109 protein-coding genes and 4 pseudogenes (1 of these 113 cut by a window edge) are annotated in these 114454 nt (G+C 58.3%); 54 read left to right on the top strand and 59 right to left on the bottom strand.

Annotated elements, in window-relative coordinates:
* The 4 genes from AB3226_RS25635 to AB3226_RS25620 all read right to left on the bottom strand — a co-directional run.
* Positions 1–597, bottom strand: the 5' end (the start) of a protein-coding gene (locus tag AB3226_RS25635; RefSeq protein WP_367375136.1) for an LLM class flavin-dependent oxidoreductase. The gene continues 807 nt to the left of window position 1, outside the view; the window shows 597 of its 1404 coding nt (coding positions 1–597); it begins with the start codon at positions 595–597; its stop codon lies beyond the left edge, outside the window.
* Positions 597–1034 (bottom strand): acyl-CoA dehydrogenase, encoded by a 438-nt coding sequence (locus AB3226_RS25630; RefSeq protein WP_367375135.1) that lies wholly within the window; start codon positions 1032–1034, stop codon positions 597–599. The genes AB3226_RS25635 and AB3226_RS25630 overlap by 1 nt, the downstream gene beginning before the upstream one ends.
* A gap of 10 nt (positions 1035–1044) precedes the next feature.
* Positions 1045–2247 carry an SfnB family sulfur acquisition oxidoreductase gene (locus tag AB3226_RS25625; RefSeq protein WP_367375134.1) on the bottom strand — a complete coding sequence of 401 codons (1203 nt, stop codon included), beginning with the start codon at positions 2245–2247 and terminating at the stop codon, positions 1045–1047.
* A gap of 156 nt (positions 2248–2403) precedes the next feature.
* A complete protein-coding gene (locus AB3226_RS25620; RefSeq protein ID WP_038982597.1) occupies positions 2404–2967 on the bottom strand; it encodes a helix-turn-helix domain-containing protein in 564 nt (187 codons plus the stop codon).
* Here AB3226_RS25620 and AB3226_RS25615 point away from each other — a divergent pair.
* The 7 genes from AB3226_RS25615 to AB3226_RS25585 all read left to right on the top strand — a co-directional run bounded on the left by AB3226_RS25615 (position 2962) and on the right by AB3226_RS25585 (position 10335).
* A complete protein-coding gene (locus AB3226_RS25615; protein ID WP_367375133.1) occupies positions 2962–3987 on the top strand; it encodes a DMT family transporter in 1026 nt (341 codons plus the stop codon). The two genes, AB3226_RS25620 and AB3226_RS25615, sit on opposite strands and share 6 nt — an antisense overlap.
* A gap of 272 nt (positions 3988–4259) precedes the next feature.
* The gene (locus AB3226_RS25610; RefSeq protein WP_367375132.1) at positions 4260–7190 is read left to right on the top strand and encodes a monovalent cation/H+ antiporter subunit A; all 2931 of its coding nucleotides are present in this window, start codon (positions 4260–4262) and stop codon (positions 7188–7190) included.
* Complete coding sequence (locus AB3226_RS25605; RefSeq protein WP_008029186.1) at positions 7190–7534, top strand: Na+/H+ antiporter subunit C; 345 nt, start codon at positions 7190–7192, stop codon at positions 7532–7534. Before AB3226_RS25610 ends, AB3226_RS25605 begins: the two co-directional genes overlap by 1 nt.
* On the top strand, positions 7531–9216 hold the full coding sequence (locus tag AB3226_RS25600) for a monovalent cation/H+ antiporter subunit D (protein WP_367375131.1): 1686 nt from the start codon (positions 7531–7533) through the stop codon (positions 9214–9216). Before AB3226_RS25605 ends, AB3226_RS25600 begins: the two co-directional genes overlap by 4 nt.
* On the top strand, positions 9213–9701 hold the full coding sequence (locus AB3226_RS25595; RefSeq protein ID WP_367375130.1) for a Na+/H+ antiporter subunit E: 489 nt from the start codon (positions 9213–9215) through the stop codon (positions 9699–9701). Before AB3226_RS25600 ends, AB3226_RS25595 begins: the two co-directional genes overlap by 4 nt.
* Complete coding sequence (locus AB3226_RS25590) at positions 9698–9976, top strand: K+/H+ antiporter subunit F (RefSeq protein ID WP_008012107.1); 279 nt, start codon at positions 9698–9700, stop codon at positions 9974–9976. The genes AB3226_RS25595 and AB3226_RS25590 overlap by 4 nt, the downstream gene beginning before the upstream one ends.
* Positions 9973–10335 (top strand): Na+/H+ antiporter subunit G, encoded by a 363-nt coding sequence (locus tag AB3226_RS25585; protein WP_367375129.1) that lies wholly within the window; start codon positions 9973–9975, stop codon positions 10333–10335. The genes AB3226_RS25590 and AB3226_RS25585 overlap by 4 nt, the downstream gene beginning before the upstream one ends.
* Before the next feature lie 124 nt (positions 10336–10459).
* Here AB3226_RS25585 and AB3226_RS25580 read toward each other — a convergent pair whose 3' ends face one another.
* From AB3226_RS25580 to AB3226_RS25565, 4 genes are all read right to left on the bottom strand, one after another.
* Complete coding sequence (locus AB3226_RS25580; RefSeq protein ID WP_367375128.1) at positions 10460–10897, bottom strand: DUF3995 domain-containing protein; 438 nt, start codon at positions 10895–10897, stop codon at positions 10460–10462.
* Positions 10898–11140: 243 nt separating this feature from the next.
* Complete coding sequence (locus AB3226_RS25575) at positions 11141–12157, bottom strand: ABC transporter substrate-binding protein (protein WP_367375127.1); 1017 nt, start codon at positions 12155–12157, stop codon at positions 11141–11143.
* Positions 12158–12276: 119 nt separating this feature from the next.
* Complete coding sequence (locus AB3226_RS25570) at positions 12277–12480, bottom strand: hypothetical protein (RefSeq protein WP_367375126.1); 204 nt, start codon at positions 12478–12480, stop codon at positions 12277–12279.
* On the bottom strand, positions 12480–12950 hold the full coding sequence (locus tag AB3226_RS25565) for a hypothetical protein (RefSeq protein WP_007907879.1): 471 nt from the start codon (positions 12948–12950) through the stop codon (positions 12480–12482). The genes AB3226_RS25570 and AB3226_RS25565 overlap by 1 nt, the downstream gene beginning before the upstream one ends.
* A 411-nt stretch (positions 12951–13361) precedes the next feature.
* Here AB3226_RS25565 and AB3226_RS25560 point away from each other — a divergent pair, with 411 nt between their 5' ends.
* Positions 13362–13610, top strand: a complete 249-nt coding sequence (locus tag AB3226_RS25560) for a hypothetical protein (protein WP_123360818.1) — start codon at positions 13362–13364, stop codon at positions 13608–13610.
* 157 nt (positions 13611–13767) lie between these two features.
* Positions 13768–13998: a hypothetical protein gene (locus AB3226_RS25555; RefSeq protein ID WP_149630429.1), complete on the top strand. Its 231-nt coding sequence runs from the start codon at positions 13768–13770 to the stop codon at positions 13996–13998.
* Positions 13999–14141: 143 nt separating this feature from the next.
* Here AB3226_RS25555 and AB3226_RS25550 read toward each other — a convergent pair whose 3' ends face one another.
* The gene (locus AB3226_RS25550; protein WP_367375125.1) at positions 14142–14720 is read right to left on the bottom strand and encodes a hypothetical protein; all 579 of its coding nucleotides are present in this window, start codon (positions 14718–14720) and stop codon (positions 14142–14144) included.
* Positions 14713–15345, bottom strand: coding sequence for a hypothetical protein (locus AB3226_RS25545; RefSeq protein WP_367375124.1), 633 nt, complete (start codon positions 15343–15345; stop codon positions 14713–14715). The genes AB3226_RS25550 and AB3226_RS25545 overlap by 8 nt, the downstream gene beginning before the upstream one ends.
* A 278-nt stretch (positions 15346–15623) precedes the next feature.
* On the opposite strand from AB3226_RS25545, the gene AB3226_RS25540 reads away from it, so the two are divergent.
* Positions 15624–15863 carry a DUF2789 domain-containing protein gene (locus AB3226_RS25540; RefSeq protein WP_367375123.1) on the top strand — a complete coding sequence of 80 codons (240 nt, stop codon included), beginning with the start codon at positions 15624–15626 and terminating at the stop codon, positions 15861–15863.
* Positions 15864–15898: 35 nt separating this feature from the next.
* Here AB3226_RS25540 and AB3226_RS25535 read toward each other — a convergent pair whose 3' ends face one another.
* From AB3226_RS25535 to iolC, 14 genes are all read right to left on the bottom strand, one after another.
* Positions 15899–17503, bottom strand: a complete 1605-nt coding sequence (locus AB3226_RS25535) for a methyl-accepting chemotaxis protein (RefSeq protein WP_367375122.1) — start codon at positions 17501–17503, stop codon at positions 15899–15901.
* Between the two features lie 221 nt (positions 17504–17724).
* Positions 17725–18129: a TraR/DksA family transcriptional regulator gene (locus AB3226_RS25530; RefSeq protein WP_007907888.1), complete on the bottom strand. Its 405-nt coding sequence runs from the start codon at positions 18127–18129 to the stop codon at positions 17725–17727.
* A 327-nt stretch (positions 18130–18456) separates the two neighbouring features.
* A complete protein-coding gene (locus AB3226_RS25525) occupies positions 18457–19479 on the bottom strand; it encodes an ABC transporter permease (protein ID WP_008012126.1) in 1023 nt (340 codons plus the stop codon).
* Between the two features lie 56 nt (positions 19480–19535).
* Positions 19536–21101 (bottom strand): sugar ABC transporter ATP-binding protein, encoded by a 1566-nt coding sequence (locus tag AB3226_RS25520; protein ID WP_367375121.1) that lies wholly within the window; start codon positions 21099–21101, stop codon positions 19536–19538.
* A gap of 69 nt (positions 21102–21170) precedes the next feature.
* Entirely contained in the window at positions 21171–22097 is a 927-nt protein-coding gene (locus tag AB3226_RS25515; RefSeq protein ID WP_367375120.1) for a sugar ABC transporter substrate-binding protein, read from the bottom strand.
* Between the two features lie 367 nt (positions 22098–22464).
* Entirely contained in the window at positions 22465–23517 is a 1053-nt protein-coding gene (locus tag AB3226_RS25510) for a Gfo/Idh/MocA family oxidoreductase (protein WP_367375119.1), read from the bottom strand.
* A 136-nt stretch (positions 23518–23653) separates the two neighbouring features.
* On the bottom strand, positions 23654–24514 hold the full coding sequence (locus tag AB3226_RS25505; RefSeq protein WP_367375118.1) for a sugar phosphate isomerase/epimerase family protein: 861 nt from the start codon (positions 24512–24514) through the stop codon (positions 23654–23656).
* A gap of 125 nt (positions 24515–24639) precedes the next feature.
* Positions 24640–25665 (bottom strand): Gfo/Idh/MocA family protein, encoded by a 1026-nt coding sequence (locus tag AB3226_RS25500; RefSeq protein ID WP_367375117.1) that lies wholly within the window; start codon positions 25663–25665, stop codon positions 24640–24642.
* Between the two features lie 31 nt (positions 25666–25696).
* On the bottom strand, positions 25697–27628 hold the full coding sequence (gene iolD / locus AB3226_RS25495) for a 3D-(3,5/4)-trihydroxycyclohexane-1,2-dione acylhydrolase (decyclizing) (RefSeq protein WP_367375116.1): 1932 nt from the start codon (positions 27626–27628) through the stop codon (positions 25697–25699).
* Between the two features lie 167 nt (positions 27629–27795).
* Entirely contained in the window at positions 27796–28617 is an 822-nt protein-coding gene (locus tag AB3226_RS25490) for a TIM barrel protein (protein WP_367375115.1), read from the bottom strand.
* Between the two features lie 26 nt (positions 28618–28643).
* On the bottom strand, positions 28644–30146 hold the full coding sequence (locus AB3226_RS25485; RefSeq protein WP_367375114.1) for a CoA-acylating methylmalonate-semialdehyde dehydrogenase: 1503 nt from the start codon (positions 30144–30146) through the stop codon (positions 28644–28646).
* A gap of 44 nt (positions 30147–30190) precedes the next feature.
* Positions 30191–31000 carry a 5-deoxy-glucuronate isomerase gene (iolB, locus tag AB3226_RS25480; protein WP_367375113.1) on the bottom strand — a complete coding sequence of 270 codons (810 nt, stop codon included), beginning with the start codon at positions 30998–31000 and terminating at the stop codon, positions 30191–30193.
* The gene (gene iolE / locus AB3226_RS25475; protein WP_050681562.1) at positions 30997–31890 is read right to left on the bottom strand and encodes a myo-inosose-2 dehydratase; all 894 of its coding nucleotides are present in this window, start codon (positions 31888–31890) and stop codon (positions 30997–30999) included. Before iolE ends, iolB begins: the two co-directional genes overlap by 4 nt.
* Before the next feature lie 202 nt (positions 31891–32092).
* The gene (gene iolC / locus AB3226_RS25470; RefSeq protein ID WP_367375112.1) at positions 32093–34030 is read right to left on the bottom strand and encodes a 5-dehydro-2-deoxygluconokinase; all 1938 of its coding nucleotides are present in this window, start codon (positions 34028–34030) and stop codon (positions 32093–32095) included.
* 311 nt (positions 34031–34341) lie between these two features.
* Between iolC and AB3226_RS25465 the strand changes: the two genes are divergently transcribed.
* Both AB3226_RS25465 and AB3226_RS25460 read left to right on the top strand, forming a co-directional pair.
* Positions 34342–35262 (top strand): MurR/RpiR family transcriptional regulator, encoded by a 921-nt coding sequence (locus AB3226_RS25465; protein ID WP_052966863.1) that lies wholly within the window; start codon positions 34342–34344, stop codon positions 35260–35262.
* A gap of 90 nt (positions 35263–35352) precedes the next feature.
* The gene (locus AB3226_RS25460) at positions 35353–35964 is read left to right on the top strand and encodes a glutathione S-transferase (protein ID WP_367375111.1); all 612 of its coding nucleotides are present in this window, start codon (positions 35353–35355) and stop codon (positions 35962–35964) included.
* A gap of 154 nt (positions 35965–36118) precedes the next feature.
* Here the strand turns inward: AB3226_RS25460 and AB3226_RS25455 are convergent, their stop codons facing one another.
* From AB3226_RS25455 to AB3226_RS25445, 3 genes are all read right to left on the bottom strand, one after another.
* Positions 36119–36658, bottom strand: a complete 540-nt coding sequence (locus AB3226_RS25455; protein WP_367375110.1) for a hypothetical protein — start codon at positions 36656–36658, stop codon at positions 36119–36121.
* Between the two features lie 233 nt (positions 36659–36891).
* Positions 36892–37842, bottom strand: coding sequence for a hypothetical protein (locus AB3226_RS25450; RefSeq protein WP_367375109.1), 951 nt, complete (start codon positions 37840–37842; stop codon positions 36892–36894).
* Positions 37843–38032: 190 nt separating this feature from the next.
* Positions 38033–38353 (bottom strand): hypothetical protein, encoded by a 321-nt coding sequence (locus AB3226_RS25445; protein WP_367375851.1) that lies wholly within the window; start codon positions 38351–38353, stop codon positions 38033–38035.
* Positions 38354–38514: 161 nt separating this feature from the next.
* On the opposite strand from AB3226_RS25445, the gene AB3226_RS25440 reads away from it, so the two are divergent.
* Positions 38515–39198, top strand: coding sequence for a response regulator transcription factor (locus AB3226_RS25440; protein WP_048397077.1), 684 nt, complete (start codon positions 38515–38517; stop codon positions 39196–39198).
* Positions 39176–40570: a sensor histidine kinase gene (locus tag AB3226_RS25435; protein ID WP_367375108.1), complete on the top strand. Its 1395-nt coding sequence runs from the start codon at positions 39176–39178 to the stop codon at positions 40568–40570. Before AB3226_RS25440 ends, AB3226_RS25435 begins: the two co-directional genes overlap by 23 nt.
* Before the next feature lie 141 nt (positions 40571–40711).
* Here the strand turns inward: AB3226_RS25435 and AB3226_RS25430 are convergent, their stop codons facing one another.
* Positions 40712–41218 (bottom strand): DinB family protein, encoded by a 507-nt coding sequence (locus AB3226_RS25430; RefSeq protein ID WP_367375107.1) that lies wholly within the window; start codon positions 41216–41218, stop codon positions 40712–40714.
* Positions 41219–41460: 242 nt separating this feature from the next.
* Positions 41461–42564, bottom strand: coding sequence for an NAD(P)/FAD-dependent oxidoreductase (locus AB3226_RS25425; RefSeq protein ID WP_367375106.1), 1104 nt, complete (start codon positions 42562–42564; stop codon positions 41461–41463).
* Positions 42565–43066: 502 nt separating this feature from the next.
* Between AB3226_RS25425 and AB3226_RS25420 the strand changes: the two genes are divergently transcribed.
* The 5 genes from AB3226_RS25420 to AB3226_RS25400 all read left to right on the top strand — a co-directional run bounded on the left by AB3226_RS25420 (position 43067) and on the right by AB3226_RS25400 (position 48957).
* The gene (locus AB3226_RS25420; protein ID WP_367375105.1) at positions 43067–43363 is read left to right on the top strand and encodes a hypothetical protein; all 297 of its coding nucleotides are present in this window, start codon (positions 43067–43069) and stop codon (positions 43361–43363) included.
* A 282-nt stretch (positions 43364–43645) separates the two neighbouring features.
* A complete protein-coding gene (mgtA, locus tag AB3226_RS25415; RefSeq protein WP_367375104.1) occupies positions 43646–46366 on the top strand; it encodes a magnesium-translocating P-type ATPase in 2721 nt (906 codons plus the stop codon).
* A gap of 141 nt (positions 46367–46507) precedes the next feature.
* The gene (locus AB3226_RS25410) at positions 46508–48163 is read left to right on the top strand and encodes a Na/Pi cotransporter family protein (RefSeq protein ID WP_367375103.1); all 1656 of its coding nucleotides are present in this window, start codon (positions 46508–46510) and stop codon (positions 48161–48163) included.
* Positions 48151–48522 (top strand): SLOG family protein, encoded by a 372-nt coding sequence (locus AB3226_RS25405; protein WP_367375102.1) that lies wholly within the window; start codon positions 48151–48153, stop codon positions 48520–48522. The genes AB3226_RS25410 and AB3226_RS25405 overlap by 13 nt, the downstream gene beginning before the upstream one ends.
* A gap of 138 nt (positions 48523–48660) precedes the next feature.
* On the top strand, positions 48661–48957 hold the full coding sequence (locus tag AB3226_RS25400; protein ID WP_367375101.1) for a DUF2388 domain-containing protein: 297 nt from the start codon (positions 48661–48663) through the stop codon (positions 48955–48957).
* A gap of 69 nt (positions 48958–49026) precedes the next feature.
* On the opposite strand, the gene AB3226_RS25395 is transcribed toward AB3226_RS25400, so the two are convergent.
* A complete protein-coding gene (locus AB3226_RS25395; RefSeq protein WP_367375100.1) occupies positions 49027–49959 on the bottom strand; it encodes a pyridoxal-phosphate dependent enzyme in 933 nt (310 codons plus the stop codon).
* Between the two features lie 279 nt (positions 49960–50238).
* Here AB3226_RS25395 and AB3226_RS25390 point away from each other — a divergent pair, with 279 nt between their 5' ends.
* On the top strand, positions 50239–50898 hold the full coding sequence (locus AB3226_RS25390; RefSeq protein WP_367375099.1) for an isoprenylcysteine carboxylmethyltransferase family protein: 660 nt from the start codon (positions 50239–50241) through the stop codon (positions 50896–50898).
* A gap of 125 nt (positions 50899–51023) precedes the next feature.
* Here AB3226_RS25390 and AB3226_RS25385 read toward each other — a convergent pair whose 3' ends face one another.
* Positions 51024–51692, bottom strand: coding sequence for an HAD-IA family hydrolase (locus tag AB3226_RS25385; RefSeq protein ID WP_367375098.1), 669 nt, complete (start codon positions 51690–51692; stop codon positions 51024–51026).
* Positions 51693–51805: 113 nt separating this feature from the next.
* A complete protein-coding gene (locus AB3226_RS25380; RefSeq protein WP_367375097.1) occupies positions 51806–52213 on the bottom strand; it encodes a response regulator in 408 nt (135 codons plus the stop codon).
* Positions 52214–52417: 204 nt separating this feature from the next.
* On the opposite strand from AB3226_RS25380, the gene AB3226_RS25375 reads away from it, so the two are divergent.
* Entirely contained in the window at positions 52418–53356 is a 939-nt protein-coding gene (locus AB3226_RS25375) for a class I SAM-dependent methyltransferase (RefSeq protein WP_367375096.1), read from the top strand.
* Between the two features lie 332 nt (positions 53357–53688).
* Here AB3226_RS25375 and AB3226_RS25370 read toward each other — a convergent pair whose 3' ends face one another.
* Positions 53689–54342: an NAD(P)H-dependent oxidoreductase gene (locus tag AB3226_RS25370; RefSeq protein ID WP_367375095.1), complete on the bottom strand. Its 654-nt coding sequence runs from the start codon at positions 54340–54342 to the stop codon at positions 53689–53691.
* A gap of 100 nt (positions 54343–54442) precedes the next feature.
* Between AB3226_RS25370 and AB3226_RS25365 the strand changes: the two genes are divergently transcribed.
* The 9 genes from AB3226_RS25365 (at position 54443) to AB3226_RS25325 (ending at position 64747) form a co-directional block, all read left to right on the top strand.
* Complete coding sequence (locus AB3226_RS25365) at positions 54443–55084, top strand: TetR/AcrR family transcriptional regulator (RefSeq protein ID WP_367375094.1); 642 nt, start codon at positions 54443–54445, stop codon at positions 55082–55084.
* Positions 55085–55186: 102 nt separating this feature from the next.
* The gene (locus tag AB3226_RS25360; RefSeq protein ID WP_367375093.1) at positions 55187–56944 is read left to right on the top strand and encodes an L-lactate permease; all 1758 of its coding nucleotides are present in this window, start codon (positions 55187–55189) and stop codon (positions 56942–56944) included.
* Between the two features lie 227 nt (positions 56945–57171).
* Positions 57172–58545 (top strand): glutamine synthetase family protein, encoded by a 1374-nt coding sequence (locus tag AB3226_RS25355; RefSeq protein ID WP_367375092.1) that lies wholly within the window; start codon positions 57172–57174, stop codon positions 58543–58545.
* 7 nt (positions 58546–58552) lie between these two features.
* Positions 58553–59947, top strand: a complete 1395-nt coding sequence (locus AB3226_RS25350) for an aldehyde dehydrogenase family protein (RefSeq protein ID WP_367375091.1) — start codon at positions 58553–58555, stop codon at positions 59945–59947.
* Positions 59948–59950: 3 nt separating this feature from the next.
* Positions 59951–61111, top strand: a complete 1161-nt coding sequence (locus AB3226_RS25345) for an iron-containing alcohol dehydrogenase (protein WP_367375090.1) — start codon at positions 59951–59953, stop codon at positions 61109–61111.
* A gap of 402 nt (positions 61112–61513) precedes the next feature.
* Complete coding sequence (locus AB3226_RS25340) at positions 61514–61702, top strand: DUF1843 domain-containing protein (protein ID WP_367375089.1); 189 nt, start codon at positions 61514–61516, stop codon at positions 61700–61702.
* Positions 61703–61743: 41 nt separating this feature from the next.
* The gene (locus tag AB3226_RS25335) at positions 61744–62388 is read left to right on the top strand and encodes a DUF1842 domain-containing protein (RefSeq protein ID WP_367375088.1); all 645 of its coding nucleotides are present in this window, start codon (positions 61744–61746) and stop codon (positions 62386–62388) included.
* 54 nt (positions 62389–62442) lie between these two features.
* A complete protein-coding gene (locus AB3226_RS25330) occupies positions 62443–63024 on the top strand; it encodes a DUF1842 domain-containing protein (protein ID WP_367375087.1) in 582 nt (193 codons plus the stop codon).
* A gap of 259 nt (positions 63025–63283) precedes the next feature.
* Positions 63284–64747 carry a GDL motif peptide-associated radical SAM/SPASM maturase gene (locus AB3226_RS25325; RefSeq protein ID WP_367375086.1) on the top strand — a complete coding sequence of 488 codons (1464 nt, stop codon included), beginning with the start codon at positions 63284–63286 and terminating at the stop codon, positions 64745–64747.
* Between the two features lie 240 nt (positions 64748–64987).
* On the opposite strand, the gene AB3226_RS25320 is transcribed toward AB3226_RS25325, so the two are convergent.
* The 3 genes from AB3226_RS25320 to AB3226_RS25310 form a co-directional block, all read right to left on the bottom strand.
* Complete coding sequence (locus tag AB3226_RS25320; protein WP_367375085.1) at positions 64988–65905, bottom strand: LysR family transcriptional regulator; 918 nt, start codon at positions 65903–65905, stop codon at positions 64988–64990.
* Between the two features lie 29 nt (positions 65906–65934).
* Positions 65935–66909: a quinone oxidoreductase gene (locus AB3226_RS25315; RefSeq protein ID WP_367375084.1), complete on the bottom strand. Its 975-nt coding sequence runs from the start codon at positions 66907–66909 to the stop codon at positions 65935–65937.
* 84 nt (positions 66910–66993) lie between these two features.
* Complete coding sequence (locus tag AB3226_RS25310) at positions 66994–68415, bottom strand: MFS transporter (protein ID WP_367375083.1); 1422 nt, start codon at positions 68413–68415, stop codon at positions 66994–66996.
* Between the two features lie 129 nt (positions 68416–68544).
* Between AB3226_RS25310 and AB3226_RS25305 the strand changes: the two genes are divergently transcribed.
* Positions 68545–69438, top strand: coding sequence for a LysR family transcriptional regulator (locus AB3226_RS25305; protein WP_367375082.1), 894 nt, complete (start codon positions 68545–68547; stop codon positions 69436–69438).
* A 19-nt stretch (positions 69439–69457) separates the two neighbouring features.
* Here the strand turns inward: AB3226_RS25305 and AB3226_RS25300 are convergent, their stop codons facing one another.
* Together AB3226_RS25300 and AB3226_RS25295 are read right to left on the bottom strand one after the other, a co-directional pair.
* Positions 69458–69634 carry a DUF1289 domain-containing protein gene (locus AB3226_RS25300; RefSeq protein ID WP_367375081.1) on the bottom strand — a complete coding sequence of 59 codons (177 nt, stop codon included), beginning with the start codon at positions 69632–69634 and terminating at the stop codon, positions 69458–69460.
* Between the two features lie 3 nt (positions 69635–69637).
* Positions 69638–70009, bottom strand: coding sequence for a hypothetical protein (locus AB3226_RS25295; RefSeq protein WP_367375080.1), 372 nt, complete (start codon positions 70007–70009; stop codon positions 69638–69640).
* A gap of 531 nt (positions 70010–70540) precedes the next feature.
* On the opposite strand from AB3226_RS25295, the gene katG reads away from it, so the two are divergent.
* Positions 70541–72829 (top strand): catalase/peroxidase HPI, encoded by a 2289-nt coding sequence (katG, locus tag AB3226_RS25290; RefSeq protein ID WP_367375079.1) that lies wholly within the window; start codon positions 70541–70543, stop codon positions 72827–72829.
* A gap of 97 nt (positions 72830–72926) precedes the next feature.
* On the opposite strand, the gene AB3226_RS25285 is transcribed toward katG, so the two are convergent.
* Positions 72927–73544 (bottom strand): LysE family translocator, encoded by a 618-nt coding sequence (locus AB3226_RS25285; RefSeq protein ID WP_367375078.1) that lies wholly within the window; start codon positions 73542–73544, stop codon positions 72927–72929.
* Positions 73545–73749: 205 nt separating this feature from the next.
* Here AB3226_RS25285 and AB3226_RS25280 point away from each other — a divergent pair, with 205 nt between their 5' ends.
* The 3 genes from AB3226_RS25280 (at position 73750) to AB3226_RS25270 (ending at position 75042) form a co-directional block, all read left to right on the top strand.
* Positions 73750–74217, top strand: a complete 468-nt coding sequence (locus AB3226_RS25280) for a hypothetical protein (RefSeq protein ID WP_367375077.1) — start codon at positions 73750–73752, stop codon at positions 74215–74217.
* A gap of 15 nt (positions 74218–74232) precedes the next feature.
* A complete protein-coding gene (locus AB3226_RS25275; RefSeq protein WP_367375076.1) occupies positions 74233–74739 on the top strand; it encodes a DUF2867 domain-containing protein in 507 nt (168 codons plus the stop codon).
* 69 nt (positions 74740–74808) lie between these two features.
* Positions 74809–75042 (top strand): hypothetical protein, encoded by a 234-nt coding sequence (locus tag AB3226_RS25270; RefSeq protein WP_367375075.1) that lies wholly within the window; start codon positions 74809–74811, stop codon positions 75040–75042.
* A 70-nt stretch (positions 75043–75112) separates the two neighbouring features.
* Here the strand turns inward: AB3226_RS25270 and AB3226_RS25265 are convergent, their stop codons facing one another.
* Positions 75113–75487 carry a tautomerase family protein gene (locus AB3226_RS25265; protein WP_367375074.1) on the bottom strand — a complete coding sequence of 125 codons (375 nt, stop codon included), beginning with the start codon at positions 75485–75487 and terminating at the stop codon, positions 75113–75115.
* A gap of 108 nt (positions 75488–75595) precedes the next feature.
* On the opposite strand from AB3226_RS25265, the gene AB3226_RS25260 reads away from it, so the two are divergent.
* The gene (locus AB3226_RS25260) at positions 75596–76489 is read left to right on the top strand and encodes a LysR substrate-binding domain-containing protein (protein WP_367375073.1); all 894 of its coding nucleotides are present in this window, start codon (positions 75596–75598) and stop codon (positions 76487–76489) included.
* A 202-nt stretch (positions 76490–76691) separates the two neighbouring features.
* Here AB3226_RS25260 and AB3226_RS25255 read toward each other — a convergent pair whose 3' ends face one another.
* On the bottom strand, positions 76692–77246 hold the full coding sequence (locus tag AB3226_RS25255; protein ID WP_123722198.1) for a YdeI/OmpD-associated family protein: 555 nt from the start codon (positions 77244–77246) through the stop codon (positions 76692–76694).
* A 381-nt stretch (positions 77247–77627) separates the two neighbouring features.
* Between AB3226_RS25255 and AB3226_RS25250 the strand changes: the two genes are divergently transcribed.
* Positions 77628–78437: an NYN domain-containing protein gene (locus tag AB3226_RS25250; protein ID WP_095060553.1), complete on the top strand. Its 810-nt coding sequence runs from the start codon at positions 77628–77630 to the stop codon at positions 78435–78437.
* A 352-nt stretch (positions 78438–78789) separates the two neighbouring features.
* Here the strand turns inward: AB3226_RS25250 and AB3226_RS25245 are convergent, their stop codons facing one another.
* From AB3226_RS25245 to AB3226_RS25230, 4 genes are all read right to left on the bottom strand, one after another.
* Positions 78790–80385: a DHA2 family efflux MFS transporter permease subunit gene (locus AB3226_RS25245; RefSeq protein ID WP_367375072.1), complete on the bottom strand. Its 1596-nt coding sequence runs from the start codon at positions 80383–80385 to the stop codon at positions 78790–78792.
* Positions 80382–81473, bottom strand: coding sequence for an HlyD family secretion protein (locus tag AB3226_RS25240; RefSeq protein WP_367375071.1), 1092 nt, complete (start codon positions 81471–81473; stop codon positions 80382–80384). The genes AB3226_RS25245 and AB3226_RS25240 overlap by 4 nt, the downstream gene beginning before the upstream one ends.
* Positions 81474–81570: 97 nt before the next feature.
* A complete protein-coding gene (locus tag AB3226_RS25235; protein WP_367375070.1) occupies positions 81571–81984 on the bottom strand; it encodes a cupin domain-containing protein in 414 nt (137 codons plus the stop codon).
* An 82-nt stretch (positions 81985–82066) separates the two neighbouring features.
* On the bottom strand, positions 82067–82828 hold the full coding sequence (locus AB3226_RS25230; protein WP_367375069.1) for an SDR family oxidoreductase: 762 nt from the start codon (positions 82826–82828) through the stop codon (positions 82067–82069).
* Between the two features lie 243 nt (positions 82829–83071).
* Between AB3226_RS25230 and AB3226_RS25225 the strand changes: the two genes are divergently transcribed.
* Positions 83072–84661 carry a winged helix-turn-helix domain-containing tetratricopeptide repeat protein gene (locus tag AB3226_RS25225; protein ID WP_367375850.1) on the top strand — a complete coding sequence of 530 codons (1590 nt, stop codon included), beginning with the start codon at positions 83072–83074 and terminating at the stop codon, positions 84659–84661.
* Positions 84662–84812: 151 nt separating this feature from the next.
* Here AB3226_RS25225 and AB3226_RS25220 read toward each other — a convergent pair whose 3' ends face one another.
* A complete protein-coding gene (locus tag AB3226_RS25220; protein ID WP_367375068.1) occupies positions 84813–85196 on the bottom strand; it encodes a DUF6124 family protein in 384 nt (127 codons plus the stop codon).
* Between the two features lie 415 nt (positions 85197–85611).
* Between AB3226_RS25220 and AB3226_RS25215 the strand changes: the two genes are divergently transcribed.
* Positions 85612–87276 (top strand): hypothetical protein, encoded by a 1665-nt coding sequence (locus tag AB3226_RS25215; protein WP_367375067.1) that lies wholly within the window; start codon positions 85612–85614, stop codon positions 87274–87276.
* Between the two features lie 645 nt (positions 87277–87921).
* Here the strand turns inward: AB3226_RS25215 and AB3226_RS25210 are convergent.
* From AB3226_RS25210 to AB3226_RS25195, 4 genes and pseudogenes are all read right to left on the bottom strand, one after another.
* The gene (locus AB3226_RS25210; RefSeq protein WP_367375066.1) at positions 87922–88482 is read right to left on the bottom strand and encodes a hypothetical protein; all 561 of its coding nucleotides are present in this window, start codon (positions 88480–88482) and stop codon (positions 87922–87924) included.
* Between the two features lie 189 nt (positions 88483–88671).
* Positions 88672–91269, bottom strand: a complete 2598-nt coding sequence (locus AB3226_RS25205) for a DEAD/DEAH box helicase (RefSeq protein ID WP_367375065.1) — start codon at positions 91267–91269, stop codon at positions 88672–88674.
* 247 nt (positions 91270–91516) lie between these two features.
* Positions 91517–92055, bottom strand: a pseudogene (locus tag AB3226_RS25200) (malate:quinone oxidoreductase); the annotation flags it as partial.
* Between the two features lie 153 nt (positions 92056–92208).
* Positions 92209–92777 (bottom strand): annotated as a pseudogene (locus AB3226_RS25195) (DJ-1/PfpI family protein).
* Positions 92778–93208: 431 nt separating this feature from the next.
* Here AB3226_RS25195 and AB3226_RS25190 point away from each other — a divergent pair.
* The 3 genes from AB3226_RS25190 (at position 93209) to AB3226_RS25180 (ending at position 94498) form a co-directional block, all read left to right on the top strand.
* On the top strand, positions 93209–93688 hold the full coding sequence (locus AB3226_RS25190) for a hypothetical protein (RefSeq protein ID WP_367375064.1): 480 nt from the start codon (positions 93209–93211) through the stop codon (positions 93686–93688).
* 12 nt (positions 93689–93700) lie between these two features.
* Positions 93701–93934 carry a hypothetical protein gene (locus tag AB3226_RS25185; protein ID WP_080370383.1) on the top strand — a complete coding sequence of 78 codons (234 nt, stop codon included), beginning with the start codon at positions 93701–93703 and terminating at the stop codon, positions 93932–93934.
* 96 nt (positions 93935–94030) lie between these two features.
* Positions 94031–94498 carry a hypothetical protein gene (locus AB3226_RS25180; protein WP_367375063.1) on the top strand — a complete coding sequence of 156 codons (468 nt, stop codon included), beginning with the start codon at positions 94031–94033 and terminating at the stop codon, positions 94496–94498.
* Positions 94499–94601: 103 nt separating this feature from the next.
* Here AB3226_RS25180 and AB3226_RS25175 read toward each other — a convergent pair whose 3' ends face one another.
* Positions 94602–95369, bottom strand: coding sequence for a tetratricopeptide repeat protein (locus tag AB3226_RS25175; RefSeq protein ID WP_367375062.1), 768 nt, complete (start codon positions 95367–95369; stop codon positions 94602–94604).
* 201 nt (positions 95370–95570) lie between these two features.
* A pseudogene (locus AB3226_RS25170) lies at positions 95571–96011 on the bottom strand (transposase); the annotation flags it as partial.
* Positions 96012–96358: 347 nt separating this feature from the next.
* On the opposite strand from AB3226_RS25170, the gene AB3226_RS25165 reads away from it, so the two are divergent.
* Positions 96359–96631, top strand: a complete 273-nt coding sequence (locus AB3226_RS25165) for a hypothetical protein (protein ID WP_367375061.1) — start codon at positions 96359–96361, stop codon at positions 96629–96631.
* Between the two features lie 6 nt (positions 96632–96637).
* Here the strand turns inward: AB3226_RS25165 and AB3226_RS25160 are convergent.
* A pseudogene (locus AB3226_RS25160) lies at positions 96638–96811 on the bottom strand (transposase domain-containing protein); the annotation flags it as partial.
* A gap of 402 nt (positions 96812–97213) precedes the next feature.
* Between AB3226_RS25160 and AB3226_RS25155 the strand changes: the two are divergent.
* Positions 97214–97576, top strand: a complete 363-nt coding sequence (locus tag AB3226_RS25155; protein WP_367375060.1) for a DUF6124 family protein — start codon at positions 97214–97216, stop codon at positions 97574–97576.
* A gap of 557 nt (positions 97577–98133) precedes the next feature.
* A complete protein-coding gene (locus AB3226_RS25150) occupies positions 98134–99411 on the top strand; it encodes a sugar MFS transporter (protein ID WP_367375059.1) in 1278 nt (425 codons plus the stop codon).
* A 172-nt stretch (positions 99412–99583) separates the two neighbouring features.
* Here the strand turns inward: AB3226_RS25150 and AB3226_RS25145 are convergent, their stop codons facing one another.
* Both AB3226_RS25145 and AB3226_RS25140 read right to left on the bottom strand, forming a co-directional pair.
* Entirely contained in the window at positions 99584–100153 is a 570-nt protein-coding gene (locus tag AB3226_RS25145) for a DJ-1/PfpI family protein (RefSeq protein ID WP_367375058.1), read from the bottom strand.
* Positions 100154–100301: 148 nt separating this feature from the next.
* Entirely contained in the window at positions 100302–101210 is a 909-nt protein-coding gene (locus AB3226_RS25140) for a LysR substrate-binding domain-containing protein (RefSeq protein ID WP_367375057.1), read from the bottom strand.
* A gap of 92 nt (positions 101211–101302) precedes the next feature.
* Between AB3226_RS25140 and AB3226_RS25135 the strand changes: the two genes are divergently transcribed.
* Positions 101303–102298: a DMT family transporter gene (locus AB3226_RS25135; RefSeq protein WP_367375056.1), complete on the top strand. Its 996-nt coding sequence runs from the start codon at positions 101303–101305 to the stop codon at positions 102296–102298.
* A 107-nt stretch (positions 102299–102405) separates the two neighbouring features.
* On the opposite strand, the gene AB3226_RS25130 is transcribed toward AB3226_RS25135, so the two are convergent.
* Positions 102406–103311 (bottom strand): LysR family transcriptional regulator, encoded by a 906-nt coding sequence (locus tag AB3226_RS25130; protein WP_367375055.1) that lies wholly within the window; start codon positions 103309–103311, stop codon positions 102406–102408.
* A 115-nt stretch (positions 103312–103426) separates the two neighbouring features.
* On the opposite strand from AB3226_RS25130, the gene AB3226_RS25125 reads away from it, so the two are divergent.
* Together AB3226_RS25125 and AB3226_RS25120 are read left to right on the top strand one after the other, a co-directional pair.
* Positions 103427–104620 carry a serine hydrolase domain-containing protein gene (locus AB3226_RS25125; RefSeq protein ID WP_367375054.1) on the top strand — a complete coding sequence of 398 codons (1194 nt, stop codon included), beginning with the start codon at positions 103427–103429 and terminating at the stop codon, positions 104618–104620.
* Complete coding sequence (locus AB3226_RS25120; RefSeq protein WP_367375053.1) at positions 104617–105807, top strand: MFS transporter; 1191 nt, start codon at positions 104617–104619, stop codon at positions 105805–105807. Before AB3226_RS25125 ends, AB3226_RS25120 begins: the two co-directional genes overlap by 4 nt.
* 294 nt (positions 105808–106101) lie before the next feature.
* Here the strand turns inward: AB3226_RS25120 and AB3226_RS25115 are convergent, their stop codons facing one another.
* Positions 106102–106395 carry a muconolactone Delta-isomerase family protein gene (locus AB3226_RS25115; RefSeq protein WP_367375052.1) on the bottom strand — a complete coding sequence of 98 codons (294 nt, stop codon included), beginning with the start codon at positions 106393–106395 and terminating at the stop codon, positions 106102–106104.
* A 107-nt stretch (positions 106396–106502) separates the two neighbouring features.
* Between AB3226_RS25115 and AB3226_RS25110 the strand changes: the two genes are divergently transcribed.
* Complete coding sequence (locus AB3226_RS25110; protein ID WP_367375051.1) at positions 106503–107387, top strand: LysR family transcriptional regulator; 885 nt, start codon at positions 106503–106505, stop codon at positions 107385–107387.
* Between the two features lie 228 nt (positions 107388–107615).
* Here AB3226_RS25110 and AB3226_RS25105 read toward each other — a convergent pair whose 3' ends face one another.
* Positions 107616–108014: a hypothetical protein gene (locus AB3226_RS25105; protein WP_367375849.1), complete on the bottom strand. Its 399-nt coding sequence runs from the start codon at positions 108012–108014 to the stop codon at positions 107616–107618.
* Between the two features lie 315 nt (positions 108015–108329).
* Between AB3226_RS25105 and AB3226_RS25100 the strand changes: the two genes are divergently transcribed.
* The 5 genes from AB3226_RS25100 to AB3226_RS25080 all read left to right on the top strand — a co-directional run bounded on the left by AB3226_RS25100 (position 108330) and on the right by AB3226_RS25080 (position 113538).
* On the top strand, positions 108330–109370 hold the full coding sequence (locus AB3226_RS25100) for an alpha/beta hydrolase family protein (protein WP_367375848.1): 1041 nt from the start codon (positions 108330–108332) through the stop codon (positions 109368–109370).
* Between the two features lie 344 nt (positions 109371–109714).
* The gene (locus AB3226_RS25095) at positions 109715–110455 is read left to right on the top strand and encodes a response regulator (RefSeq protein WP_367375050.1); all 741 of its coding nucleotides are present in this window, start codon (positions 109715–109717) and stop codon (positions 110453–110455) included.
* Positions 110452–111765 carry an ATP-binding protein gene (locus AB3226_RS25090; protein ID WP_367375049.1) on the top strand — a complete coding sequence of 438 codons (1314 nt, stop codon included), beginning with the start codon at positions 110452–110454 and terminating at the stop codon, positions 111763–111765. Before AB3226_RS25095 ends, AB3226_RS25090 begins: the two co-directional genes overlap by 4 nt.
* Before the next feature lie 213 nt (positions 111766–111978).
* Positions 111979–112908, top strand: a complete 930-nt coding sequence (locus tag AB3226_RS25085; protein WP_367375048.1) for an alpha/beta fold hydrolase — start codon at positions 111979–111981, stop codon at positions 112906–112908.
* A gap of 387 nt (positions 112909–113295) precedes the next feature.
* Complete coding sequence (locus AB3226_RS25080) at positions 113296–113538, top strand: hypothetical protein (protein ID WP_367375047.1); 243 nt, start codon at positions 113296–113298, stop codon at positions 113536–113538.
* 134 nt (positions 113539–113672) lie between these two features.
* On the opposite strand, the gene AB3226_RS25075 is transcribed toward AB3226_RS25080, so the two are convergent.
* Entirely contained in the window at positions 113673–114326 is a 654-nt protein-coding gene (locus AB3226_RS25075) for a lipopolysaccharide kinase InaA family protein (RefSeq protein WP_367375046.1), read from the bottom strand.
* Between the last annotated feature and the right edge of the window lie 128 nt (positions 114327–114454).

The following is a 114454-nucleotide window of genomic DNA, read 5'->3' as shown; positions in this document are numbered from 1 at the left end:
GATCTCGTGGATTTTGCTCGGGTCGCTGAAGATTCGCCGCTCGCGATCCCGCAACATCGCGCCCTCTTCCCAGCTGCCTTCCCACAGCTTGTAGCAAACCTCCAGGTACTCTTCGGCGAAGTCATAACGGGCGTCATGTTCGGTCTGGGCTTTCTGGCCGAGGTTCTTCGCGCCGCTTTCCAGGTACGAGGTGACAATGTTCCAGCCAGCGCGGCCCTTGGTCAGATGATCGAGGGTCGACAGGCGTCGGGCGAACGGATATGGGTGTTCGAATGACAGCGACGCAGTCAGTCCGAACCCCAGATGCTCGGTGACCAGCGCCATCGGCGGGATCAGTTGCAGCGGATCGTTGACCGGCACCTGCGCCGCCTGACGAATCGCCGCGTCACCGTTGCCGTTGTAGACGTCATAAATGCCCAGCACGTCGGCAATGAACAAACCGTCGAACTTGCCGCGCTCGAGAATTTTTGCCAGATCGGTCCAGTACTCAAGATCCTTGTACTGCCAGGATCGATCCCGCGGATGCGCCCACAAACCCGGCGACTGGTGACCGACGCAGTTCATGTCAAAGGCGTTGAGACGAATTTCACGGGCCATCAAACGACACTCCGCACGCTGGGGGGATGGATGCCGTTGAGGCGGAAGTTGCCAATGAGGTGGAGTTTCCAGCGCAACGGATCATCCAGCGATCCAGGCAACACGGTGCGTTGGCCGGTGAGTTCGAATTCGGCATTGCTGACGGTATTTAGCGCGTCCGCGCTGGCCAGGTGCGACTCGGCGGTGGCGACGCTGATTTCCGTATCGTCATCAACGCTGTTCAGAAAGTCTTCGGCGCGTTCGAGCAGCGCGGCGGCGACTTCAATGCGGATGTGCAAATCGCCGAAGCGGCTGATGACGTAAGGATCATCCGTGGCTTGGGTCTTTTGCCGGACGAAACGCAACGTCGCGTCGAACAAGCTGCGAGCGTTGTGCAGGTCGTGCTGACTTTTGGCCAGGGGCTGCCCGGCAACAATCGGTTGGGTCAAAGCGTTCATGGTGGGCTCCTCAGTTCCAGGCGTGGCGCGCAGGCTTCACGCCGTTGAGCAGGTAGTTGCCGATCAAGTGATATTTCCAGCGAGCCGGGTCGTGCAAGGTGTGCGTCCGGGCGTTGCGCCAGTGACGGTCGAGGTTGTACTTGCCGAGCACCGAGCGGGTGCCGGCGAGTTCGAAGAGTTTGCTGCTGGTGAGCAAGGCGATTTCGGCAGAGAGGACTTTCGCCTGTGCGACCACCACCGAGGCGCGGGCAACCGTGTCTTCATTGGCTTTGAGCAACGCGGCGTCGATGGCTTGGCCGGCCTTTTTCAGGATCGCTTCGGTGCCATGAACCCGCCATTCGAGGTCGCCGATCGCGGCGATGCTGAACGGGTCCTGCCAGCCATGATCCTGCTGACTGTCGATCCATGGTCGGGCTTCACGAGCGTAGCGCTTGGTTTCTTCCAGGGCGCCGATGGCGATGCCGGTATCCACCGCAGCCTGGATGATTTGCGAGATCGGGCCGTCGGCGGTGGGTTCGTCGAACGCCTTGTGGGCCGGGATCACCGCGCTCAAAGGCACATTCACCGCGTTCAGGGTCACACCGCCGCTGGCAGTGGTGCGCTGGCCGAAACCATCCCAACTGTCGATCACCGTCAACCCGGGATTGTCGCGCTCGATGAAGGCGATGAAAGCCTTGTTCTCTTGATCGACCGCCACTGCCGGCACGATGTGCGCGAACAAAGCGCCGGTGCAGTAGAACTTCTCGCCGTCGATTCGCGCGAAGTCTTTATCGAAACGGATACGGGTTTCAAAGGCACCGGCATTCTTGCTTTTCGATTCGGAGAAAGCGTTGCCGAAACGGTAGCCCTGCAGGACTTTGCCGAAGTAATAGCGCTTCTGCGCTTCGGTGGCGGTTTGCAGCAGGATGTCGAGCACGCCCAGATGGTTTTGCGGGATCTGGCCGAGGGACGGGTCAGCGGCGGAAATGATCTTGATCACCTCGGCGACTGTCACGTAAGACACGCCGGCACCGCCGTATTCTTTGGGAATGGTGATGCCCCATAAACCACTGGCGGAGAACTCGTCGAGTTCGGCGACCGGCAGACGTCGCTCGCGGTCACGAGCGCTGGCCTCGATAGCGAAGCGGGCGGCGAGCTTGTGAGCGACGGCGATCGCCTCGGCGTCCGAGTGGATCACATGGGCGGTTTGCGAGGGTTGGGCAGAGGCTGTCATGGGCCGACTCCGGGAGTCTGGTGAATGCCCCAGAGCTTTTGCAGGAGTCGTGCCTGAAATTAAATTTGTTTTATTTCAATAGGTTAATTAACTATCCGAGAAATACTTGCAGCTTTAAAACAGCAAAGTGCTTATCCAGTGTTGGCCGGTAAACAGTCAGATCACCACATTACGCACAAACCGCGCCGCCACTTCCCCGTCGTTACGATAGGAGTGCGGCTGGTTGCTGGCGAACATGAAGAACTCACCGGCAGCGATTTTCTGCGGTTGGTCGCCGAGCATCAGGGTCAGGCAACCTTCGAACACATAAATCTGCTCACTCCAGCCTTCGGCATCCGGCTGCGATGGATAAACCTCGCCCGGTTGCAGACACCATTCCCATTGTTCCACTTCACGGGTGGCGGTGGCTTTTGACAGTAAAACAGCTTTGCTGCCGGGGATCGTTCCGGCCCAAGCGACTTCGTTGATGCGGCTCGGGTCGCGGGCATCCGGGGCCTGGATCAGGTCGCTGAAGGCTACGTCCAGCGCTTCGGCCACGCGGTCGAGGGTGGTCAGGCTGACATTCTTCTCGCCGGCCTCGATGGCCACCAGCATCCGGCGGCTGACCCCGGACTTTTCGGCCAAAGCGGTCTGGCTCATGTCGGCGGCGTGGCGCAGACGTCGAACGTTCTGGCTGACGTGCTGGAGAACCGAAGCCCGTTGGGTGGAATCTTTGTGCACTATATTGCTCACTTGGTGGTATTGCGCAGTATACTGCCCAACTTCCGGCGCATTGTGCGTCTCCCTCAGGTAGCGCGCAAGGTCATGACGTCGGTGAACTCCTCCCCTGCTTCCTCCCGTTTCTCACGGTTCAGCAAAGCTGAGTGCGTGTTGGTGCTGATCACCGTGATCTGGGGCGGGACCTTTTTGCTGGTGCAGCACGCGATGACCGTCAGCGGGCCGATGTTTTTCGTCGGTCTGCGTTTTGCTGCGGCGGCGAGCATTGTTGCCCTGTTCTCCTGGCGTCATCTGCGCGAACTGACCCTGTTCGAACTCAAGGCCGGGTCGTTCATCGGCGTGGCGATCATGCTCGGTTATGGCTTGCAGACCGTGGGTTTGCAGAGCATTCCCAGTAGTCAGTCGGCGTTTATTACGGCGCTGTATGTGCCGTTCGTGCCGTTGCTGCAATGGCTGGTGCTGGGTCGGCGGCCGGGGCTGATGCCGAGCATCGGGATCATGCTGGCCTTTACCGGGTTGATGCTGTTGTCGGGACCGGCCGGCGCGTCATTCAATTTCAGCCCCGGTGAAATCGCCACATTGATCAGCGCCGTGGCGATTGCGGCGGAGATCATTTTGATCAGCACCTATGCCGGCCAGGTCGACGTGCGCCGGGTGACAGTGGTGCAACTGGCGGTGACTGCGGTGCTGGCCTTTTTGATGGTGGTGCCGACTCAGGAAGTGATTCCGGGATTCTCCTGGTTGCTGTTGTGCAGCGCATTGGGGCTGGGCGCGGCGAGTGCGGCGATTCAGGTGGCGATGAACTGGGCGCAGAAGAGTGTTTCGCCGACGCGGGCGACGTTGATCTATGCGGGGGAGCCGGTGTGGGCCGGGATTGTCGGGCGGATCGCCGGGGAGCGATTGCCGGCGATTGCGTTGGTGGGGGCGGGATTGATTGTGGCGGCGGTGATTGTCAGTGAGTTGAAGACTAAGGGTAAGGTTGCTTCGCCTGAAGAAGAGTTGGAGCAGGAAGCACAGGGATAAGCCCCCATTTCTACGTTGCTTGATAGATAGCCATCGCGGGCAAGCCCGCTCCCACAGGGTCTGGAGGTGTATACGCGATTTGTGTACAACCAAAATCTCTGTGGGAGCGGGCTTGCCCGCGATGGGGCCGGGACAGGCGAAATCGCGCTCCCTGAAACAATGATAAACAGGAATTTTCCGTTTACCTTGTAGGATTCTGCGACAGCTTGGCGTTTGGTGATCCGGGAGCTGGCACGTATGATGCTTAACAAACTTCCGCAGATTAGAAGCCTATGTCCCTGATAGTTCTACTGCTTCTGCCTTTTATCGGCAGCTGTCTGGCAGCCTTGCTGCCGCACAACGCGCGTAACACCGAATCGCTGTTGGCTGGCGTGGTGGCCCTGATCGGCACCGTCCAGGTCGCCCTCTTGTACCCGCAAATCGCCCATGGCGGCGTGATCCGCGAAGAATTCTTCTGGCTACCGAGCTTGGGCCTGAACTTCGTTCTGCGCATGGACGGTTTTGCCTGGCTGTTCTCGATGCTGGTGCTGGGCATCGGCACGCTGGTTTCTCTGTACGCCCGCTACTACATGTCGCCGGACGATCCGGTGCCGCGGTTCTTCGCGTTTTTTCTGGCGTTCATGGGCGCCATGCTCGGGTTGGTGATTTCCGGCAACCTGATCCAGATCGTGTTTTTCTGGGAGCTGACCAGCCTCTTCTCATTCCTGTTGATCGGCTATTGGCACCACCGCGCCGATGCGCGACGTGGCGCCTATATGGCATTGATGGTCACCGGTGCCGGCGGCTTGTGTTTGCTGGCGGGGGTCATGCTGCTTGGCCATGTGGTCGGCAGCTATGACCTGGACAAGGTCCTGGCCGCCGGCGAGCTGATTCGCGCACATGCCCTCTACCCTATTCTGCTGCCCCTGATCCTGATCGGCGCCCTGAGTAAAAGTGCGCAATTCCCCTTCCACTTCTGGCTGCCCCACGCCATGGCGGCGCCGACACCGGTTTCGGCCTATCTGCACTCGGCGACCATGGTCAAGGCCGGGGTCTTCCTGCTCGCACGCCTGTGGCCGTCGCTGTCCGGCAGTGAAGAATGGTTCTACATCGTCAGCGGAGCCGGCGCCTGCACTCTGTTGCTCGGCGCTTACTGCGCGATGTTCCAGAACGACCTCAAGGGCCTGCTGGCCTACTCGACCATCAGCCACCTGGGCCTGATCACTTTGCTGCTGGGGCTGAACAGTCCGCTGGCCGCCGTGGCCGCGGTGTTCCACATTCTCAACCACGCCACCTTCAAAGCCTCGCTGTTCATGGCCGCCGGAATCATCGACCACGAAAGCGGCACCCGGGACATTCGTAAACTCAGCGGCCTGATCAAACTGATCCCGTTCACCGCCACCCTGGCCATGGTCGCCAGTGCCTCCATGGCCGGCGTGCCGCTGCTCAACGGTTTCCTGTCGAAAGAGATGTTCTTCGCCGAAACCGTGTTCATCAACGCGACGGCCTGGATCGAGATGACCCTGCCCATCGTCGCGACCATCGCCGGGACGTTCAGCGTGGCCTATTCCCTGCGCTTCACCGTCGATGTGTTCTTCGGCCCGACCGCCACTGACCTGCCGCACACCCCGCACGAGCCGCCCCGCTGGATGCGCGCGCCGGTGGAATTACTGGTGTTCACCTGTCTGGTGGTGGGGATCTTCCCGGCGCAAGTGGTCGGCCCGTTGCTCGCGGCGGCGGCATTGCCGGTGGTGGGCGGCACGCTGCCCGAATACAGCCTGGCGATCTGGCACGGCTGGAACGCGCCGATGATCATGAGTCTGATCGCCATGTCCTGCGGCATCACCCTCTATCTGCTGCTGCGCAATCAGCTCAAGCGCGGACGCTTCACGCACCCGCCGGTGATCAGCCACTTCAATGGCAAGCGCCTGTTCGAGCGCAGCCTGGTGATCATGATGCGCCTGGCCCGACGTCTGGAGCGGCGGATCAGTACCCGACGCTTGCAAACCCAACTGTTTCTGGTGGTGCTCGCCGCGGTGCTGGCCGGGTTGATCCCGATGCTGCACAGCAGCCTGAGCTGGGGCGACCGGCCGAAGATTCAGGGCTCGATCGTGTTCGTGATCCTCTGGCTGCTGGCGATTGCCTGCGCCCTTGGTGCGGCATGGCAAGCCAAGTATCACCGGCTCGCTGCCCTGACCATGGTCAGCGTCTGTGGCTTGATGACCTGCGTGACCTTCGTCTGGTTCTCGGCGCCGGATCTGGCCCTGACGCAACTGGCAGTGGAAGTGGTGACCACGGTGTTGATCCTCCTCGGTCTGCGCTGGCTGCCGCGACGGATCGAAGAGGTCTCGCCGTTGCCGAGCAGTCTGCGCAAGGCCCGCATCCGCCGTATCCGCGACTTGCTGCTGTCGATCGCGGTCGGTGGCGGCATGGCATTACTGTCCTACGCGATGCTGACCCGCCAGACGCCCAACGATATTTCCTCGTTCTACCTCAGTCGCGCACTGCCCGAAGGCGGCGGCAGCAACGTGGTCAACGTGATGCTGGTGGACTTCCGTGGCTTCGACACCCTCGGCGAAATCACCGTGCTGGTGGCGGTGGCCCTGGCCGTGTTCGCCCTGCTGCGACGCTTCCGCCCGCCGAAAGAAAGCCTGCAGCTGCCGGCGCAGCAACGTTTGCTCGCGCCGGATGTGGTCACCGACCTGGTCAACCCGCGTCACGCCAGCGACACCGCGCTCGGTTTCATGATGGTGCCAGCGGTGCTGGTGCGCCTGCTGCTGCCGATTGCGTTTGTGGTGTCGGTCTACCTGTTCATGCGCGGGCACAATCAACCGGGTGGCGGTTTCGTCGCCGGTCTGGTGATGTCGGTGGCGTTCATCCTGCAATACATGGTCGCCGGCACCCAGTGGGTCGAGGCGCAAATGAGCCTGCGGCCGCTGCGCTGGATGGGCACCGGGCTGCTGTTCGCCACGGTCACCGGGCTCGGGGCGATGGCGGCCGGGTATCCATTCCTCACCACTCACACTTGGCATTTCACATTGCCGCTGCTGGGCGACATTCACATCGCCAGCGCGCTGTTCTTCGACATTGGCGTGTACGCCGTGGTGGTCGGTTCGACATTGCTGATCCTCACCGCCCTCGCCCACCAATCGGTACGCGGTCACAAAACCAGCGCGCAAACCAAGCCCACGGCCAAAGCGGCTGCCACGCAAGGAGCCATCTGATGGAAGAAGTCATCGCAATCGCCATCGGTGTGCTGGCCGCGTCCGGCGTGTGGCTGGTGCTGCGGCCACGGACGTTCCAAGTGGTCATGGGCCTGTGCCTGCTGTCCTACGGCGTCAACCTGTTCATCTTCAGCATGGGCAGCCTGTTCATCGGCAAGGAGCCGAACATCAAGGACGGCGTGCCTCAGGATTTGCTGCACTACACCGACCCGCTGCCGCAAGCGTTGGTACTGACCGCGATCGTCATCAGCTTCGCCATGACCGCGCTGTTCCTGGTGGTGCTGCTCGCCTCCCGGGGCCTGACCGGTACCGACCATGTGGATGGCCGGGAGCCTAAAGAATGAATCCGATGGCGCACCTGATCGCTGCACCGATTCTGCTACCGTTGCTGACCGCCGCGGTGATGCTGATGCTGGGCGAGAAACATCGCCCGCTAAAGGCCAAAATCAACCTGTTCTCCAGCCTGCTGGGGCTGGGCATTGCCGTGATGCTGCTGCAATGGACGCAAACCACCGGTGTACCCGGCTCCATCGGTGTGTACCTGCCGGGCAACTGGCAGGTGCCGTTCGGCATTGTGCTGGTGGTCGATCGTCTGTCGGCGCTGATGCTGGTGCTGACCGGGATCATCGGCGTCAGCGCGTTGCTGTTCGCCATGGCCCGCTGGGACGGTGCCGGTTCGAGTTTCCACGCGCTGTTTCAGATTCAGTTGATGGGCCTGTACGGCGCCTTCCTGACGGCAGACCTGTTCAACCTGTTCGTGTTTTTCGAAGTGCTGCTGGCTGCCTCTTACGGGCTGATGCTGCACGGTTCGGGCCGGGCGCGGGTGTCGTCGGGGCTGCATTACATCTCGATCAACCTGCTGGCCTCGTCGCTGTTTCTAATTGGCGCGGCGCTGATCTACGGCGTCACCGGCACGCTGAACATGGCCGACCTGGCGCTGAAAATCCCGCTGGTGCCAGAAGCCGATCGCGGCTTGCTGCATGCCGGCGCGGCCATTCTGGCGGTGGCGTTCCTGGCCAAGGCCGGGATGTGGCCATTGAATTTCTGGCTGGTGCCGGCCTACTCCGCGGCCAGCGCGCCCGTGGCGGCGATGTTCGCGATCATGACCAAGGTCGGCGTCTACACCTTGCTACGCCTGTGGACGCTGCTGTTCTCCGGACAGGCCGGGGCATCCGCGTACTTCGGTGGCGACTGGCTGATCTACGGCGGCATGGCGACCATCGTCTGCGCCGCCGTGGCGATCCTCGCCGCGCAACGCCTGGAACGCATGGCCAGCCTGAGCATTCTGGTGTCGGCAGGCATTCTGTTGTCGGCCATCGGTTTCGCCCAGCCAAACCTGATTGGCGCGGCCCTGTTCTATCTGGTCAGCTCGACCCTGGCCTTGAGCGCGCTGTTCTTGCTGGCCGAATTGATCGAGCGCTCGCGTTCGGCCAACGAGATGCCGCTATTCGATGACGGCGAACTGCTTCCCCGGCCCTTGGAATCCTTGCAGCCGCCCAAAGGCTTCAACCTCGATGACGACCGCAAAGCCGTGGTCGGACAGGTGATTCCCTGGACCATGGCGTTCCTCGGTTTGAGCTTCATCGCCTGCGCCCTGCTGATCATCGGTATGCCGCCACTTTCAGGGTTTATCGGCAAACTCAGTCTGCTCAGCGCCCTGCTCAATCCGCTGGGTCTGGGTAATGGCAGCGACGAACCGATATCGAAGGGTGCATGGGGTTTGCTCGTCCTGTTGATCCTGTCCGGGCTGGCCTCACTGATCGCTTTCTCGCGTTTGGGCATCCAGCGTTTCTGGACCCCGCAAGAGCGCCCATCGCCCTTGCTGCGGCGCCTGGAATGCGTGCCGATTGTCATTCTGCTGGGGCTGAGCATTGCGCTGACGTTCAAGGCTGAACCGCTGCTGCGCTACACCCAAGCGGCGGCCGATGCATTGAACAACCCGCAGCAATACGTGATGGCGGTGCTCGAAACCCGTGTAATTCCAGGCCCACAAGCCAAGACAGCGCTGCTGGAGGTGCAACCATGAAGCGTCTGTTTCCTGCACCGTGGCTGTCTTTGGCGTTGTGGTTGCTGTGGCTGGTGTTGAACCTGTCGATGAGTCCCGGCAATCTGCTGCTGGGCGCCGTGCTGGGGTTCTGCGCGCCGTTGATGATGCGCAAGTTGCGGCCGCTGCCGATCCGCATTCGTCGTCCCGGGGTGATCCTGCGTTTGTTCTTGCTGGTCGGGCGCGACGTGATCGTGTCCAACCTCGCCGTAGCCTGGGGCGTGCTCAACGCGGGCCGTCGTGCGCCCCGCTCGCGGTTCATCAAGGTGCCGCTGGATTTGCGCGATGCCAACGGCCTCGCGGCGCTGTCGATGATCTGTACGGTGGTCCCCGGCACGGTCTGGTCGGAATTGGCGCTGGATCGCAGCATTCTGTTGCTGCACGTCTTCGATCTGGATGACGAAAACCAATTCATCCAGCACTTCAAGACGACCTATGAACGCCCCTTGATGGAGATCTTCGAATGAGCGCATTGCTGTCGAACGCGATCCTGCTGAGCCTGTTCATCTTTTCAATGGCGATGATTCTGACCCTGATCCGGCTGTTCAAGGGCCCGTCGGCCCAGGATCGGGTTCTGGCCCTGGATTACCTGTACATCATCGCCATGCTGATGATGCTCGCGCTGGGCATTCGTTATGCCAGTGACACTTACTTCGAGGCGGCGCTGCTGATCGCCCTGTTCGGCTTCGTCGGCTCGTTCGCCCTGGCCAAATTCCTGCTGCGTGGGGAGGTGATCGAATGAGGCCCGAACTGTCTCTGTGGGTGGAAATCGCGGTGGCGGTTCTGCTGGTGCTGAGCAGCCTGTTTACGTTGATCGGCGCGGTTGGGCTGCTGCGGATGAAGGATTATTTCCAGCGCATGCACCCGCCCGCGCTGGCCTCGACCTTGGGCGCGTGGTGCGTGGCATTGGCTTCGATCATTTACTTTTCGGCGCTCAAATCGGCGCCGGTGCTGCATGCCTGGCTGATCCCGGTTCTACTGTCCATCACCGTGCCGGTGACCACACTGCTGCTGGCTCGGGCGGCGCTGTTTCGCAAGCGCATGGCGGGGGATGATGTGCCGGCTGAGGTGAGCAGTCGGCGGACGGAAACGGGGAGTTAAGTTCAGAAGTTTTGTTGATTGGGCGGGCCTCATCGCGAGCAGGCTCGCTCCCACATTGGATCTTCGGTGTTCACAAAATCCCTGTGGGAGCGAGCCTGCTCGCGATGGCAATAGTCCGGTCGACTCAAATCCAGGCCACTGCCAACAATCCGGACCCCAACACCACACACAACGGCGAATACGCCCACGTATCCAGCCGGGCAAACCTCGAGCCCTTCTCCTGCTTGAAGAACCCCACCAAATTCGAATCGCCTATCGCCCGGGCGAACATCAGCATCGCGATCGCGCTGATCACCCATTGCAGCGACCAATGATGCACCGTGGGCAGATACAGCCCGACCCGCAGGCACACCAGCATCGCGATCAGCAGTAAACCCACCGCCACCAGCAACGTGGCAAAGCCCGACGGCTTGAACGCGGGCCTTGATGCCTCACCGCCCTCCCCGGGCACACGCGGCACCACCGCCTCGCTACCCCACTTGCCACCCGCTGCCCAATACAGGTGGACCAGGCTGATCAATAAAAAGATTGCTGCAATCCATTGCGCGACCAAAAGGCTCATATTCAGAGATCCAGCGTGAAATGTCGCAGCAGGATGAACTTCCTTGCGCGTTTTTGTAAGGGTATTCGCTATAAACGGTAGCTCTGCTGCAAACGCGATTAAAAGCGCCCCCCCCCAAGAAGCTGCCGCAGGCTGCGATCTTTTGATCTTGTTTTTTTCAAGCCAGGTCAAAAGATCGCCGTCTGCGGCAGCTCCTACGGGGTTTATGTACACCCGAGAATTCCCGGGCGTACATAAATCGGTTTATTGCAGGGCGGCAGACACCTTGTCAGCCACATCCTTGGGTACCCAGGCCCGCCACACGTCCGGGTGCGCCTTCATGAAGGCCTGCGCCGCTTGACGTGGCGGGGTGTGTTTTTCGCTCATGTCAGCCAGGGCCTTGTTCAACGCATCGATCGGCAAATCGACCTTGGTGAAGAACTCGACAATCTGCGGGTATTGTTTCTGAAATGGCGTGGACACGCCGATGGACAGCTTCGAGGGCAGCGAGCGAGTCGGTTTTGGATTGGGGTTGTCGGCGTCGGTCAGGGTTTTCCAGGCTTCGGCGTCGAACGGTGGCTCTTGCAGCTGAATCAGCTTGAAACGACCGAGCAATGGCGTCGGCGACCAGTAATAGAACAGGACCGGCTTGCCGCGACGAATCGACGAACTGATCTCTGCGTCCAGCGCCGCCCCCGAACCACTGCGAAAGTTCACGTAGCTGTCGTCCAGCCCATACGCCTTGAGCTTCTGCTTGTTGACCACCTCCGACGTCCAGCCGATCGGGCTGTTCAGAAAGCGCCCCTTGCCCGGGGTTTCCGGGTCTTTGAACACGTCTTTGTAGCGTGGCAGATCACTGATACTGCGCAGATCCGGCGCCAGCGGCTTGATGCCCTTGGCCGGGTCGCCCTTGATCACATACTCCGGCACCCACCAGCCCTCGGTGGCACCCTTGACCGTATCGCCCAGGGCCGCGACTTTGCCCTCGGCCTCAGCCTTGACCCAGACCGGACTGCGACCGGCCCATTCTTCGCCAATGACCTGAATGTCATTGTTGGCCAATGCGGTCTCCAGGGTAATCGTCGTCCCCGGCAAGGTGTCGGTCGGCAAGCCATAACCCTTCTCGACGATGATCCGCAGGATATCGGTGATCAGGCTGCCGCTTTCCCAGTTCAGGTCGGCGAAGTGAATCGGCGCCTGGGCAGCGAACATCGGAACGGGTGAAGCCAATAAACCGAACGTGGCCAGGGTAGCGGCCAGTAACCGTCGAAATCCCTTCATGCTTTTGCACCTCGCGCTGTTCACAGCAATAGCAGGATGGCCTGACAAAGAAGACCGCAAGCCTCTGAATACTCAGTCATCTGACTGTAGTTGAGGTTCCTGCTTTCGAGGGGCGAGGATTACTTTTCGCAAGGTTCCTGCAAGTGCGCAAGCTCTCTTCTGACCATGCTGGCGTACGCCGCCGGACGCAACAGGTAGATCTGTGACGCCACCCAACTCAGCCAGGCTCCCTGTAGAACGGCCTTCTGCGCCAACAAGCGCTGCGCCTCGGCGTGGGCACTGGCCTGGTTCTGTTCGTGGAAGTCGGCGCGGGTCAGGGTCATTACTCGCTGGCCTTGAAGGTCACCAGTTCACCTTTACGCCACTTGGCGGCCTTGGCGGTCACGGCTTTCAGGGTTTTGGTCAGGCCTTCCTGCAATTGTTGATGGGCCGCAAACACCATCACCACGCTATGACCTTCCTTGAACACAATGCCGTGGCCGTCTGCGGTGGTCACGAACGCGTAATCCCCCAGCCCGTATACCGTCAGCTTGATTTCGCGGAACTTGATGTCCAGCTTGCCGCCTTCGCGGCTGGGCAATACGGAGGCGCTGAAATGATCGCCGACCTTGAGTTTAAGCCCTGGTTTGTCATCCACCACCAGCGCTGATTCGGTGTCGAGTTCGGCAATGTAAATGCCTTCAGCGTTCTGTTCGGTGATGTAGACGAAACGTGACTGAAACTGTTTAACCAGCTTTGCGCGCAAATCACCCAGCACGAACAAAGCATGCATATCGAGATTACTTACTGCCAAGGAAACATCCCCACATCTGAAAATGACGCCGTACGCGGGAAACGCGCACAGCAGAAAAAAGCGGCAATGCCGAGGTGTAGCCAAATGACCCGGGTCCAATCCTGGGAACGGGCAGAGAGCCCATTCATCGCGAGGTTTGAGAAGATTACTGGAACATCCCTCACGTCGTCTTGCCTGGCGGTCGTCAGATGTTGAAGGAAAACGCCCTTCTGACGGCCAGATAAAATCGGATTACCAACTTTAGGGAAAATTCTCTTTAAAAAAAGCACTTTTCCGACATATCGCCAGTAAAAAATTGCTTTAGATGGGCATCAATCGCCAACCATTGATGGCGATTCTAGAGCAGCGATGCTCACCGAGACTACCCATAACAACGTACACACGTCGGTAAAACCACGAAAAGGACTTCATATGTGCACACTGACTCACTTTGCCCAGCCTCACACACGGCACACAAACGGCTCGTCACCTCTGCATTCGATGGTGCTCCGCCAGCAGGACTTCCTGCCTGAAGAGCGTCTGCTCCCGCGTTTTCGGGTGGTATTGGCCGGCAACGCCTTTTTCCACATCAGGGAAATATCCACCGGACGTGTAAGAGGTTTCCGCGGTAATCATAATGAAGCCTGCGCCCTTGCCCGTTCACTCGAGGCAAGCAGTTAAGACACCTGCAGCATTCACTTCCATAGACGTTTCGTCACACCGGCGACTTAACTCAGCCGCCGGCAGGCAACTACTGCCATACTGCCCGACCAATGAAACCCGTCCCCAGGGCGGACGGCATTCAACACAACAACTATTTCCAAGGGAAGACTGCTACGTGACGGAATTTGATATCGGTGAATTTTTTATCCGGGGCGAAGCCAGAGAGGTCGAAGGCGAATTCCAGGCAGTCATTATCATGCGCGCCAAACCGCCGTTGACCACTGTGACGTATCACCAGGTCGAAAAGGATCGCTGGTTCAAGACCTCGGATGTTGCGGCCATCGCCGCCCAGGAAGCCGCGAAAGCCCTGAAGGTTGCCGTCGATGAAGGGGCATTGAAAGCCTGAGACGGGTGTGGAAAGCGAGGGCCAGCGTGATGTTCATGGCCGCCAGCGCAGTGAGTCAGGCCTGAACAGCCTACATCCCGGCCTGAAGTGTCTGCGGCGTGCCAGCCTTGCACAGATAGCACGCCTTTTATCTCGATAATCGGTCAGATCAGCTTGCGCTTGACCGCTTCATCCAGCGTGCTTTGGGTCAGGTGCTTGAGCACCGTGTCCCCACGTTCATTGAACGGCAAACCGACAATCAGCAAAACCTGCATCCAGGTACGGGTGCTCTCCTGTTTGACGATTTTGCCCAACACGTTGCCTTCCCGATCCTTGAACACCGTTTCCAGCGTGAAGGTGTTGCTGAACGTTGTCGGGATCACGAAGAGCGTGAAGCCCGTCAGCCAGGCACTCGCGATATTCCCCTGCTCGTTATTGGTCAAAGTACTCGTCACGTACAGGCTCGAGTCGACCTTGTCTGTGGTCACGTTCTTGAATTGCCCGGACTCCTTGAAGGTTTCCAGCATGTTCTGTTCCACCAGCGCCGCATTGCCGACGCCACCCGACAGTTCGCCGTTGAACTGCTGCTGGGTGGTCACGTGCAGATAAGCACTGGGCTTGTCCTGCCTGGCCTGCGCTGGCGGCCATTGGTCCAACGGGGCCAACTCATGCTGGGAGTAGGAAATACAGCCTGTCAGGGAGCTGCTGAGCAAAATCAGCAAAACCAGAAGATATTTATTCATGTGCAGCCAGTTCCTTTGACGGAGTGCGCAGTTGAGGGGTGGCACTGGCCAGCAAATGCGCGATCAGATCACGCAACTGGGCCCCCCCCAGACGCGGATTGAGGTAGTCGGCGTTCCACAAGCCGACATTTTTGTCGAGCTTGACCTGCTCGACCGACCTGGCCAGTTGCTTACCCTGACGGTCTTCGATGATCAGTTCGCCGGCGAGGTCGTATTTATCGACGTAAATCGGCCCATCGACCCAAATCCAGATAGTCAGCGTTACCAGCGCACCGGGGATGTAAGCCGGGTGCACGGTACGTTTGCCTGCCAGTGAGGTCAGGTTGAACTTGAGCACCACGTCGTCTTCGCCAGCCTTGGCCGGGAACACCACGATTCGCTTGAAGTAGTCGCTTTTATCGACATAGGCGCTGACCTGCTCGGTCAGTTGTCGGCTGCCGGCGACACGCACCTTGTCGTCCAGCTCGGGGGCGGAGATCACCACGTCACTGATCTCGGCGCTACGATCGAGGGTGGAAGACGCGGGCTTCAAGGGCTCGCCAATGGGACCCAACGGAGTGAAAGACACACAACCGGTCAACGACAGGCCAAGTGCAATGGCCATCAGATAAACAAGACGCTTCACTGCATACATCCTTTTCATGCGGGATCGAGGGAGGATCGGTTCGAAAGAGATCACGCAACGGAGGCAGATCAGCACCGCAAGGCGCTGAACCTGGAACGACGACATCCATGTCCGGACTCTTTGAATGGCGGCTTGGTGACGCCAAAAATGCGAGGCATCGTAATCGCTGGAACAGCGACAGGCAATTGCTCATTGCCATCACCGGTGGCGAATCCGGAAAAAGCTGCTAAACCCCTATCGAACTCTTGGCGCGACGGATTATCTGCAAGGAGATGAAGATGGATTCACCCACACATGATTTGAAAGGCTTGTTCGACCAACTCGGCCTGGACTCCAGCGAAAAGGCCATCGACGATTTCATTGCCCGATATTCACCCTTGCCCGATGACAAGAAACTCATCGATGCCGAGTTCTGGACCCCGCAACAAGCCGGCTTCCTCAAAGAACAACTGCGTGAAGACGCCGATTGGGCGCATGTGGTCGACGACCTGAACCTGCGCATGCACCAGATCCACTAGCCTGTGTTCAATGCAGGCTATCGGGCATTGAGCTCTCAGCGAGGACTTTCCGGTTTGTAACCCAGGCGCAACCCACCCCAATGCCGGCCCTTGAGCATGATCGGCACCGACAGGTCGTGCATCAGTTCACCGGTGTCGCGGGTGTAAGTCTGCAACAACACGGCCTGTTGATGGCTGCCGCAGCGGATCCCGGTGCGGTCGGCGAATTTGCGCTTGGTGCGGTTTTGCAGAGTATCGACCTGCACATCACCGGTCAGCGGTTTGCTGAACACGGTGTTATGGGTCGGCACATAACCCTGCTGCGTGCAGGCGATGGCGAACACCAGGCCTTCATGGCGCGACAGCAACGGTTCCTGAATCGCCGGCAATACCTGATCGGTGTAGCGGTCGAAACGGGTCTGGTATTTGGCCGGGCTGGTGTTGGGGATCGCCTGGTAATTGCGATCAAACAGGTCATCGAGGCTGATCCGGCCCTGATCGATATCCGCTTCGAAGCGTGCCGCGATCTGACTCGCACCTTCGCGGGCCAGGTCGTAAATCCGCTGGTGATAGTCATCCAGTCCGACTGCGGCCAGGCGTTCGCTGATGGTTTCGGCCTGCCCTTCCATCTGCACCGCTGCCTGGGCGAGCCGCTGAGTCTGCTGGTCGCTGATCGCCAAATCGCTGCGCATCTGTTCGATGGCGTGGAACAGACTGTCGAGTTGTTCGCGGTTGGTGTCCGCGCCTTGAGCGATTTCCCCGACCTGCCTTTCGACGCCAGCGGCCAGGCGCGCGATGTTTTCCAGGTGCTGTCCGGTGTGCTCGACTTGCGCAACACCGGTATTGAGATCGCTCGCCAGTTGGCGAATCTGTTCCACCACTTGCGCCGTGCGTTGTTGAATGTCGGCGACCATCTCCCCGACTTCACCGGTCGCCGTTGCCGTGCGCGCGGCCAGCCCTCGCACCTCATCGGCCACCACCGCAAAGCCGCGACCGTGCTCACCGGCCCGCGCCGCTTCGATGGCCGCGTTCAGCGCCAACAGATTGGTCTGGCTGGCGATGGACTGGATCACCAGCGTGACCCGCTGGATATCGTCGCTGCGCAGGCTCAGGGCTTCGATCAACTCGCGGCTGCTGCTGGCGCGCTGACTGAGTTGATGCATGCGCGCAATGGACTCAACCAGTTCCGTACGCCCTGCTGCGCTGCTCTGATGGGCTTCACTGGCTGCGCTCAAGGCTTCCCGACTGAGTTTCGATGTTGCGTGCTCGGTGGCGATCATCACTTCAGCGCTGCTGACAATCTGCGCCGCGGCGTTGAGTTGCGATTGCAGTTTGTCTGCCAGTTGCTTGACCGAATAGGCCACGCCGGCGGCTGACAAAGCGTTATGACTGGTGGTGTAAGAGAGATCGCGAGTCAATCCGGCGATGGCGCTGGTGCTGTCCGCAGCGGTTGTCTCAGGGAGAGTGCGCGAGCGCAGACGCGGCAGCCAGATAATCAGCACGGCCAACGGCAGGCCAAGGTAAAGCGACCAGCCAGCCAATGCCATGCCGCACAGCAATAGCATCAGCGCGATGCTTTGCAGGGTCGGCGTCAGCCAAAGGTTTTTCGGCAAAAGTACTGGTGCAGGCATTGCCTCAACCAGAGATCCGTCCCTCGTCATCTTCGTCACCCCACGCGTCTTCTAGTTGTTGTGATCGCATTAAACGCCACTACAAAGCCATTATCTATGGTCCGTTAGTAGTGGGGGGGGGTTGAAGCAGATCAATAGAAGTGCGCGGGTGTTTTCACAGACGTCGAAAAGCATCGCGGGCAAGCCCGCTCCCACAAGGTCCGTGTTGAACCTGTGGGAGCGGGCTTGCCCGCGATGGGGGCGCTACTGAATCAGGCCTGACGCTGGTGCTTGTCGATCTGCTCGTGACGCTCTTGAGCTTCGATGCAGTACTTGGTGGTCGGGCTGATCAGCAGGCGCTTCAGGCCGATGGCCTCGCCGCTGTCGTCGCACCAGCCAAAGCTGTCTTCCTTGATACGTTCCAGGGCCTGTTCCAATTGAGGCAGCATGCGCTGGTCGCGATCGATCGCGTTCACCAGCCAGGTGCGCTCTTCTTCGACGGAAGCCGCGTCAGCCGGATCGGCCGGGGTGTCCAGGCTCTCGATGGCGATGCGATTCTGTTCGATGCGCTCATGGGTTTCGACTTTCATGTTCTGCAACAGCTCGGAGAAAAAAGCATGTTGCTCGGCATTCATGTAGTCATCCGCCGGCATGGCCAGCAACTTGTCCTTTGTCATTGATATCTCTATAAAAAAACGTGCATTAAGGCGAATTAGGGAGCGATCCGTTGAACCTGAAGCGGTCATTGGAAAGGCGCCGTTTATTCCAAGCGCCACCCGGCACTCAATTTACGAGGGGCGGCAGTCTAAGGCCGACTTGAGGCCTCAGCAACTGAAAAGACAGCAAATCTGTCCGACAAAGCCCTGAAAGTGCGCTACGGCAGGCTTTGAGCCGCTTATCGGAGTGCGTTTATAGCAAGAAATTCAGTCGAGCGGCTGTATATAGAAGACAAACGGCTGCGCCACGCGGGTCAGGCGTGGCGCATTTTCGCGTTTAGTCCGGCTTCAGCGCTTGAGTTTGCGCTTGTTGCGGTACTGGTCGATGACCACCGCCACTACAATAATCAGCCCTTTGATGATGTCTTGAATATAAGCATCAACACCGACAAAGGTAAAGCCGCTGGCCATGACCCCGAGGATCAACGCGCCAATCACGGTGCCGGTGATCCGCCCTACGCCACCGGCCAGGCTGGTGCCGCCGATCACTGCTGCGGCAATCGCATCCAGTTCATAAGACATGCCCATCCCGGCCTGCCCGGTCGCGGCCCGCGCCGACGCCACCACCCCGGCGAGGCCTGCAAGCAAACCGGCAATGCTGTAGACGATCACCAAATGCCGCTTGACGTTGATCCCGGAGGTGCGCGCCGCCTGCATATTGCCGCCGATGGCGTAGGTGTACTTGCCGTACTTGGTGTAGCGCAGGGCGATGTGAAAGATCACCGCTACCACCAGAAAGATGATCACCGGCATCGCGCCGTGTCCGATGGCCGTGTAGGAATCCGAGAGCATGCTCACCGGCTGACCTTCGGTGTAGTAGCGCGCCAGGCCGCGGGCCGAGACCATCATGCCAAGAGTGGCAATGAACGGTGGAATCCCGGTGATCGCAATGATGCTGCCGTTGATCGCCCCCGCCAGCAATCCCACCCCAAGCCCGACGATCACTGGAATCCACACCGGCAGGTCAGTCAGGGACGGAAACACCGCCCGGGCAAAGTCCGAGGTCTGGGCCAGGCTGGCGGCAATCATCGCCGACAGCGCCAGCACCGAGCCGGAAGACAGGTCGATACCGGTGGTGATGATGACCTGGGTCACCCCGATCGCCAGCAGTCCGATGATCGACACTTGCAGGATCATCAGCACCAGTCGCTGAGAGTTCATCAGGAAGCTCTGGTCCCGCACGATCCAGCCGAACATTTCGAAGACCAGGCCAATGCCGATCAACACCAGGAAAATACTCAACTCGGTCGGAAAGCGCCGGCGACTCTTGACCGGTGCCACTGCGGGCTTGTTCTCCAGTATTGCGTTCATAACCACTCACCCTTCTATTGCGTCGCGACGGCAGCCATGGCCACCGCCAGCATCCATTAGTGAACCGCGGACATGCCCGAGGCCAGTTGCATCACTCGTTCCTGGGTCGCTTCGCTGCGGTCGAGCGTGCCCATCAGGTCGCCCTCGTGCATGACCATGACCCGGTCGCTCATGCCCAGCACTTCCGGCAGTTCCGAGGAAATCATGATCACCGCCATGCCTTCGCTGGCGAGGTAGGAAATAAGCCGGTAGATCTCGGCCTTGGCACCAACATCGATACCCCGGGTCGGCTCGTCGAGAATCAGGATGCGCGGATTGGTCATCAGCCAGCGCGCCAGCAAGGCCTTCTGCTGATTACCGCCGGACAGCGTATCGATGCATTGCTCCAGCGACGGCGTTTTCACCCGCAGCTTCTTGCACATGTCTTCACACAATGCCCGCAGGGCTTTCTGCTGGATGAAGCCGTTGCCGACGTAATGGGGCAAGACTGCCATTTCCATGTTCTCCAGCACCGACAGGCACGGGAAAAGGCCGCTGAGCTTGCGATCTTCGGTCAACAGCGCGAAGCCCTTCTCGATCGCCATGTGCGGATCACTGATGCGCACCACTTCGCCGTCAAGGCGGATTTCACCGCCGTCGCTTGGGGTGATGCCGAAAATCGCTTCGGCAACGTTGGTCCTTCCCGAGCCCATCAACCCGGCGATGCCAAGGATCTCGCCGGCATGCAGATCGAAGGAAACATCCTTGAAAATGCCGTCCAGTTTTAGGTCGCGCACAGACAGCAACAGATCGCCGATCGGCTTCTCGCGTACCGGGAACAACTGGCTCAGCTCGCGGCCGACCATCATCGAAATCAGGCTGTCACCGTCCATGCTGTCGGCCCGCTGCAAGCCGATGTAGGCGCCATCACGGAACACCGCCACTTCATCGGCAATGCTGAACACTTCGTTCATTTTGTGGGTGATGTAGATGATGCCTTTGCCCTGGCTCTTGAGGTCGGCAATGATCGAGAACAGATGCGCGACTTCTTTATCGGTGATGGCCGAGGTCGGCTCGTCCATGATCAGGACGTCGGAATCATAGGACACAGCCTTGGCGATCTCGACCATCTGCCGTTCGGCGATGCTCAGGTTGCCCACCTGCTCTTCCGGGTCGAGATTAATCCGCAGACGCTCCAGCAGCTTGGCGGTGCAACGGTGCATTTCGCGATGGTCGATCATGTGCAGGCCGTTGAGCTGTTCGCGGCCGATCCAGATGTTCTCGGCGATGCTCATGTGCGGCATCAGGTTGAGTTCCTGGTGGATCATCGCGATCCCGGCCTGGAGCGCAGCCAGCGGTGTTTCAAAGACCACCGGCTTGCCCCGCAGGCGCAATTCGCCGGCGTCCGGCTGGTAGATGCCGGCAATGATTTTCATCAGGGTGGATTTGCCGGCGCCGTTCTCGCCCATCAGCGCCAGCACGGAACCGGGACGCACCCGAAGCTGCACGTCGGACAAGGCCACCACACCGGGAAAACCCTTGCTGACGTTGATGATCTCCAGCAGGTACGGCTCATCGACAGGTGTTGCAGTTGGCTGGATACCCACTAACGGGGTGCTCGAAACAGTCGCTGAAGCGAACATGATCAGGTCCTCCATCAGCAAGGTCGCGTCGCAACCTTGCGTGCTTATTGTTGTTATCGAACGGACGGGCTATTTGAAGGTGTCGACGTTTTGCAGCGTGATCAGGCGATACGGCACCCACACGGCCTGTTCAACCGGTTCGTTCCTGGCCATTTTCACCGCCGTGTCGATCGAACCGTCCGCCTGACCCTTGGCATCCTGGAACACCGAGACCAGCAGAGAGCCCTTCTTCACCGCGTTCAAACCGTCGGGCGTACCGTCGACACCGGCGATCAGCACACTGCCTTTGGCAACGCCAGCCTGTTGCAGGGCCATTGCCGCGCCAATTGCCATCTCGTCGTTGTTAGAGACCACCGCGTCGAACTTGCGGCCCTGGGTCAGCCAGTCGTTGACCAGGGTCATGCCCTTGTCCCGCGACCAGATGCCGGACTGCTCTTGCTCGATCTTGATGTTCGGGTATTTGGTCAGCACCTCTTTTACGCCCTTGGTGCGGTTGGTGGTGGAGTTGTTGGCCAAGTCACCGAGCAGAATCACGATGTCGCCCTTGCCGCCCATTTTGTCGGCCAGGTACTGCATCTGCATCTGGCCGGCCTCCAGATCGTTGGAAGCAACAGTGACCACGCCTTTGGGCAGGTTCATGTCATCGGGACGACGATTGACGTACACCAGGGGAATACCGGCCTTGACCGCTGCTTCAGTGATTTTTTTGGTGGCGGCGGTATCCACCGGGTTGACCACAATGGCGTCGACCTTCTGACTGATGAAGCTTTCTACCTGGCTCAACTGCCTGACCACGTCGCTGCGGGCGTCTTCGAACTGCAGCTTGACGCCATCGGGATAGGACTTGGCCTTGGTGTCCATGGATTCGCGCAGGTAAGTCAGCCAGGTGTCATCGAACTGCGACATGCTGACGCCGATCTTCATGTCAGCGAGTGCGGCGCCGCTGGCGAACATCAGGGGCAAGGCCAGCGAGGCGAAACGGATCTTGGTCTTCATGAAAAGTCTTTCTCCACATTCTTGTTGGTTTTATGGATAAGGCGTGACGATTTCAGTGAGTGGGCAAGCGGACAATCGGTGCACCCGGAATACAGCAGACCAGGGCGCTGTTGCGTTCGACGCAAAGCAAGCGAAAGAAGGATTGAAACGAGACGCGAGGCAGGTCGCGAGAGAGGTGCAGCGCGGAACGTAAAGCATGCAAAGCAGAGTTGAAGGTTTTCATCGACGGTACCTGGCTTTTGTTTCTTGTTTTTGGTGCGTCCTTCACCCGTTCAAGGCCTGCTTGAGCGTGATCGGACGTTGATAGTCGGCAACCTGGAAATGACTTTATTGGAAAATAATTTCTATATCAACTCATTTTAGAATTTTATTCTGATTTTATTCCATGGCTCTCAAACGGGCTCAGTGCCACCACTTGATGCCGCTCGAAACTGAGCCGCGCAGCGTCTAGCACGCGGGTGGTCGCCAGTGCATCACGGGCGTCGACCGGCAGTGGGCCACCGCTCTGTAACGCGGTTTGTAGCTGCAAATAGAACTGATTCCAGCAGCCACGCTCGGACGGCACCCGCTCACGCACCTCGCCCTGCTCGAACCAGCCCCAGCGCCGATGCTCTTCAACACCCCAGCGCTCACCTTCGGATTTCGGCGTGAGCCCGGCAAGGGTCGACGCCTCCTGCCCATCCAGACCGTCGACGCTGTAGCAGCCCTGGGTGCCGGTCACGCGAAAGCGCGGGCCGGGAGTGTTTTGCAGGCAACTGCCGCCCAGGTGCGAGATCACGCCGTTGGCATGGGTCAGGGACATAAAAAAACCATTGTCGAAGGGCTGGCCTTTTTCGAGGTAATCCAGTTCGGCATAAACCCGGATGACGGGGCCGAACAATAAGAGCGCCTGATCCACCAGATGGCTGCCCAGATCGCGCAGAAAACCGCCGCCGCTGCCGTTGTTCACCGACTGCGGGGAATAGCGCTCGATCCGCGATTCGAAACGGGTGACCTGACCCAGCGCACCGGACTCGATGAGTTTGCGCACGGTGAGAAAGTCCGAGTCCCAGCGCCGGTTCTGGTAGACGCTCAGTTGCACGCCTTGGCGCTCGGCCATGGTGATCAGGGTTTGCGCCTGTTGCGCATCAGCAGCGAACGGCTTGTCGCTGACCACCGCTACCTCATGTTCGATGGCGTCGAGCACCAGCGCCGGGCGCCCTTTGAGCGGTGTGGAGATCACCAACACATCAACCCCGGCTTCGACCAGTTGGCCGATGCTGTCGAAGGCCGGCACGCCGGGGTGTTCCGCCGCCAGCAGTTGTCGGCGCTCGGCAGAACGGGTGACCACGCCCACGAAGGTTGCCGCCGGCAAACTGCTGATCAGCGGAGCATGGAAAAACCGGCCGCCATGGCCGTAACCGACAAGTCCGATACGCATGAAAGTACTCTCCTTATAGAACGCGGCCCCTGTGGGAGCGGGCTTGCCCGCGATAGCGGTCTGACAATCACAGATATGTTGAATGTGCCGCAGTCATCGCGGGCAAGCCCGCTCCCACAGGTTTTGTGTAAGTCGGTCAGCGGCAGAGTTCGTTTTTGACGCGTTCGAGCATCATCCGGTTGGACTCATCCGGCCGGTCTTCCCAGGCGAATACCGAGACGGTCGCGATGCCATCGAACTTGATCTCGCGCAAGGTGCCGAAAAACGCTTCCCAGTCGACCTCACCCTGGCCGATGTCCAGATGCTGGTGCACGGTGGCGGTGACGCCCGGCGGGTTGACGATGTAGCGCAAGCCCGAGGAAGCCTTGTGGTTGTAGGTGTCGGCGATGATCAGGTGGCTCAGCTTTGAGCCGGCGTACTTGAGCATCGAGGCGATATCACCGACACCGTCGTCATAGAAAAATGTGTGCGGCGCGGCGTAGAGGTAGTTGATCCAGTCCCGGTCCAGACCGCGAATGATGTCGACCGACTCGTTATTGCGCTCGCAGAAGTCATAAGGATGGGCCTGAATATCGAGCTTGACCCCTTCGCGTTCGAACTCAGGGATCAACTCGTCCATGGAGCGCATGAACTGGTTTTCGCACACCAGCGGGTTGTCCGACTGGCCGGTGAACTCGGTGTTGACCCGTTCGCAGTCCATCTCCACGGCAATCTGGATCGCGCGCTTCCAGTTACGCACGGCGGCCACACGCAAACCTTCATCGGCGGCAGCCCAGTGGTACATCGGTAATAAGGAAGAGAGTTTGACCCCGGTGTCGCTCAGGGCTTTGCGAAATTCCTTGATCCGCGCCTTGTCGACCCGCGGGGCTTTGTAGAACGGCAGGAAATCTTCCCGGGGCGACAGCTCGATGTGCTCGTAACCGAGCTCGGCAACCTTGTCGACCATCTTGCCCAGGGACAGGCTGCGGTACATGTAAGGGTCTAGTGCGATGCGCATTTTTATTCTCCTTCACCACTCCCCTTGTGGGAGCGAGCCTGCTCGCGATGGCGGCAGCACATCCAACACCAATGTGACTGTCAGATCGCAATCGCGAGCAGGCTCGCTCCCACAGGGGATCAGGGTTAGCCGTAGAAGCGTGGGCGGTCTGGCAGGCCGACTTTTACGATTTGCCCGCTGTTCTGCGCTTCGATGCAGGCATCCGCCGCCACTGCCGCTGCAAAACCATCCCACGCCGACGGCCCGCCCACCTGCCCGCCCCGCACGCCGTCGATGAACGCCTGCAATTCGACGTCATACGCGGCGATGAAGCGATCCTTCCAATCCATCAGAATCGCATTCGACAGCTTCGCCCCGCTGCGCAATTGAACCTGCGACGGTTCCGGCAGTTTGGCGATGCCGGTCTCCCCCACCACTTCGCACTGGATGTCGTAGCCGTACTGGCAGTTGACGAACACTTCCACATCAATGCGCGTGCCCTTGGCAGTTTCCAGCAGCACGATTTGCGGGTCTTTCAAATGGGCGTGGGCCTTGCTGGTCTTGCGTGGGAACACCACTTGCACCGACACATAATCGTCGTCGAGCAACCAGCGCAACACGTCCAGTTCATGGATCAGCGTGTCGGTGATCGCCATGTCGGTCTTGTAGTTTTCACCCACGGTCGGGTTGCGGTGAGCGCAATGCAGCATCAACGGCTCGCCGATCTGGCCGCTGTCGATCACTGCTTTCAACGCGCGATAGCCTTCATCGTATGGACGCATGAAACCGACCTGCACCAGTCGTTTGCCGCGGGCCACTTCGGCCTCGACGATCTTGCGGCAGCCTTCGGCGGTGACCGCCAGCGGCTTCTCGCAGAACACCGGTTTGCCGATGGCAATCGCCGCCAGCACGAACTCTTCGTGGCTCGGGCCCCAGGAGGTCACGAGGATCGCTTCGACTTCCGGTGCCTTGATCAGCGCATGACCGTCGGGATAGACCTCAGCAGTCAGTTTCAGATCGGAAACGACCTTGGCCGCTTGCTGCAAATTGATGTCGGTGACCGCGACAACCTGGCTATTGAGCAAGGTCTGGCTGCAACGGCGGATATGGTCCTGGCCGATGGCCCCGGTGCCGATGACGCCAATCCGCAACGAATTAGAAAGCAAAGACATATAAACACTCCTGTGGGTTCGTTCAGGGCAATCAGTATTGACGGGCCTTGGCCAGTCGTTCGTTGAGGGTCTTGGCCACCGCGTCGGTGCGGGCGCTGGTGGAGACTTGCGCCACGCCGACCCGCCACCACGACAGGTATTTGTGAATCATGGTTTTGGGCAGGACCTTGATATCGATCAGCGTCGACACCGTCTGCAACCGCGCATCGGCCAACGCGGCTTGCAACGCTTCAACGGTGTTCACTTTGTAAGTCTTGCAGCCGTAAGCCGCCGCGCTCATGGCGAAATCCACCGGCACGAAACCGCCATCGAGCTTGCCGGTTTCCGGGTTTCGGAAACGGAACTCGGTGCCGAAGCTGTCCATGCCGTGTTCCATTTGCAGGTTGTTGATGCAGCCGAAGGTCATGTTGTCCAGCAGGACCACGTTGATCTTGCGTCGCTCCTGGATCGAGGTCGCCAGTTCCGAGTGCAGCATCATGTAGGAGCCGTCGCCAACCAGTGCGTAGACCTCGCGCTCAGGCTCGGCGAGCTTCACGCCCAGTGCGGCATTCACCTCGTAACCCATGCAGGAATAACCGTACTCGACGTGGTAAGTGTTCACGCCCTTGCTGCGCCAGCTGCGCTGCAAGTCACCGGGCAGACTGCCGGCGGCGGCGACGATCACGGCGTCATCGGCCAGGGTTTCATTGAGCACGCCGAGTACCCGGCTCTGGGTCAGGCAGGAACCGGTCAGCTCGATAAATTCGCGCAGCACCGCCGGGTCCATGTGGTCGTTGATTTCCGGGACGAAATCCTCGGTCTGATACTCAACCTGATAGATGCGATCCACTTCTTCATCCAGTTGCGCCTTGGCCTGGCGGGTTTGGTCACCCCAGCTGGAGCGATAGTCGCCCAGCACATCAGCCAGGGCGCTCAAGCCGGTTTTGGCGTCCGCCAACAGCTGCACGCCGTCGAGTTTCAGGGCATCGCAGGGGCTGATATTGAGGTTGAGGAATTGCACATCCGGGTGCTTGAACAAGGATTTCGATGCGGTGGTGAAATCGCCGTAGCGAGTGCCGACACCGATGATCAAATCAGCATCCTTGGCCAGCAGATTCGCCGCCAGGCAACCGGTTTCGCCGATCCCACCGACGTTCAGCGGATGGCTGGACACCACCGCGCTTTTGCCGGCCTGGGTTTCGGCGAAGGGAATATCGAAGCGCTCGGCGAACGCCTGCAACGCTGCATTGGCGCCGGAGTATTTGACCCCACCGCCGCAGATGATCAGCGGCTTGCGCTTGTCTTTGAACAGGGCCAACGCATCACCGAGCATCGCTTCGGTGGCCGGGCGGCGCTCGATGCGGTGCACGCGTTTTTGCAGGAAGTAATCGGGATAGTCGTAAGCTTCGGCCTGTACGTCTTGCGGCAAGGCCAGGGTCACGGCGCCGGTTTCGGCGGGGTCGGTGAGCACGCGCATGGCGTGGATCGCCGCGGTCATCAACTGCTCGGGACGGTTGATCCGGTCCCAATATTTGCTCACGGCCTTGAAGGCATCGTTGGTGCTGATGCTCAGGTCGTGGAACTGCTCGATCTGTTGCAGCACCGGGTCCGGTTGGCGGCACGCATAAACGTCGCCGGGCAACAGCAGCAAGGGAATACGGTTGGCGGTGGCCGTCGCGGCAGCGGTGAGCATGTTCGCTGCACCCGGGCCTACCGATGAAGAACAGGCGTAGATCTTGCGCCGCAGGTGTTGCTTGGCGAAACCGATGGCGGCGTGGGCCATGCCTTGCTCGTTGCGGCCCTGATGGACGATCAGGTCGCCGCTGTCCTGCTCCAGGGCTTGCCCCAGTCCCAGCACATTGCCGTGACCGAAAATGGTAAAGATCCCGGCGACGAATTTGCTCTGAACCCCATCGACCTCGATGTACTGGTTATCGAGGAATTTCACCAGGGCCTGGGCCATGGTCAGTCTTGTTGTGGTCATGCTTGCACCTTCCTTTGAAGCTAAATCCGGTGTGTGCTGTGGAATGCGATCACTGTGGGAGCGGCGGTGCGGCGATCCGACTTGCCCGCGATAGCGATCGACCTGACACATCAATGTTGAATGTGCTGCCGCCATCGCGGGCAAGCCCGCTCCCACAGGGTTCTCCATTAACCTTGGGATTTCTGCAGGTGATCCATGCTCGCGCCAATCGCCGTCTGGATATCCGCCAGGCCATGGACGCTGTCGGCGAACGGTTCGAACGACAGGTAGCCGCTGTAGCCGGTAGCGAGCAAGGTTTCGATCTGCGCCGCGTTACCCAGGATGTCACCCTCGCCCACCAGCACCCGGTGGCCGTCGCGGATGGTCGCCAGCGGTGCCTCGGCATCTTCGACGCCGGAGATGTGCACCAGCCCGGTCAGCTCGGGGAAGAATTCATGTTCGCTGGCCAGGTGATGGTGAAAGGTGTCATGCACCAGACGGAACACATCCAGCCCACCGATGGCCTTGATTGCATCGACCGCCGTGCGTTTACGCCGCAGCGAGCATTCTTCGAAACCCAGCGGCTCGATGAAACCGAGGATGCCGTGATCGCGCAGGATCGGCGCCAGTTCACTCAACGCCGTGCGCAGCCCGGAAGCACGCTGCGCTTCGGTTCGTGGATCGGCGCGGTCGTTCAACGGGCACATCACCAAACCCTGCGCACCGCAATCACGGGCATAAGCGGCGAGCTTCAGGGCTTGCGCACGACGCTCGTCATTCCAGACATCGAACGGATACAGCGCGTTGATCGACAGTACGGTGATGCCTTTGGCCGCGCACAGCTCACGCACGTGTTCGGGCGCGGTGCCGTCCTCGATCTCGACACCCTTGAGGTCGTTGCGGATTTCGATGGCGTCGGCCTTGAGGGTCACCGCCAACTCGATGAACGCGGGCAAGGACAAACGTGGGGCGACCATACGGTTCAGGGCGAAACGCAGGGGTTTGCTCATTTTTTGTTGTTCTCCGCACACGTGAATTATTTGGCTGTCGGCATGCTGAATTCAGGGCCCTTGGCGATGCTGTCGGGCCAGCGCTGCATCACGCTTTTGTAGCGGCTGTAGAAGCGAATGCCTTCTTCACCATAAGCGTGGTGATCACCGAACAGCGAGCGCTTCCAGCCGCCAAACGAGTGCCAGGCCATCGGTACCGGAATCGGTACGTTGATGCCGACCATGCCGACCTTGATGCTGCGGGCAAACGAGCGAGCGATGCCGCCGTCACTGGTGAAACACGACACGCCGTTGCCGAACTCATGGGCATTGATCAACGCCACGGCGCTGGCGAAATCCGGCACGCGCACGATGCCCAGCACCGGGCCGAAGATCTCTTGCTGGTAGATGCTCATCTCGGTCGTGACGTTGTCGAACAGCGTCGCGCCGACGAAGAAACCGTTCTCGGCGCCCGGCACCTTGAAGTTGCGTCCGTCGACAATGAGCTGCGCGCCCTGGGCCACGCCTTCGCCGATAAAGCCTTCGACCTTGGCCTTGTGCTCGGCGGTCACCAGCGGCCCCATGTCGCTGTCGCCCTGCATGCCGTTGCCGACTTTCAGTTGATCGATGCGCGGCAGCAGTTTGGCTATCAATTGGTCGCCGACATCACCGACCGCCACGGCAATCGAAATCGCCATGCAGCGTTCGCCAGCCGAGCCGTACGCCGCGCCGATCAGTGCATCTGCCGCTTGATCCAGATCGGCATCGGGCATGACGATCATGTGGTTCTTCGCCCCGCCCAGCGCCTGTACGCGTTTGCCGCGCGAGGTTGCTTGCTGATGGATGTACTCGGCAATCGGCGTCGAGCCGACAAAGGAAATAGCCTCGATGTCCGGGTGTTGCAGCAAGGCGTCGACGGCAGTCTTGTCGCCCTGGACCACGTTGAACACACCGTCCGGCAACCCGGCTTCGGTCAATAATTTCGCCATCAGCAAACTGGCCGACGGGTCGCGCTCGGACGGTTTGAGGATGAAGCAGTTACCGGTGACCAGCGCGATCGGGATCATCCACAGCGGCACCATCACCGGGAAATTGAATGGGGTTACGCCGGCACAAACGCCCAGCGGCTGGCGCAGATTCCAGTTGTCGATGCCGCCGCCGATGTTGTCGCTGAACTCGGTTTTCAGCAGGTTCGGCGCACCGCAGGCGTACTCGACGATTTCGATGCCGCGCGTCACTTCGCCCTTGGCGTCCGAGAACACCTTTCCGTGTTCGCGGCTGATGATTTCTGCCAATTCGTTGTGATGGCGGTCGAGCAGTTCCTTGAACTTGAACATCACCCGCGAACGGCGTAACGACGATTGCTCGGACCACGCCGGGAACGCCTTCAAGGCCGATGCGACGGCGTCGTCTACGGTCTTCTGACTGGCCAGCCCGACTCGCGCCTGAACGCTGCCGGTGGCCGGGTTGAAGACATTGCTGAACCGCTCGCTGCCGCTGTCTTGCACCTGACCGTCGATGTAATGGCCTATTACCTGGGCGCTGCTCATTGTTCTTGTTCTCCGTTCGAATGTTTAAATTCAGGCTTTTTAGTTCAGAGATGCAGCAACCAGCTGTGCTGCGGATCGTTATGGAACTGCCAGACGCGTTTCGGTCCGGCCATCACGTTCAGGTAATACGACTCGTAGCCATAGGGCACGCTGACCGGGTGATAGCCCTTGGGCACGACCACCAGGTCGCTGTTTTCCACGGCCATGGCCTGGTCGATGCTGCGATCGTCGGTGTAGACCCGCTGGAACACGAAGCCTTGGGGCGGGTTGACCTGGTGGTAATAGGTTTCTTCGAGAAAGCTCTGATGCGGCAGATCGTCGGTGTCGTGCTTGTGCGGCGGGTAGCTCGACGAGTGCCCGGACGGCGTACGCACTTCCACTACCAGCAGCGCATGGGCCGGTTCGGTGTCCGGCAGGATGTCGCAGACGTAACGGGTGTTGGCGCCCTTGCCGCGCACGCTACGTTTCATGTTGTCGGGTTTGATCAGCCGTGGGCCGAGGTTTTCGGCGGTCGAACCGGGGGCGGCGCAGACGGCGATTTGCACGTCGCTCAACGCCACCACCTGCGCCTGGCTGCCGGGCGGCAAATACGCCGCGAACGGGGATTTGTCTTCGAACACTGACTGGCGATCACCAATGTTGTCCCAATCGAACGCGCCCTGCCCCGGCGCTTCACCCTTGATGCTGACCCGGCCGCTGAGCAGCACCAGGCACAGTTCCTTGTCGTCGGCGCTGACCGGCAGGGTTTCGCCGAGGCTCAGACGGTAAGCGGCGAAGCCGACGTATTCCAGCTCACCCTGCCCCAACTCGACCATGGTCCGGCCGCGAGCATTGCTTTTGACCAACAGGCTCATCGCGCGGTCCTCTCGTTGAGCAGTGCACGTAAGGTGTCGTAGCCTTTTTTGGCGTAGACGTAACTCGGTGCCACCGCTGGATCCTGCTCGGCCTCGACCACCAGCCAGCCGTGGTAATCGGCGCCCAGCAGAACGTCAAGCAAGGCGCCGAAATCAATGTCGCCATCGCCGGGGACGGTGAAGGTGCCGTTGATGATGCAGTCCGGGAAGCTCCACAGGTTGTTGCGCGCCAGTTGCACCACCGGTTTGCGCACGTCCTTGAAATGCACGTGGCAGATGCGTTCGATGTGTTTGCGCAGCACCTGCAACGGTTCACCACCGCCCATGTAGCAGTGGCCCGAATCGAACAGCAGGCCGACTTCACTGCCGGTCAGCGCCATCAGTTTGTCGATGTCCGCCGGAGATTCGACGTAGGCGCCCATGTGGTGGTGATACGCCAGGCGCACGCCCTGGGACAGGGTGAAGCGTGCCAGTTCAGTGAGTTTGTCGGCGTATTCCTGCCAGGCTTGCTCGGTGTGAAAACGCGGGCGCTCGACCAAGGGAATGCGCTGGCCTTGAATCGAGTCGGCGACTTCGCCATAGACCAGCACCTTCGCGCCGTTCTTCGCCAGCAGCTCGACATGGCTGGCGATGGCGTCGATTTCCTCGGCCACGGAACGGCGGGCCAGACGGCTGGAATACCAGCCGGAGACCAGCGCCAGGTCGTAGGGCCGCAGCACGTCGCCGACGCCTTTGGCATCCTTGGGGAATTTACCGTTGAGTTCGAAACCTTCGTAGCCGATTTCCTTGCCTTCGCTGAGGGCGGTGCTCAACGGCGTCTCGCCACCGAGGGACGGCAAGTCGTCGTTGCTCCAGGAGATCGGGTTGATGCCAATTCGGATAGCGGGCATGGCTGCACCTTTTATTGTTTTTACTAAAATGTTCAACCGATCACCTGTGGCGAGGGAGCTTGCTCCCGCTCGGCTGCGAAGCAGTCGCAAACCTGTGAATGCGGTTTACCTGATACACCGGGCCGGTTGATTTAGGACTGCTTCGCAGTCCAGCGGGAGCAAGCTCCCTCGCCACAAAAGCCCGATCAATCAGCCAATTTGTTCAAGCGCGGGCCGTGCGCCAGGCTTCGATCAATTCGACGAACGTGCCCTGCACCTGGCGGATCAGCGTTTCGTCGTCGATTTCACCGGCCATCCACGCGCGGCTCGGTTCCTGGAAAATCGTTCGGCCCACGGCAAAACCTCGGCAGGTCTGGCTCTGGCTGGCCTGCTGAAACCCTTCGGCCAACGCCGCCGCCGGGGCGTTCAGGCCCAGCAGCACCACGCCACGGCAATACGGATCGCGTTGCTGAATCAGCTCGTCGAGCTGTTTCCACTCCTCGGCGCTTTGCGCTTCGATCTTCCACCACGCCGGGTAGATGCCCAGGTTGTAGAGGCGTTTGAGCGCGCGATACAGCACGTCTGGATGCGTCGAGGGGTGATCCTTGGGCGGAATAATCTCCAGCAGCAGTTCATGCCCGCTGACCTGGGAGGCCTGATACAACCCCTTTATCTGTGCTTCCTGCTCCAGACGCAGCAGCGGCTCGTCGTCGGGATGGAATTGCACCAGGCATTTGATGATCTGTTCCTGCGGCCAGGCAATCAGGTTGCTGCCGATCGAGCGCCCGTGCTCGAACGCCAATGGCCGCGAACCCTGCACTTCCACCGGCCGAGCCACCCACCAGCCGCGACCGGTAGCGGTGTTCAGCGAGTCCTGACCGAAACGTTGATCGGCCAACAAGCCGACATCAGCCTCGACGCCCTGCTCACGCAAATCGGCTTCGACCCGCTCCACGGCTTTGATAAAGAGTTGTTTGAGCTCGCCGATAGCGTTCAGGTCGCGCCCGCCCTTGTGGGCCAGTTCCACCAATTGCCCGCGATGATCGAAGGCGAAGATGAACAGTTGCTTCCACTGTTTGCGCGGCACGCTGACTTGATGCAGACGCTGCAACACGGCGTCCTGATCCGGCCGGGTAATCGGTACCGGGCTGTTGAATAGATAGTCGAGTTCGGCGCGGGTTGGCATCGCCGGGGCGCAGGCATGGCGCGACACCACCAGACCGCCGCAAGCATTGGCCAACTGGCAGCAGCGCTCGTCGCTGGCGTCCTCCAGCCAGCCGCTGAGGAAACCCGACATGAAGGCATCGCCGGCGCCCAGAACGTTGAGCACTTCGACGCGCACGCCGGGATAGATCGCGCCGTCTTCAAGACGCGCCGGGATCGCCCCATGAATCACCGTGCAGCCTTGCGGGCCGAGCTTGACCACCAACGTCGCCGCGCTCAGTTGCCGGACGTTGCGCAATGCAGTGAGCAAATTTTCGGAACCACCGGCGATCAAAAACTCTTCTTCAGTGCCGACGATCAGGTCGAAACGCGGGAGGATTTTCTGCACGTGCTGGCTGACGTTCTGATCGGCGACGAACCGGGTCTCGCCGTCCGCCTTGCCGGCCAGGCCCCAGAGCACCGGGCGGTAGTCGATGTCCAGCACCCGTTTGACGTTGTGTTTCTCGGCGTAGTCCAGCGCCTGGATGCTCGCCTTGTAGACGCCGTCGGTGGAGAAATGAGTGCCGGTGATCAGCAAGGCTTTGCTGGAGGCGATAAAGGCTTCGCTGATGTCTTCGGCGCGCAACGCCATGTCGGCGCAATTTTCGCGGTAGAACACCAGGGGAAAGGTTTCGCGGTCCTTGAGGCCCAGCAGGACCATGGCGGTCAGGCGTTCCGGATCGACCTTGATGCCGCTGACGTCGCAGCCTTCACGGGTCAGCGATTCAACGAGGAAGCGGCCCATGTGGTCGTCCCCTACCCGGCTCAGCATCGCCGACTTCAGACCCAGCCGAGCGGTGCCGAAAGCGATGTTGGCGGACGAACCGCCGAGGTATTTGGCGAAGCTGCTCACATCCTCCAGCCGCGCCCCTACTTGCTGCGCATAGAGGTCGACGCCAAGGCGTCCCAGGCAAATCAGATCCAATTGACGCCCACTGGCAAAACGAGTCTGGCCCATGCTGGCTCCTGTTATTTTTATCAGCCTGCGTTCGGGGCGATGAAGGCGCCGAACACTCTTGGTGGATGCAGACTAAAACGACCCGGACCGAACAATCAATAATTATTCTAAATATTTTTTACGTGGAATATTTTTTCCAATAAACTTTCACACAAGCATTCCAGACACAGTGCATCGTTTCAGCAGACCCCAGGGCGGGCGCAAGCTCAAGATTTTATTCCGGCCTACCCTGTAGACTGCGCACAGCCAACCTATTGTCAGGGGATGACGCGACCTGTCATCTCTATAAGCACAAGCCAGAAGGATTCCTTATGTCCCGCACCGATCAGCCGGCTACGACCGAGAGCACGCCCGACAGCGATCTCGCCAGCCCTCCGATCAATGCCGAGCGTTTGTTGCAGCTGATCACCGATGAATACGAAAGCCTGCCGCGCCAGCTCAAACGCATCGCCAGCTACATGAGCCAGCAGAGCGACCGGATCATGGTCGACCGTATCAGCGACATCGCCCGTGAATGCGAAGTGCACCCGTCGGCCATCGTGCGGTTTTCCCAGCGTTTCGGCTTCAGTGGTTTCAGCGAAATGCAGGCGCTGTTCCGCGAGGCCTACACCCACAAAACCACACCGGTGCAGAACTACCAGCAACGCATCCGCAGCATGATCGCCAACAAGTCGCAGAAGGCCAGCGGCGGCGATCTGGCGCGCGAATGCATCAACGCCACCCTGTCGGGCATCGAACGGTTGGGGCTGGAACTCGATGACCAGGCCTTCGACAAGGCCGTGGATCTGGTGGTGAATGCCGACAACATCTACGTGGTCGGGGTGCGCCGTTCGTTCGCGGTGGCCGATTACCTGGTCTACAACCTGCAACACACCAACAAGCGCATCCACTTGGTGTCGGGCCTTGGCGGCAGTTACCGCGAGCAGATGCGCAGCGTGCGCGCCAATGACCTGGTGATCGCCATCAGCTTCACGCCCTACGGCAAAGAAACCCAGCACTGCCTGCGCATCGCCCAGCACAATCAGGCGAAAACCCTGATCATCACCGACAGCAACCTCTCGCCGTTGGCCAAGCGCGCCAACACCGTGCTGCTGGTCAACGAAGGCAGTTCGTTTGCCTTCCGCTCGTTGAGTGCAACCTTGTGCCTGTGTCAGGCACTGTTTATCGCCGTGGCTTATCGGCTGGAATTGAAAGTCGATGAGATTCATGAGCAGGTAGGCTTTGAGGATTAGCCTTTGAGGATTAGCGCGAAGCCATTTGCAGGTCGTTGAACCTCAGCTAAGGTTGTCCATCCCCGATGGACTGTCTTAAGGAGAGGCTCAATGAAACTGATCGGCATGCTGGATTCGCCCTACGTGCGGCGCGTCGCCATTTCCGCCAAATGCCTGGGCATACCGCTGGAGCACGAGTCGGTTTCGGTGTTCAGAAATTTCGAGCAGTTCCAGCAGATCAACGCGGTGGTGAAGGCGCCGACACTGGTGCTGGATGATGGCGAGGTGTTGATGGATTCGACGCTGATCATCGACTACCTGGAGGCTCTGGCCGCGCCGGGTAAAAGCCTGATACCCAACAATCTGGAGCAACGCTTGCGCTCGCTGCGGCTAATCGGCCTGGCGTTGGCAGCGTGCGAAAAGTCGGTGCAGCTTTACTACGAACGCAACCTGCGGCCAGCGCAGATTCAGTACGCACCCTGGGTGGAACGGGTCGAAGGGCAATTGGCCGCGGCGTATTCGGCGCTGGAGCGGGAGCTGGAAAAACAGCCGCTGAAGATCGACGGTTCGATTGCGCAAGACGGGATTACCCTGGCGGTGGCCTGGAGTTTTACCAACCTGGTGGTGCCGGATCAGGTGGAGGCTGCGCAGTTTCCGCGGATCAGCGCGTTCACAGAGTATGCCGAGGGGCTTGAGGTGTTTGTCGGTACGCCTATTAACTGAGCCACAACGATCGTTCCCACGCTCTGCGTGGGAACGATCATCAGCGCCCACATAATCGGCGCAGAACCTGTAGGAGCGAGCGGTGCGGCGATCCGACTTGCCCGCGAAGGCGTCCTCAGACCATTTCCATTTCTGCCGCGCTCGACACCGATCTTCAGCTGGAAAACACGTAGTGCCCTTTGACCTTCTTCGAACCCAGAAACCCCAGATCCGGGAACAACAGCGTTTTGAGGTAAGCGACAAAAAACACCATGCCCAGGGTGATTCCGGCACCGACGAGCGTCAGCAGCGGATCCTCCTCAAACCCCTGGAACATTCGCGGAAACTGGCTCAGGGACAGGATCACGTAAATGGTGTAGGCCTGCGCAACGTTCTTATAAAAACCCCAGGCGAACAGCAACGGCACCACGGCGGCAAACAGGGTGAAAAACACGGCGGCACCTGGCCCGATCATCGAGCCGAGGAAAAACCCGAGGACTGCACCGAGCAACGCTTGAGCAATCGTCAGGAAAAGTAATGTCTTGATCTTGCCGGAGTGCCGCTGACACAGCGCGGGGTCAGCATAAGCACCTATCCAGTATGCCAGCACCCGATCCTTGACCTCCCCGCCGGACAGCGTCTTGAAAATTTCGCTCTTCGAATGCCCGCTTTCGAGCATCACCACCAGTTGCCGTTTGCTTTCCTTTTTGTTCAAGGCATTTCTCCTGTGAAGCAACACAACATTAAAAGTGGAAGCGGATGTGCTCCCGCTGAGGCGATTCTCGCTGCATCAGCGGCGCAAAAGCAAAACGCCGCTTCTACTGCAGTAAAAGCGGCGTAAACAAGGGCCACAAGGAATCAATGCGTGAACAGGGCAATCAGAATGATGATCGGGATCGGTACGCCGAGAAGGAACAGCAATATAGAGCGCATGATGGTTCTCCTGGGTTAGCGAACAGGTGGCAGCGTCGTGGTTGTGGTGGTGGTCACGTAGGCATCGGTTTCCAGGTACTCCACGGCATCCCGACGACGACCACCGAAGATCGCGGCGAGGCTGGCAAAAAATGCCCCGGCCAGCAGCGCGACGAACATCCACAATGCCGTCAAGGCTGCGACTTTGGCCGCGGTGTCAGCCGCTTGTTGCGCGGCCAGTTTGGCGTCGGCAACGGCTTTTTGGGTGCGGGCATAGACTTCATCGACACGACGTTCGGCGTCCGCTTGAGTGAGGTTGGTCCGCTGGGCGACCAGTTGTGCCAGGTAGGTCCGATCCTCGGGCGCCAGTTGACCGTCGTTACGCAGGCTGCGCGCGAAGACCCGGGTGACGGTGCCATTGACGGCGTCCTCGCTGACGGCGACTGGCCGATCATCGCGAAACAGGCTGTCGACGAAGTAACCGTAAGGGTCACTGTCGGTATTACCTACCGCGCTGCCGGCAGCCTGGGTCATGGCGCTGGCGGCACCGCCGGCGACCGTGGCCCCGGCCTGCACGCCGCCGCTGACGATGTTGCTGACCGAGCCGACCACCAGGGTCGCGGTCACCAGCGTCGCGATACACCAGGCCAGGAAGCCATGGGCCGTGTCACGGAAGTAGACCTCATCGCCATGCATATAGGCCCATCTCACCCGCAGGCGACCGGCGATGTAGCCGCCGAGTCCGGACGCCACGATCTGGGTAAAGGCCAGCCAGATGATTGTCGAGAGACCCAGGCCCTTGGCGCTGACGCCTTCATGGGCCCACGGCGAAACCGCCGAAAAACCCAGGCCAAAACCAAGCAGCACGAGGATCAGCGACAACGCCGCAGCGGCCGCGGCTCCGGCGAAGATAGCGGCCCAGGACACGCCCGAGAGCGTGCTGAACTCATCTGCGACAGGATAAAAACCATCAGAGGATCTGTTCATAGTTGTAGTGCTCCAGGCAGGTGTTACAACTCGTCAATCGAGCAATTGCAGTCAACGTGCCAGTCGCACTACTTAAACAAATCGTTCTATTTCAAATAGTTGAAAACAGTGAACTTCTCAGGGTCATGCAGTTTGCAAGGAGCCGGCCCTGGCGGCGGGTTTTATGCATTGCATTTTGACTGCAAACGAATTACTTGCGCTTGTAACTCTTGTTGCCGCTGGGCGTCAGGCAATACACCCCGCCTCTTGGTCCGGTGCAAAACGTACCGGTGCCGCAGGCGCAGCCGTCGGCATCCTGCAACAGCGTCTGCGGTCGCGCCTGGTCTTTACTGCCAAACATCGCCGAGCAACTTTTCTTCGAACCACTGATGGAGCCGTCATTGCACAGGAACAGATCGCCGTCGCAACGATCGATGCCGCCCTTCTTCCCCGAACATGGCGTGTTGGCAGCCCAGGCGGAGGAGCCGAACATGCACAACAGCAAAAACATCGGCATCCAGCCACGAACCATTAAAGTGCGCACAGTGCAGCTTCCCTTTAGAGTTACGGCCGGATGATATCAACGTTCCCGCCAAGCTCATGAGGCAACATGAAAGTTAATTTAAAAAGCGGCGCGTAATTCTTGGCAAAATGAGCCCCACTTCGAATTGAACCGATTATCAGGCAAGCCCTATGACCCGCATCTTGACCATCGAAGACGACGCTGTGACCGCCCGGGAAATCGTCGCCGAACTGAGTAGCCACGGCCTCGACGTGGATTGGGTCGACAATGGCCGTGAAGGCCTGGCGCGCGCGGTCAGCGGCGACTATGACCTGATCACCCTCGATCGCATGCTGCCGGAGCTCGATGGTCTGGCGATTGTCACCACCCTGCGCACCATGGGCGTGGCCACGCCGATCCTGATGATCAGCGCCCTCTCCGACGTCGATGAACGGGTTCGCGGCCTGCGCGCCGGCGGCGACGATTACCTGACCAAACCGTTCGCCACCGATGAAATGGCCGCCCGGGTCGAAGTTTTGCTGCGCCGGCAAAATACCGTGACCGCCCAGGCCACCACATTGCGCGTGGCCGATCTGGAGCTGAACCTGATCAGCCACGAGGCCAGCCGCGATAGCCAGTTGCTGACGCTGTTACCCACCGAGTACAAGTTGCTGGAATTTCTGATGCGCAACACCGGGCAGATTCTGTCGCGGATGATGATTTTCGAAGAGGTCTGGGGTTATCACTTCGACCCTGGCACCAACCTGATCGACGTGCACATCGGCCGTCTGCGCAAAAAGATCGACCCGCCAGGTAAAGTCCCACTGATTCGGACGGTGCGAGGCTCGGGTTATGTCATTGCTGAACCCCTCTAAAGGCTGGCGCTCCTCCAGCAGCCGCTTGCTGGCGCTCTACAGTTCGCTGTTCGTGGCCTGGAGCGGGATTCTCATGGGGGTCATGTATTACGAGGTGTCCAGCTACCTGGACACCCTGGCCAAGCATTCGCTGATGCAACGTCAGCATCTGTTTTCACGCTTTTCGGGCGAACAACTGGAGGACGCCCTCGCCGCCAGCGTGACCTTCGACATTCGCGGCATCGATGCCTATGGCCTGTTCGATGACCAGCAGCGCTACCTCATCGGCCCCTTGCGCCAGTTCCCCCAAGGCCTGCCGCTGGACGGCAAGATTCACATCCTCAGAGACTGCGTCGACGCCGACGACCCGACCCTGCCCGCCGACAGTTGCGACGCCGTGGCGACCCGGACCGTGGACGGGCGCTGGCTGGTGCTGGTGCGGGACAACGGTTCGCTGTTTGCCGTGACCCGGATCATCTTGCACGCGCTGCTGTGGGGCGTGTCGCTGACCATTCTGCCCGGCATCGCTGGCTGGCACTTATTGAGATGGCGCCCGCTGCGGCGGATCCGGGCGATCCAGGCCAGCGCCGAAGCCATCGTCGCCGGCGACCTGACCCGACGCCTGCCGCTGTCCAACCGCCGTGACGAGCTGGACATGCTCGCCGCCATCGTCAACGCCATGCTCGAACGCATCGAGCGCTTGATGAACGAGGTCAAGGGTGTGTGCGATAACATCGCCCATGACCTGCGCACACCGCTGACGCGCCTGCGGGCGCAGCTGTACCGGATTCAGCAGCAGGCCGATGACGGTTCGACCCTGGCTGTGCAACTGGATTCGGTGCTCGGCGAGGCCGATACCTTGATGGCGCGTTTCCGTGGCTTGCTGCGAATTTCCGAGCTGGAGGATCGCCAGCGCCGTTCGGGCTTCGTGCAACTGGATCCGGTGCCGTTGCTGCAAGAATTGCATGACTTTTATCTGCCGCTGGCCGAAGAAGGCGAACTGACCTTTAAACTGCAACTGCCCGAGTCCCTGCCCCGGCTCAACGGTGACCGGGCGCTGTTGTTCGAAGCCGTGGCGAATTTACTGAGCAACTCGATCAAGTTCACGCCGCCGGGTGGCAAGGTGATTTTACGTGGGATGAATGACGCCGGGCATACACGAATCGAAGTACTCGACTCCGGCCCCGGCATCGCGCTGGCCGAACGTGAGGCGGTGTTTCAGCGCTTCTATCGCGCCGAGGGCGGTAACCCGCAAAGCGGATTCGGGCTGGGCCTGTCGATTGTCGCGGCGATTGTCAGCCTGCATGGGTTTACGCTGGAAGTCGGTAGCAGCGAACTGGGTGGTGCACTGTTGGTACTCGATTGCCGGCAGAGTCTGATTCCTCAGGCCTGACCCAAATCTTCTGAACTGACACATAACCTGTGGGAGTGGGCTTGCCCGCGATGGCGGCCTGACAGAGAAAATTATGTCGCCTGACACTCCGCTATCGCGGGCAAGCCCGCTCCCACAGGATTTGCTTAAGTCAGCGATGACTCAGTACCCCGCAACCTCGCGCAGAAACACCGGCAAGTCAGTGATCGGCGGCAGGGCCGGAATCTCGACGTACATCTGGACCACCCAGCCTCGGTGATAACTGGCGTGGTTGACCACATGCAACAGCATCGCGCCGGCACTCATGACCCCGCTTTCCCCCGAGACGGAGCTGAATTCGATGGGTTGATCCAGCGAGTCGTCGGTCTGGGCCGAGGCCCATCCACAGAACCATTGATCGATCTCCTGTTGCGCCATTCGCAGCTCGGGGAGTTCGGTATGGAGCAGGTCATGGGAGGTTTTGAAGTCGTGCCCTCGCCCCTCCAGATGCGCTTGCCAGATGCAGTCCACCACGTAGATGTGGTTCAAGGTGCCGATGATGTTGCTGAACACCGACACCCGTTTGCGGTTGAGCTCTTCCGGTGGCAGCGCCATGAGGCTGTCGAAGAGTCGCTGATCGGCCCAGCGCCTGTAATCGGCGAGCATGCGGGCAGTGCGTACGTTGATCATCTGAGGTCTCCCATGAGGATGGGCGCATTGCCAAGAATAGCCCTCGCGGTGAATGACATCGCAGACACTGATCATCGGTCACCCCTACGCGACCTTGTAGCCGCTGGCGTCCAATGTGGGAGCGGGCTTGCTCGCGAAAGCGGTGTGTCAGGTAACATCATTGCCGACTGGCAGTCCGTATTCGCGAGCAAGCCCGCTCCCGCATTAGGCCAGCCGTTACAGGATTTCATCGCGAAATTAAATCAAGACAGACGCTGCACCACCCGGTCGGCCAACGCCAGGCAACTGGTCAGCCCCGGAGATTCGATGCCGAACAAGTTGACCAATCCCTGCACACCATGCACATCCGGACCGCTGATAACGAAGTCGCTGGCCGGCTCGCTCGGCCCGCTGATTTTCGGGCGAATGCCGCTGTAGGCCGGTTGCAGGCTGTCATCGGGCAACGCCGGCCAGTAACGCCGGATCGCCTGATAGAAACTTTCGCTGCGGCGGGGATCGACGCGATAATCGACGTGCTCGACCCATTCGACATCCGGCCCGAAACGCGCCTGACCGCCCAGGTCCAGGGTCATGTGCACACCCAGCCCGGCGCTTTCCGGTGCCGGGTAAACCAGATGCCGAAATGGCGCCGGACCACTGAAACTGAAATAGCTGCCCTTGCACAGCCAGGCCTTGGGAACGTGCTGCGCTGGCAAGCCTTCGATCCGGCTCGCCACCTCAGGCGCGGACAATCCCGCGCAGTTGATCAACTGACGACAGCTCAACGTCATAGGCTGAGCCCCACCCATGTGCAGCTCGAAACCGTGCCCGGTGCAACGGGCCGATTCCAATGGCGTGTGAAAGGCTATCGAAGTCCCGCACGCTTCAGCATCTGCCTGAAGCGCCAGCATCAGGGCATGGGAATCGACGATGCCGGTGGACGGCGACCAGAGCGCGGCAACGCAGGACAACGCCGGTTCAAGCGCCTGCGCCTGCCCGGCGTCCAGCCATTGCGGGTCATCGACGCCGTTGCGCCAGCCCTGCTCCAGCAATACCTGCAAAGCATGGCATTGACGCTCATCGGTGGCGACGATCAGCTTGCCGAGACGCTGGTAATCGACGCCGTGCTCGTCGCAGAAGGCATACAGCCGCTGCCTGCCCTCCACGCACAATTGCGCCTTGAGACTGCCACTCGGGTAATAGATGCCGGCGTGGATCACTGCCGAGTTGCGCGAGCTGATGCCCACGCCAATCCCCTCGCCCGCCTCGACCAGAATCACTTCTCGCCCGATTCGGGCCAGGGCCCTGGCCACCGCCAGCCCGACCACGCCGGCCCCGACCACCACGCATTCGATATCGACGCTCACCTGCCCTCCACTCATACAAGCCAGCCCTCGCTCCCGATAATCGACCACGCTGGAGACTATCGTGTAGGAGCTGGCGAAGCCTTCGATCTTTTGATCTTCGGCGGCCACTGAAATGCCAAAGATCAAAAGATCTCAGCCTTCGGCAGCTCCTACATACCATCCAACAGTCATCAAAACGACAACTAACTGTCAATTAGCTGAACCACTGCATACTTCAATAACCGAACCCCGCTTAACCGGCCATCAAGTGCACTTTTACGATTGACTTCACCCGCCTCGCTCAGTAAATTGCCCGGGCCGGTAACAACGGCCTTTTATCAATTCACAAAAGAATCCAATGGACACAGTATCTAGTCGCTGTCGGATGACTGCAGATAGGCAGGATCTGGCACATAACCCAGACAATGACGGGACTCGACTTTTCGGTCGGGTGAGCTGCGCTAGAGCCTGAGGCTCCACCGTAACTTGCCTCACCGGAATCAGTCCGGCCCAGAGGCATGTTATGAACTTCAAAACCACTGTAATGCCAGGCGTACGCGCCTTTGCATCGACCATGCGGGTCAAGCTTTGCCGTGAGCGTCTGTTGACGACTCGGCCCAGCGCCCCGTTTTCCGCCCCTTCTGCCCACGCCAAGGCACAACCTCGTGCCAACTGGCGCGTCTGCCCGACGACGGGCCGGCTTCAGCAACGCTGGAGCTTCGACGAAAGCCAGGACCCACCGAGTCGGCGCATCGCGCGCCTCTTCCAGCAGGCGAGCCTGATGCTCGGCCTGTACGGTGGGGCGCGCACTTTCAATTAATCGGAAGGCACTTTAAAAGTCCTTCCCGAACGGTTTTCTTAAAACAAAATCCGACAACTTCCTGTTGCCTGTTAAAAACAAACGTTATTGGAATTAGTTATGGACGAAGCCAGTAGTCGGTTCGCTGCCTGTCACCTGTTAGTTGATGGGCAGCGAACGTTAAAACATCAAAACACAATCATCCGACTCGATCGCTTATTTGCGGCTCGGCATACGTGCGCTCGTCTTTGATTAGCTGAGTACCTGTGTGTCGTGCCGCAAGCCTGCGGCAGGAGCACAGCAATGACCCTTGTAAAAACCGAAAAAAAAATCACCCGCGGCGCCTCCAGCGATAACGCCAAGCTGTCGATGCGCGCCGCCCGGGAAGCACAAAACGGCCTGGCCGTAACCCTCACCAACCTCAACGCCACCGCTGACGGTTTGACCGAACTCGAAGCCGAAGGCCGTTTGGCTCGCGAGGGCCACAATGAAGTCGCCCACGACAAGCCGCCTCACGCCATCGTCCAACTGCTAAAGGCCCTGAACAATCCCTTCATCTATGTACTGCTGACCCTGGCCGGCATCAGTTTTTTCACCGACTACTGGCTGCCGAACAGCCAGGGTGAAGGCGACGACGCTGACCTGACCAAGGTCATTATCATCATGACCATGGTCAGCCTGAGCAGCCTGCTGCGGTTCTGGCAGGAATACCGCTCGGCCAAGTCAGCCGAAGCCCTCAAAGCCATGGTACGCACCACCGCAACCGTCCTGCGTCGCCAGCAAAAGGACCGCCCGCCAGTGCTGCGCGAAGTGCCGATGCGCGAACTGGTGGCCGGCGACATCGTGCAGCTCAGCGCTGGCGACATGATCCCGGCGGACATCCGCCTGATCGAATCCCGCGACCTGTTCATCAGCCAGGCCGTGCTGACCGGTGAAGCCTTGCCCGTCGAGAAGTACGACACGCTGGGGGACGTGGCGCAGAAGTCCGCGACCGGCAGCGCAGCCGATCAGTCCAACCTGCTGGACCTGTCGAACATCTGCTTCATGGGCACCAACGTGGTCAGCGGTACCGCCAAGGCGGTGGTGGTCGCTACCGGTTCGCGCACCTACTTCGGCTCACTGGCCAAAGCCATTGTCGGCTCGCGGGTGCAAACCGCGTTCGACCGAGGGGTGAACAGCGTCAGCTGGTTGCTGATCCGTTTCATGCTGGTCATGGTGCCGATCGTGTTCCTGCTCAACGGCTTCTCCAAAGGTGACTGGAGCGATGCGTTCCTGTTTGCACTGGCAGTGGCGGTCGGCCTGACCCCAGAAATGCTGCCAATGATTGTCAGCGCCAACCTGGCCAAAGGCACCATGGCCATGGCCAAGCGCAAAGTGGTGGTCAAACGCCTTAATGCGATTCAGAACTTCGGTTCGATGGACGTGCTGTGCACCGACAAGACCGGCACTCTGACCCAGGACAAGATCATTCTTGAGCACCACGTCGACATCAATGGTCAACGCGACGATGCGCTGCTGGAACTGGCCTGGCTCAACAGCCATCACCAGAGCGGACTGAAAAACCTGATGGATCAGGCGGTGGTGCAGTTCGCCAACAACAACCCAAAGTTTCGCGTGCCGTTCGCCTACAGCAAGGTCGATGAACTGCCGTTCGACTTCGTGCGCCGGCGCCTGTCGATCATCGTCAAGGACAGCCGCGACGATCACCTGATGGTGTGCAAAGGCGCGGTCGAGGAAATGCTGACCATCGCCAGCCACCTCAATGAAAACGGCACGGTCGTGGCACTGGATGATCAGCGTCGCCAGGCGCTGCTGGCGCGGGCCTTTGAGTACAACCAGGACGGCTTCCGGGTGCTGTTGGTCGCCACCCGCGAGATCCCGAAGGCACAGACGAAAAACCAGTACGCAACCACTGACGAACGCGAACTGGTGATTCGCGGCTTCCTGACCTTCCTCGATCCACCGAAGGAAACCGCCGGCCCGGCGATTGCCGCGCTGCGTGATATGGGCGTGACCGTCAAGGTGCTGACCGGCGACAACGCCGTGGTGACCTGCAAGATCTGCCGCGAAGTCGGCCTGGAACCCGGCACACCGCTGCTCGGCCAAGACATCGAGACGATGGACGACGCCACCCTCAAGGTGCGGGTCGAGGAACGCACGGTGTTCACCAAGCTGACGCCATTGCAGAAATCCCGGGTGCTCAAGGCGTTGCAGGCCAACGGTCACACCGTGGGTTTCCTCGGTGACGGCATCAACGACGCCCCTGCCCTGCGCGATGCCGACGTCGGTATTTCGGTGGACAGCGGTACCGACATCGCCAAGGAATCGGCCGACATCATCCTCCTGGAAAAGAGCCTGATGGTGCTCGAAGAAGGCGTGCTCAAGGGCCGCGAAACCTTCGGCAATATCATGAAGTACCTGAACATGACCGCCAGTTCCAACTTCGGCAACGTGTTCTCGGTGCTGGTGGCCAGTGCATTCATTCCGTTCCTGCCGATGCTGTCGATCCACTTGCTGCTGCAAAATCTCATGTACGACATCTCTCAGCTGGCGCTGCCGTGGGACAAGATGGACAAGGAATTCCTGCGCAAGCCACGCAAGTGGGATGCGAAGAACATCGGCCGTTTCATGCTGTGGATCGGGCCGACCTCGTCAGTCTTCGACATCACCACCTTCGCGGTGATGTGGTACGTGTTCGCCGCCAACAGCGTGGAAATGCAAGGCCTGTTCCAGTCCGGCTGGTTCATTGAAGGGCTGCTGTCCCAGACCCTGGTGGTGCATATGCTGCGCACCCAAAAAATCCCGTTCTTCCAGAGTACTGCGGCGTTGCCGGTGATCCTGATGACCGGGCTGGTGATGGTGCTGGGTATCTACATTCCGTTCTCGCCACTGGGCACGCTGGTCGGTCTGCAACCGCTGCCGTGGGCGTACTTCCCATGGCTGGTCGGCACGTTACTCAGCTACTGCGTGTTCGCGCAGGTCATGAAAACCCTCTATATCCGTCGCTTCAAGCAATGGTTCTGATGGTGTAAGCCCCCGAAGCGAGGGGGCAAACCCAAATGACTTGAACACCACAAGCCCGCTCCCACAGGTTTCGTGTTTACCGCACCATCCCTCCGGCTCCCGGGCCGTCAATAAATGCAGTACGTAAAAGGGAGAGTCCTCATGTCGGGAACTACTCTACTGATCAACCTCGCAGGCTCCATCGCCCTGTTGCTGTGGGGCACTCACATGATTTCTTCGGCATTGTTGCGCGGCTTCGGCACGCCATTGCGCCAGTGGCTGGGCCACAACCTGAATAACCGCTGGATGGCTTTGTTGTCCGGCGTCGGCATCACCGGCGTCCTGCAAAGCAGCACCGCCGTCAGCCTGATGGCAACTTCGTTCACCGCCGCCGGGACGTTGGGACTGGCGCCGGCACTGGCAGTGATGCTCGGCGCCAACATCGGTTCGACTTTGGTGGTGCAACTGCTCAGCGCCGATGTGTCGATGCTCACACCCATTGTTTTGCTGACGGGCCTGATCGTCTTTCGGCTGCGTGATGACTCGCGCTACGAAAGCGTCGGTTGCGCGTTGATCGGCCTGGGGCTGATGCTGCTGGCCCTGCACATGCTCGGTTCGACGCTGGCGGAAGTCGAAGGCACGCCAATCTTCCAGCTCATCATGCAGAGCCTCGATGGCGATTTGCTGATTGCACTGCTGGTGGCGCTGATCCTCACCTGGCTCTGCCACTCCAGTGTGGCCGTGGTGCTGTTGATCGTCTCGTTGGCCGCGACCGGCATGCTCTCGGCCAGCACGATTGTCGCGCTGGTATTGGGGGTGAACATCGGCGGTGCGCTGCCTTCGGTCATCAACGCCGGTTCGAGCGTCGGCCGACGCCTGCCGCTGGGCAATCTGCTGGTGCGGGCGGTCGGTGCCCTGGTGGTCTTGCCGTTTGCCGGGTTGCTCGCTCAGGTGCCGCTCGCGCCTTCGATACTGGTGGTGTGTCTGCACACCGGTTTCAATCTGCTGCTGGGGTTGGTGTTCATCGGCTTGACCGACGTGCTCGCCAATGCCCTCACCCGCTTGCTGCCGGCGCCTGAGCGGGATGTCGACCCTGGCATGCCGCACTACCTGGATGAGGCCGGTCTGGAAGTAGCCAACATCGGCTTGTCGAATGCCGCCCGCGAAGCCTTGCGCATGGCTGACATGCTCTCGACCATGCTCGGCCGGATGCTCCAGCTGTTCCACACATCGCAACTGGTCTGCGCCGACGAAGTGCGGCGCATCGATCAATCCCTGGACCTGCTCAGCGCGGCGATTCGGGCTTATCTGGCCGACATCGGCAAGGAAGGCATCAGTGACAGCGATGCCGATCGCTCCCAGGAAATCCTTACCTTCGTGATCAACCTCGAACATGCCGCGGACATTCTTTCCAGCAGCCTCGCGCAGTTGGCCATGCGCCGCTTGCGCCGGGGTGAACAGTTCTCGGCCTTCGAACTGGGCAACATCGCCCCGCTGCACGACGCATTGCTGGAAAGTTTGAGCCTGGCAATCACCGTGTTCCTGCGCGAAGACATCGCCACCGCGCACCAACTGATTCATCGCAAGGAAACTGTCAGAAGACTCGAAGCAGAAGCCAGCCGCGCGCACTTTCGCCAGTTGCAGGAAGACAAAAATACCTGGGCGGAATCCGGCGACATTTTCCAGCGGGTGCTGCGTGATTACCGGCGTATGCATCACCACATCGCCGCGCTGGCGTATCCGCTGCTCGACCGTGCCGGTGAGCGCTCGATCGAGAACATCGACCAGGCAAAGGAAAACCCGTCATGCGCCTGCTGATCTGTGCCGGGCGTCATTACGCCGATAAACGTCTGTGCCGACGAGTACTCGACGCCTTCCAGCGCATGCACCCGGTGCGGGTGCTGATTCATGGCGGTAACCGCTTTCTGGGCGGCGAAATAGAAGAGTGGGCCCGGGAACAAGGCGCCGACATCGTGCGCTACCCGCCCAATTGGCAGCGACACGGCAAGTCAGCCGAACGTCTGCGCAACCACTTCATGCTGCTTGATAGCCGGCCGGACGTAGTGATCGCCCTGCCCGGCGGCGAAGACACTGAAGAACTGGTCGCCCAAGCCCGGGCGGCCGGTTTGCAAACCTTATCGGTTTCGATGTCGACGCGATCTGACGGGCGAGCGTGATCAGTGGCTGACGACCGGGGCTACCGTGCGGTTCTGAGCGGTCGCCTGTGCATATATCGAATCGGCAGGGAACTCCTGAGCGCTACCAGGCATCCTAAATTATGTGTTACTTCCTTTACGCTTTCGGAGGACGCCGTCATGCGCCGTCTGTTGCTCATATCTTCACTAGTGCTTTGTTTGCCCGTTGGTTCGGCCATGGCCGATGTAGATGCAAAAGATGTCGCCACTTCGGCCGGGGTCTCCGCATCGCTGTACTCGACGTTCAAGGATGACAAAATCGTGGTTCCAGCACGGGATGATGCCTCTAGCTTCGTGGCGAGTGGCGGTACGATTCGCGGCGTTTATCTGGAGTCGGTGTTGAAGGAAATTCGACAGAATCATCCCGACCTCAAGGCCAGCGACGAGGACCTGGCCAAAGCGATCCTCGCTCAATAAGGTCCATTCAGTCGCTGAAACCTCTAAAAGTCAGCCGTGGGGCTCGCAATACTGGATAGTGTTCGAGCCCTAGGTTGCTTGCGCCCCGGCGGACAGGCGCGCCCAGCTGGCGACCAATTGCGCGCTGATGCTGACACCGCCGCACACCACAATCACCACATCATGGGCCTCGGCAATCGCTGGATGGTCCAGGTACGCCACCGCCAATGAAACGCCGCACGCCGGCTCGACCAACTGACGCAGGTCGTTGGCGTAACGAACCACGCCCATGATCGCCTCATCATCGCTGAGCACCACGCATTCGTGCGCAAAGTCGAGGATGTGCTGCACCGGCCAGGCCGCCACCTGCGCCGCGCCAAGTGACGTGGCGACGGTATCGATGCGCGGCAATCTGACCGGGTGGCCAGCACTCACGGCGGCCGCAAAAGACGCTGCGCCCTGGGTTTCACAAGCAACGATTCGACAATCCATGCGCTGATGACGGATCAATCCAGTGAGCAGGCCCGCCAGTAAACCGCCGCCGCCCACCGACGTCACCAATACATCGACCTGAGGGCAGTCCTCGAGGATTTCATCGACCATGGTGCTGTGCCCTTCCCACAACACCGGATGATCGAAGGCTGGCACGTATTCGGTGTCCACACCCTTTGCGAGTTCTTTCGCCCGTTGATTGGCTTCGTCCCAGACCTTGCCGTGGACGATCACTTCGGCACCGGTTTTCCTGATCCTGTCGCGGGTGGTTTGCGGGGTGGTATTCGGCACCACGATGCAGGCTTTAAGCCCAAGGCTGGCGGCGGCCACGGCGGTGGCCAGCCCGGCGTTCCCCCCGGAAGGACAGACCACTTTGCGCTTGCCCTGCTCCGCCGCCTGACTGCACAGCAGCCCCATGCCGCGCAGTTTGAACGAGCCGCTGGGTTGCAGGTTTTCCAGCTTGAGCCAGATTCGCCGGGCCGGGGTCGACAGGCCTGGGTGCAGAATCAGGGGCGTTCTGATGTGAAGCATCGTGTGCTCCTTGTGGCGCTCCCGGCTCGTCGAGATTTTCAACGAGCCGGGAGTGAATAGATAGAAGCGTCCTTATCCAAAGCTTAGTTCACCCAGCCCCCCGGCTACCGTCCTGGCGATCACACGGCACCGCGTCGAATGACCGAACAACCGCGCAGGAGCTGCCGCAGGCTGCGATCTTTTGATTTTTGAGCGATATTGATAGGGGCAAAGTCAAAAGATCGTCCGAACGCGGCCCGAGCCTTCGGCAGCGCCTACATACCCTTTGCGAAGTCAGTCATGAAAATCTCGGCCAAACTCGCGTTTTTCACCCTCGTTAGCACCCTTGCCTACCTCGCGCTTGCGGTGTTCGGGCTGGGCGGGTTGACAGCTTTTTTCTCGCATCCGCCGCTGGTGGTCATTGCCCTGGCAACCGTGGTGATGGCGATCGTATCTTTGTTCAGCGAGGGCAACCTGAGCTCCGGCGAGCATGAAGACAGGGCCAATCGTTGGGTGTTGCCGGTCTTCGGGGTGATCGGATTGTTGAGTGGGTATCTGCCGGCCTACACCGACCGGATCGACTTCTGGACCTTCGGTGGCGAGGGCGTGCGTTGGCTCGGCGCGCTGTTGTTCATCGGCGGCGGCGCACTGCGGATGTGGCCGGTGTTTGTACTGGGCAAACGCTTCAGCGGCCTGGTGGCGATTCAGCCGGGGCACCGCCTGGTCACCGACGGGATTTATCGGACCTTGCGCAACCCCAGCTATCTGGGGCTGCTGATCAATGGCGTGGGTTGGGCGCTGGCCTTTCGTTCCGGGGTCGGGTTACTGCTGGTGGCGCTGATGTTGATCCCGCTGATCGCGCGCATTCGCTCCGAAGAAGCGCTATTACGCACGCAGTTTGGCAGTGAATACGAGGCTTATTGCAGCAGGACTTGGCGGTTGATTCCCGGGGTTTACTGACTCACATCAATCATTGTGGGAGCCGAGCTTGCTCGCGATGGGGCCGCTGCGGTCTGCCAAGGGATTATGTTGTCTGTGCCGACGCCATCGCGGGCAAGCCCAGCTCCCACAGGGGACGCGGTCGATCAGAAAGAATGCAGGCAGATTCGGCCATCGGCGTCCGCACGGGCCTCGACCAAGTCGTAGCTGGCCAGGGTCGTATGCGGAGTCTGGAGCGGATGAACGTGCGTCGCGGTGATGACCATGACGTTGGCACCCGCCGCTTCGCCTGCGCGAATACCGACGGCGGCGTCTTCGAAGATCAGGCAATCGCTAGGCTCGACCCCTAACCGACGAGCGGCCAGCCGATAGCCCGCAGGGTCGGGTTTACCGGCACTGACGTCTTCAGCGGTAACCATCACGTCAGGTTCGGGAATGCCTGCCGCCGCCATTCGGCGCAGGGCCAGTGCCCGTGGCGCCGAGGTGACGATGGCCCATTGGTTGGTGGGCAGCGACTTGAGGAAACTCGCCGCGCCGGCCACCTCGACAATCCCTTCCACATCCTCGATTTCCGCCTCGGTGATCCACGCGGCTTCTGCTTCAGCGTCCACCCCGGGCAAGGCCAGACGGGTAATGGTGTCGATGGCACGAACGCCGTGGATGGTCGGCAGGAAGGTTTCTACATCGACGCCGTGGCGCAAGGCCCAAGTGGTCCAGATCCGCTCGGCGGCAGCGATGGAATTGAGGACAGTTCCGTCCATATCGAACAGAAAGGCGCGGTACGAGGTGTTGAACACGGATGCTTGAACTGACAAAGGACGATTTCCAGAACCAGGCGAATGTTGTCAGGCAATGTACATCAGGCTGCGATCTTTTAATTCTCGCTTTATTAAAAGCAAAATCAAAAGATCGCAGCCTGCGGCAACTCCTACAGGGCCCGGTTCGGGTGTAAGGCGCTTTGCACACAATCGAGCAACTGCCCCACGACCCAAGGCTTCTTGATGAACGCAACCGGATGTTTGACCCCGGAACTCTTCGGGGTTTCGAAGCCGGACATGATCATGATCGGTTTGTCCGGCCAACGGTCGCCGAACTGATTGGCCAGGTCCGCGCCATTGAGCTTGCCCGGCATGGTGATGTCCGTCAGCAACAGTCCAACCTCCGGCGCATGCTGCTCCAGAAACTGCGACGCGGCGTCCGCGCTGACCTGTGCTTCAACCGCAAAGCCTTCCTCCTGAAGAATTTCGCAAAGAAACTCCAGGATCAACGGGTCATCCTCAACCACAAGAATCAATCCGTCAGACAAGTGCCCGCCCGCCGTCGATACTGGACCCATGACTGTGCCACTCCCTGATTACGTAAATGATTTGCGCGGGCTCAAATCCGCCACCTACAGGTATGAACAGCGGACTTCGCGGAAAATTCATTTTTGATACACCTGACGTGAACATTCTCCGTCCAGGCTGACAAATACGACCATTTGTCAGCGCTTAATTGTGGTTAAAATGCCGCCCCCCCCATGCATGGCCGACCTTGCCCGATGAACCCAGATGCCCTCTCCATCCTCCACGACCATTTGCTGACTGCGCTTGCGGCTGCGCCCGCAGAAACCCGCCGGCTGTTCCACGGCCGTGGCCGGTGCTGGCCGGGGCTGGAGCAATTGACTGTCGACTGGCTGCAGGGCGTGGTGCTGGTCTCGCTGTTCAAGGAGCCAGACCCTGCGCAACTGGAGGATTTGAAGCGGTTGCTGATGGAGATCACTCAGGCGCCGGAGTGGAAACAATCCAGTGCGCACACCTTGCTGCTGCAACATCGCTATCTGCTGCAAAGTACCACCGAATGGCTGCTCGGGGAGCCGATCGACGAGATGACGATCACTGAAGGCGGCCTGCATTATCGCGTGGACCTGGGCCGCAAACAGAACACCGGCCTGTTCCTCGACATGCGCTACGGCCGCGATTGGGTGCGTGCCAATGCCCAGGGCAAACGCGTGTTGAATCTGTTCGCCTATACCTGCTGCTTCTCGGTAGCGGCCATCGAGGGGGGCGCGTTGCATGTGGTCAATCTGGACATGTCCAGCCCGGCCCTGAGCCGTGGCCGCGACAATCACCGGCTCAACGGCCATGACCTGAGCAAGGTGAGTTTTCTCGGCCATGACCTGTTCAAGTCCTGGGGCAAGGTGATCGGCAAGGGTCCATACGACCTGGTCATCATCGACCCGCCGTCCTTTCAGAAAGGCAGTTTTCTGCTAACCAAGGACTATCAGCGCGTGCTGCGCCGCCTGCCGGAACTGCTCAGCCCTCAAGGCACGGTGCTGGCCTGCATGAACGATCCGGCTTTCGGTGCCGACTTTCTCATCGACGGAGTCACCCGCGAAGCGCCGAGCCTGCGGTTTGAGCAGCGGTTGGAAAATCCGCCGGAGTTTCCCGATGCCGATGTTGAGTGCGGGTTGAAGGCGTTGGTGTTCAGGCAGGGCTAGGAGCTATCGAAGCAGAATGTGAGAACTCCAACAGAGAACCGAACTACGCACTCGTACATAAATGCTGAAATGGCTCGACTACTGGAAGACTGCGATTTTTTGATGTTGATTCAACAGCAGGCAGGCTGGCCGGGGGGATTAGACTAATGGTACTTGAGCGCGAGCCTGCCGCTTCTTACGATGATAATACGTAGCGGTTGGAGGTTTAAGCCGTTGCGTAGGTGGTGAGTGAACTGAACCCCAATAAGCTCACCACTTGTTTCATGCGCATCTTGAGCCTCTGGGCTCTACTTCCTCCCCATCAAAGAGCTTTGAGGCTCTTTTTTTGTCTTTCAAAAAGCATCGGCACTGACCGGTCGGCAAAGGTGAATATCCTGAGCCGCGTCGCAGCGCCCGGATGCACCGAAAAGATCACGACCGATCACCTGCGCAGCTTCCAGATGAACCGTCGGCTCCTGAATTTCCGAGTCGAGCAACAGCTCGGACGTCACAACGCAGGCACCGCAATAATCGAAGATCCCATGGTCGATCTGCGTCTTCATGGCGTCGGCATAACCATGGCGTGCATAGGTTCCCGCGTCGGCGCCACCGACACCCACAAGGTGAACCCGCAGGTGGCGAAGCTTCTTCTCCAACTTGGCATCCGCACTGAAATCGAACGCCCAGCCATTGGCGAACACCCGATCGATCCAGCCTTTGAGCAGCGCCGGCATCGACCACCAATAAACCGGATAAACCAGCACCAGCGCATCGGCGCGATCAATCCTCGCCTGCTCGGCGGCAACATCGACGGGGGGCGGAGCTTCACGGTGATGGACGGCGAGATCGGCCGCGCCGAACCTCGGATCGAACCCTTGCGCCCAGAGGTCTGCGATTTCGAAAGAGTTGTCTGGATTGGCCCCGGATACGCCTTCGGCGACGTGCCTCGCGAGGCTATGGGTGAGCGACTGAGGGTCATGGTGAGCTACAACGATGAGTGCATGCATGTCGAAAACTCCTGCTACGGAATGAGTGATTGAGAGCTAGAGACGAGCCTTATATACTCTTGGTAAGTTACGACCAGTAAGCTACTTTTGGTACATAAGCATGTCAAGCACCGAAACACCTGAGCAGGATTCCAGCCCGCCACCGCGCCGCCGGATGTCGCGGGAAGAGCGCCAGCGCCAGTTGCTGGATGTCGCCTGGCAGCTGGTTCGAGAGGAAGGCACGGAAGCGTTGACCCTGGGCCGGCTCGCCGAGCAGGCGGGGGTAACCAAACCAGTGGTTTACGATCATTTCGCCACCCGCCCCGGGTTGCTGGCGGCGCTTTATCAGGAGTTCGACGCGCGTCAGACCGCACTCATGGACACCGCACTTCAAACCAGTGAACCGACCCTGTCCAGCAAGGCAATGGTTATCGCCTCATCTTATGTCGATTGCGTCCTTCTTCAGGGCCGCGAGATACCCGGCGTGATCGCGGCGTTGACCAGCTCGCCCGAGCTGGAAAAGATCAAGCGCGAGTACGAAGCGATCTTCATGGACAAGTGCCGCAGCGCCCTCCTCCCTTTCGCCGGAACGGGTGATATCGCGCCAGCGAGTCTTCGGGCGATGCTCGGTGCAGCGGAGGCGCTATCCCATGCCGCCGCGACCGAAGAGATCACACCCGTGCAGGCACAGGACGAACTTTTCGCAACGATCGTGGCGATGGTCGAAAGGAGCACACGCACTGGAGTCGGCCTCGAAATCTGAACGGCTGGCCCCGCCAGGACAGCAGCGTAATGCCACCTATACTCCAAACCACCTTCCCCCACGGGGGGCTGCGCTACCAACAATAAAAAGCAGAGGTGGAACATGGTCTGGCAGCAAATCTACGACCCCTTTGGCAACCCGTTGCTATCAACCATCATGGCGGCGGTGCCGGTGGTGGTGATGCTGGTCTCCCTGGCGTTTTTCCACATCAAGGCGCACCTGGCGGCGTTGTTGGCCCTGGGCTCGGCCTTGCTGATTGCGATTTTCGCCTTCGGCATGCCGGCGGACATGGCGGGCTCGGCCGCACTCTACGGCGCCGCCAACGGTCTGCTGCCGATTGGCTGGATCGTGCTCAACATCATTTTCCTGCACCGACTGACCACCGAGAACGGCTCGTTCAAAGTGCTGCAGGATTCCCTGGCGCGTATCACTGACGATCGACGCCTGCAACTGCTGCTGATTGCCTTCTGCTTCGGTGCGTTCTTCGAAGGAGCCGCCGGTTTCGGCACCCCCGTGGCGGTGACCGGGGCCATTCTGATCGGGCTGGGCTTTTCGCCCCTGGCCGCGTCTGGCCTGGCGTTGATCGCCAACACTGCGCCCGTGGCGTTCGGCGCCTTGGGCACGCCCATCATCACCTTGGCCAAAGTGACCGGCCTGGATGAAATGGAGCTGTCGATGATGGTCGGCCGGCAACTGCCGTTTTTCTCGGTGATCGTGCCGTTCTGGCTGATCTGGGCCTTCGCCGGCTGGCGCAAGATGCTGGAAATCTGGCCGGCTATCCTGGTCGCCGGAGTCAGTTTCGCCGTACCGCAATTCCTCGTCTCCAACTACCACGGGCCGATGCTGGTGGATGTAATCGCCGCGCTGATTTCCATGGCCTGCCTGACCGGTTTCCTCAAGGTCTGGAAACCAGCCACCGTGCATACCTCCGCCGCGTTGTCCGGCCGGGCCGACAACTCCACGGTGGAGGCGGACCCGGACGAGAAACCCAGCGCGACCTTTGCCCGCGACGCCAAACCCGCCGTCATGCGCGCATGGATGCCGTGGATCATCCTCACAGTCTTCGTCTTTGCCTGGGGCACTCAAAGCTTCAAAAACCTGTTTGATACCCGCCCGGTCATGGACCCGCAAACCCATTCGGCCAAGCTCGACCCCCAAGGCAAGCCGATGCGCGAGGCCAACCCGATCTTCGCCCCGACCTTGACCTTCGCCACAATTCACCAACAGATCGAAAAGGTCCCGCCCGTGGTACCCACGCCTAAAAAAGAGGACGCGATCTACAAGTTCACCTGGCTCACCAGCACCGGTAGCGGCATCTTGCTGGCGGCGATCCTTGGCGGGCTGCTGATGGGTTATTCGATCCCGCAGCTGCTGCACCAATACGTGCGAACGCTATGGGTGGTGCGTTACTCGCTCATCACCATTGTGGCCATGCTTGCCCTGGGCTTCCTGACCCGCTACTCGGGCCTCGACGCCACGATGGGTCTGGCCTTTGCCGCTACGGGCATTTTCTACCCCATGTTCGGCACGTTGCTCGGCTGGCTGGGCGTTGCGCTGACCGGCTCTGATACGGCCTCCAACGTGCTGTTCGGCGGCTTGCAACGGGTAACGGCCGAGCAATTGGGCCTGAGCCCGGTATTGATGGCCGCGGCCAACAGTTCCGGCGGGGTCATGGGCAAGATGGTCGACGCCCAGTCGATCGTGGTCGCCTCCACCGCCACCCGCTGGTACGGCCATGAAGGTGAAATCCTGCGCTACGTGTTTTTCCACTCTGTGGTGCTGGCGATTCTGGTCGGTGGGCTAGTGACGTTGCAGGCGTATGTGGCGCCGTTCAGCCATATGGTGGTGGGCGGGCATTAGTCGAGGCGACCGCTGTTAGCCATGGCCCGGGTTCACCACCCGGGCCATGGTTCAAGCCAGATAACCGTCGTTCACATCAGGCCCAAACTTGCGCATAGCAACTGTAGGCTAAGCTTTCAGCAGCTCATTGCTCACGATGCTCGATTCTGCAGGTTTTGGTTTGTTCTGGAGAGCGTCTGCAACAGCTATTTCAGACAGGCCCAAACCTTTCACGCAGGATTGACGTGATGACCGAGCCCCTCCTCAGCTTTGATGCACTCAAGCGCGCCGCTGCCGCAGGCGAAATCGATACCGTGTTGGTCTGCATGGTCGACATGCAAGGACGACTGGTCGGCAAGCGATTCCAGGTCGAGTTTTTCATCGACAGCGGCCACGAAGAAACCCATTGCTGCAATTACCTGCTGGCCGACGACATCGACATGGAACCGGTGCCGGGTTACGCCGCGGCCAGCTGGAGCAAAGGCTATGGCGATTTTGTTCTGAAACCCGACATGGCCACGCTGCGTCGCGTGCCTTGGCTGGAATGCACGGCGCTGGTGCTCTGTGACGTGCTCGATCATCACCACAGAAGGGACTTGCCACACAGCCCACGGGCGATCCTGAAAAAGCAGATCGAGCGCCTGCGCGAACGTGGCTATACCGGCATGTTCGCCTCGGAGCTGGAGTTCTATCTGTTCGACGAGAGTTACCAGGCTATCCACGAGCGTAACTACCACAAGCCGAAGACCGCCGGCCATTACATCGAGGATTACAACATCCTGCAGACCACCCGCGAGGAGCCGGTATTGCGGGCGATTCGCAAACATCTGCAGGCTTCTGGTATTCCGGTGGAAAACTCCAAGGGTGAATGGGGGCCGGGTCAGGAAGAGATCAACATCCGTTATGCCGACGCCCTGACCATGGCCGATCACCACGTGATCATCAAGCACGCCTGCAAAGAGATCGCGCAACTGCAGGGCAAGGCGATCACGTTCATGGCCAAGTGGCGCTATGACGCCGCCGGTTCCAGCAGCCATGTGCACAATTCGCTGTGGGACAAGAATGGTAAAAAATCACTTTTCTTCGATCCCAAGGCCGAGTTCGGCATGTCGAAACTAATGCGCTCCTGGGTGGCTGGGCAGCTCAAATACGCCAACGACATCACCTGTTTTCTCGCGCCCTACATCAATTCGTACAAGCGCTTTCAGGCTGGCACCTTCGCCCCGACGCGGGCCGTGTGGAGTCGGGACAATCGCACCGCAGGCTTTCGCTTGTGCGCGGAAGGCAGCAAGGCCATTCGCATCGAATGCCGCATCGGCGGTGCCGACCTCAACCCCTATCTGGCCTTCGCCGCTCTGATCGCTGCGGGCCTTGCCGGTATCGACGAAAAACTCAGCCTGGCGCCGCCCTTCGAAGGCGATGCCTACGTCGACGAGCACTTGCCTGAAGTGTCGAAAACCCTGCGCGAGGCCTGCGCTGCGCTCAAGGCGTCGAGCATGTTGCGCGAAGCGTTCGGTGATGAAGTGATCGACCACTACGTGCACACCGCTGAGTGGGAACAGAAAGAGTACGACCGGCGAATCACCGACTGGGAACTGCAGCGCGGCTTCGAGCGCTATTGAGCACGCCATGAGGACTACGAAGATTCAGCTCATCTCACCGGTCGATGGCCGGATCTATGTCGAGCGTCGGTGTGCCGATATGGCGCAGATCGATCAAGCGTTGGCCGACGCCGCAATCGCCCAGGTGCAATGGAAGCGCCGACCATTGAGTGAGCGCGCCGCGTTCTGCAGCGCTGCGGTGGACGCGATGCTGGCGATGAAAGACGAGATCGTGCCGGAACTGGCCTGGCAGATGGGCCGCCCGGTACGATTCGGCGCGGGTGAACTGCGCGGTTTCGAAGAACGTGCGCGACACATGATCGCCATTGCGCCTGAGGCGTTGGCGGCAATTGAACCTGCGCCTGCCGCCGGTTTTCGGCGCTGTATCAAACGTGAACCGCTGGGTACGGTGCTGGTCGTCGCCCCCTGGAATTACCCCTACCTGACGGCGGTGAATACGATCATTCCGGCGCTGATGGCCGGCAACAGCGTGATCCTCAAACACGCTTCGCAATCACTGCTAGTCGGCGAACGTTTCGCCGAGGCGTTTCGCCGCGCCAATCTGCCCGAAGGGCTATTCCAGAACCTGCTGCTTAGTCATCTTTATACCGCGGCGATCATTGTCTCTGAACGGGTGCAACAGGTTAACTTCACCGGTTCGGTCGACGGCGGCAAGGACATGCAAGCCGCCGCCATGGGCCGCTTCCTCGGCATGGGTCTGGAGCTTGGCGGCAAAGACCCCGCCTACGTCCGGGCAGACGCCAACCTTGAGCATGCGGTGGAAAACCTGGTGGACGGCAGTTTCTTCAACTCCGGGCAAAGCTGTTGCGCCGTCGAACGTATCTACGTCGATGAGAAAATTTACCCGGCCTTTGTCGAGCGCTTCGTCGCCTTGACCCGCCAATACGTACTCGGCAACCCGCTGGACGAAGCCACCACCCTCGGCCCGCTGGTCACACCGAGCGCTGCTGAATTCGTTCGCGGACAGATCGCCGATGCACTGGCACAAGGGGCCAAGGCGTTGATCGATCCAAAGGACTTTCCCGCCGACGTACCGGGCAGCGCCTACCTCGCGCCGCAGGTATTGGTGGACGTCACCCACCAAATGTCGGTGATGCGCGAGGAAAGCTTTGGCCCGGTGGTCGGCATCATGCCGGTGGCCAGCGACGACGAAGCCATCGCGTTGATGAACGACAGTGAGTTCGGGCTCAGCGCTTCCATCTGGACGCAAGACCTCGCCGCCGCCGAACGCATCGGTGACGAGATCGCCACCGGCACCGTATTCATGAACCGCTGCGATTATCTGGACCCGGCCCTGGCCTGGACCGGGGTGAAAAACAGCGGGCGCGGCGTAACGCTGTCGCGCCTTGGCTATGAACACCTGACCCGCGCGAAATCCTTCCATCTGCGCCACGAGATCTGAGCCATGAGCCTGACCGCGAACTGGAACTACCCCACGAGCATCCGCTTTGGCGTCGGCCGCATCGCCGAACTGGCCGAGGTCTGCCGCAGCCAAGGGATCCAGCGACCGTTGCTGGTCACCGACAGTGGCCTGGCGCGTGCCCCGATTACCACGGCGGCGCTGGAATCGTTGCGCGCTGCCGGCCTCGGTGTAGCGCTGTTTTGCGACCTCAAGCCCAACCCCATTGAAGCCAATCTGGCAGGAGGACTCGACGCCTGGCGTGCTGGCAATCACGATGGCGTGGTCGCCTTTGGCGGTGGCAGCGGTCTGGATATGGGCAAGCTCATCGCGTTCATGAGCGGCCAGAGCCGACCGGTTTGGGATTTCGAAGACATCGGCGACTACTGGACACGCGCCGACGAAAGCAGCATCGCCCCGGTCATTGCAGTGCCGACCACCGCAGGCACCGGTTCCGAAGTCGGCCGCGCAGCGGTGATCATCGACGAGCGCACGCACACCAAACGCATCATCTTCCACCCGAAGATGATGCCACGGGTGGTCATCAGCGACCCGGCCCTCACCATCGGCATGCCCGCAAAAGTCACCGCAGGCACCGGCATGGACGCGTTTGCCCACTGCCTGGAATCGTACTGCGCTCCCGGTTTTCATCCGATGGCCGAAGGCATTGCGGTGGAAGGCATGCGCCTGGTGGCCAACGCCCTGGTTCGCGCCGTACACACCCCCTCCGACCTCGACGCGCGCGCGCAAATGCTGGCAGCTGCGGCGATGGGCGCTACCGCTTTCCAGAAAGGTCTGGGCGCAATTCATGCGCTTTCGCATCCGGTGGGATCCCTGTACGACACCCATCACGGCATGACCAATGCCACCTTCATGCCCTATGTGCTGAAGTTCAATCGCCCGGCCATCGAGGAGCGTATCACCCGTCTGGCGGCTTATTTGCGTCTGCCCTCCCCGGGCTTCGACAGCTTTCTGGCCTTCGTCCTCAAGCTGCGCAAAGACATCGGCGTGCCGCATACGCTGTTTGAGCTGGGGGTGGATGACAAGCAGGCCGATCTAATCGCGGACATGGCGATTGTCGACCCCTGCGCCGGCGGCAACCCGTTGCCGTTGACACGAACTGGCGCGGCAGAAATTTTCGACGCAGCGTTTCACGGCCGTCTGTAGGAGTGCTGAGTGCTAATGCCTGTCAGTCACGAAGCGGAACCTGTTCAAACTCTTAACTGACTGGCATCGGGGCTTGCCCGCAAAGACGGCAGCACAATCAGCATTGATGTTGCCTGATATACCGCTTTCTCGGGCAAGCCCGCTCCCACATGGATTGCGCAACGGCTTAATCAAATGCAAACAATGGCGATAAGGCACTTAACGCTTATGAAGAAGTAACTGAACATATCTTCCTTCATCGCCAATCTTAATATTGAACACACTCCCTCCTAACCCATCGCGATTAATAAAATAATATTAAAAATTACTCTTACATTGTCCATTGCATATTTATCCGCGCCTGCTTAACTGCAAAAACTGCTGATGACAGCAGTGCCCGTAAACACCACGAAAGGAATCGTTATGAGCAGTTCAACTCGCCATAGCATGCCCCCCTATGGGGTGGCCATTCAAAGCGCGATCAAGGCAGGTAACCTGCCGCAAATGAAGACGCTATTGAAACAACGCGATGCATCCACACCTGAAAACAAAGAGCTAAATAACGCTTACGAGCAATTGGCCAAGGAAGTCGCACGCCTGGAAAAGCACTAACCGCTATTTCCGCTCCCCTTATTGCAATGGAGGCAATAACCATGTCTGGTTCTAATCAGCAACCTGTCGGTTTGTTCCCGCTAGGCTACCGCATTGGTACTTCGATGCCGGGTGCACAAAGTCTGGCACTCAATCTTCTGGTCTTTACCCCTGATGAGACTGTCAACGGCACCGCTGCCATCACTCAAGCGACCAACCCGCCGCTGGATGTGCATTCCGATGTCTGGGGCGAATACACCTACCTGACGGTCATGTCACCCGGCGTCAGCAAAATCCTGATCACCGCCCAAGGCAATCACGGCGGCTCAGGCTCAAATTCCATCGTGAATTTCAAGTTGCAACTGGTGGTGGGCACCGACTGGAAAGAAGGCGTCGCCAACTATTCGTACTTGAATGGTCAGCAGTGGGTCGAGGTCAACAATGCGCCCGCCCATCTCATTGAGGCGGTGCCGTCCCACGTCTCCCCGCTGCCGTTGGAACCCGGTCCGGTGATTCCGCCGGAATCATCCTATCCGCCCATCATGCCGCTGTACGCCGCACCGATTCAAAGTGCAATGGCCAGTGGTGACCTGGCCCAGATGAAAAGCCTGTCGCGCCTGGCCCAGCAGCAACTGGATCAGCAACCCCAACTGCAGAGTGCGCTTGAAACGGCCAAGGAAGAAATCAGCCGGCTGGAACGCCGCTGACTCGACCACGAAATATGCCCGACTTGTCTTGAATACAAATAAGGGAGTAGCACCATGTCAATCGGACTTTTTCATACCCGCCTAAACGTCAGCAATCACCTGCTCAGCGCACCGGTTTTAACCCTCGATCTGCTGGTGGATACCGCAAAGAAAAAAGTCAGCGGGATTGCGAGTATTTTCCAAAGCACTTATCCGCCTCTCAACTTTCGTGCCCGTGTATGGGGTGAGTATTCCGAGGCCAAACTGGTGCCGACGGCCGAGAACCACATCATCCTCACCTTGGCCGGTAGCCCGAGCGGCCCTCTCAGCCAGATAGCCCAGACCTTCGGTTTGAAGGGCATTTTAGGCGGCGATTGGGCGAGCGGTTATGCCGACTACAAATACCAGGAACAGGGCCACTGGCATTACGTGAAACACGCAGCGGTCAGCCAGGCTCCCATTATTGTGCGCCCAGAGCATCCGCACCATGCGGTGCCGCTCTACGCCGTCGCGGTCCAGCAAGCGCAAACCAGCGGTGACCTGGCGCAACTGAAAGCCGTGGTCAGCCAGGGTGAACAGCAACTGGCCCACAGCGGTGCGTTGCGCAACGCACTGGATCAGTTGAACGTTGAAATCGCCCGGCTGGAGGCTCGCTAAGCCCAGGGTAATAAACGCAATCCCTGTGGGAGCGGGCTTGCCCGCGATGATGGCAGCACATTCACCATTGATGTGTCAGGCAGGTCGCTATCGCGGGCAAGCCCGCTCCCACAGGTTCCGCGGCTAAGGCTTAACTGATGGGCATTGGCCAAGCCCGCGTCAATAACAAAAGGTAAATCCGGTCGCGCCACTGACCCAAGGACGGCGCGAACACTTCGATGGATTCGTGCCGCGCACGCGTTGTGCGCAAGGATTTTCCATGTCAGACAGTCGCCCTGCCCGCTACCTCAGTGAAACCGACCTCAAACGCTACGTGCCAGTGCATGTGGTCTGGGAAATCACCCTGGCCTGCGATCTCAAATGCCTGCATTGCGGCTCACGCGCCGGCCATCGACGACCCGACGAATTGAACACCCGGGAATGCCTGGAGGTCATCGATTCCCTGGCGGCTCTTGGCACTCGCGAAATCACCCTGATTGGCGGTGAAGCCTATTTGCGCAAGGACTGGACGCAACTGATCAAGGCCATCCACGATCACGGCATGTACTGCGCCATACAAACCGGTGGACGCAACCTGACGCCCGCAAAAATGCAGGCAGCGGTGGATGCCGGGCTCAATGGCGTCGGTGTTTCACTGGATGGATTGGCTCCGCTGCATGACGCGGTGCGCAATGTTCCGGGCTCGTTCGATAAGGCGGTGGATACCCTGCGACGCGCCAAACAGTCCGGGCTTGCGGTGAGCGTCAACACGCAAATCGGCGCGGCCACGTTGCCCGATCTGCCCGAACTGATGGACCTGATCATCGGCCTCGGCGCCACTCACTGGCAGATCCAGTTGACGGTCGCCATGGGCAATGCCGTCGATCACCCGGAGCTGCTGTTGCAGCCTTATCAACTGCTGGAAGTGATGCCGTTGCTAGCGCGCCTCTACCGCGAAGGTGTCGATCGCGGCCTGCTGATGAACGTGGGCAATAACATTGGCTATTACGGTCCTTATGAACACATGTGGCGTGGCTTCGGCGACGAGCGCGTGCATTGGAGCGGCTGCGCAGCCGGCCAGACCGTGCTGGCGCTGGAAGCCGACGGCACCGTCAAGGGCTGCCCGTCATTGGCAACGGTGGGGTTTTCGGGCGGCAACGTACGCACCATGAGCCTGCACGATATCTGGCACTACAGCGAAGGCATGCACTTTGGCCGACTGCGCGGCGTCGAAGACCTGTGGGGTTACTGCCGAAGCTGTTACTACAACGATGTCTGCCGTGGCGGCTGCACCTGGACGTCACACTCCCTGCTCGGCAAACCCGGCAACAATCCCTACTGCCATTACCGCGCGCTGGACCTGCAAAAACGCGGGCTGCGCGAGCGCATCGTCAAACTCGAAGATGCGGCAAAGACTTCCTTCGCCGTCGGACGTTTTGACCTGATCACCGAACGCATCGACACCGGCGAGAAGGTCAACAGCGTCAGCGACAGCGGCCAGGTGATCAAACTGGCCTGGGCGAACCAGGGCCAGAAATCACCGGACGAAGGACGTATTCCACCGCAACTGGCGCTGTGTCGCGGTTGCTTGCAATACATCCATGCACACGAAGTGACCTGCCCCCACTGTGACGCCGATGTCGCCGCCGCTGAAGCCGTGCACCAGACAGACCGTGCGCGGCAACAAGCGATTATCAACACCCTGACCGGGCTGCTGGGAATGCCGAAAAATACGTTGATGTGACTTTCGTTGAAGGGTGAAGAATGCGCAATAAAACGCCACTCAGGGAGCAATGCAGTTCACTTAAGCGCAACTCTTCAGTCATGCCGACCTTTGTGGCGAGCGAGCTTGCTCGCGCTGGGCCGCGTAGCGGCCCCAAAAATCTGCCAGTGATTGCCGATTTTTGTGAGTGCTGCGCACTCAAGCGGGAGCAAGCTCCCTCGCCACAGGTTCCTCATCGAGCATTGCACTCAGGGAGCGGCGTCAGGCCCAAGGCGGCCCATCCGCAAATCTGGCCTCCAGCCATTCCTTGAATGCCATGAGCGTTGCCGGCGTAAAAGCGGCGGATGCTCGCACCAGATAAATCCCGCCCTGAGCATCCAGGTCCCACTCCGGCAGAACGCGCACCATCTGGCCGTTGGCGATTTCCCGGCTCATCAGCCACTCGCCAGCGCCCAAAATACCGACGCCGGCCTTGGCCGCGGCGAGCAACGCCTCGCCGTCGTTCGAGGTCAAGGTTCCCCTGGTGATGACTCTCTCCTGCCGATCACCCTTGGACAAACGCCATTCAGGAAACGCCGCAAGGCCAGTAAAGCCCAGGCAATTGTGCTCGGTCAGTTCTTTCGGACTGGCCGGTAAACCATGCTGTTCTATGTAACTCGGTGAAGCGCAGAGAATACGGCGATGATCGCTGAGCTTCTTCGCGACGAGGCGGTTGTCGTTCAATTCGCCAATACGAATTGCCGCATCGAAGCCTTCACCAATAATGTCGACAACGCGATCGCTGTAATCCACCTCGACGGAGACCAGCGGATGAGCCGACAGAAATTCCGGCAACATCGACGCCAGCCACAGGCGCCCCATAGCCGCAGGAAAAGCCAGGCGCAAAACGCCACGAACCTGCGCCGCGCCCAGTGACGCTTCCTGTTCAGCCTCGATGATCAACCCCGTGGCGGAGCGCAGGCGTTCGACGAGGCGGTTGCCGGCATCGGTCAACCGCACCTGTCGCGTCGTACGCTCCATCAGCCGCACGCCCAAGCGCTTTTCCATGGCCGCCAGGCGCTTTGAAATCACCGTCGGATGGCGTTGCAGCAACCGTCCGGCGGCCACGAACGAATGCGCCGAGGCGACCGCGAGAAGCGCTGCAATTTCATCGATGTGGCGGCTGTCCAGTGGGTTCACAAAACACTCTTTTTTCAGGTAACAGACGATCAGGGTTTGAGGACGATCGCGCCGCGAGATTGGCCACCTTCCAGATCGGCATGGGCCTGGGCCACATCGGCCAATGCATAGCGGCCCCAGATGCCGGGCTTGATTATGCCCGCCTCGACTGCGGCCAGTACATCCTCGGCCCGTTGCCGGTATTCGGCGATATCCGTGGTGTGCGCGGCGAGTGAAGGACGGGTCAGGAACAACGAGCCCTTGGCATTGAGCGTGGCCACTTCGACCGCCGTCGGCGCCCCGGAGGATGCCCCGAAAGACACCATCAACCCACGTGGTCGCAAGCAGTCGAGCGACGCTTCGAACGACACCCGCCCGATGGGATCGTAGACCACATCGGCCTTCTTGCCGTGGGTGATCTCGGCGACGTCCGCGGCCAGCGTCTGGGCATTGAACACCAGCACCGCATCGCAGCCCAGCGCCTTGGCTGTCTCGACACTCTCAGCCCGGGAGACAATCCCGATGACAAAGGCCCCCAAATGTTTGGCCCACCTCGCCATGATCTGCCCGAGGCCGCCCGCTACGCCATACAGCACCAGAATGGTGCCGGGGCCGACCGGATAAGTTGTCTTCAGCAGGTACTGCGCGGTAAGGCCTTTGAACAATACAGCGGCGGCCTCTTCAGCCGTCAACGCGTCAGGAATCGGCACCAGCCGCTCGGCCGGAAACAGGCGCGCACTGGCGTAAGCGCCAACGGGCCCCGTTGCGTACGCCACCCGATCACCCACCTTGACGTTGTTCACTCCCGCGCCGATGGCGGCAACCCGGCCAGCGCCTTCAAGGCCCAGACCCGACGGCAATGGCAGCGGCACAGCACCCTTGCGCTGACTCACATCGAGAAAGTTGACGCCAATCGCCTCCTGCTCCAGCCAGACTTCACCCGGCCCCGGCTCACGCGTCGACACTTGCTCGATGGTCATCACCTCGGGTGCGCCGGTGTGTGCGATACGAACGACAGAAACCATTACCTGACTCCTTCACTTCAGCGCAGCCCATCTGCGCCATTTGCACGAAGTATCGGCATTCGATTTCAGGTGAACAATACAGCTTCACTGCAGTTCATTACTGCATGCAGTGCAGCAGTGTGAATCTCGCAACGCCAGCGCGATGCCCAGTGCCAAGACGATCAACAGCGCGGCGACGGCAAACGTTATTCGCATACCGTTGGCGATGGCGGCGGGAGATGCCGAGGTGATGTCTGGCGTCGCGGAGGCAAAGGCGAACACCGCGCCCATGACCGAGGCTCCGGTGATCAGGCCAAGATTGCGTGACAGGCTGAGCATCCCGGCAATCACGCCGCGCTGGTCCGGGCGGATGTCGGTCATGATCGCGGTGTTGTTGGCCGCCTGAAATAACGCATAGCTGGCCGTGATCACTGCGATGGGCGCGAGGTAACCGAGGAGGCCGAAACCCGTCGGCATCATCGATAAAACGCCCGTGCCGAGTGCCATCGCGGCGAGCCCAACGGCGGTCATGCGCCGAGTGCCAAAACGGTCCACCAGGCGACCGGCCGGGACACCGGTCAGCGCCGCCACCAACGGGCCGACCGACAAGGCTAGGCCGACAAGCGACGTACCTAGGCCAAGCGCACCCGAAAGATAAAACGGCCCGACCACCAGCGTCGCCATCATCACCGTCGAAACGAGCGTGCTCATGGCCAGGCTTGCGCTCAATCCCGGCTCTCGGAACAGCGCCAATTTAATCAATGGCGATGCAACTCTGGCCTCCACGAATATGAAAAGCCCAACGCCGAAAACAGCCGTCAGCAGCAGCGCGATATTGAGCGGACCAAAATCACCGTGCCCGATCGTCATGGCCAACGCATGCGCCCCGAGCGTCAACGCCAGCAGCAACGTGCCGGCCTTGTCGAAGCCCATCCGCGCTGTTTTCTCTCGCTGAGAGTCCGCCGGCAAATAGCGGTACGCGAGCCAGATATTCAGAATGCCCAGCGGCACGTTGAGCAAAAAAATCGCCTGCCAGCCAACACCGGCGATCAACATCCCACCGAGCGACGGTCCCAGCGTGGTGCCGACCGCCGACATCGTGCCGAGCAATCCCATGGCACTGCCGGTCTGCGCTTTCGGCACCGTCTCGCCGACAAACGCCACGGTCAGCGACAACATGATCGCCGCCCCGAGCCCCTGCACCGCCCGGGCGCCGACCAGCCACCAAAGCGACGGCGCGACACCACAAACAAGCGATGACAGGGTAAAAATGCCGATGCCCGTCAGCAGCAAACGCCGACGACCGACGAGGTCACCGAGTCGTCCGACGCTGACAATCAGCGTGGTGATCGCCAGCAGATACGCCAGAACGATCCACTGCACTTGTTGAAAGGAAGCCTCAAACGCCTGGGCCAGTGTCGGCAAACCCGCGTTGGCGATACTGGTGTCGAGTGAGGGCATCAACATCGACAGCGAAAGACTCGCGAGCGCCCAGCGGACCGAGCCTGATTGAGTGATGAGTTTCATGGTTTGGCCACGTTTTGAAAGGTAGATCAGCAGCGTATGCCCAGGCGTGATAAGGCGGAAGACGCACCACTTGCACTCAATAGTTGCGTCTAACGCCATGTCATCCCCACGCCGTGCTAACGTTGAGACATGACGACTCCCGACCTGAATTTGCTGATTACCCTGGATGTGCTGCTCGCCGAAGGCAGCGTCGCGCGCGCCGCCCAACGACTGCGCCTGAGCCCTTCGGCCATGAGCCGGGCGCTGGCGCGATTGCGCGAAACCACCGGCGACCCGCTGCTGGTCCGGGCTGGACGCGGGCTGGTGCCGACGCCCCGAGCGCTGGAACTGCGCGAACAGGTCAGTCGATTGGTGCAAGACGCAGAAGCCGTTTTACGCCCCGCCGAACAAATCGACCTCAAGCAACTTGTGCGAACATTCACGCTGCGCACCAGCGACGGCTTTGTCGAAAACTTCGGACCGGCGCTGATTGCCCGCGTCAGTGAGCAAGCACCCGGCGTGCGCTTGCACTTTGTGCAGAAGCTGAACAAGGACAGCGCCGCGCTTCGCGACGGTTCCGTCGACCTGGAAACCGGCGTGGTCGGCGACACGACAAGCCCGGAAGTGCGCACCCGTGCGTTGTTCGAAGATCGTTTCATCGGCGTCGTGCGCACGGGGCATCCGCTGAGCCGGGGCGAGGTCACCGCTTCCCGTTATGCCACTGGCAGGCACATCCTGGTCTCACGGCGCGGGCTCGATAAGGGACCGATGGATGAAGCCTTGAAAGTGCTGGGACTGGGGCGCGAGATCACCACCATTGTCGGCGGTTTCTCGGCCGCGCTGGCGCTGGCTCGCGCCTGCGACCTGATCGCCACCGTGCCCGCGCAGCACACCCGAAACCTGCGCGCCGACCTGCACAGTTTTGACCTTCCATTCGAGCTGCCGCCGATCACCATTTCGATGCTCTGGCACCCACGAATGGATGCCGACTCAGCGCATCGGTGGCTGCGTGAATGTGTTCGGGAGGTTTGTGCGCAGTACTAGAGTTTCACCCTTGACCGATTCATTTTTTATGAAGCCCCTTCAACCGCAAACTCGCACGCTGCACCGCTGCCATTTTTTCCGGACGCTTCATGCGTTTCCATTTTCTGATGTCGTCCTTGGTGCGGCCACAACTGACACACAGTTCACCATTCAACTGGCAAATGGAAACACACGGATTTTCGATATCCTTGGCCACGTTTCAACCCCGCGTCGAGCGCTTGGGCGCCAGGCGTTGCTGCCAGTTGCCGGCATTGGCGCGCTGACATTGTTCTTCAGAATCAAACTGCACATGGGCTGCTACCGGACTGACGCGAACATCCGCTTCGTTTAACGCCACGGCCGTCAGTTCGACCATGCGCTCGCCCTGCCCGCTCGCCAGCGCCTGATCCTTGTTGGCCTGCGTATCGAAGACCCAGATCACCCGCAGGCTGGAAGGAAAGACTGCGTAATCGATTTCATGGGTCAGCCAGCAGAACCCGACTATTTCCGCTTTGGCGGTTTCACACGCCTCGGTCAGGGTAGCGACCAGGCGGCGTTCGATGTGTGCCTGATCGCGTTTGCTTAAAGACATCGGGTAAGGGTCCTTGGGTGGCTGTCGAGGGAAGGGGCTCATCATACGATACCGGGCTGATCCGAGAGTTGCTGTGTCTGGGCTGCCGTCTTCGCGGGCAAGCCTCGCTCCCACAGGTTTTGTGTTGAAACACGATCATGCAAACGACACAAAACCTGTGGGAGCTTGCCCGCGAAGAGGCCCAAACACCCACCGCAAATCCCGGCCCTGGAAACGCTGGCGATGAATATTGCGAGGAGCCAGATAAAAGAAAATGCCTATTACCCCCCAATACTCCACCTATTAGCTGACTGCTTTATAGGCGTCTAACCTTAATGCAGCGCTGGCGTGAGCCGGCCGGTTGAGACTTGATAAAAGATACGCATGAGTCAGAAGCATACCAGGCTTGCCGTGGGCCACCGTGCTGGCAACTCGATTGCCGCTATCCGGATTTCCCGTGTGACCACGACGATCAATTGATCGCACGGCTGCAGCCTATGTCATTGATTTCGCTCGTCGCTATTGCGCGCCCACCCCGGGCCGGATAGCCGGATGAATACGACCAAAGGTAGCGCACACATGGCAAATGAATCGAAATGCCCGTTCAATCACGCCGCCGCGGGCGGTGGTACGACGAACCGCGATTGGTGGCCGAACCAACTGAACCTGAAGATTCTTCACCAGAATTCGCGGTTGTCCGACCCCACGGATGAAGGCTACAACTACGCCGAAGCGTTCAAAAACCTCGACTTTCAGGCGCTCAAGCAAGACCTGCACGCGCTGATGACCGATTCGCAAGACTGGTGGCCAGCAGACTTCGGTCACTATGGGCCGCTGTTTATTCGCATGGCCTGGCACAGCGCCGGCACGTACCGCACCGGTGACGGTCGTGGCGGTGCCGGTTCCGGTCAGCAGCGCTTCGCGCCACTCAACAGTTGGCCGGACAACGTCAGCCTCGATAAGGCGCGTCGGCTGCTTTGGCCGGTCAAGCAAAAATATGGTCGCAACATCTCCTGGGCCGACCTGATCGTGCTCACCGGTAACGTCGCGCTGGAGTCCATGGGCTTCAAGACTTTCGGCTTTTCCGGCGGTCGGCCAGATGTCTGGGAACCGGATGAGGCCGTCTACTGGGGCTCGGAAAACAAGTGGCTGGGCGGCGACACCCGCTACGACAAAGACAAAAAAGAACCCATGCAAAAACCCGGCGAAGGCCCACTCGTTGCTGAGCCGGGGGAAAATGAGGACAGCCGTACCGACGGAGGACGCAACCTGGAAAACCCGCTCGCCGCGGTGCAAATGGGCCTGATCTACGTCAACCCCGAAGGCCCGGAAGGCAACCCGGACCCAATCGCTGCTGCGGTGGACATCCGCGAGACCTTCGGGCGCATGGCGATGAATGACGAAGAAACCGTGGCGCTGATCGCCGGCGGCCACGCCTTCGGCAAGACCCACGGTGCCGGCCCTGCCGACAATGTCGGCGCCGAGCCCGAAGCCGCTGGCCTCGAAGCTCAGGGTCTGGGCTGGAAGAGCACCTTCGGCAGCGGCAAGGGCGGCGACACCATCACCAGCGGCCTGGAAGTGACCTGGACCACCACGCCCACAAAATGGAGCAACAACTACCTGGAAAACCTGTTCGGCTTCGAGTGGGAACTGACCAAGAGCCCGGCAGGTGCCAACCAGTGGACGGCGAAAGGCGGTGCTGGCGCGAGCATCATTCCGGATGCTCACGACCCGTCCAAGCGGCGTAATCCGACCATGTTGACCACGGACCTGTCCCTGCGATTCGACCCGATCTATGAGCCGATTTCACGGCGCTTCCTGGCGAACCCGGACCAGTTGGCCGACGCATTCGCCCGAGCCTGGTTCAAGTTGCTCCACCGCGACATGGGTCCCCTCTCCCGCTACCTCGGCCCGGAAATGCCCAACGAAGAACTCCTGTGGCAAGACCCCATTCCGGCGGTCGACCATGCCTTGGTCAACGACAGCGACGTCGCCGCACTCAAAGGCAAACTCCAGTCCTGCGGCCTGACCGTCTCACAGCTTGTATCCACTGCCTGGGCAGCAGCCTCCACCTTCCGTGGCTCCGACAAACGCGGCGGCGCCAACGGCGGACGTCTGCGTCTGGCCCCACAAAAGTTCTGGCAAGCCAATCAGCCTGAGCAACTGGCAAGCGTACTGGCGAAACTCGAGAGCATCCAGAACGAGTTCAACAACGGCGGCAAGAAAATCTCGCTGGCAGACCTGATCGTGCTGGCCGGTTGTGCCGGCGTCGAACAAGCAGCGAAAAATGCCGGCCAGACCGTGACGGTGCCTTTCACCCCAGGACGGATGGACGCCTCGCAAGAACAAACGGACGTCGAATCCTTCGGCTTCCTCGAACCCGCCGCCGATGGCTTCCGTAACTACCTCAAATCCCGTTACAGCGTACCGGCCGAGGCCTTATTGATCGACAAGGCGCAACTGCTGACACTCACCGCGCCAGAAATGACCGCGCTCATTGGCGGCCTGCGCGTGTTGAACACCAACGTCGGAAAAACCCAACACGGCGTCTTCACCAAACAGCCAGAAGCGTTGACCAACGACTTCTTCAAAAACCTGCTCGATATGAGCGTGGAATGGAAACCGGTGTCGGATGCCAATGAAGAGTTTGAAGGCCGCGATCGGAAAACCGGCGACCTTAAATGGACCGGTACGCGTGTTGATCTGGCGTTTGGCTCGAATGCGCAGTTGCGGGCATTGGCTGAGGTCTATGCCTGCGACGATGCGAAGGAGAAGTTTGTGAAAGACTTCGTTGCGGCTTGGGTCAAGGTGATGAATCTGGATCGGTTTGATCTTAGGTAACGCGAACGGTACTGCTGAAAACCCGCAACGCCTCCCTATGTGGAGGCGTTGTGCTTTTTGCTGATTTATCGGCCAGGACAGATACTCAATCGTGGACTTATTGCACCAGCTGCCGAATCCCCAGAGACAAAATCAAACCGCCGCACAGTCGATCGATAGCTTTTTTTCTCCTTCGATACGCTGAAGCGATTGCAGGTTGCGAAAGAGCGATTGCGACCACTCCATACCAAGTCATCGAAACCACCACTACGACCGCCAGCATCGACAAAAACGTGCCTGGTGAAACATGGGTGGGGGCTGCTGCTGAGAAAATAGCGGCATAGAAGGCCATGGATTTAGGGTTGCCAATGTTCGTGACGACCCCCTGAATGAATGACTGCCGGAAGTTTCCGACGACAGCATTGTTACAGGGAGCAAGCGCGCTCTTCCCGGCCTTGAGCAGCAGCCCGAATCCAAACCATATCAGATAGGCTGCCCCCAGAACTTTTACGATCAGCGCCGCCCAAGGGAACGCAGCAAACACAACGCCGATACCTGCGATTGCACAGGTGGCCCAGAATAAATTGACCAATACGATGCCTACTACCAAGGCCAAAGCTTCTGACCGCGTAGCAGCCACCGCTTTGTGGACTACAGCAACGAAATTTGGTCCTGGAATAACGACACCGGCCAGGTAAACCAAAAAGACTGTCAAAACGGCGGGACCATCGATCATCTGCATTCCTTGCGAGTGTTGTGACTAGGGACAGTCTTTCAGATCAAGGCCGCCCGCGGACTCAACGTACAACGAAATAATAATTCGATACAGGGCTTTTCGGCGTAGTTGTATTTTTACGCCAGGAGCAGTCATTTCAAGCTCGGGCCATTTTGATCTTCAAAAAGGAAAAGCCCCGCCCCACCTAAAAACGGGACGAGGCTTTTTGCTGCGCAACTCGCTGGAATATGGGCAACTCACCTTCTCCTTACACCGGAGAAATCGTGGCAAGCGCACCAATCAAAATGGTCAACACCAGAAATCCACCCAGGAAAATTGCCATCTTGCCCATGGGGCCTCCTACGTAATGAGTTTGCGGTGCAGCGGCTACCGCACTGCTGACCGTGCTGTCATTGTGAGCCGCAGGCTGATGCCATTACAGATGCAGATAGCAAACGAAAAACCGTATCAGCCTCCCCCGAATGTCACAGACACCGCGAACAGCCTGGAGCTGTCGAAGACTCGGGCCGCGTTCGGACGATCTTTTGATCTTTCAGTCCATCCCATTGCGCTACCCTATCAACTCGCGACGGTTACGCAGTCGCGCTTCAAGAACAGCAAAAGAGCATTCCAGCTTTGTCATCGCGGCCGGGCCACAGAGGCGGCTTGCTTTATTGCGTGGCAAAAAGCTTAAAAATCGGGGGAGATAATGTTGGGTACCACATCACCTGTTCACACGCTGCGTACGCTGTCCGAACTTGATTATCATGACAGCAGGTCCCTCCCGCTCCCTGCTGAAATCACCGTGCTTGAGGCTTGGAACATCATGACGGCCGAACCGGGATTGCTCATGCGGTTAGCTTTCCGAACGAGGGACGCAATTTCCTCGTTATTCGGCGTGAAGCGTATCGGCGGGCTCTCAGGCGCCAGGCGTGCCACAGTGCAAGTGGGCGAACGGCTGGATTTCTTCCTGGTGGAACAGAGTACCCCCGACATGCTGGTTCTGACCGCGCGTGACCGGCACCTGGATGTCATGATTTGTCTTTCGATAACAGATCGCGTGCTCATGATCACATCCTCTGTCGTCACGCATAACGCCTTTGGGCGCATCTACATGTTGCCGGTCGGTCCAACGCATAAGCTCATCGTCAATAGTGATCTCAGGCGACTGAAACGAAAACTGGAAGGGATGGCATCCCATCTCACGAACAAATAGACAGGAACCCTCGCACCTTGTTGGCTGGCCCTGCCACGAGTCGAAGGAAATATGGTTTTGGAAGGTCATATGAAAATGGTTAAAGGGGTATTGTTCGTCATCCTTATCGTTGCCTTGGCCGTCGGGGCGTTTAATTTGATATTCGTGGCAGTGTCTGATTACTTTGGGCCGTTCTACGAAGGTGATACGGACCAAAGTCGAAATTTTGCAATTTGGCTTTTGGGTAATCTGGGGGTTGGGGTGCTTTCGGTTGTTATGGGTGTTGTTTTATATCGGCGATATCTGCGCAGGGCACGTGTTTGAATGAACGACTTCGGCACCGATGGTGGTGAGCGACCGGTGCCCCTCGTGCTGTTGCCCACCTGATAGAAAACTAGTTGCCCCGCCCGCCCCCAAATGACCATTCATCTGCCGCGGTAGTGGTAATCACCACCATGACGTCCTCAGGGTCGATGCCCGGCGCTCGACTTAGTCTCTCGACCAGGTTGCGATAGAAACGCTGTTTCGTCTCGATGTCTCGAGGGCGACCGGCAGTAATTGCGATCAGCACAAAGTCATGGCTGCGCGGACCGCCCAGGTAGCCGGGATCAAATATCAGTTCGCCCACTTCATGTTGGTGAATGACCTGGAACCGGTCGGCCATAGGCACTTCGAAGCTTTCTACCAACGCGTCGTGCAGCCCCTGTGAAAGGGCCTGTAAATACTCGGCAGACTTTCCCCGGTGCAATGAAATACGTGCAAATGGCATAACGGTCTACTCCTGAAAAACCCACTGACAGGAGAAAACTATCAAGTCGCGATAATTTCGAATATCCGATTTAATGGCGACCATAGTCCTGAATTAGTGGATGATTCGATGCGCCGTCCGACCTTCGATCTTGATGTGCTGCGTACTTTCGTGACCGGTGTGGAATTCAACAGCTTTGCCAAAGCGGCGGACCGGCTCAACCGCTCGACGTCTGCCGTGAGCGCACAACTCAAGAAGCTTGAGGAACAGATAGGCACGCCAGTGCTGTCCAAATCCGGTCGAGGGCTGGTGTTGACGCCGGTGGGTGAATCCCTGCTCAGCCATGCCCGCCAACTGCTTGAAATGAACGACAGCATTTTCCAGACCCTGCATGAAAGCCAGACCGCCGCAACGGTACGCCTCGGGCTTCAGGAAGACTTTGGCGAACACTTTCTCAGCGACATTCTGCGACGCTACGTCAAGATGTACCCGAGGGTGAGCCTCGAAGTCAGGATTGCACGTAATGCCGAATTGCTTGCATTGATCGACAGCGGTGGCCTGGACCTGGCCCTGACTTGGGACACAGGGCACAAGTCCCCTTATGCCATGCGCCTGGGTGAAACGCAGATGCACTGGATCGGGTCTCGTGACATGCCATCGCTCAACAGCGATGTAGATTCTCCCCTGCCATTGATCATGTTCGACGCCCCTTGCGTGTTGCGCAGCGCGGCAACCCAGGCATTGGATGAGGCGCGGATTCCCTGGCGAATCGCGCTGACCAGCCCCAGCGTTGGTGGAATCTGGGCGGCCGTTGCCGCCGGTTTGGGCCTCACGTTGCGAACCCGCATTGGGCTGCCAAAACATCTCGCCGTCATTGCCGGCTTACCCACGCTGCCGACTCTCGGCTATGTGCTTTACCGTGGAGCAGAACACCTGGCGCCTGCCACCCGACAATTGGCTGCGTTGATACAAACCAGTCTGGAAGAGCAGGCGTTCAGTATCACTGCAGGCGCTCTCGTTTGATGCGGCCTAAAGCAAATCACCCAAGGTGTCGTACTTGTAATACTGGCTGTAATTCAGGACATCTCGAGGTGTCACCTTTTCCGGGAAAGGGCTGTACATCGGGTAAGCTAACAGGCGAGCAAAAACGTAGCTTTTGCGAGTCCAGTGAGCGAAGCGAGCGGTGTTGAGCGCCTTGTCAGGCGTATTCAACGGAATGTTCCATTTAAAAATTTTCTGCCTCGGGCGCACGGAAGGCCTTACTGTAGTAGCCAGACTGGTCGAAACAGCAAACCTGCTTCTTGCCGGATGCAAGCATATCGCAGGCATCACCAATTCGTTTTGCGCGCGTCTTAAGTTGCTTGGCTGAAGTAATCCAGTGTATCCAGTCTACTCGTGCGATGGTCGTCGTATTGTTCCAAACTTTACGAGCCTCAGGAGTGGCCGCCAGTGCCTCCTGAAAATCTGGCGGGATGTCAGGCTCGGGTTCCTTCTTCACAGGGGTTAGCTCTAGTGTAACGATATCCCCGACGGCCGCGCCTGCAGCTTCGTGTAACTCTCTACTTACCTGCAGCCAATGGCTCAGCTGACCATCCGGCTCAAGGGTTGCCTGGAAATGGTGCCCATTGATTGTGCCTTCAACTGTCGTCCTTCCTCGCCTCGGAAGCTGTTCACTCGCGTCTCTTGGCAGTACTACGAACGCCCACGACGTATCATTACCAGGCTTTGCCGGACGAAGAAGTTTTGCTTCGAATCGGGATTTCACATCGATTGTTGTCATTGCAACTCCTCCAACGAATACGCCTAACTACTATTTGGCGACAGTGATGTCGCATAACGTACCTTGTCGTCCTGCAAGCCCTTGTCTAGCCTGGAGGAATTGCAGCAAACGCGACATAGCCCAGGGAGAAACGAGACATGGATGACGCCAAGCTCAGCTGCGGTAGAAGATTCAGTGCAGAAGGTCGACGCTAACTATTCGCCACTAGTCTGTCCAGCGGCTGCTATCGGTCGATTAAAAGTCATTGGCTAATCGTTCCGCTTAGCACATCACCGCAAACCCGTAGCCGTTGGCAAAACACGCTCTCTAGCGCGAAGCGGTGATCCCTTTGTTCATCCGTGATTTAACGGTATGTTGAAGTCCTCAACTCAAGGACGACCCATGGCCATCCACGCACCCACCCCCACGCAAAAACACTTGGCAGTGTTAATCGACGCCGACAATGCCCCCGCAGCAATTGTTGAAGGTTTATTCGAAGAAATCGCCAAGTACGGTGTCGCCAACGTCAAGCGGATCTATGGCGACTGGACTGGCCCTCAGTTGGGTGGATGGAAAAAGGTGCTACTCGACCATTCGATTCAGCCTATCCAACAGTTCGCGTACACCAAAGGTAAGAACGCAACAGACAGTGCCTTGATCATCGACGCAATGGACCTGCTGTACACCCGACGCTTCGACGGTTTCTGCCTGGTTTCGAGCGACAGTGACTTCACCCGCCTCGCTTCGCGGTTACGAGAAGAAGGTTTGACGGTCTACGGGTTTGGTGAAGAAAAAACCCCGAGACCGTTCGTGTCGGCCTGCGACAAGTTCATCTATACCGAATTGCTGCGCGGTGAAGTGCTTGTTGCTGCAAGCAATGGACATGGTCGACCCGAACCTGAGCCACCCGCCGAAATCGAGGCCGTCAAAGTCGCCAGTACGCCCGAAGTAAAAAAGCTACCCAAGGCACCAGTAAGTTTCATCGCAAAGATCTTGGATGACATTGCCGACGAGGACGGCTGGGCTCACTTGGGTGCGCTAGGCACCAACATCAGCAAATTGAGACCTGAGTTCGACCCTCGCACCCATGGTTATAAAAAGCTCAGTGAGTTGATCAAGGGGTATCCGGATACGTTTGAACTGCAAACTAGAGGAACGTCGGGAGTGGGTGGTTCAATACTCTATGCCCGGCACCGACAGCCGAGCTCATAGCCCCGTCACCAACGACCGCTCTTGGCCCAGGTTGTGTAAAAACGCAGGTATCGTTTTGAAGTCTGCGTTGCTACGTGAAATCTGCCGGTGTTGCAGTCAGTAAGAAGACCTGAAATTTGCGTGGGAACGCGTTATTTGACCCGATTCAGCTCGCTGTTACTGGTCGAGAACGTTTTTACACAGCCTCGGCCGATTGCTATCGGTTGCCAAACAGTTGGCAGGGCGATCAATGTCATTCATGAGCAATAGCCGACCGCAGTCTGAAGCATCCAAGCGCTGCATTGAAAAGTACGGAATTCCCTACGGTAGCTGGTGACCGTAGGAGCTGTCGAAGACTCGGGCCGGGGCTGTCTCACGCTACTGCTCGCGAAGCGCGCACTTTCTCGTATCGCGCGAATCCGATCTTGATGCCGACCAGCATGGGGGCGGCGATTACAAAAAGCAGGGCCACTGCGACGAACGCTGTGTCGAAGGCAATCACAGTGGATTGATTTGTCACTAACCGGCCCAGAAGGCTCGTCGCTGCCCGACCAGCGGCCGCTGCATCCATTCCTTTCGCACTCAGCATGGCTGTCGTGGTCGTCATCCGTTCGATGATCGCGGCCCCGCCAGGGGTGACGTTGGCACCGAGAACCACGGTATTGGTGACAACGTTATGGTCGATCAGTGTCTGGAGCCCTGCGACGCCAATAAGTCCACCTAGTTGGCGACCCGTATTGAAGAGGCCTATTCCGCACGCGAGGTTACGGCTGTTGAGGTGGGTGAAAGCGATCAGCGTGATCGATAGAAACAGGAAGCCAAGCCCCAACCCGCGCAACAGGATAGCCGCCATCATGTCGTCCGCGCTGCTTTCGCTGGTCGAACCGGACAGCATCCACATCGCAACCATGATCATCAGGATGCCAAAGGGCACGGTGGCGAACGGCGCAACGCGGCGGGCCTGCATGAGCCAAGCAGATATGAGAAGCGCGCCGACAAAAAACGCGCCGCTGGGCAACAGCAGCTGACCGGCATCGGTAGGCGTGAAACCGAGGACCGACAGGGCGAACGCCGGAATCAGGAACGCGCTGCCGAACAAGGCGGCGCCGGCGACAAAACTGACGATAAAGGCGAAGGAAAAATCGCTCGATTTGAACAGGGTGAAGTCGAGCAACCCCTGCCCTTTGGCCAACACTTGTTGACCGAAAAATGCCAGCAAAGCCGCTGCGCCGATCACCGTTAGCCACAGGATGCGAGGCTCCTCGAACCAGTCCCATCGGCTGCCTTGGCTGAGAACGTAGGTGAAACAGAACAGGGTGGTAGAGATCAGCGAGAAGCCGATCCAGTCAAACGGACGGTGCCGGACTTTGGCGGGCATTGGGCCGTCTGCGATCAGCACAAATCCGGCAGCCGCCAAGGCAATCGGGACAACGCTGAAGAAGATCCATGTCCAGGATTGGCTATCGATCAACCACCCTTGAAGCGCCGGGGCGAGCGTCGCGGGCGCGACAACGGAGCCCATGGCAAACAGGGCTTGAAGGATGGGTTGATGGAACCGTGGATAAGCGCGAAAGATGATCGCCTGGCCCCCGACCAGCAAGGTGCCGCCAGCGAAGCCCTGAATAACCCGAAGTGCAACCAGCAGATCCAGCCGAGCGGTGATGGCGGCAATGCCGCACGCCAGGCCCATGACCAGGGTTGAGCTGATGATCACATGACGCGGATTAAAACGCTTCAGCAGCCAAGGCGCGGTCATGAACCCGATCAGCTTGAGCGCGATGTAGCCGACATCCAGCCAGGCAAATTCATCTGGCGTTGCATAGGTGTCGCCGATGATGTCGCTGCGTCCGAGCGACAGAACGGTGCTGGCGATCGCTTCCGTCAGCGTGGCAAGCACGATGCCCGCCATGAGCAGGACACCGTTCGTAGCGCTGGCGTTGCTCCGCGTGGCGCCGGCAACCGTGTTCATGAGCCCTCCCCTTGCGCAACCTCGACACGCGCGGACAGGCCAGGGACGATGCGGCCCGGCAACGGGTTGTGGGCAAGCCGGATCTTTACCGGAACCCGCTGCACGACACGCACAAAGTTTCCTGTTGCGTTGTCTGTGGGCAGCAAGCTGAACGCCGACCCACTCCCCGGTGCAAAACTGTCGACCACGCCTTCAAGTGTACTGTCTGGATAACCGTCGACTGTGATGCGCACGCGCTGACCGGGGCGGATATGTTCGAGCTGGGTTTCCTTGAAATTCGCCACGACCCACACATCATTGACCGGCACGATATCGAGCAACGAAACACCCGGCGTAACGAACCGGCCGACGCGGACCTGACGGTTACCGATAACACCATCAACAAGCGCGTGTACCACGGTGCTGTCGAGATCGATCTGGGCCAGATCGCGCGCGGCCTGTGCCTGCGCCACGGCAGCAACGGCAGCTTCTCGCTGGGCCACAAGGACGGCGATGCGTTGCTGTTGAGCCTCGACCGTTGCCGAAGCGGCCGAGACCGTCGCCTCGGCTCTGGATCGTGCGGTGCCGGTTTCGTCGACAAGGGCCTGGCTGATCGCGTTGCTGACGATCAGTTTTTGGCTGCGATCATGGGTCTTGGTCGCCAGATTCATCTCGGCGGAGGCCGAGCGTCGCTGGGCTTCGGCCTGTCGAATCAGGGCACGCTGAAGCTGGGTTTCGGCATCGACATGGGTCAGGCGAGCCTCGGCAGCGCTGACATTGGCCACTGCCTGCGCAAGCCGTGCGCGATAGTCCCGATCGTCAATCCGGAACAGCACGTCACCCGCCCGGACGGCCTGGTTGTCCTCGACCTCTACCGCCGTGACATAGCCGGCAACCTTGGCGGCGAGCGAGGTGAGGTCGCCGCGCACATAAGCGTTATCGGTGGAGGTCGCACCGCTCGAAAACGCCATGGCCCATCCGCCAGCCAAGACCACCACGGCGCCGATGCACAGCAGGATGCCAATCGTCTTTTTCTTGCTTTGCCGCGCCACCACGACAGGGATCTCGGCGCTTGCGCCGGTGGCGACCTTGTCCTGAAGCGAGTTCATGTTCTTGTTTCCTGTTCAATGCCAAGAACCTGCAACAACCGCAGGACGGCAGTGGCCTGCCGCCGGGCTGTCGAGCATTCATGAGCGCGTGATCGGCTTACTTTTTGATAGGTGTAACGAGCGTCTTTTCATCGGTGTCGAGGACGAACACGGCCAACAGGCGTGCGGGTTGTGTGTCGCTGGCATTGGCGCTGACTTCGTGCACGGAGCCCGGCTCCTCTACGAAGTTTTCGCCGACGTTGTAGATCTTTTCCGGCTCGCCTTTGACTTTGATGCGAAACGAGCCCTCAAGCACCGTTGCATAAATGAAGGCCGTTTTCGGATGGGTGTGGGATGGCGACGCGGCGCCCGGCCCGTACTCGACCACCACGCCCTTCATGCTCTTGCCAGGGATGTTGGGAATGGGCCGGTCGAATACGACCGTCACCTTGCCTGCGGGCGGCTCGGCGGCCGACGCTGCGCTGATCGACAGCACTGCGAAGGCAGCGGCCAGAAGATATCGGGTAAACATGGCAATGCTCCTTTATGCGTGTGTGTTGTGATGGCTCGGCCCGTTACCGAGCCGACGCTTTCCTGATGCGTCTTGGATAGCCTCAGCGCGCCGCTTGGGCCGTCGACTGACCGAGCCAGTCCTCGAAGCGAATTGCGCCCAAGCGCGGGTTCTTGCCAGGTGTCAGCGATTGATCGTCGAGCACCGAACCGAAGTAGCGCGCGTGCACGTCCGGCACGACCTTGCGCGTGTCCTGGGTAGCCCGCAGGAAGCGCCTGACCAGTTCGTCGAGTGGCATGGCCTCGGGACCGGCAACTTCGGCCGTGCCATTGACCGGCGTTGCCAGCGTGACCTCGGCGAGCGCCGCCACCACGTCGTCGGACGCCATCGGCTGGATCAGCGCCGGCGACAGGCAAATCTCCTCGCCGACGGTGGCCGCCTGCGCAATGCCGCCGACAAACTCGAAGAACTGCGTGGCACGCAAAATGGTGTAAGGAATACCGGACGCCTTGATAAGGTTTTCCTGCGCGACCTTGGCCCGGAAATAGCCGTTTTCGGGAAGTCGTTCACTGCCGACGATCGACAGGGCAACGTGATGGCGAACCCCAGCGGCCGCCTCCGCAGCCAGCAGGTTACGGCTCGACGTTTCGAAGAAATCGAGAACGGCCTGGTCTTCCCACGAAGGCGCGTTCGCCACGTCGACGACGATATCGGCGCCGTCCATCGCTTGGGCCAGGCCCTCGCGGGTGATGCTATTCACGCCCGTGCTGGGGGCGGCTGCGAGCGCTTCATGACCGCGCTCGCGGAGGATATTCACAAGTTTCGATCCGATGAGGCCGGTGCCTCCAATGACGACGATCTTCATGTTTTCTCTCCGCTTCTCGACGACAACCATTGCCGTCGATGTAGATCGAGAGTGCCAGCGCGTGTCAGGGAAGTCCTTGTGCTGGCCTTGGGTTTGCCTTCAAGGAAGCTTGGTTTTTCGTCCAAAGACTGGCGTCCCTCGCTAGACGGTGCAGCGGATTACACGCTGTCGTATTATTCGATACCACTTACTAATCGCCAGCTCAGACACGGAGTCGGGGGGCTCGACCAGGGGATTCTCACCTTGCCATTCGTGTTTGAAGACTACGTGCTCGATCAGCAGCGCCGGGAACTGACCTTGCGCGGGCAAGTCGTGGCCGTCGGGCCGCAGGTCTTCGATCTATTGCTGCAGCTCGTCAGCAACAGTGATCGCGTCATGAGCAAGGACGACCTGCTCAACGCCGTGTGGAGCGGTCGGATCGTCTCGGAATCGACGATCACCAGCCACATCAATGCGGTGCGCAAGGCCATCGGCGATACCGGCGAGGAACAGCGCCTGGTGCGCACGGTTCCCCGCAAGGGCTACCGCTTCGTCGGCGAGATCAAGGTGAATGAGGTCGGGGAAACGCGACAACCTGACATCGAAGAGCCCACGCCCGTGGACCTGAAGCAAACGCCTCCGCCCATGCTCGTCCTGCCGGACAAACCCTCCATTACTGTCTTGCCCTTCCAAAACCTGAGCGGCGATCCGGAGCAGGAGTATTTCGCCGACGGCATGGTGGAGGACATCATCGCTGCCCTGTCGCGTATCCGCTGGCTGTTCGTCATCGCCCACAATTCAAGCTTCACCTACAAGGGTCGGGACGTGGACGTCCAAGGCGTCGGCCAGACACTCGGCGTGCGCTACGTGCTGGAAGGTAGCGTGCGCAAGTCCGGGAACAAGGTACGCATCACCGGGCAGCTCATCGACGCGACGACCGGGACGCATATCTGGGCCGAGCGCTTCGAAGGCATGCTCCACGACATCTTCGAGCTGCAAGATCAAATCGCCGAAAGCGTCGTCGGCGCCATAGCGCCGCAGCTGGAACGGGCGGAAATCGAGCGCGCCAAGCGCAAACCGACAGAAAGCCTGGACGCTTACGACTATTACCTGCGCGGAATGCCGAAACTGCACAACGGCACCCGCGAAGCCATCGAGCAAGCGCTGCCATTGTTCTACAAGGCCATCGAGCTCGATCCCGAGTTCGCATCAGCCTACGGCATGGCAGCCTGGTGCCACTTCTGGCGCAAATTGAATGGCTGGATGAGCGATAGGCCTCGAGAAATCGCCGAGGGCGCACGACTTGCGCGTCTGGCGGTGGAACTCGGCCGAGATGATGCCGTGGCGCTGACGCGAGGCGGACATGCACTTGCCCATCTCGCCGGCGATGTCGATGGCGGCATTGCCCTGCTCGACAGGGCACGCCTGCTCAACCCCAACCTCGCCCCCGCCTGGTTCCTCGGCGGTATCCTGCGCGCACTGCGCGGCGAAACAGACGCCGCCATCGAGCATTTGACCCATGCCGTTCGCTTGAGCCCACTGGATCCGGAAATGTTCAGAATGCAGGTCGGGATGGCGCTCGCGCACTTCGTCGCCGGGCGCTTCGATGCCGCTGCTGCCTGGGCGGAAAAGGCGCTGGGAAACCTGCCCTGCCTCCTGGCATCGGTTGCCTTGATCGCGGCCAGTCATGCGCTCAGCGGACGCATGGACAAAGCGAAGCAAGCGATGCGGCGTTTGCATGAGCTGGATCCGTCTTTGCGTGTTTCCAACCTGAAGGACTGGTTGCCGATTCAGCGTCCTGAGGATTTTGCGCGGTTTGCTGATGGGTTGCGGCTGGCTGGGTTGCCGGAGTGACTGTGGTTTGGTGAGCTGCGAATGGCTGACCGTAGGAGCTGCCGAAGGCTGCGATCTTTTGATCTTCCGATCTGAACAACAAAAAAAGCCCCGCCCCACCTGAATGGGACAGAGCTTCTTACTACACATCACGCTGAAACAACGCCCTCACCTACTCCTGCGGATCAACCTGATCCAACACCCGATTCACCGACAACTCTGCCAGGGAAATCATCTGCTGGATGGCAAGCGCCATATTGCATTGCGGGCCGGTGAGGCTGAAGGCCAACTCGCTGGCTATTACGTTGGCTGAAGCGAGGGTTTCGCAGCAGTGGGCCAGTAGGGTTTCTTTGTCTACGTTGGGGGCGATGATGAAGATTGAGCTGGGACGGCGGTCGGCCAGTTTCGGCTTTGAGGGGGGTGGCGACAGGTAGTAATCGAGCGCGCGGATCGCGGCGTCGTGGAGTTTTTTTGAGTTGAGGCAGGAGTATGGGGAAACCGGATCGTCTTCTAAAACGATAGGCTCTTCAGGGGTATCTGTATCGTCATCAATCATGTTGGAACTCTCTATGGATTTGAGTCCCTCCGGATTTGCTACCACACAAATAAGGAGGCGACTGTACACGGGGTGGTAGACCGGTCATAGAAACCCGGCAGGCCGAAGCCTCCCATGCACAGCCGCCACAAAGCAGCCAGCATAAAAAACGCCCTGAGGCGTTCTGGGTCTATGAAGTATCCGGGCTACCACACCCGTTCGCTGAATTGGCAGCGACGGAGGAAGGTTAGCGAGGTGGGTTCCTAAGCGCAAGCCCGCCGGAGTGTGGGAAGTTTCCGAGGGTGGCCGACTCGAGTCCACGCCGCTCGGAATAAGTCTGCGTTTACGAAACTAAGGACCACTCAATGATGGCATTTTGATTTTTTGCAGTGTACATTTATCTCCAAATCATGGTCGATTGGTGAGAGAAATAAAAATGGATAATTACTTTCAAAATACCATATCAAAAATATATGGCGATGATGACGACTTTATCGTAATTGGACTAACAGGCCGCACCGGAAGTGGCTGTTCCACAGTATCAAACATACTTTCCAAGGAAAGATCTGACATAAAGCACTCGCTTTATACGGGAAACAATCCTTCAACCAACAATGAAAGAAAACAAAAAGTCATTTATAAATGCTTTGAAAAAAACTGGACACCATTCATTACTATTCAGGCTAGTACTATATTGATGCTGATGCTGGCTGAACTTGGCATCGAAAAATCCTCGACATTCGTTGGTGGAGTCGAGGGATTAGAAGCACCAGTAAAATCAGACATCAACAAAGTACTAAGAAACATTCAAGATAAAGATATTTGCAAAGAAGACATTGGAGCACTGAGGTATTTCTATACTGAATTCCTCCCAGAAAAAAATGCAGAATTAAAAAAAATAGTTGGTAGCGCTGGTTATGTGAAACTATTTCAGCAATTAGGGAACAATCTAAGAGACTCAGGCAGCGTTAACTCCAGCAAAGTAGAAAGCGGCAGCTTTTTCTCGTTAGCTGAGAGAATCAACAAAATAATAAAAGAGATACGTGAAGCCCGGACAGCCGGAGACAAAACATTTATTGTGATTGATGCAATAAGAAACCCATTTGAAGCCATTTACTTTCAGGATCGCTACTCATCTTTTTATTTAATGGCCGTCTCCTGTAATGATGATGAACGTAAACGAAGACTGAGAGGACTTGGCTATACCGACAGCGAAATCGATAAAATCGATGCGGAAGAGTATGGAGACTTAAAACTCACAGAACAAAAAACTTATGTGAAGCAGGACATCCAAGCGTGCCTACAACGCGCAGACTTACATTTAAGCAATCCAGACTCTGGAAATACAGTTTCACACTTCAACTACCTAGCAGACCAATTAATTACTTTCGTATCCTTGATGATTCGCCCAGGTTTGGTGACACCTACACCTCTAGAAAGATGCATGCAAATCGCGTACACCGCCAAATTAAACTCAGGATGCATTTCAAGGCAAGTCGGCGCTGTTGTGACTGATATCAATTTTTCGGTACAGGCGGTCGGATGGAATGATACTCCATTCGGACAAGTACCTTGCAGTTTGCGAAATAGATTTGATCTAGTTAGTGGCTTTGATCAAAGTGCTTATTCTGAGTATGAAAAAACCGATCCTAAATACATAGCAAGATTCACTGCAGGAAATGATAAATTTTTAAAAATCTCCGAGTCAGGCAGGAATATTTCTTATTGCTTTAAAGATGAATACAAAGGATTGACCGGCGATAAAAACCAAGTACACACTCGATCACTTCATGCAGAAGAAAATGCTTTCCTACAGATTGCAAAATATGGCGGCCGAGGCGTGGAACATGGAAAACTTTTTACAACTGCTAGCCCATGCGAGCTATGTTCAAAGAAAGCCTACCAGCTTGGCATTAAAGAAATTTACTATATCGACCCATACCCTGGCATCGCAATGAGTCATATCTTAATGGGTGGTAGTAGAAACCCTGAATTAATTATTTTTTCAGGTGCTATCGGCAAGGCATTTCATAATTTATACTCCCCTAAAATGTCCTACAAAGATGAACTCAACGCATTAGTTACTTCACCTGCTAAATAGCGTGAACAATTGATATTCACAAGCCGGCAGTGGGGAAAATTTTTTAGCCATCACACTAAAAGTATTTATAAATACCCCACTTTTTAGCAAAAGAAATACTGAGAAAATGCAAGAACCAATAAAGAAAATGCGAAACAAAAATCGAGACAGGTCTACTTCCAAATTCAATCTATTCATTAACGCTCGAAACGGCTCTTTTTTAAGAGTTTCGCCTAAGAAAAGTTGATGGCGATTGGTTCTCTGCATTTCGTGTATTCAGGACGCCACCGGAGAAAAATACCTCTTTTAGAACGCGCCATGGAAAAATATCCGAGAGCCTCAGACAATACTATAATTTGGTAAAAAAGGTGGTTTTCCCATTCATACCACATGGTTGTTTCTGGCAAAAGAACTGCAACTTGCGAAGTGCTGATTCGGGGGCATTCATATATACCTATAAAGCTAGGCCAGGCGCAGGGCAACATGTTGGGTCTTTCCAGAGATAGTGCCCAAATCGCTTATCAGTGATGAAGTGAACGGTGAAGCTCCGGCACCGCCTATAATTGGATCCTTTTTTTGGAAACTTATGGGCGCCTATAAGCCAAAGTAGTAATCGCCACTGACTCGACAATCTCACACGCATATTCATAGAAAATTTTCATAAAACTAGAACATTCCGCCTTTGAGAAGTTCTCTAACAAGAGCTTTTATCGCTTCCAAAGACACAAACGTAGAAGAACCTTTGGCCCATTTAATATATCTTGACTCCGAACTATTTTTGCAACCCACCACATAGGACTCAATCACTCCATACAGCTCATGAAAACCATGTATAAGGTCCGCGCTATCGAGGTTGGCTACCGAGATATCCGTGAATCCATCAGGTGTTACCTTACAAAAAGCCACACAAGGAATCCTGATCTTCCCCTCTAAACCCAAAGCAGCCGCGAGGGTAGAATTAAACTGTTTCAATACTCGATCACTACCTGAATGTACGTAAAAAACACTAAGCTCCTTTCCAGTCAGCCGATCCAATTTTGCAAATACACCTTGATCTTTAAGAACCTTCTTAAACTCATAATTATGAAAGTCATAAAAAACAAATGCTATAGACCTTGCTCGTCCTGCCTCAATGTGATCAATAGCAATTTTTTGAAATTCGACTAAAAAAGACTCTACGCTATGACCAATACCTTTACCTGAGCCCTGTTCATAAATCGGTATCATGCACTTCTCCTTTCGAGGGGGGAATCCCCTAAAGCCAAACTACAAAATAGATGGCATATTCAGGGTATGATTTATACTATTTTTGTTGCATAACGTTCCTGACGAGCACTCACACTTTCATCTGCTCTGATTCTTTTGAATATTATGCCCCCCCCGCAATCATACCTCGTTAGTTTGATCACTCACTAATTAGTCTAACGAGCCGGGAGGATCCTCATACTCCTCAGACTCGGAATTCCACCAAGCCTGATCCCACTCACCATCTCCAGCGGTAGGTTCAATATATTCCGCAGCAACCCACTGTTTGGTGGAGACACTGGTGGATATCCGGGAAGGACATTTGATCTGGTACATCAGTTTTCCATTCATAACCGTCGGCCGGATGATTTCAACTTCCGATCCCATCATCCCGTTCTCACGATAGCTAACGCGTGACTCTGGTGCGAACACGCGGATGTGCTTGCCTGTCATTCCCACATCTTCGAGCAAGGACTCACTGGTTGTAATTGCGAACGAGTCAAAGATGTCACGGATCTTTAAAATATTATTAAGAAAATCTTCATCGCCTGACTCAGCTTCAATTGCCGCAGCGCGCTCCAAACGATTTAGCAAGAGGCCGAAGTAAAAGTAGAGACGTTCAGTTAGTCGCAAGCTGCCGTAGACTTGGTCAAATACCACAATGCAGTCGCTACGCAGCCCTCCGCCATCAATAGATCTCACCGAAATATTGGTTGCAGCGCAGCCAACATCCTGCGGAAGGATACTGTACTCGCGGGCAAACACGGCATTGAGGCGTTCTACAAATATATTTTTCGCATCACCAATACTGAACCACGGTTCAGCGATACATAATAGGACACCACTGGTTCGGAAGTTCCGAATACGGGCGCGCATGTTCGGATTACTCTGTCGTAACTCGCTGTATGGGCGATAGACACCAGCATTCACATCATCGTAACCCTCTACTTTTTGTGTCACTTGCATCTGACATTCGGCAATGAACCCATGCTCTCCTCGAAGATAATGTCCTTCTAGAAGATCGGCCGAAGTAACTCCTGCGTTGATCCAGGTTCGAATCCGTGGACGCGTCAACCGATTCGGGGCCCCCGGCTTTACGCGAATAAGTGGGCTGGTAAAACCACTTGTCTGCCATGCCTGGACTTCATAGGCTCGACCTAAGTGCCAGTATGTTGCGCCCGGATAGCACTCTCGCAGAGCCTGTAACTCATTAACCTCACCGATGGCAGGTGCACTATCTCCCTGCGCGATACGAAAATTGGTCTCCCCAACATTTCGCAGTGGATAACGGTAATGTGGAGCGTCCCCTCCGATCTGTGCGATCGCGTCAAACGCTGGTGGGCGATTACCGCCTGGTTTAGCCCATGCGAATATTTCCTGAAAGCCCCCTGGCCAACTCGCCTTGAGTGGTAGGGTTAATCCTGAACCGAGCGCCTCAAGTTCATCCACTAGGCAGCGGGCATGTGCGAACTGCATGAACCGATTGTCGAGATACAGATAGGAATCTTCGACCGATTGATCGTGATACTCTCGAAAGGACATCCCGTAGCTCGTAAAAGCGTCCGGTTCGGCCACCACAATAAACGCACCGGGGGATGCTCGTCCGGCACGGCCGACTCGCTGACGATAGCCTTTACGCGTGGCGGGAACACCGATATTTATCCCTACGGTTAGATGCGGCAGATCGATGCCCATTTCCAGCGCCGACGTAGCTATCACTCCACGCAATGTACCTGCCTGCAGGCGCTCCTCAATCTTCTCGCGGTCCTCTGCTGCGTATCCCGCCCGGTAAGGCAGCACGTCTGCCGACCCCAAGAGATTCTCGATTTCTTTCGTGTTGTCGCGTGCGAGCATTTCAACTCCCTTCCGAGAGTCCATGAAGGTTATGAATCCCCCGTCCCCCTTTCCGTCCAGGAGCATTTTGTGCAATGCCCTCGCGAGCTCCATCTCTTCGCCTGGAGGGGCTGCGACGTGAGCACAAATACGCTCTGATCGTGGCGATCCATCAAGCACCTCTGGCACGACTTCAAATTCAACCCCCGTCAATGCAGCTAAATGCTCTTCCGGATGTAGGATCGTAGCCGTAGCCGCTATGAACTGCAGTTCCTGAGCAGGCTCGATCTGCTTCTGCAAATGGTGTCTTGCGACCTGCAACCGGCGAATCAAATAGGCAAAATTGCTGCCAAAAACACCTTCCAGTGTATGTGCCTCATCCATAACCACTATGGCAAGTTGGGTGAGAAAGAGCTTTACCACCGGCATAGCTAGCCGGGACATTAGCCAAGCATGGCATACGTCCGGTGTCATCACTACAATCCGCGCCTTCTGCAGGATGTTGTCTCGCTGAGCTACCGATACGGAGCCGTCGATCCGGCCAATGGTTCCGTCTGGCATCCCGAGGGCGTGTGCCATGGCCCGCCATCCGCGCACTTGATCACTCGCCAATGCCTTGAGCGGATAGAACACTAACACCCGACAGTTTGGGTTACTCAAAATGCGATGGAATGCGATAGACCTGAAAATCAGACTCTTGCCAGATGCAGTACCCGTAGGAATGACTACATTCTGATGGTGGCCAAGAGCCTCAAGAGCCGCTGCCTGATGCTGCCAAAGGCCTTCGGGAGCAGCGAGTGTCAGATACTCACCGACAGCGGTGGTGGCTAATAGCAGTGGTACCGGCGCATAAGCCGCCTGACGTGACGGCAATACAAATCGCTCGACGACCGTCAGTCCTTCAGCGTCCAGAGTCTGTTTCAGTGTGTTGTACATAACCCCCTCCGTGGAAAGCATGCACGTCAGCGGAGTTGCACTCCTGACTCTAGCAGATGGCACAAAGCTATGAATTATTCGTGTTCGATCGTTTTCTGCTGTCATGCGGCAGGACGGATTGCGTCGATTACCGCCATCGGCAAGCCACCTGTGCATCAGATAATCTTCGTAATCTGCAAGATCGAATTCCGGACACAAAAAAGCCCACTGACCGTCACCGATCCCAGTGGGCTTTCCGATTACGCTTCTACTGACAAAGCCATATCCGTCTTACAAAGCCACCGTCGACAGCATTAGCCGGGGCAGCAGCCGGAGCCACACCTGCCCCATCGCCGGCGGTGGAGTCAGCTCCAGCACCTTGGCGGTGTAAGCCCACTCTTGAGCCACTTTCTCAGGGTTGCTGTTCAACTGAGTGCCATAGCTAGGCACGATCTAATGCAGCTTTTCCTGCCAGGCTGGCGAGGCAACCTTGTCCTTGAACACTTTCTGCAGCACGGTCAGCATGATCGGTGCGGCAGTCGATACGCCTGGCGATACGCCCAGCAGGCCAGCAATAGTGCCGTCGACAGAAGCAACGATTTCAGTACCCAACTTCAGCACGCCACCGGCAGCTTCATCACGCTTGATGATTTGCACGCGTTGGCCAGCTTGCCACAGGCGCCAGTCTTCGGCTTTGGCGTTCGGGAAGTATTCTTTCAGGGCGTTGAGGCGGCCTTCGTCAGCTAGCATCGCAGGTCCAGGTACGAGCCTTCTTTCAGGAACTTGCAATTCTGATAGCCAATTGTGACCGAGAGAGTCCCGACTTCACACAACGCTGACACGATGAGACTGCTCGTATGTCCGACGCCTGCAGATTTCAAACGGCTCACCAGATCCGCGCGCGCCAAAGCGGACACTCGAACACATCACCTGATCGGCTATTTTTGTAAGACGAAGCGGTTACCCGTGTTCCGCTGCCAACATTGACCTGAACTGAGAAATGATCTCTGAAGATAGCCCGGCAGCTTCGAACACTGCGCAGGTAAAGCTAACGGGTGCGGGGCCTGGAGCAGTTATGATGCGGTCGGCAACCACAGCTACTTGGCTGCTTCGATAAAGTGCGGTGCCTTCATAACCTACGGCATTCTGTTGTAAGAAGTCAGCGCTGTTCGAGGTATGAGGAACCGTGTCGAGAAGCCCGGCCCTCGCAAGTGCCAGCGTTCCCCCACAGATACCGGCAATTGTCGCTCCACTTGAACGACTAGCATGAAGAAAGTCCCGAATGTCCGGTGCATCTGCATGCTCCCAGATCATTCCACCGATGACGGCAACAACGTCCGGCTTCCAGTCCAGGCATTGTTGCAAGCTGCTATCCACAGTTACAGCCAGTCCCCCTGTGAGCGGAACTGCCCCGTGGCAGAGGCAAAAAACCTGACGTCGATGCCGTAAAACGGGGATGCAGTTCCTGCAATGAAAGCGTATTCCCAGTCCGCAAAACCGGGTGTCAGTATCAAGCCCACGCGTGCCATCAGTCAGAATCCTCCATGAAAACGACCAACATAAAGCGATAACAAATAGATCTCAACGGCTGCTTCGGGTCGATCTCTGCCCTTCATGACAGGCAGAAATCGGCCAAAAGCAGCCTTTATGATCCTCGCTACACATTGCGCCGATCTCAAAGGTGGAAGCTGTAGGAGGGAGGTTTTTTGGTGATGCGGGCGGCTTGTTCTGCTCTGGAGCTGGGGCTTGCTCGCGATAGCGGTCCAACTCCCAACCGGTCAATCACTGCCAAAACTGATAAGGACGCCGCTATGCTCGACTCCCTGGAAAAAATGCTCGCCAAGGGTGCCTGCTTAACTGACCGGCATTCACCGCTCCCCGCTCCAGCCAGATGAAATGATTTGAATCCAATACGCTCGTTGTAGAGAATCGCCACCTTTACCTCAAAAGGAAACGAGCGATGAAGTTCGAAGGGACTTTCCAATACATGGGCAATCACGGGATCGTCTTCAACATCTCGCAGATCACCCTCACCGACAGCGAACGTGGGCGCCTGCGCGAGCTGCATTTTGGCGAGGCAAAAAACGCCCACTATGAGGTCAACAGCAAGGTCGTCGAGGTGTACGACAAGATGCTGGCCAAAAACCTGCCGTGCCTGATGATGATCGGCATCTCCAAGCCGTTGACCCGGCAACAGGGCGATGCCCTCAACGCCCAGCGCACCACGATCGCCAACCTTGCAGCCGCGGCCTTCACTGCCGCCGCCAAGGCCGTGGCCCCCTCTTACGTGGCGATATCTGTAGGGGCCGGTGTGCGCACGTATGCCAATGAAATCCTACCCACCTACCATGCTGGCGACGTACTGGTCAGCATCGAGGCGCAGGTCAACGGCGGTATCGGCCCGCAACGCACCCTCTCGACATTGATCATCAAGACCTGACTGGAGACGTACATGTCCGTAATTACTCAATTGGTCATTGCCTTGGTGTTGTCCTTTCTGCTCGATCAATTCCTCAAACCGTATCTGCTACGCAAGTGGCTAGGAGTGGTGTTGGTGGCGGCGGGTGCGGTTGGCTGCGTTGTGGCAGGTCAGATCCGCTTGTTGGGGTTTGATCTGGGGTTGCTGTCGGTTTTTGCCGTGGCGATGGGGATGGGATTGTTCATGAAGCGGCGGCGGTTTGAGTAGGTTGGCTGAGCGAGAAAGGCGGGCGGATTAAATATCAGAAAATAAAACCGTCCCCTTAAGTAGGCTCTACGGCTTTCTGGGGAATCGAGGGATGTAATGAGCAACCTGATTTCAATCGCAAGCCATAAATCGAAGTACAGCATCGGCTTCTATCCGACTTTTGCCGTTGACGGAGTACCTCTGGAGGTTTGGCTGCCTAGGCATAACCCGGATGCTGAGCTTCATCTCGTAGCGGCCCATTCAGGCTTGTACAGCGATGAAGATACTTGGTTGATATGGGATCGGATCTATTCCACTGCACCGGGATGGAAGACCCTGGCTCCCTTGCTTGTTTGCTCTGATGACCTAGACCTGACCTGCACCGTTATTGTCGCTGAGCAGTGCGCTGATAAGCATCAAGTCCAGTGGAGCCGATTTGGCTTGCTAAAGGATTTGATTACGCTGGAACTTCCATCTGTTGACTGGTACGACGCGATACCCTGCCTGACCTTTGAAAGGTCCCATTATCAGAGCGTGCTGGACGAGTTCCGAAAACAAGAAAATATCAAAATGGACTGGGACTAGCTGCGTAAGCTATCTACCTGTGATTAATCTCGCCGTTCGTTACACCTGCCTCGGGCTGAAAGAAAAGACGTGTGAACGACTGCTATCGGCCAGATTTGGACATTCAGAAACCGCGCACCAGGTAGGCTCCTGAGGGAACTCGATATCGCAGCTTCTTGCATTTGCCGGGTGCAGGCTGATGCCCCGGCGGACGATCAGGAAACCAGATTCGGCATTTGCCCGGAGGCGGCATATGGCCGCGGGGAATCTCAACCTCAGCGTATGCCCTCTCTGGCTCGACATTAGCCATTTGCAATTTTCCTTCGGACCCGGCTCTGCCAGCCGTCGGTGCATCCGAAACCCGATCTGTCTCTGCGCTAGCGAAGTTGCCAGCGTCGCGCCCAGTGTCCGGAATGGATTGCTCAACAGCCGCCATTTCCACTTCGCGGCGCCTTTGGGTCTCCTCTTCCAGCCCCTTCTGTACTGCGACCAGGTCCTCTTTGGCATTGGGTGGGGTCCCCGAAGACTGGGCCTGCTGCGCCGCCTGGATCAATTGGAAGTTGCGGTTGCGCAACTCGACGTTGCGACCAACCCGCATGTTCGAGCGCACCGCCAAGGTTTCAGCCTGCTGGTACTGCCCCTGCTGAAGACGCAACACACCGAGGTAATGCAGAGTCGCGGGATTGTTCGGCTGGATATGCAGGGCACGCTCCAGCGTGGCGGCGGCCTGGTCCAGTTGGCCATTTTCATACTGCCGCGAGGCTGTTTCGATCAGGGTGGTTGATGCGCTGTTGCTTTGCGCGGGCGCTCTTCGCTCGGCAGCGACAGAACAAAACGACGCGACGGCGCAGAACACCAGGATGAGGCCGGGCAGAAAACTCTTGGTTGGCATCAGGGGGCGGACTCGACTGAACTCGCAGGCACTGCCGTAAAACAGACCACAGCGCTGCTCGGCATTTCCGATATAGGGCCGCTATTGACCTGGCCAATACCCTGAAGTTCCTGCTGCAACGGCCGTCGCAACCCGTATCATTTTTTACCACCCCAACATCTAAGCATGATCTGTTGCTGCACTTCACGCAGAGCAGAAAGCGCCGCGCTGCCGACTCGCATCCGCTTTGATGATGCTGGCGTCCATGCAACGACGCAGCACCTCGTTGAACAACCAGCGAAACAGATCGCTGTCCCGAAAACGGCCGTGTCGATTTTTGGAAAAGGTCGAGTGGTTGGGGACTTCATCTTCAAGGCTCAACCGGCAGAACCAACGATACGCCAGGTTCAGATGGGCCTCTTCGCACAACCGCCGCTCTGAGCGAATGCCATAGCAATAGCCCACGATCAGCATGCGAATCACCAGTTCAGGGTCAATCGACGGACGCCCGATCGGGCTATAAAAATCGGCGAGGTAATGGCGCAGGTCGCTCAGATCGAGACACTGGTCAATGCTGCGCAGAAGGTGATTGGCTGGGATGTGATCTTCAAGGTTGAACGAGTAAAACAGTCGATCCTGCTCACTCGATAACTGTCCCATCATGCTGTGCGCTTCCCTGCTGGCCAATGCAGAGATTTTGCCGCAGGCCAGACAGGGGAGCTACTTTTTCAACAGAATCGGCCAAAAGCAGTCATTGGCACACCAGGTCAAAGTGAAAGTAAGCGGTTGGCCATCACACCTTCTCAATTAGCAACAGCTGGTATCGTTGGTCGATCCCGCTATGATGCTGGGCTTAGATCACGACTGTAGATAAAGCTATGCCAAGGTTGTCATTCGCCGTCAGAGTTTTGTTTGCGTGTTGCCTTTTTGTCGCCACCGCTAATCACATCCGTGCAGATGCTTTACATGGTTTGCTCTGGGACTACGGATACGGGCCTAGCGCTTATTTGGTGAGCCGTATTTTCTGGGGGTGGCTTACATTTTTTGACCCGCTCGCAGCTCTGCTCCTGTTCCTCAAGCCAAGAGCCGGAATTGTGCTTACCGCAGCGATCATCTTGGTCGACGTAGTTCATAACACTTTTTACGTCGCATTGAAGCAGCAGTGGCTGGAGCCGTTCTACCTGTCCCAGGTGGCGTTCCTTATCATTGTATTCCTGCTGTCCCCCATCGCTTGGCGCAGCCCTATTCGAGACGCTGCAATCACCAGTCCAGTTCGAGCGTGATTCACTCCACTGATGCGGCAGCAACTGATCTATTTCACTCGCCCGCTGCGTCGGCAGCCGCGTGAGCACGTCCTTCAAATAGACATACGGATCATGCCCGTTAAGCCGCGCAGACTGAATCAAGCTCATGATCGCCGCGGCCCGTTTCCCGCTGCGCAGCGACCCTGCGAAGAGCCAGTTCTAATGTCAGACGCTTCCTCGTTTTTTTGAAAGTGCTCACATGTTTAACGATGCGTGTTTAAAGACACTCGGTGTTACGTCCCGAAGGCGACAAGACCTTGCGCCGTTACCTACGGTTAAGACAGAATCCGCCGGCTTGTGCGGCTGTGGGGCGGGCTATATCGTTTCCCTGTCACTGAAAAACAGTGATCGGGTTTGGTAGCCCGCCTTTAAGTAGTCGTATGGCAACACCTTATGCAGTCCCTTTTTTTGGGCGCAGCTTTATATGGTGGTCATGCGTGGGGCTCCATTGTGAGCGCCGGGTTTCCTACTTAGACCGGTCTACCAACCCGCGTATGGCCGCCACCCTTCGTTGGTAGCGAGGGTGATGGCTCTTATTTATTCTAAGTGGGAGCTTCATCTATGTTCAAAGTAACACCCAACCCGCCAGACACCGATCCGGCATCCCCGTACGAATCTAACGATTCAAAAAAATTTCACGAAGCCGCCGAACGCGCCCTCGATTTCTACCTCAACCCCGCAGCGGTCATGAACAACACCCCACGCAAACCCAGCACCATGTACGTGGTTGCGCCGGATGTCGGCGATGAAGCCTTGCTGGTTCAAACGTGTGAGAACTTGGCCTCGGCCAGTGTCATGGCCAGTGACATTGCTGCATTGGTGGAGGGCACCCACCGCAATACGCTGTTGGCGCTTCAGCAAGTCATCATGCTGGCTGAACTGGCGGTGAATCGAATGCTGGATAACTTCGTTCCACCCAAGTAATCACTCAGCCCTTTACCGAGAGGCTTGCCCCTCGGTAAAGGGCTGGATAGTTGCAACGCGAAGGGGTCGTATCAGCCCCCCGAACACAGGCAGAACATCGAACTGCCTTCTCTGAAAAGCGCTGTCTATCGATTAAAAGTCAGCGCTCCGTAGGTGCGATGCTCAGGGCTCATCAAGAGCAACCCACCTGGAGCACCAACGATGGCGACTCATCAGCTTCACCCTCAAATCCCCCTTCACAGGCGCCAGCGATGACAGGGTCACCAAACGGCCGATCATGCGCTGGGGCTGCTTTGCTTACCCCTTATCTCGGCATAACACCCAAGAGATCCAGCGGCTTGCCAAACGAAAAGTCAGGCACTAAGGTAGCGCCCTCTAACGACTGGCCCCGGACTTTGGGTGAGCGGTAGCGGCTACAAACAAAAAATCAGATGGCAGCGCACCCTCCTTTGGCGAGTACTTCACCGCACAAAGATAGCGCTGTCTCACTGTCAAGGTGCCCGAGGCTCGATAGAGCCTTTCCTTGAAAGTAACAATCACAAGAAAGGAAGCCCGTGATGACGAATGCTAGTGCTAGCGCGACTGTCACCAACAGTTTGGCAACACCCCACGCCCAACGGATGAGCACCTACGTGTTCGCGCTGTTTTTCATCCTCGGCAGCATCACCAGCCTTAACGATGTCCTGGTGCCAAAACTCAAGCACCTCTTCAGCCTCAGCTATACCGAGGCCATGCTTGTGCAGTCGTCATTCTTTTTTGCCTATTTCATTTTCGCCATACCCGCAGGCCTGCTCATTTCGCGAATCGGCTACATGAGAGCAGCCGTCCTTGGGTTGCTGCTGATGGCTGGTGGATGCCTGCTCTTCATTCCTGCCACCCAGTCCGCATTGTTTCCAGCCTTCCTCGGCGCCCTCTTTGTGCTTGCGATTGGCGTGACAACCGTTCAGGTCGTTGCGAACCCGCTGCTTTCACTGCTCGGAACCGTCGCAACGGCCTCTAGCCGCCTCACCCTCGGCCATGCGTTCAATTCGCTGGGAACCACGGTCGCGCCCTACCTGGGTGCCATACTGATCCTGGGCTCCCTCAATGCGGTAGATACCTCCGAATTGTCGCCAGCAGAACTGACGTCCTTCCTGTCGCAGGAAGCCAGCGTGATCAGCAACACCTATGCAAGCATTACGCTCTTCATCTGCATCGTCGCCTTGATCGTCTGGCTGAAAAGAAATGAGCTGCAACCGTCAACAAGACCTGAACGTCTCAATCCACTCGCTGCGCTCGACCTTCTAAAGCAGCCGCGTTTTGCACTTGGCACCGTTTGCATATTTCTCTATGTCGGCGCCGAAGTCACGATTGGCAGCCTCATCACCGACTACCTCATGCTGCCGACAACCCTGGCCCTTCCCGCCGAAGCCGCAGGTAAGCATGTTGCCTTCTATTGGGGTGGCGCCCTGGTTGGCCGCTTTATCGGCTCGGTGCTGATGCGCACTTTCGCGCCCGGGAAACTGCTGGCCTTTGCCGCCACGGCAGTCATTGTGCTGTTGACGATCTCTGCCACCACACAAGGCGTTGTTGCCGGATGGTCGCTGCTGGCCGTCGGGCTGTTCAACTCCATCATGTTTCCGACGATCTTTACCCTTGCGACCGCAGGGCTCGGTCATCGCGCGGCAGAAGGTTCGGGCCTGTTCTGTTGCGCCATTGTTGGCGGGGCATTTATTCCGCCATTGACAGGGTATGTGGCCGACCTCTCGACGCTCGCGATGGCATTGAGCGTGCCAGCGACCTGTTATGCCGGCATCGCAATCTACGGTTGGCATGCCCGCGCTCTGAAGCACTAGCATTCCCTGGCGCGGCTAGCCCATTGGTAGAAGCTAACGATCAGATTCAACCGCTTGTTCGCCGTGCCAGGATCGAGCCCCAGCTCGCCTTGAGACCAGTCCCAGTAACGAGATAGGAGAAACGGACACTCGAACACATCCCCTGATCGGCTATTTTTGTAACGCGAAGCGGTTACCCGTGTTCCGCTGCCAACATTGACCTGAACTGCGAAACGATCTCTGAAGATAGCCCCGCAGCTTCGAACACTGCGCAGGTGAAGCTAACGGGTGCAGGGCCTGGGGCAGTTATGATGCGGTCTGCAATCACAGCTATTGGACTGCTTCGATAAAGCGCGGCGCCTTCATAACCTGCGGCATTCTGTTGTAGGAAGTCAGCGCTGTTCGAGGTATGAGAAACCGTGTCGAGAAGACCGGCCCTCGCCAGTGCCAGCGTTCCCCCACAGATACCGGCAATTGTCGCTCCACTTGAACGACTAGCATGAAGAAAGTCTCGAATGTCCGGTGCATCTGCATGCTCCCAGATCATTCCACCGATAACGACGACAACGTCCGGCTTCCAGTCCAGGCATTGTTGCAAGTTGCTATCCACAGTTACAGCCAATCCACCCTGCGAGCGGAACTGCCCCGTAACAGAGGCGAAAAACCTGACGTCGATCCCGTAAAACGGGGAAGCAGTCCCTGCAATGAAAGCGTATTCCCAATCCGCAAAACCGGGTGTCAGTATCAAGCCCACGCGTGCCATCAGTCAGAATCCTCCATGAAAACGACCAACATAAAGCGATAACAAATAAATCTCAACGACTGCTTCGGGTCGTTTTTAGCCCGTCGCGACAGACAGCAATCGGCCAAAAACGGTCCTATCCCAGCGTCATCGATAGGGAATAGAGCTTTCAGTTTCCACTGCGTAATTCCTCTGCAAGCCACTCAATAAGCGCGCGCACCTCAATCCGATCCTCTGCGCCATATTGTCTAAAAACGGATATCGCTTCAGGTAAAGGGACGCTTTCTATACAAGGTCTCACCAGCGTACCGTTATCAATAAGCCTCCCAGCTGTTCGGCGCCACCCCATTGCAATTCCATGCCCCTCGACGGCGGCCTGGAGCATCAAGGGGTAACTATCAAACACGGAGCCCTGAGGATAACCCTCTAATGTCTGCCCAAAGGCGTGCAGCCAGGTATCCCATTCCATCAAGTGCGGTGGCGTGGCGCGATGGTGTAAAAGCGTATGGAGGCGAAGATCGGTAATCCGCAGTGACTGTCGGGCAGTCAGGTAATGAGGACTGCACACAGGAAACACTTCATCAGCAGCGGTGAACGCCAGAGCATGCAAGCCGCTGGGGCGTCCGGTACTTTGTAAGGCAACGTCAAAATGGTCATTGAATTCAGTCAACGGTCGAGTGGATGTCGCGACCTGGATCTCGATTTCCGGGTGTAGCTGGTGAAACATCGAAAGGCGCGGCATCAACCAATAGAACGCTTCGCACAACTGACACAGTAAAACGACGCGGTTTTTACGGGGTGATTCACGAAGGGTGACGGCACTGTCGCTGATACTTTGCAATGCGGTGCTCACCACGCGCCCTAGCTCACGCCCCTCCTGCGTCAGGAAGACTGCGCGGTTGCGGCGGCAAAAAAGCTTCAACCCAAGATTTTCTTCAAGCCCACGGATCTGGCGGCTGATCGCCGCTTGAGTGATGTGCAATTCATCGGCAGCCTTCGAAAAGCTTTCCAGTCGAGCAGCCGCTTCAAAGGGCAGCAAACTGGCAAGCGGCGGCAATGACTTCCCAAGCGTATTCATAATCAGACGTTATGCATCCAAGACCGAGAACTCGTTTGTAGCATACCCCTGGCGCTGTGCAACATGAGCTGAATACCTCGCGGATATGCCTGATGACCATTGCTCACTCAAACATCATCGCCGGAGTGACCCTTGCCGTGGTCGCGACCCTGAGCTGGGCTCTGAATTTCATAGCCCCCTACGTCACTGGCGCCTACAGCATCTATGACTTGATGGTTATCCGGTTTCTGATCGCGGGTGCGCTGGGCGTGGTTGTCATGGTGCTCTGTCGCGCCCAGCTACGGTGCCTGCGTCGCAATCAGCAATTTCTCGCCGCCGGTCTGGGCGTGATCGGATACCTCGGGTACAGCACCTGCATTGCCGCCGGTGTTATTTTTGGCGGCCCCGTACTGACTCCAGCGTTCATTGGCATGGTGCCAGTCTTGTTGGCACTGCTCAGCAACGCCACGAAAAAAACGCTTCCATGGCGCAGACTGATGATACCGCTGACATTTTTGACTGGCGGGCTTGTGCTGACGAACATCAGCAGTATCAATCAACCCGTTGCGGGCCACGGGTCGTGGCTGATGGGGTTGATTTTTTCTGTCTGCGCCGTTGTCTTGTGGCTCGCATTCAGCTTGCTGAACCAGAGCGCACTGGAGAAACTCCCGGCCAATGCGTCAGGTGTCTGGACAGGCCTCATGATGGCCGGTGCCGGAATGGGCACCGTGTGCTTGTTACCGGTTGTGCAGGCGCTCGACCTTCTCAAGCTGCCAATCCTTGGTTTCAGTGTTTCCCTGGCAGGACATCTGTACGTCTGGGGCCTGGTTATTGCGGTGATGTCCTCACTCGCCGGAGCCTGGGCATGGAACGCAGCGTCCCATCGTCTTCCCATGGTGCTTTCTGGACAACTGATATCCCTTGAATCCCTGTTCGCTACATTACTCGGCTTGTTGTTTCAAAGTCGGCTGCCAACACCTTTAGAAGCATCGGGTCTTGCTGCCGTTCTCGCCGGTGTGGTTATGGCTGTTCGTATCATCCTGACTTCGATCGATAACTCACCAGACACGATAGAAAAACTGACTTCGTTTGCTCCTGATAGTCGTTAACCGGTACTGGAAGCGGTCTGAAGAAGATAACCATAATTGGATTTAGCGACCATTTTTGTCGATTGCAGCCCTTTGTGATGGGCAGCTATCGGCCCAATAGCGGACGTTTAGAGTAGTGTCCCCTTTCTCCCCGGAAAAACCCGGGCGCAGAGGAAGTCGACGAATACCCGCACTTTGGGAGAGGAGTGTTTACTGGCAGGCCAGAGCAAATGGAACTCGCCATTGCGCTCTGTGTGCTCTGGCAAAACGGTCCACAGCTGCCCCTCGGCGAGCGCCTGCCTGACTGAGAACTCCGGCAGGTAGGCGATGCCCAGCCCCCGCAAGGCAAAGCACAAACGGGTTTCGATGGTGTTGCAGATCATCGAAATGGGCAAGGCTAACTCGGGCTCCTCAGCGGTACGACGCAAGGCCCAGGTTTCCAGCTTGCCGCTATTGGGGAAACGGTAGTGCAGGCAGCTGTGTTGCAGCAGATCGGTTGGTACTTTTGGCGTACCACGCGCTGTCAGGTAGTCCGGCGAGGCGACCAGCAACGAACGGAATGAACCGAGCTTACGCGCCGATAAACGCGAATCCGTAGGCGCGCCGGTTCTGACCACGACGTCGAAACCTTCCTCGATCACATCGACCAGGCGGTCGCTGAAGTCCAGGTCCAATTCAATGGCCGGGTACTCACGCATAAAGTCGCCGAGCACCGGATGTACCAGCGAACTGACCACGGGCAGGCTGACCCTCAAGCGTCCACGTGGAGCGACGCTGGCTTGCGACAGTTCCAGTTGAGCCGCCTCGATTTCTGCCAGGATCCGACGGCTGCGCTCCAGAAACAGCATGCCTTCGGCAGTCGGCGTGACGCTGCGCGTGCTGCGGTGAAACAGGCGAACACCGAGCTTCTCTTCCAGCCGCGCCACACTCTTGCCGATGGCCGACGCCGACACCCCCAGCATTCGGCCGGCCGCCACGAAACTGCGATTTTCAGCGACCTGCACAAACACCACAAAGCCATTCAAGCTGTCCATGCTGCCCTCCATTGCGGACATTGCGCTCCGCATAAAATGGAACTCTACCCCAGTTTTTCTTTAATCCTGGATTTTCTATCGTGGCGGGGCTCTCCACTCTCAGAAGGAACCTCGCATGACCCTCCCCCAAGTCGCTTTATCCACGGACACGCATACACGTCAGTTGTCCGCGCGCATTGAAGCAACGGTCCAGCAGGCGCTGGAGCAGCAGCGACTGGTTGGCGCGGTAGTATTGGTGGCCCGCGATGGCGAGTTGGTCCATCGCCAGGCGGCCGGCTGGGCCGACCGCGAGAAGCGGTTGCCGATGAGCGTAGAGGCGGTGTTTCGCTTGGCATCGGTCAGCAAACCTATTGTCTCGACGGCGGCCCTGGTGTTGGTAGCGCAAGGCCGTCTCGGTCTGGATGACAGCGTTGAGCGGTGGTTGCCCGAGTTTCGGCCACGGTTGGCTGATGGATGTGCTGCCCGCATCACGGTGCGGCATTTGCTTAGTCACACGGCGGGGCTTGGCTATCGCTTTTTCGAAACCGATGCGCATGGCCCCTATGCACAGGCCGATGTCTCGGACGGTATGGATGCGTCCACCGTCAGCCTCACCGAGAACCTGAGCCGCATCGCCAGCGTGCCGCTGCTGTACGAGCCCGGCACGGCCTGGGGCTATTCGGTGGCAACCGATGTACTAGGGGCGGTGATTCAGCGGGTGCAGGGCGAGCAACTGGCTGATGCGGTGCGCCAGCTCGTGACTGATCCGCTGCGCATGACCGATACCGGCTTTGCCGCGTTGGACCCATCGCGCGTGCCTATCGCCTACGTCAGTGCGACTCCCGAGCCCCACGCGCTGGCCGAAGGCGAAATCGTTTCGCCGTTCGAGGGGGCGATCGGCATCCCGTTCAGCCCCGCCCGCATCTTCAACCCGCAGGCGTTTGCGTCGGGTGGTGCCGGCATGGCCGGAACAGCCGAGGACTTCCTGCGCCTCCTTGAAACATTGCGTCGCGGCGGCGGTGAGCTGCTGTCCACTGCACTCGTCGAGGAGATGGCACGCGATCAAACCGGCGGCCGGGAACTGCCCGCTGCACCGGGGTTCGGCTTTGGTCTGGGGTTCTCGGTACTGCGCGATCCGGCCTTGGCGGTCACCCCCGAGTCGCCAGGCACCTGGCGTTGGGGTGGCGCCTATGGCCATTCGTGGTGTGTGGATCGACAGCAGAAGCTGAGTGTCGTCGCCTTCACCAACACGTTGTACGAGGGCATGTCGGGACGGTTCGTAACCGACCTGCGGGACGCGGTATACGGCATCGCGGAGCTAGGCCAATGAACTCGCAAGTGCAGGATCACATGCCTTATGCACCCTTGTTGGCGCTGGCAATGGCCGCCTTCATCACCATCCTTACCGAGGCACTACCGGCTGGTCTGCTGGCGCAGATGGCACAGGGGCTGGCCGTCTCCGAGGCGTGGGTCGGTCAAACCGTCACCGCCTATGCCATAGGATCGCTAATGGCCGCCATGCCGTTAACGGCGGCCACACAAGGATTTCGTCGCCGTCCCTTGCTACTCGCTGCCATCGCCGGCTTTGCCATTGCCAACACGGTCACGACGTTTTCGACCAGCTTCACGTTGACGATCGCGGCGCGCTTTCTGGCCGGCGTTGCGGCGGGGCTGTTGTGGGCGTTATTGGCCGGCTATGCCGCGCGCCTGGTGCCCGAACACCGCAAAGGCCGCGCCATCGCGATTGCGATGGTGGGCACACCACTGGCGCTCTCGTTGGGCATCCCGGCCGGAACCTTTCTGGGCAACGTCCTGGGATGGCGCATGTGCTTCGGCATCATGAGCCTGCTGGCCGTGCTGCTGATGGCATGGGTGCGCTTCAACGTGCCAGACTTCGCCGCAAAGGCTGAAGAAAAACGTCTGTCGCTGCGCCATGTATTCACACTGCCGGGCATTCGCCCCGTGCTCTTCGTGGTACTGGCGTTCGTCCTTGCGCACAACATTCTCTACACCTACATCGCCCCGTTTCTGCAAGTGGCCGGCCTGGGGGCGCAGACGGATGTAGTACTGCTGGTCTTCGGAATCACATCGCTGCTGGGCATCTGGATTGTTGGGGTGTTAATCGACCAGTACCTGCGCGCGCTGACCCTGGCGAGTACCGCATTGTTTGGGATTTCAGCGATGGTGCTGGGTATAGCAGCCACCGAACCCGTTGCAGTTTTCGTAGCGATTGGCGCGTGGGGATTAGCCTTTGGCGGCGGCGCAACGTTGTTTCAAACGGCATTGGCCCAAACTGCTGGCGATGCGTCAGATGTCGCACAATCCATGCTCGTGACTGCTTGGAACACCGCAATTGCTGGCGGGGGCATTGTGGGAGGTCTGCTACTCGACCGACTCGGCGTAGAAGCATTCCCTCCTGCACTACTGGCGCTGTTGGTGGCCACGCTGATGGTGACGTGGTCGGCCAAGCTGCGCGGGTTTCCCGTGGTGCAGGGGCTGAAATCCGATGCAATTTGAATGTGCTGATTTGGTAGCAGGCAGCGGCGAACCACGGCAAAGCCTTCACCTTTGACCAAGCCTGCGTCCATTCAACGGAAAACGGGCGGCGGCGATCATGAGTTTGATCCTGTCGGCGCGGCTCAACGGGCGCCTCCCGACGCAACGGGCAAGTGATATTGCGCAGCTGCTGCCGCATAGGTGGCAACCGGTTTAGTGACGCAAGACGGGAGGCCCGGACGCATACCCTAGTTTGACGAATTGCGTCGAGTGCCTCCTTGGGCTCTGTACTAAATATTATCGGACGAAGAGCGATTACTGGATTCTTGGGCCAAATCCACCATAAGGTTTCAACGGTACAACAGAAGTAACTTCCAGCATCCCGGAATTTACCAGTGGAAGCGTTGCCAGCTTTTCCCGAACGGCAGTCTCGTTTTCGGCTTCAACCAGTAGGCAGGCGCCACCCATGTCACCACGGTGCCAGATGTTGCGGATAAATCCCTCCAGATAGAGAGCCCTGGCACGCTGAGTTTCGGCTTCGAGATGAGGCGCAAAATCCGCATCGGAAAAACGCTCCGAGACTCGACGCGAAAGCGTGATGAACTGCATATATATATCCCCTTCAAGGCGTTCGTCGTTTAAACAGTTCACGGATAATTGCAAAAAATACTATTCTGGTCCAAGACGCGTTCTACATGACTTGAGACCCGATTCACATGACCTTAGATCTTCGATTGCTTGTTGCGTTTATCGCTGTCGCTGAAACTGAAAATGTCGGTCAAGCCGCCAGCCGTCTACATATCTCGCAGTCGCCTTTGAGTCGGCAAATCATTCAGCTTGAAGCGCAGCTTGGTCTGAGGTTATTCGAACGCGCACGTCAGCGCATGCGCCTGACTGACGAAGGACGTCTTTTCCTTCAGGAGGCGCGCAGCCTGGTCGCCCATGCATCTGAAGTCGAAGCAGCGGCGCGCAGTATCGCTCTTGGTGAGACAGGCCATATTGCCGTGGGTTATGTCGAAGCGGCCATGCACTCCAATGTATTACCGCGTGCCCTTGCGGGTCTGCAATCAGGCCATCAGGCTGCTACCTTCGAACTCCGTCCCATGGGCTCCTCAGAACAATCCGAGGCCCTGCTCGGTAGAGCGCTCGATTTCGGGCTGGTTTATTCAGTTCCTGAGAGCGCAGACATAGAGTCCATGGAGGTTTCAAGCGAAGCGCTACTGCTTGTTCTGGGAAAAAGACATGTTATGGCCACGCAAGCGAGCATTGCTCCTCAAGACTTGAACGGGGAGCGTTGGGTTGCCTTGGCCCGGTCAAAAAATCCTGCGGCCCGCCAGCGTTTTCTTGAGAAATGCTCCGCTTGCGGTTTCTTGCCTGACATCAAGGTAGAGGCGGATGACCTGCTGGCAGCCTTGCGGCTGGTGGCCTCAGGTTTGGGCATTACCTTTGTCCAGGCGAGTCTTCGGAATTTTCTTGCAGATAGCGTCATATTTCGCGAGCTGCCCTGGTTTCCTTCACGGGTCAGGGTCTATGCCATCTGGCGCAAGGACGACCCCAAGCCGCTTGTCGCGACGCTCCGGCAAGCGCTCTTGGCGGCCTAGCATTAATTCTGCAAGGACTAGATTCAACTCCATCTCCACATGAGGACATGCGTGCCTGCGTGTTGGAGCCAAACGCACGCATTGGCCGTTTTGCCGTAAGCGCCCGCCGAAGGCATCTTGGCTAAGCTATTACAGAGTTACTGCGGTCGCGGTAGGGATGGCAGTTACCTGCCACCCCTGCCGCGACCTAATCTAATCCGGCCAGCCGAACATTTCCTTGGCTTCTCACTAGCGACGATAGTAGCGGCGATTGTCCTCGTAGCGGTGCCGCATGACCCGATCCTGGTGGCGCTCCCAGTCACGATGGCGCTCCGCTTCTCGGCGGGCTTGCTCTCTACCCCAGTTATCTCTACGCCAGTCGTCTCGGCGCCAATCATCTCTACGATCGTGCCGACGGTGGTCATGCCAGTATCGGTCGTCATGGGCAAGCAACGTCCCTGACTCCTTGCCGGCCATACTGGCCAAGGTCGGCCAAGGGTTGCCAGCCGCCTCGACAGGAGCCTGAACGGCAGTGACTTCAGTTGCGAAAACAGGGGTTGAGGTCTTCATCTGTGTTGCTGATGCCGAGCCCATTGCCGCGAACGCGAACAGGCCGAAGAGCACCATCCGTGGGTCATGAAATTTCATGAGCGAAGACAACCTCTGATTGACAATTGGACGGGTAGCCATCTGGTTGCGGGAAGCCTGCGGGTTGGCGCTTGCCGAGCGGATGTGCCTATCCACATAGACAGATAAATAGGGAAAAGTTCTAAGGAGCCGCTGTTTAAATAGCCAACCAAAAAGCAGACATTCGGCCCTCTCACTAAAGACCGCGATTCGAATGTGGGCTTTAATGTCCGTGCTTATAGGCAGCCACATTAGCTTCGATTCCGTACGAAGGTGGATGCGCCTAACGGCGGGTCCAGGTTGCTATGCACTTATCCAATCAAGGAAGAAATGACATTGAAAATAGCTTTCGGCGCCTTATTGTTGACCTGGCTGACGACTCTCGCACTCGCTGACGAGAACCCTGTCGGCTTCCAATCTTCCACACTGGCGGACTCGCAGAATGACCGCTCACTGGAGTTGGTCGTTTGGTACCCCAGTGCAACGACCGCAGCCACGCAATTGATCGGCGATGATGCGGTGTTTGTCGGTGCTTCTGCCGTTCGTGACGCGCCGCCCGCTGCTGGCAAGCACCCATTGTTGGTGCTCTCCCACGGGTACAGAGGCAACTGGAGCAACCAGATCTGGCTTGCCAGTGCTCTGGCCCATCGGGGTTACATCGTCGCCGCAATCAATCACCCTGGCACCACGACCCACGACCGTAGCCCTCAAGCAGCGGCGCAGTTGTGGCAGCGGCCCGTTGATCTGCGCCGAGCCATTGATACGGTCACGACTCAACCTGAAAAATTCGGCTTGGTCGCCAATGACCGAATTGCAGTAGTGGGCCATTCACTCGGCGGCTGGACCGCCCTGGAGATCGCCGGTGCTCGTTTCGATCCAGACCGCTTCGCCCGAGACTGCAAAGCCCACCCGCAGTTAGCAAGTTGCACTGTCTATGGAAAGATAAACCCCGCAAGCACCTCAGAATCAAAGGCCGCATTGGCCGCCGATTTGCGCGATAAACGCGTCACTGCAGTGGTTACATTGGACTTGGGCCTTTCACGAGGCCTGACCGATGAAAGCCTGGCAGCGCTGCCGGTACCCGCGCTGGTGATCGCTGCCGGCGTACCGTCGCGCGAGCTTCCCGCTGAGTTGGAGTCTGCCAACCTGGCCAAACGCCTGCCTGCGGCGTCAAGCCGTTACGTCGAAATCAGCGACGCCAGCCATTTCAGCTTCTTGTCGGTGTGCAAACCTGGCGCGGAGCTAATGCTTGAAGAAGACGTACCAGGCGATGGCATCATTTGCCGGGATGGCGACAGCGCTCGCCTGCGTGGGGTGATTCAACAGCAGATTGCATCGCTGATAGCGGAGTTTCTTCAGTCCAGAAGCGGACTGTAGACAGATAGCCGCATCTATCCAAACGCTGGTCAATCCAGTAACCGCACAACGCTTTCAAGGAGCACTCATGTTGGTCATTGGAATCGATCGAGATCCCGCCTAAAAAAGCGATGAGAAGTTTGTCGTGGTTATCAAGGCGAGTCGTGTTGTCTGATGGTCGAGAAGCCTCCAGTTGGCTTCGCTAGTATCTGAGACGGGTTGAGATACAGAGCGATACAATCGCCGCCGTTATTGCGTGCGTCTGGCTACTGCCTTACGCCCGGACAGACTTACGAAGCCCTACGGACAGGCGCCGGGGCATCGCCACTCTGCGCAATCGACGCGCACACTTCGGAGCAAAAGGAATGGGACACATCGATCACGTATTGATCGTGGATGACGATCGCGAGATCAGGGAGCTGGTCGGCAACTACCTGCAGAAGAACGGCCTGCGCACCACAGTCGCCGCGGACGGGCGCCAGATGCGGGCCTTTCTCGAAACCAATCAAGTCGACTTGATCGTGCTCGACATCATGATGCCGGGCGACGATGGCCTGCAGCTGTGCCGGGAACTCCGGGTCGGCAAACACAAGGCCACGCCCGTGCTGATGCTCACTGCACGCACCGATGAGACCGACCGCATCATTGGTCTGGAAATGGGGGCCGACGACTACCTGACTAAACCATTCGCCGCCCGCGAACTGCTCGCGCGCATCAACGCAGTGCTTCGGCGCACCCGCATGCTGCCGCCCAATCTGCTCGTCACCGAGAGCGGTCGCCTGCTCAGGTTCGGCCGTTGGCGTCTGGATACCACGGCTCGTCATCTGCTCGATGACGACGACACCCTGGTCGCCCTGAGTGGCGCGGAATACCGGCTGCTTCGCGTGTTCCTCGATCACCCGCAGCGTGTGCTCAGCCGCGACCATTTGCTCAATCTGACCCAGGGCCGAGAAGCGGATTTGTTCGATCGCTCCATCGACCTGCTGGTCAGCCGCCTTCGCCAGCGCTTGCTGGATGATGCCCGTGAGCAAGCCTATATAAAAACGGTGCGCAGTGAAGGTTATGTCTTCACCTTCGCGGTAGAAATGCTTGAGGAGCAGGTATGAAGTTCGCGTTGCATTGGCCGCATACGCTGGCATCGCGGTTGTGGCTGATTTTTCTGGCCGGTCTGCTACTCGCTCAGGCACTGACGTTCGGAGCGCAGTATTACGAGCGTTACCAGAGTACGAAGACGGCCATGCTGGGTAATTTCGAGCATGACACGGCGACCTCCATCGCCATCCTCGACCGCTTGCCCGCCCCTGAGCGCCTGGAGTGGACCAAACGCCTGCAGCGTCGCAACTACGATTATCTGCTGCGCGAACATGACTCCGGCATTCCGCTCGCCTCCAACGATCTCGCCGCGATAGCCGCGCAATCGCTCGAAGCCAATCTGGGTCGCGACTACGATCTGACCTTCGTCCAGATCCCTGGCCCACGCGAACATTTCCAGGCCCAGCTGCACCTGGCCGATGGCAGCCCGGTCACCATCGATGTACGCCCCTCGGTCAGGCCGCTGTCGCCCTGGCTTCCCTTTGTGCTGTTCGGTCAGCTCATGCTGATGATCGCCTGCACCTGGCTCGCCGTTCGGATTGCGACCCGCCCGCTCAGCCGCCTGGCCGAAGCGGTCGAGAATCTCGACCCCAATGCACACCCCGTGCATCTGGATGAAAACGGCCCCCGTGAAGTGGCCTATGCGGCCCGGGCCTTCAATACCATGCAAGCACGGATCGCCGGATACTTGAAGGAGCGCATGCAACTGCTGGCGGCGATTTCCCATGACTTGCAGACGCCCATCACCCGCATGAAGCTGCGTGCTGAGTTCATGGTCGACTCCGTGGAGAAAGACAAGCTGGGCAGCGACCTCTACGAAATCGAGCACCTGGTCCGCGAAGGCGTCGCCTATGCCCGCAGCGTTCATGGCGCAGCTGAAGCCAGTTGCCGCATCAACCTGGACTCCTTTCTCGATAGCCTGGTGTTCGACTATCAGGACACCGGCCATGAAGTCAGCCTGCGCGGCAAGAACGGCGCGGTCATCGAGACACGCCCTCATGCCCTGCGGCGCATCATGGTGAATCTGGTTGATAACGCACTCAAATACGCTGGCAACGCTGAAGTGGAAATCGCCGGCAATGCCAGCGCGGGCGTTTCGATCAGCGTGCTCGACCGCGGCCCGGGCATCTCAGAGGACGTTTTGGCTGAAGTGACGAAGCCGTTCTATCGCGTGGAAAGCTCACGTAACCGCAACACCGGGGGCACCGGCCTAGGCTTGGCCATCGCTCTGCAACTGGCCGTGGCCATCGGCGGATCGCTGAGCCTGCGCAACCGCGAAGGCGGGGGTCTGTGCGTCACTCTCAACCTCGGGTCCAATCCGTAGGTGCTTCTCGACCGTGCAGTCCCTACCGATGGGCCTGCACGAGCGGGGTTTTGTAAGCGACTGTATCCAGCGCCTTTCCATACTCACAAATATTAGAAACGGCCGGTTCTGAACACAGCCGGTATACATTCCCCTGCAAGAATTCTCCTTGTCGACTCGCCATCGGATACCCGGATGGCAGAGATCTAACTACAGTCAACCGAGGAACTTTATATGAGCAAAATCACCAACACACTTCTAGCAATCAGCGCGGCATTTGCAAGTTTGGCGGCAGACTTCAGCCTCGCAGAGACACCAAAAACCCGTGGCAACAGCTACATAACGACCCAGGATGGCGTACAGCTTTACTACAAGGACTGGGGTCCGAAAGATGGACAAGTCGTGACGTTCAGCCATGGTTGGCCGCTGAATTCGGATAGCTGGGAATCACAGATGATGTTCCTGGCGGACAAGGGTTACCGCGTCATCGCTCACGACCGGCGCGGCCATGGTCGCTCCAGCCAGCCGTGGGAGGGCAATGATATGGATCATTACGCTGACGATTTGGCCACTGTGATCGAAACGCTCGACCTGAAAGACGTAACCCTGGTCGGTTTTTCAACTGGTGGCGGTGAGGTGGCCCGCTACATTGGCCGGCACGGTACCGGGCGGGTGAAAAAAGCAGCGCTCATCAGTGCCGTCCCGCCGATGATGCTCAAAACCAATGACTACCCAGGCGGCCTGCCGATTGAAGTCTTCGACGGCCTTCGCAAAGCGTCGCTGGAAAACCGCTCGCAGCTGTATCGCGACATCGCCTCCGGCCCGTTCTTTGGCTTCAACCGCAAAGGGGCAACACCCTCGCAGGGGCTGATAGATTCGTTCTGGGCCCAGGGCATGCAAGCGGGCCACAAAAACACCTATGACTCGATCGCCGCGTTCTCAGCCACTGATTTCCGCCCGGATCTGGCCAAATTTGACGTGCCCACGCTGATCGTGCACGGCGATGACGATCAGATCGTACCGATCACTGCCTCGGCGCATGCCGCAGCCAAGCTGATAAAAAATTCGCAGTTGATTGTCTATCCTGGCGCACCCCACGGCTTGGCAGATACGCACAAGGAGCGGCTCAATCAAGATCTGCTGACGTTCCTCCAGCAAAAGTGACTATCGAGCCCCGCGCAAGTGGGGCTTCTTATTGGTGCGCCAGGCATGGGGCGTTGCGCGCAAGCGCAACCATTGAGGTGCCCTTGCAAAAAACCGATCCTCACAAAAAAGCCCACTGACCGTCGCCGGTTCAGTGGGCTTTTTACTGCGTGACGCGTTGAAACAACGCCCTCACCTACTCCTGCGGATCAACCTGATCCAACACCCGATTCACCGACAATTGAGCTGCACGACCTTGCTACCGGCAGACAATACTTCATCGCGAGTGGTAAATCCTTGCGCGACTTCGTTTTCCCGTAGCGGCACTTGTTTCGCCAGCTGGCGTGAAGTGAGTTTGTGGGCTATTTGTTGATGGCCCGGCATAAGGCCGGATCCAGGAGAATCGATATGGCTCATTGGGATTCATACGGCTACCCGGAGAACGATCCAAAAGTTTGGATCACGTTTGGCCCGCAAAAGGACGGTCCACCTTCGGTGGCGTTTATCGGACCTATTCGCCATCCAGAGGGTGATAGCACCAAAGCGGTCGAGAACTACCAAGAGGTGGTAGGGCGCTGGACTGATGAGCTTGTAGCCCATGAAGAACTGGACAAAATGGCTCAAGCGATCATTGAGCAGAAACACCTTTAGCCAGCCGGTTGCCCGGCCTGTGTGGTTTACCCGGTCTCGCTGACGGTGTGATCGGATTCGGTTGCACAGCCTTAGTCGTGATGGTGCGCAATGCTGCAATGGCCTTTGTTGTCAAAGGCTGTCCCCCAGCGTATTCAGGAGATCTCCAACTCGCCTTCGAGAAAAATCTTGCGGCGTTTCTTATGACTGAACTTGTTGTGCTTGCTCGCCGTGTAAATCCGCGCGAACGCAGCGCTATCGATTTCCACGCACTCACGCAGAAAGTCAGCGACCAAACCGTCGTACAACGCTTCGTCGATGAAATGGCTCATTTCTTTGTGATAGAGAAAACCCAACTGAAAACCCAAGGTTTCAGAGGTGAAACCCGATGGGCGGGTGAAAACATTCTCCATATCGATGACCCGCAGAGTACTCCACTGCTTTTCAGGCACCATGATGTTCGCCACCCATAGGTCAAGGTGAATCAGACCACGCTTGCGCATGTCGACAATGAGGTTCATGCACCCTTTAACGAACTCAACCACCCGCTCAGGGTGCTTCTGCAGCCATTGCAAACCATTCGAGTGTCCCTCGAGGAATTCTGTCAACAGCACGAACTCCTGGATAATACCGAACCTCGGCTTGACCACCCCGAAGCCCACAATGCGGGCAGTCTCAACACCGCGTTCTGCGGCTATGATCGTGTTCAACAGCTCCTCGATAGGCCAGTCGAACCTGCCTGAGCGCTTTGGGCGTCCCAGCGCTATGCGGAATTTCTTTGGCAGCGTCTTGACACGTTGAACCTTCATGAAGAGCTTGCATTCGCCATGACCCACGAATTGTCTGATGCGGTTGGGGCGCTCCAGGTAATGCGGTTCTATCAACTTACCAATGGAATTAAGGACCGCTACGCTCGGGGGGTGCGAGAAATTCAAGG

Origin of the sequence: Pseudomonas lini (genome assembly GCF_964063345.1) — a bacterium.
GTDB classification, from domain to species: domain Bacteria; phylum Pseudomonadota; class Gammaproteobacteria; order Pseudomonadales; family Pseudomonadaceae; genus Aquipseudomonas; species Aquipseudomonas lini_B.
The sequence above is the reverse complement of the archived record's forward strand: the minus strand, read 5'-3'. Positions and strand labels throughout refer to the sequence as shown.

Coding starts and splice junctions, on each gene's coding strand:
- AB3226_RS25630 (WP_367375135.1), bottom strand. CDS start 1,034: ATGAACGCTTTGACCCAACCGATTGTTGCCGGGCAGCCCCTGGCCAAA.
- AB3226_RS25625 (WP_367375134.1), bottom strand. CDS start 2,247: ATGACAGCCTCTGCCCAACCCTCGCAAACCGCCCATGTGATCCACTCG.
- AB3226_RS25610 (WP_367375132.1), top strand. CDS start 4,260: ATGTCCCTGATAGTTCTACTGCTTCTGCCTTTTATCGGCAGCTGTCTG.
- AB3226_RS25605 (WP_008029186.1), top strand. CDS start 7,190: ATGGAAGAAGTCATCGCAATCGCCATCGGTGTGCTGGCCGCGTCCGGC.
- AB3226_RS25600 (WP_367375131.1), top strand. CDS start 7,531: ATGAATCCGATGGCGCACCTGATCGCTGCACCGATTCTGCTACCGTTG.
- AB3226_RS25595 (WP_367375130.1), top strand. CDS start 9,213: ATGAAGCGTCTGTTTCCTGCACCGTGGCTGTCTTTGGCGTTGTGGTTG.
- AB3226_RS25590 (WP_008012107.1), top strand. CDS start 9,698: ATGAGCGCATTGCTGTCGAACGCGATCCTGCTGAGCCTGTTCATCTTT.
- AB3226_RS25585 (WP_367375129.1), top strand. CDS start 9,973: ATGAGGCCCGAACTGTCTCTGTGGGTGGAAATCGCGGTGGCGGTTCTG.
- AB3226_RS25580 (WP_367375128.1), bottom strand. CDS start 10,897: ATGAGCCTTTTGGTCGCGCAATGGATTGCAGCAATCTTTTTATTGATC.
- AB3226_RS25575 (WP_367375127.1), bottom strand. CDS start 12,157: ATGAAGGGATTTCGACGGTTACTGGCCGCTACCCTGGCCACGTTCGGT.
- AB3226_RS25570 (WP_367375126.1), bottom strand. CDS start 12,480: ATGACCCTGACCCGCGCCGACTTCCACGAACAGAACCAGGCCAGTGCC.
- AB3226_RS25560 (WP_123360818.1), top strand. CDS start 13,362: ATGTGCACACTGACTCACTTTGCCCAGCCTCACACACGGCACACAAAC.
- AB3226_RS25550 (WP_367375125.1), bottom strand. CDS start 14,720: ATGAATAAATATCTTCTGGTTTTGCTGATTTTGCTCAGCAGCTCCCTG.
- AB3226_RS25540 (WP_367375123.1), top strand. CDS start 15,624: ATGGATTCACCCACACATGATTTGAAAGGCTTGTTCGACCAACTCGGC.
- AB3226_RS25535 (WP_367375122.1), bottom strand. CDS start 17,503: ATGACGAGGGACGGATCTCTGGTTGAGGCAATGCCTGCACCAGTACTT.
- AB3226_RS25530 (WP_007907888.1), bottom strand. CDS start 18,129: ATGACAAAGGACAAGTTGCTGGCCATGCCGGCGGATGACTACATGAAT.
- AB3226_RS25525 (WP_008012126.1), bottom strand. CDS start 19,479: ATGAACGCAATACTGGAGAACAAGCCCGCAGTGGCACCGGTCAAGAGT.
- AB3226_RS25520 (WP_367375121.1), bottom strand. CDS start 21,101: ATGTTCGCTTCAGCGACTGTTTCGAGCACCCCGTTAGTGGGTATCCAG.
- AB3226_RS25515 (WP_367375120.1), bottom strand. CDS start 22,097: ATGAAGACCAAGATCCGTTTCGCCTCGCTGGCCTTGCCCCTGATGTTC.
- AB3226_RS25510 (WP_367375119.1), bottom strand. CDS start 23,517: ATGCGTATCGGACTTGTCGGTTACGGCCATGGCGGCCGGTTTTTCCAT.
- AB3226_RS25505 (WP_367375118.1), bottom strand. CDS start 24,514: ATGCGCATCGCACTAGACCCTTACATGTACCGCAGCCTGTCCCTGGGC.
- AB3226_RS25500 (WP_367375117.1), bottom strand. CDS start 25,665: ATGTCTTTGCTTTCTAATTCGTTGCGGATTGGCGTCATCGGCACCGGG.
- iolD (WP_367375116.1), bottom strand. CDS start 27,628: ATGACCACAACAAGACTGACCATGGCCCAGGCCCTGGTGAAATTCCTC.
- AB3226_RS25490 (WP_367375115.1), bottom strand. CDS start 28,617: ATGAGCAAACCCCTGCGTTTCGCCCTGAACCGTATGGTCGCCCCACGT.
- AB3226_RS25485 (WP_367375114.1), bottom strand. CDS start 30,146: ATGAGCAGCGCCCAGGTAATAGGCCATTACATCGACGGTCAGGTGCAA.
- iolB (WP_367375113.1), bottom strand. CDS start 31,000: ATGAGCCTGTTGGTCAAAAGCAATGCTCGCGGCCGGACCATGGTCGAG.
- iolE (WP_050681562.1), bottom strand. CDS start 31,890: ATGCCCGCTATCCGAATTGGCATCAACCCGATCTCCTGGAGCAACGAC.
- iolC (WP_367375112.1), bottom strand. CDS start 34,030: ATGGGCCAGACTCGTTTTGCCAGTGGGCGTCAATTGGATCTGATTTGC.
- AB3226_RS25465 (WP_052966863.1), top strand. CDS start 34,342: ATGTCCCGCACCGATCAGCCGGCTACGACCGAGAGCACGCCCGACAGC.
- AB3226_RS25460 (WP_367375111.1), top strand. CDS start 35,353: ATGAAACTGATCGGCATGCTGGATTCGCCCTACGTGCGGCGCGTCGCC.
- AB3226_RS25450 (WP_367375109.1), bottom strand. CDS start 37,842: ATGAACAGATCCTCTGATGGTTTTTATCCTGTCGCAGATGAGTTCAGC.
- AB3226_RS25445 (WP_367375851.1), bottom strand. CDS start 38,353: ATGGTTCGTGGCTGGATGCCGATGTTTTTGCTGTTGTGCATGTTCGGC.
- AB3226_RS25440 (WP_048397077.1), top strand. CDS start 38,515: ATGACCCGCATCTTGACCATCGAAGACGACGCTGTGACCGCCCGGGAA.
- AB3226_RS25435 (WP_367375108.1), top strand. CDS start 39,176: ATGTCATTGCTGAACCCCTCTAAAGGCTGGCGCTCCTCCAGCAGCCGC.
- AB3226_RS25430 (WP_367375107.1), bottom strand. CDS start 41,218: ATGATCAACGTACGCACTGCCCGCATGCTCGCCGATTACAGGCGCTGG.
- AB3226_RS25420 (WP_367375105.1), top strand. CDS start 43,067: ATGAACTTCAAAACCACTGTAATGCCAGGCGTACGCGCCTTTGCATCG.
- mgtA (WP_367375104.1), top strand. CDS start 43,646: ATGACCCTTGTAAAAACCGAAAAAAAAATCACCCGCGGCGCCTCCAGC.
- AB3226_RS25410 (WP_367375103.1), top strand. CDS start 46,508: ATGTCGGGAACTACTCTACTGATCAACCTCGCAGGCTCCATCGCCCTG.
- AB3226_RS25405 (WP_367375102.1), top strand. CDS start 48,151: ATGCGCCTGCTGATCTGTGCCGGGCGTCATTACGCCGATAAACGTCTG.
- AB3226_RS25400 (WP_367375101.1), top strand. CDS start 48,661: ATGCGCCGTCTGTTGCTCATATCTTCACTAGTGCTTTGTTTGCCCGTT.
- AB3226_RS25395 (WP_367375100.1), bottom strand. CDS start 49,959: ATGCTTCACATCAGAACGCCCCTGATTCTGCACCCAGGCCTGTCGACC.
- AB3226_RS25390 (WP_367375099.1), top strand. CDS start 50,239: ATGAAAATCTCGGCCAAACTCGCGTTTTTCACCCTCGTTAGCACCCTT.
- AB3226_RS25380 (WP_367375097.1), bottom strand. CDS start 52,213: ATGGGTCCAGTATCGACGGCGGGCGGGCACTTGTCTGACGGATTGATT.
- AB3226_RS25375 (WP_367375096.1), top strand. CDS start 52,418: ATGAACCCAGATGCCCTCTCCATCCTCCACGACCATTTGCTGACTGCG.
- AB3226_RS25370 (WP_367375095.1), bottom strand. CDS start 54,342: ATGCATGCACTCATCGTTGTAGCTCACCATGACCCTCAGTCGCTCACC.
- AB3226_RS25365 (WP_367375094.1), top strand. CDS start 54,443: ATGTCAAGCACCGAAACACCTGAGCAGGATTCCAGCCCGCCACCGCGC.
- AB3226_RS25360 (WP_367375093.1), top strand. CDS start 55,187: ATGGTCTGGCAGCAAATCTACGACCCCTTTGGCAACCCGTTGCTATCA.
- AB3226_RS25355 (WP_367375092.1), top strand. CDS start 57,172: ATGACCGAGCCCCTCCTCAGCTTTGATGCACTCAAGCGCGCCGCTGCC.
- AB3226_RS25350 (WP_367375091.1), top strand. CDS start 58,553: ATGAGGACTACGAAGATTCAGCTCATCTCACCGGTCGATGGCCGGATC.
- AB3226_RS25345 (WP_367375090.1), top strand. CDS start 59,951: ATGAGCCTGACCGCGAACTGGAACTACCCCACGAGCATCCGCTTTGGC.
- AB3226_RS25340 (WP_367375089.1), top strand. CDS start 61,514: ATGAGCAGTTCAACTCGCCATAGCATGCCCCCCTATGGGGTGGCCATT.
- AB3226_RS25335 (WP_367375088.1), top strand. CDS start 61,744: ATGTCTGGTTCTAATCAGCAACCTGTCGGTTTGTTCCCGCTAGGCTAC.
- AB3226_RS25330 (WP_367375087.1), top strand. CDS start 62,443: ATGTCAATCGGACTTTTTCATACCCGCCTAAACGTCAGCAATCACCTG.
- AB3226_RS25325 (WP_367375086.1), top strand. CDS start 63,284: ATGTCAGACAGTCGCCCTGCCCGCTACCTCAGTGAAACCGACCTCAAA.
- AB3226_RS25315 (WP_367375084.1), bottom strand. CDS start 66,909: ATGGTTTCTGTCGTTCGTATCGCACACACCGGCGCACCCGAGGTGATG.
- AB3226_RS25310 (WP_367375083.1), bottom strand. CDS start 68,415: ATGAAACTCATCACTCAATCAGGCTCGGTCCGCTGGGCGCTCGCGAGT.
- AB3226_RS25305 (WP_367375082.1), top strand. CDS start 68,545: ATGACGACTCCCGACCTGAATTTGCTGATTACCCTGGATGTGCTGCTC.
- AB3226_RS25295 (WP_367375080.1), bottom strand. CDS start 70,009: ATGTCTTTAAGCAAACGCGATCAGGCACACATCGAACGCCGCCTGGTC.
- katG (WP_367375079.1), top strand. CDS start 70,541: ATGAATACGACCAAAGGTAGCGCACACATGGCAAATGAATCGAAATGC.
- AB3226_RS25285 (WP_367375078.1), bottom strand. CDS start 73,544: ATGATCGATGGTCCCGCCGTTTTGACAGTCTTTTTGGTTTACCTGGCC.
- AB3226_RS25275 (WP_367375076.1), top strand. CDS start 74,233: ATGTTGGGTACCACATCACCTGTTCACACGCTGCGTACGCTGTCCGAA.
- AB3226_RS25270 (WP_367375075.1), top strand. CDS start 74,809: ATGAAAATGGTTAAAGGGGTATTGTTCGTCATCCTTATCGTTGCCTTG.
- AB3226_RS25265 (WP_367375074.1), bottom strand. CDS start 75,487: ATGCCATTTGCACGTATTTCATTGCACCGGGGAAAGTCTGCCGAGTAT.
- AB3226_RS25260 (WP_367375073.1), top strand. CDS start 75,596: ATGCGCCGTCCGACCTTCGATCTTGATGTGCTGCGTACTTTCGTGACC.
- AB3226_RS25255 (WP_123722198.1), bottom strand. CDS start 77,246: ATGACAACAATCGATGTGAAATCCCGATTCGAAGCAAAACTTCTTCGT.
- AB3226_RS25250 (WP_095060553.1), top strand. CDS start 77,628: ATGGCCATCCACGCACCCACCCCCACGCAAAAACACTTGGCAGTGTTA.
- AB3226_RS25245 (WP_367375072.1), bottom strand. CDS start 80,385: ATGAACACGGTTGCCGGCGCCACGCGGAGCAACGCCAGCGCTACGAAC.
- AB3226_RS25240 (WP_367375071.1), bottom strand. CDS start 81,473: ATGAACTCGCTTCAGGACAAGGTCGCCACCGGCGCAAGCGCCGAGATC.
- AB3226_RS25235 (WP_367375070.1), bottom strand. CDS start 81,984: ATGTTTACCCGATATCTTCTGGCCGCTGCCTTCGCAGTGCTGTCGATC.
- AB3226_RS25230 (WP_367375069.1), bottom strand. CDS start 82,828: ATGAAGATCGTCGTCATTGGAGGCACCGGCCTCATCGGATCGAAACTT.
- AB3226_RS25220 (WP_367375068.1), bottom strand. CDS start 85,196: ATGATTGATGACGATACAGATACCCCTGAAGAGCCTATCGTTTTAGAA.
- AB3226_RS25215 (WP_367375067.1), top strand. CDS start 85,612: ATGGATAATTACTTTCAAAATACCATATCAAAAATATATGGCGATGAT.
- AB3226_RS25210 (WP_367375066.1), bottom strand. CDS start 88,482: ATGATACCGATTTATGAACAGGGCTCAGGTAAAGGTATTGGTCATAGC.
- AB3226_RS25205 (WP_367375065.1), bottom strand. CDS start 91,269: ATGTACAACACACTGAAACAGACTCTGGACGCTGAAGGACTGACGGTC.
- AB3226_RS25190 (WP_367375064.1), top strand. CDS start 93,209: ATGAAGTTCGAAGGGACTTTCCAATACATGGGCAATCACGGGATCGTC.
- AB3226_RS25185 (WP_080370383.1), top strand. CDS start 93,701: ATGTCCGTAATTACTCAATTGGTCATTGCCTTGGTGTTGTCCTTTCTG.
- AB3226_RS25180 (WP_367375063.1), top strand. CDS start 94,031: ATGAGCAACCTGATTTCAATCGCAAGCCATAAATCGAAGTACAGCATC.
- AB3226_RS25175 (WP_367375062.1), bottom strand. CDS start 95,369: ATGCCAACCAAGAGTTTTCTGCCCGGCCTCATCCTGGTGTTCTGCGCC.
- AB3226_RS25155 (WP_367375060.1), top strand. CDS start 97,214: ATGTTCAAAGTAACACCCAACCCGCCAGACACCGATCCGGCATCCCCG.
- AB3226_RS25150 (WP_367375059.1), top strand. CDS start 98,134: ATGACGAATGCTAGTGCTAGCGCGACTGTCACCAACAGTTTGGCAACA.
- AB3226_RS25145 (WP_367375058.1), bottom strand. CDS start 100,153: ATGGCACGCGTGGGCTTGATACTGACACCCGGTTTTGCGGATTGGGAA.
- AB3226_RS25140 (WP_367375057.1), bottom strand. CDS start 101,210: ATGAATACGCTTGGGAAGTCATTGCCGCCGCTTGCCAGTTTGCTGCCC.
- AB3226_RS25135 (WP_367375056.1), top strand. CDS start 101,303: ATGACCATTGCTCACTCAAACATCATCGCCGGAGTGACCCTTGCCGTG.
- AB3226_RS25130 (WP_367375055.1), bottom strand. CDS start 103,311: ATGGACAGCTTGAATGGCTTTGTGGTGTTTGTGCAGGTCGCTGAAAAT.
- AB3226_RS25125 (WP_367375054.1), top strand. CDS start 103,427: ATGACCCTCCCCCAAGTCGCTTTATCCACGGACACGCATACACGTCAG.
- AB3226_RS25120 (WP_367375053.1), top strand. CDS start 104,617: ATGAACTCGCAAGTGCAGGATCACATGCCTTATGCACCCTTGTTGGCG.
- AB3226_RS25115 (WP_367375052.1), bottom strand. CDS start 106,395: ATGCAGTTCATCACGCTTTCGCGTCGAGTCTCGGAGCGTTTTTCCGAT.
- AB3226_RS25110 (WP_367375051.1), top strand. CDS start 106,503: ATGACCTTAGATCTTCGATTGCTTGTTGCGTTTATCGCTGTCGCTGAA.
- AB3226_RS25105 (WP_367375849.1), bottom strand. CDS start 108,014: ATGAAATTTCATGACCCACGGATGGTGCTCTTCGGCCTGTTCGCGTTC.
- AB3226_RS25095 (WP_367375050.1), top strand. CDS start 109,715: ATGGGACACATCGATCACGTATTGATCGTGGATGACGATCGCGAGATC.
- AB3226_RS25090 (WP_367375049.1), top strand. CDS start 110,452: ATGAAGTTCGCGTTGCATTGGCCGCATACGCTGGCATCGCGGTTGTGG.
- AB3226_RS25085 (WP_367375048.1), top strand. CDS start 111,979: ATGAGCAAAATCACCAACACACTTCTAGCAATCAGCGCGGCATTTGCA.
- AB3226_RS25080 (WP_367375047.1), top strand. CDS start 113,296: ATGGCTCATTGGGATTCATACGGCTACCCGGAGAACGATCCAAAAGTT.
- AB3226_RS25075 (WP_367375046.1), bottom strand. CDS start 114,326: ATGAAGGTTCAACGTGTCAAGACGCTGCCAAAGAAATTCCGCATAGCG.